General features: G+C 51.8%; 51 protein-coding genes and 1 other RNA gene. 30 read left to right on the top strand and 22 right to left on the bottom strand.

What is annotated here, in order from left to right; all coding sequences use genetic code 11:
- From VFS25_RS13380 to VFS25_RS13355, 6 genes are all read left to right on the top strand, one after another.
- Positions 1 to 574, top strand: a 574-nt coding sequence (locus VFS25_RS13380; RefSeq protein ID WP_326462656.1) for a phospholipase D-like domain-containing protein, incomplete at its 5' end; no start/stop codon positions are given.
- Positions 575 to 668: 94 nt separating this feature from the next.
- The gene (locus tag VFS25_RS13375) at positions 669 to 1,559 is read left to right on the top strand and encodes an exopolyphosphatase (protein WP_326462655.1); all 891 of its coding nucleotides are present in this window, start codon (positions 669 to 671) and stop codon (positions 1,557 to 1,559) included.
- A gap of 93 nt (positions 1,560 to 1,652) precedes the next feature.
- A complete protein-coding gene (gene panB / locus VFS25_RS13370) occupies positions 1,653 to 2,468 on the top strand; it encodes a 3-methyl-2-oxobutanoate hydroxymethyltransferase (RefSeq protein WP_326462654.1) in 816 nt (271 codons plus the stop codon).
- Between the two features lie 43 nt (positions 2,469 to 2,511).
- Positions 2,512 to 3,396, top strand: a complete 885-nt coding sequence (locus VFS25_RS13365) for a DUF1338 domain-containing protein (protein WP_326462653.1) — start codon at positions 2,512 to 2,514, stop codon at positions 3,394 to 3,396.
- 160 nt (positions 3,397 to 3,556) lie between these two features.
- Positions 3,557 to 5,086: an aldehyde dehydrogenase family protein gene (locus VFS25_RS13360; RefSeq protein ID WP_326462652.1), complete on the top strand. Its 1,530-nt coding sequence runs from the start codon at positions 3,557 to 3,559 to the stop codon at positions 5,084 to 5,086.
- Positions 5,087 to 5,902: 816 nt separating this feature from the next.
- Entirely contained in the window at positions 5,903 to 7,573 is a 1,671-nt protein-coding gene (locus VFS25_RS13355) for a S8 family peptidase (protein WP_326462651.1), read from the top strand.
- A gap of 164 nt (positions 7,574 to 7,737) precedes the next feature.
- On the opposite strand, the gene VFS25_RS13350 is transcribed toward VFS25_RS13355, so the two are convergent.
- The 10 genes from VFS25_RS13350 to bioD form a co-directional block, all read right to left on the bottom strand.
- Positions 7,738 to 8,163 (bottom strand): DUF4870 domain-containing protein, encoded by a 426-nt coding sequence (locus tag VFS25_RS13350; protein WP_326462650.1) that lies wholly within the window; start codon positions 8,161 to 8,163, stop codon positions 7,738 to 7,740.
- A gap of 52 nt (positions 8,164 to 8,215) precedes the next feature.
- An RNA gene (rnpB, locus tag VFS25_RS13345) (RNase P RNA component class A) lies at positions 8,216 to 8,589 on the bottom strand.
- 23 nt (positions 8,590 to 8,612) lie between these two features.
- The gene (locus tag VFS25_RS13340; RefSeq protein ID WP_326462649.1) at positions 8,613 to 9,638 is read right to left on the bottom strand and encodes a Smr/MutS family protein; all 1,026 of its coding nucleotides are present in this window, start codon (positions 9,636 to 9,638) and stop codon (positions 8,613 to 8,615) included.
- Positions 9,639 to 9,773: 135 nt separating this feature from the next.
- Entirely contained in the window at positions 9,774 to 10,211 is a 438-nt protein-coding gene (locus tag VFS25_RS13335) for a DoxX family membrane protein (protein ID WP_326462648.1), read from the bottom strand.
- Between the two features lie 602 nt (positions 10,212 to 10,813).
- Positions 10,814 to 12,466, bottom strand: coding sequence for an amino acid permease (locus VFS25_RS13330; RefSeq protein ID WP_326462647.1), 1,653 nt, complete (start codon positions 12,464 to 12,466; stop codon positions 10,814 to 10,816).
- 78 nt (positions 12,467 to 12,544) lie between these two features.
- A complete protein-coding gene (locus VFS25_RS13325) occupies positions 12,545 to 13,516 on the bottom strand; it encodes a polyprenyl synthetase family protein (RefSeq protein ID WP_326462646.1) in 972 nt (323 codons plus the stop codon).
- A 34-nt stretch (positions 13,517 to 13,550) separates the two neighbouring features.
- Positions 13,551 to 15,689 carry a ribonuclease R gene (gene rnr, locus VFS25_RS13320; protein WP_326462645.1) on the bottom strand — a complete coding sequence of 713 codons (2,139 nt, stop codon included), beginning with the start codon at positions 15,687 to 15,689 and terminating at the stop codon, positions 13,551 to 13,553.
- 11 nt (positions 15,690 to 15,700) lie between these two features.
- Positions 15,701 to 16,783, bottom strand: a complete 1,083-nt coding sequence (gene lpxK, locus VFS25_RS13315; RefSeq protein WP_326462644.1) for a tetraacyldisaccharide 4'-kinase — start codon at positions 16,781 to 16,783, stop codon at positions 15,701 to 15,703.
- A gap of 2 nt (positions 16,784 to 16,785) precedes the next feature.
- On the bottom strand, positions 16,786 to 17,361 hold the full coding sequence (locus tag VFS25_RS13310) for a 5-formyltetrahydrofolate cyclo-ligase (RefSeq protein WP_326462643.1): 576 nt from the start codon (positions 17,359 to 17,361) through the stop codon (positions 16,786 to 16,788).
- A 13-nt stretch (positions 17,362 to 17,374) separates the two neighbouring features.
- Positions 17,375 to 18,004, bottom strand: a complete 630-nt coding sequence (bioD, locus tag VFS25_RS13305; RefSeq protein WP_326462642.1) for a dethiobiotin synthase — start codon at positions 18,002 to 18,004, stop codon at positions 17,375 to 17,377.
- Positions 18,005 to 18,103: 99 nt separating this feature from the next.
- Here bioD and VFS25_RS13300 point away from each other — a divergent pair, with 99 nt between their 5' ends.
- From VFS25_RS13300 to VFS25_RS13270, 7 genes are all read left to right on the top strand, one after another.
- Positions 18,104 to 19,462 (top strand): pyridoxal-phosphate dependent enzyme, encoded by a 1,359-nt coding sequence (locus VFS25_RS13300; RefSeq protein ID WP_326462641.1) that lies wholly within the window; start codon positions 18,104 to 18,106, stop codon positions 19,460 to 19,462.
- 38 nt (positions 19,463 to 19,500) lie between these two features.
- On the top strand, positions 19,501 to 20,310 hold the full coding sequence (locus VFS25_RS13295) for a helical backbone metal receptor (protein ID WP_326462640.1): 810 nt from the start codon (positions 19,501 to 19,503) through the stop codon (positions 20,308 to 20,310).
- A gap of 381 nt (positions 20,311 to 20,691) precedes the next feature.
- Positions 20,692 to 21,135, top strand: coding sequence for a Rieske (2Fe-2S) protein (locus VFS25_RS13290; RefSeq protein ID WP_326462639.1), 444 nt, complete (start codon positions 20,692 to 20,694; stop codon positions 21,133 to 21,135).
- A 368-nt stretch (positions 21,136 to 21,503) separates the two neighbouring features.
- Positions 21,504 to 22,571 carry a class II fructose-bisphosphate aldolase gene (fbaA, locus tag VFS25_RS13285; protein WP_326462638.1) on the top strand — a complete coding sequence of 356 codons (1,068 nt, stop codon included), beginning with the start codon at positions 21,504 to 21,506 and terminating at the stop codon, positions 22,569 to 22,571.
- 265 nt (positions 22,572 to 22,836) lie between these two features.
- Entirely contained in the window at positions 22,837 to 23,685 is an 849-nt protein-coding gene (gene accD / locus VFS25_RS13280; RefSeq protein WP_326462637.1) for an acetyl-CoA carboxylase, carboxyltransferase subunit beta, read from the top strand.
- A gap of 100 nt (positions 23,686 to 23,785) precedes the next feature.
- Entirely contained in the window at positions 23,786 to 24,223 is a 438-nt protein-coding gene (gene smpB, locus VFS25_RS13275) for an SsrA-binding protein (RefSeq protein ID WP_326462636.1), read from the top strand.
- Between the two features lie 33 nt (positions 24,224 to 24,256).
- On the top strand, positions 24,257 to 25,393 hold the full coding sequence (locus VFS25_RS13270; protein WP_326462635.1) for a hypothetical protein: 1,137 nt from the start codon (positions 24,257 to 24,259) through the stop codon (positions 25,391 to 25,393).
- A 73-nt stretch (positions 25,394 to 25,466) separates the two neighbouring features.
- On the opposite strand, the gene VFS25_RS13265 is transcribed toward VFS25_RS13270, so the two are convergent.
- Positions 25,467 to 25,865 carry a type II toxin-antitoxin system VapC family toxin gene (locus tag VFS25_RS13265; RefSeq protein WP_326462634.1) on the bottom strand — a complete coding sequence of 133 codons (399 nt, stop codon included), beginning with the start codon at positions 25,863 to 25,865 and terminating at the stop codon, positions 25,467 to 25,469.
- Positions 25,862 to 26,098, bottom strand: coding sequence for a hypothetical protein (locus VFS25_RS13260; RefSeq protein WP_326462633.1), 237 nt, complete (start codon positions 26,096 to 26,098; stop codon positions 25,862 to 25,864). Before VFS25_RS13260 ends, VFS25_RS13265 begins: the two co-directional genes overlap by 4 nt.
- Before the next feature lie 295 nt (positions 26,099 to 26,393).
- Between VFS25_RS13260 and VFS25_RS13255 the strand changes: the two genes are divergently transcribed.
- From VFS25_RS13255 to VFS25_RS13215, 9 genes are all read left to right on the top strand, one after another.
- Positions 26,394 to 31,058, top strand: coding sequence for a hypothetical protein (locus tag VFS25_RS13255; protein ID WP_326462632.1), 4,665 nt, complete (start codon positions 26,394 to 26,396; stop codon positions 31,056 to 31,058).
- A 5-nt stretch (positions 31,059 to 31,063) separates the two neighbouring features.
- Positions 31,064 to 33,175, top strand: a complete 2,112-nt coding sequence (locus VFS25_RS13250; protein ID WP_326462631.1) for a hypothetical protein — start codon at positions 31,064 to 31,066, stop codon at positions 33,173 to 33,175.
- A 2-nt stretch (positions 33,176 to 33,177) separates the two neighbouring features.
- Complete coding sequence (locus tag VFS25_RS13245; RefSeq protein ID WP_326462630.1) at positions 33,178 to 38,007, top strand: hypothetical protein; 4,830 nt, start codon at positions 33,178 to 33,180, stop codon at positions 38,005 to 38,007.
- A 17-nt stretch (positions 38,008 to 38,024) separates the two neighbouring features.
- Positions 38,025 to 40,307 (top strand): fibronectin type III domain-containing protein, encoded by a 2,283-nt coding sequence (locus VFS25_RS13240; RefSeq protein WP_326462629.1) that lies wholly within the window; start codon positions 38,025 to 38,027, stop codon positions 40,305 to 40,307.
- 9 nt (positions 40,308 to 40,316) lie between these two features.
- Positions 40,317 to 42,974 carry a deaminase domain-containing protein gene (locus VFS25_RS13235; RefSeq protein WP_326462628.1) on the top strand — a complete coding sequence of 886 codons (2,658 nt, stop codon included), beginning with the start codon at positions 40,317 to 40,319 and terminating at the stop codon, positions 42,972 to 42,974.
- 3 nt (positions 42,975 to 42,977) lie between these two features.
- Positions 42,978 to 43,430, top strand: a complete 453-nt coding sequence (locus VFS25_RS13230) for an SMI1/KNR4 family protein (protein ID WP_326462627.1) — start codon at positions 42,978 to 42,980, stop codon at positions 43,428 to 43,430.
- 42 nt (positions 43,431 to 43,472) lie between these two features.
- Positions 43,473 to 44,825 (top strand): PKD domain-containing protein, encoded by a 1,353-nt coding sequence (locus VFS25_RS13225; protein ID WP_326462626.1) that lies wholly within the window; start codon positions 43,473 to 43,475, stop codon positions 44,823 to 44,825.
- The gene (locus VFS25_RS13220) at positions 44,818 to 46,545 is read left to right on the top strand and encodes a hypothetical protein (protein ID WP_326462625.1); all 1,728 of its coding nucleotides are present in this window, start codon (positions 44,818 to 44,820) and stop codon (positions 46,543 to 46,545) included. Before VFS25_RS13225 ends, VFS25_RS13220 begins: the two co-directional genes overlap by 8 nt.
- 66 nt (positions 46,546 to 46,611) lie before the next feature.
- Positions 46,612 to 47,121 carry a hypothetical protein gene (locus VFS25_RS13215; protein WP_326462624.1) on the top strand — a complete coding sequence of 170 codons (510 nt, stop codon included), beginning with the start codon at positions 46,612 to 46,614 and terminating at the stop codon, positions 47,119 to 47,121.
- 198 nt (positions 47,122 to 47,319) lie between these two features.
- Here the strand turns inward: VFS25_RS13215 and rnhA are convergent, their stop codons facing one another.
- Entirely contained in the window at positions 47,320 to 47,778 is a 459-nt protein-coding gene (rnhA, locus tag VFS25_RS13210; protein ID WP_326462623.1) for a ribonuclease HI, read from the bottom strand.
- Positions 47,779 to 47,907: 129 nt separating this feature from the next.
- Positions 47,908 to 49,545, bottom strand: coding sequence for an acyl-CoA carboxylase subunit beta (locus tag VFS25_RS13205; protein ID WP_326462622.1), 1,638 nt, complete (start codon positions 49,543 to 49,545; stop codon positions 47,908 to 47,910).
- Between the two features lie 141 nt (positions 49,546 to 49,686).
- Here VFS25_RS13205 and VFS25_RS13200 point away from each other — a divergent pair, with 141 nt between their 5' ends.
- On the top strand, positions 49,687 to 50,148 hold the full coding sequence (locus VFS25_RS13200; RefSeq protein WP_326462621.1) for a DinB family protein: 462 nt from the start codon (positions 49,687 to 49,689) through the stop codon (positions 50,146 to 50,148).
- Here VFS25_RS13200 and VFS25_RS13195 read toward each other — a convergent pair whose 3' ends face one another.
- The 3 genes from VFS25_RS13195 to VFS25_RS13185 all read right to left on the bottom strand — a co-directional run bounded on the left by VFS25_RS13195 (position 50,149) and on the right by VFS25_RS13185 (position 61,180).
- The gene (locus VFS25_RS13195) at positions 50,149 to 51,081 is read right to left on the bottom strand and encodes a helix-turn-helix domain-containing GNAT family N-acetyltransferase (RefSeq protein ID WP_326462620.1); all 933 of its coding nucleotides are present in this window, start codon (positions 51,079 to 51,081) and stop codon (positions 50,149 to 50,151) included.
- A gap of 99 nt (positions 51,082 to 51,180) precedes the next feature.
- Positions 51,181 to 55,548: a hypothetical protein gene (locus tag VFS25_RS13190; RefSeq protein WP_326462619.1), complete on the bottom strand. Its 4,368-nt coding sequence runs from the start codon at positions 55,546 to 55,548 to the stop codon at positions 51,181 to 51,183.
- Between the two features lie 31 nt (positions 55,549 to 55,579).
- A complete protein-coding gene (locus VFS25_RS13185; protein WP_326462618.1) occupies positions 55,580 to 61,180 on the bottom strand; it encodes a hypothetical protein in 5,601 nt (1,866 codons plus the stop codon).
- Between the two features lie 207 nt (positions 61,181 to 61,387).
- Here VFS25_RS13185 and VFS25_RS13180 point away from each other — a divergent pair, with 207 nt between their 5' ends.
- The gene (locus VFS25_RS13180; RefSeq protein WP_326462617.1) at positions 61,388 to 63,076 is read left to right on the top strand and encodes a hypothetical protein; all 1,689 of its coding nucleotides are present in this window, start codon (positions 61,388 to 61,390) and stop codon (positions 63,074 to 63,076) included.
- Between the two features lie 125 nt (positions 63,077 to 63,201).
- Here the strand turns inward: VFS25_RS13180 and VFS25_RS13175 are convergent, their stop codons facing one another.
- Positions 63,202 to 64,515 (bottom strand): PQQ-dependent sugar dehydrogenase, encoded by a 1,314-nt coding sequence (locus tag VFS25_RS13175; RefSeq protein ID WP_326462616.1) that lies wholly within the window; start codon positions 64,513 to 64,515, stop codon positions 63,202 to 63,204.
- A gap of 524 nt (positions 64,516 to 65,039) precedes the next feature.
- Here VFS25_RS13175 and VFS25_RS13170 point away from each other — a divergent pair.
- A complete protein-coding gene (locus VFS25_RS13170) occupies positions 65,040 to 65,648 on the top strand; it encodes a hypothetical protein (protein WP_326462615.1) in 609 nt (202 codons plus the stop codon).
- Between the two features lie 79 nt (positions 65,649 to 65,727).
- On the opposite strand, the gene VFS25_RS13165 is transcribed toward VFS25_RS13170, so the two are convergent.
- From VFS25_RS13165 to VFS25_RS13150, 4 genes are all read right to left on the bottom strand, one after another.
- Positions 65,728 to 67,569, bottom strand: a complete 1,842-nt coding sequence (locus VFS25_RS13165; protein ID WP_326462614.1) for a RagB/SusD family nutrient uptake outer membrane protein — start codon at positions 67,567 to 67,569, stop codon at positions 65,728 to 65,730.
- A gap of 11 nt (positions 67,570 to 67,580) precedes the next feature.
- Positions 67,581 to 71,063, bottom strand: coding sequence for a TonB-dependent receptor (locus VFS25_RS13160; RefSeq protein WP_326462613.1), 3,483 nt, complete (start codon positions 71,061 to 71,063; stop codon positions 67,581 to 67,583).
- Between the two features lie 177 nt (positions 71,064 to 71,240).
- A complete protein-coding gene (locus tag VFS25_RS13155; RefSeq protein ID WP_326462612.1) occupies positions 71,241 to 72,329 on the bottom strand; it encodes a FecR family protein in 1,089 nt (362 codons plus the stop codon).
- 643 nt (positions 72,330 to 72,972) lie between these two features.
- Positions 72,973 to 73,536, bottom strand: a complete 564-nt coding sequence (locus VFS25_RS13150) for an RNA polymerase sigma-70 factor (RefSeq protein ID WP_326462611.1) — start codon at positions 73,534 to 73,536, stop codon at positions 72,973 to 72,975.
- A gap of 185 nt (positions 73,537 to 73,721) precedes the next feature.
- Here VFS25_RS13150 and VFS25_RS13145 point away from each other — a divergent pair, with 185 nt between their 5' ends.
- From VFS25_RS13145 to VFS25_RS13125, 5 genes are all read left to right on the top strand, one after another.
- Complete coding sequence (locus tag VFS25_RS13145) at positions 73,722 to 74,246, top strand: RNA polymerase sigma factor (RefSeq protein ID WP_326462610.1); 525 nt, start codon at positions 73,722 to 73,724, stop codon at positions 74,244 to 74,246.
- 88 nt (positions 74,247 to 74,334) lie between these two features.
- On the top strand, positions 74,335 to 75,375 hold the full coding sequence (locus VFS25_RS13140; protein WP_326462609.1) for a FecR family protein: 1,041 nt from the start codon (positions 74,335 to 74,337) through the stop codon (positions 75,373 to 75,375).
- A gap of 233 nt (positions 75,376 to 75,608) precedes the next feature.
- Positions 75,609 to 78,830 carry a TonB-dependent receptor gene (locus VFS25_RS13135; protein ID WP_326462608.1) on the top strand — a complete coding sequence of 1,074 codons (3,222 nt, stop codon included), beginning with the start codon at positions 75,609 to 75,611 and terminating at the stop codon, positions 78,828 to 78,830.
- 19 nt (positions 78,831 to 78,849) lie between these two features.
- Positions 78,850 to 80,580, top strand: coding sequence for a RagB/SusD family nutrient uptake outer membrane protein (locus tag VFS25_RS13130; RefSeq protein ID WP_326462607.1), 1,731 nt, complete (start codon positions 78,850 to 78,852; stop codon positions 80,578 to 80,580).
- 167 nt (positions 80,581 to 80,747) lie between these two features.
- On the top strand, positions 80,748 to 81,156 hold a 409-nt coding region (locus tag VFS25_RS13125), incomplete at its 3' end, for a metallophosphoesterase family protein (RefSeq protein WP_326462606.1).

The raw sequence follows: 81,156 nt of genomic DNA, 5'->3' as shown, positions 1-81,156 counted from the left end.
AACCTGCACCACCCTGCCGGTAAGCCCGTATAACATGCGCCCGTTCTTTCTGCGGATGATAGACCGCGAGATCAGGAATGCGCGGCATAAAAAGCACGCCGCCATGATCATTAAAATGAACTCCCTGTCGGACCCGGAAATGATAGCCAAGCTGTATGAAGCCGCAAAGGAAGGTGTGGACATTAAGATGGTGATACGGGGCATTTGCTGCGCCTATACCGAAAATAAGAAGTGGAAAAAGAATATGTATGCCGTGAGCATTGTAGATGAATACCTGGAGCATGCCCGCGTGTTTATTTTCCATAACGGCGGGCAGGAAAGGGTGTTCATCGCCTCGTGCGACTGGATGCTGCGCAACCTCGACCACCGTGTAGAAGCTGCGGCCCCCATCCTGGACCCCGTGATAAAGCAGGAGCTGAAAGATATTATGAACATTCAGCTCAGCGGCAATATAAAAACCCGGATACTGGATAATGAGCAGAAAAATGAATACCGCCGTGATAACTCCGGTAAAAAGATACGTTCCCAGATAGAGATCTATAAATACCTGCACGATAAGCAGTACCCGGGTTAATGTGCAAATGTGCAGATGTACAAATGTTAATGCAGCCCTATCAATTCATCTGCACATTCGCACATCTGCACATTTTATTTTCTATCTTGCAACCATGAAACTTGCTGCTATAGACATTGGTTCCAACGCTGCACGGTTACTTATATCAGAAGCATCGCCCAAAAGCAACGGCGAAATGGATTTCACCAAGGTAAACCTGGTACGGGTGCCGTTGCGTTTAGGCTTCGACGTTTTCAGCACCGGCGTCATTTCGGAGCAAAAGTGTACAGACCTGCTTAATACGGTAAAAGCCTACAAGCTGCTGCTGGAGGTGTACGGCGTTAAATACCTGAAGGCCTGCGCCACTTCGGCCATGCGCGACGCCAGCAACGGCGGTGAGCTGATGAAGCAGGTAAAACAGCAAACCGGTATAGACATACGGATTATTACCGGTGAGGAAGAAGCCTCTTTTATTTATGAGAACCATGTAGCAGAACACATGGCTGCCACCAGCTCTTACCTGTATATTGATGTAGGCGGCGGCAGTACAGAGCTCACCTTTTTCAGCAACAGCAAGCTGGTATTTAAAACCTCGGTAAACATAGGCACCATACGCCTGCTGCAGAACCAGGTAACAGAAGCCCACTGGCAGCTGCTGAAAGATACCATTAAGCAGCAGGTAAAAGGCTACGGCCCCATAACCGCCATCGGCTCCGGCGGTAACATCAATAAAATATTTTCCCTGTCAAAACGTAAAGAGGGCAAACCGCTGTCGCTGGAAACCCTCAAAGACTACTACAAAGAGTTCAGCAGCTTTTCGGTGGAAGAGCGTATTCACCTGTACAACCTGCGGGAAGACCGGGCCGATGTAATTGTGCCGGCGCTGCAGATATACGTGAATGTTATGCGCTGGGCCGACGCCAATGAAATTTACGTGCCCAAGATCGGCCTGGCCGACGGTCTCATACAGGCGCTATATGCTGAGATCAGCAGCAACCTCCCATAAAAAATTTGCCGTAGTGATCAATATATTCCCCAAATTTGTGCACCTGAATGCGGGTGCAACTCCCGTTATTGATTATTAACAGCTTATTATCAAATGTCTGTACACAAAGAAGTAAAACGCGTAACCACCCATATACTGCAAAAAATGAAGGCAGACGGGGAGAAAATATCCATGCTTACAGCTTACGATTATTCTATGGCCCGCATTTTCGATGATGCAGGCATGGATGTAATACTGGTAGGCGACTCTGCCTCCAACGTAATGGCCGGCCATGAAACCACCCTGCCCATTACCCTGGACCAGATGATTTACCACGCCTCCTCCGTGGTAAGGGCTATTAAACGCAGCTTTGTGGTGGTAGACCTTCCCTTTGGCTCTTACCAGGGCAACTCAAAGGAAGCCCTCAGCTCCGCCATCCGTATTATGAAGGAAACCGGCGCGCACGGTATTAAGATAGAAGGCGGGGAAGAGATCATTGAGTCGGTAAAACGCATTATATCGTCCGGGGTACCGGTAATGGGCCACCTGGGCCTTACGCCGCAGTCTATTTACAAATTCGGCACCTATGCGGTGCGTGCTACGGAAGAAGCAGAGGCCCAAAAGCTGCTGCAGGACGCCGTGCTGCTGCAGAACGCTGGCTGCTTTGCCATTGTGCTGGAAAAAATACCCGCCATGCTGGCCAAAAAGGTAGCTGAAACAGTGCATATACCCATTATTGGCATTGGCGCCGGCCGTTATGTAGACGGGCAGGTGCTGGTAATGCATGATATGCTGGGCATTAACAAAGAGTTTAAGCCCCGCTTTTTACGCCGCTACCTGAACTTGTACGAAGAGATACTGAATGCCACGCAGCAGTATATAGCCGACGTAAAAAGCCACGATTTCCCCAATGAGAAGGAGCAGTACTAATTAATAATTAAGAATGAATAGTTAATAATACACCAAAACACTTATGCTACAACAAGTACTCCACGGCCTTATGCAGCGCTACATGGAGCGGGTGCCGGATGTAAAGGCCATTATACAGGCCATGCTGCAGGAAGGCATTATTGCAAACCCGGAAGCCATAGAAAATGATCACATTGCTTTCCGTACCATGGGCGTGCCGCAGCTGGGCATACAATCGCTGGAAAAAATATTCCTGCGTTACGGCTATACGAAAAAAGACGCCTACCGCTTTTCCGAAAAAAAGCTGGACGCCTTCTGGTATGCGCCGCCGGCCCCGCAGTACCCGCGCATCTTTATCAGCGAGCTGCGGGTGCAGGACCTGAGCCCCCGCGCGCAGGAGATCATATTAAGCTATACCGCCGAAGTAAAAGCCGATCCGGTAAATACCCTGAACCTGGATGATGCCGCTGCTGTAGACGCTTTCCTGCACAGCGGTTTATGGCGGCTGCCTACACTCGAAGATTACAGCCGGCTGGCCGAAGAAAGCGAGTACGCCGCCTGGGTGATATACAACCGCTATTACCTGAACCACTTTACTATTAGCGTACATAACCTGCCGCCGGGCTACAATACTATCGGGGAGTTCAACGCCTTCCTGGAAGGCAAAGGCTTTACACTCAACAATGCCGGCGGTAAAATAAAGGTAAGTCCCGATGGCGCCCTGCTGCAAAGCGCTACCGTTGCCAACATGATCACCGCTACCTTTGCCAATCATGCCACCTGCCGCATAGCAGGCTCGTATGTGGAGTTTGCAGAAAGAAAAGTGCTGCCCCGGTACGCGCACCTGCCGGCTGCCGCCATAAAGCGGGAACACCGCCGCGACGGCTTTGAAGCCGGCAATGCCGATAAAATATTTGAAAGCACCTACCGCTCGCAAACAGGGAGTTAGCCTAAAAGCGGAAAGCATAAAGCATAAAGCTGAAAGCACAAAGCGGAAAGCGGAAGGCCAAAGCGGAAGCAATAGCTGCGGTGGATGAGCGTAAAAGGCTGCGTTCACAGCTGCGCCTGCGTTACCTGCTGTTAATCCAAATTAATTTAAATTGCACCCCATGATAGCAGATATTCTCAAAACATTTAACATACCAGCCCGGCACAGCGGTGTAAGCACCGGCAAACAATGGCTTACCGGCACCGGTGAGGTGCTCACCTCCTTTTCACCGGTTGACGGGGAAGAGATTGCACAGGTGCAAAGCGCCGGCAAGGATGAATTTGATGCTGTGGTAGCCGCTGCTGAGCAGGCTTTTAAAGAATGGCGGGATTGGCCGGCGCCCAAACGTGGCGACGTAGTGCGCCAGGTTGGCGACGCCCTGCGCAAGCACAAAACAGCCCTGGGCAAGCTGGTATCTTACGAAATGGGAAAAAGCCTCCAGGAAGGCTATGGCGAAGTACAGGAAATGATAGACATCTGCGACTTTGCCGTGGGCCTCTCCCGCCAGTTGTACGGCCTTTCCATGCATTCTGAAAGGCCGGGCCACCGCATGTATGAGCAGTGGCATCCGCTGGGGATAGTGGGTATTATTTCGGCCTTTAACTTCCCCGTAGCCGTGTGGAGCTGGAATGCCATGCTGGCATGGGTTTGCGGCGACGTATGCATCTGGAAACCGTCTGAAAAAACACCCGTTACCGCAATGGCCTGCCAGCACATTGTACAAAGTGTATTTGCCGCCAACCAGGTACCGGAGGGCGTTTGCTGCCTGGTAACCGGTGGCCGCGAAGCTGGCGAGTGGCTTACGCACGACACCCGCATACCGCTGGTATCTGCCACGGGATCTACCCGCATGGGCAAAGCCGTAGGCAGCGCAGTAGGCGCACGCCTGGGCCGGGCATTGCTGGAGTTGGGCGGTAACAATGCCATTATTATTTCAGAATCTGCCGACCTGGATATGGCTTTGATCGGCTGCGTGTTTGGAGCGGTAGGCACTGCCGGGCAGCGCTGTACCTCTACCCGCCGCCTCATTATCCACGAAAGCGTGTACGACACCTTTACCCAAAAGCTGGTGAATGCCTACAAGCAGCTGCGCATAGGCGACCCGTTAAATGAGGTGAACCATGTAGGCCCGCTGATAGATAAGAACGCCGTTACAATGTACCAGCTTGCGCTGGAGCAGATTGCCAAACAGGGCGGCCGTTTCCTGGTAGAAGGCCGCGTGCTGGAAGGTAAAGGGTTTGAGTCCGGCTGCTATGTGCAGCCCTGCATAGCAGAAGTGCAAAACCATTATGATATTGTGCAGCATGAAACGTTTGCGCCTATACTATATGTAATGAAGTACAAAACCCTGGCAGAAGCTATTGATATGCAGAATGGCGTACCACAAGGGCTTTCATCCGCCATTATGACGCTGAACCTGCGTGAGGCGGAACAGTTCCTTTCCGTTGCAGGTTCCGACTGCGGCATCGCCAATGTAAACATCGGCACCTCCGGCGCGGAAATAGGCGGCGCTTTTGGCGGGGAAAAAGACACAGGCGGCGGCCGGGAAAGCGGCTCCGATGCCTGGAAGAACTACATGCGCCGCCAAACCAATACCATCAACTACTCAAACCGTTTGCCGCTGGCGCAGGGCATTGAATTTGGCCTGTAACAGCATTGCTTTTCTACAGCCTATCCCGGTGCTGTTCCTGTGCAGGTAAGTAAAATCTGGCCTGCCCGCACTGCTTTTTACAACTGGCCCTTCCGGAATATGTGCCTCCCGGAAGGGCCTTTTTTACGTCCCTGCTTGCAACAGCTTTGCAATTGCATAAAATAAATATTAAATATAAGGAGCATTAACTGGTAGGCCCGGGAGATGACCGGCTTTCTTACTGCTATTGTAACAGCATGATTTTGTATAGCTTACAAAAAAATAAGCGAGGTTAGAGAACCCCGCTTTTTCGTTAAACGGAAACCATGCTTATGAGAAAAACATCTGAGAAGCCGAAGATGGCTTTCAAATATTCTTCTAGCGATAAATATGATACTTTTTTCCGACAATTCATATTCTACTTTTGTGCTATAATCCTTTCTTGTTGCCATCTGCCCCGGGGCTTTTTGGAACCACTGGTTGCATAGGCGGTCCAAAGGGATTTCATGCCGCACATAAATACCTGGTTTACATTTATTTATCAGCACTTGTTTTATGCATTGCATAAATCCAACACTATGCTACATGCAGGCAAAAAAGCAAGCGTTTTTGCAATAGAAAAAACCGGTTGCAATTTTTCTTGTCGGCGATCATCTTTTTTTAACGCTTGTCAGAATGTTGTCTTGTCGTAATGCCATTTTACATATCTTTAACCAATTATGGTATTTAAATTGTTTATCATAAGACGTTTATTTACCTACATTATATTACAAGTGTTTTTTATTGAGAACCTGTCTGTAATGCAAGGGGTTCCATCTGACTTAAATTAAAAAATAAATGATTTTACGTAGAGCAGTGGCCATACTGGCGGGAAGTGTAGCGCTGATGACAGCATCTGCAAGCACATTTGCCCAGGGCACTTCCGTACCCAGGAACTGGCACTTATTGAGCTATGAAAAGGACAGTGTACTGGGAATTAGCGCAGAGAGGGCCTACCAGGAACTGTTAAAGGGGAAAAAGAGCACACCGATAGTAGTGGCTGTAGTTGACTCGGGCATTGACACTACCCACGAAGATCTCCGTTCTATTCTTTGGACCAACCCAAAAGAAATTCCGGGCAACAATAAAGATGATGATGGCAACGGCTATGTGGATGATATTCACGGCTGGAACTTCCTGGGCGGCAAAGACGGCCGCAGCGTAAAGGAAGCCTCTGACGAAGCCACCCGCGAGTACCTGCGCTACCGCCGCATTTACGGCCCTAACCCCGACTCTACCCTGGACCCCACCTCCCGGGAATATGCTTACTGGAAAAAACTGGTGGAAAAAGTGGTAAAGCCTACCAGCCAGTACAAAGCATCTTACCGCACCATGACCAAACTGCATGAGAACATGCAGAAATGCGCCAACATTCTGACCACCTTCCTGAAAACAGACGACTTTAACGGCGAACGCCTGGACAGCGTTGAAACACCGGACCAGGACGTAATGCTGGCCAAAAACTTCATGATCCGCCTGCTGCAGAGCACCGGCGAACAGAACGTATCTTACCAGGATTTTAAATCCGAGTTTGAAGAATACATTGACGATCTGAAAAAGAAAGCAGAAAGAGCAGACGAAGGAGAAATAGATAACCGCAAGGAAATTGTAGGCGATAATACGGAAGACATTAACGACAAATACTACGGCAACAATGATGTAATGGGCGATTTTGCCTTCCATGGCACGCACGTATCCGGCATTATTGCCGCTGCCCGCGATAACGGCCTGGGGATAGACGGTGTGGCTGATAATGTACGCATTATGGCCGTAAAAGTAGTGCCCGACGGCGATGAACGTGATAAGGACGTGGCCCTGGGCATCCGCTATGCGGTAGACAACGGCGCCCGGATCATTAATATGAGCTTCGGCAAAGGGCTTTCGCCGCATAAAGATTGGGTGGACGACGCCATTAAGTATGCCGAGTCAAAAGGCGTGCTGCTGATACATGCCGCCGGCAACGACGCCAGCGATAATGACGTGGTAGATAACTTTCCCAGCCCGCACTTTAACGACCATACCCGCGCTACCAATGTGATTACAGTGGGCGCATCCGGCTCGGGCCGCCGCTCATCCAAAGTGGCTAACTTCTCCAACTATGGTAAAAGAGAAGTAGACCTGTTTGCACCAGGTGTACAAATCTACTCAACTGTGCCGGGTGGCAACAAATACGGCAGCGCCAGCGGCACCAGTATGGCCGCCCCGGTGGTGACCGGCGTAGCGGCGCTGGTACTCTCCTACTATCCTGAGCTTACTGCCGAGCAGCTGAAAATGGTGCTGGAAAAAAGCGTACAGCCGGTAGACGATATGGTAACCAAACCAGGCACAGAAGAAAAAGTACCTTTCAGCAGCCTGTCTGCAACAGGAGGTATAGTAAATGCCTACAACGCCCTGAAAATGGCTGATACCCTTACCGGCGGCGATAAAAAGAAAGGCAAGGCTAAAATGCAGCCGGTGAAAAAAGGGTAATTAATAATGAAGAATGAATAATTAATAATAAAGGGCGGAAACGTGTAAAAGCGGTTTCTGTGCTAAAAAATAAAAAGCGCTAAATGCAGTGAGCATATCACTTCATTTAGCGCTTTTTCAATACAACTCCCATCCCCTCATTATTCATTCTTCATTATTAATTATTATTTGACCAGTCGCAGGGAAACCGGGTACCGGTAACGGATGCCCCTGTTGGCCCTTACAGCGGCAATAATAGAAAAAATAATGTTCAGCAGGGCTACAATGCCATGCAGGGTTATAAAGGAAAAGCCGAAGCCATGCCAGCCCCACCCGTCAAAATCATAATTATCGCGCCAGATGTGGCGGAAAGCCCATATGCCATGGCGTATGCTGTACAGGATGCCAATGGCTACATTTATCAGGCTTAATGTGATCTGGAAGTTGAGGGCTTCCTTTCCCTGGTCGTCAACAAAAGCGGAGTCGTTGCGTTTGATGAGCCACATAACCAGCGCTCCAATGATATTGCCCACAAACGAAAGGATGAACATGCCTATAAGGCCGCCCAGGTGTACCAGCGCCCCCCAGGTTCTTTCTTGATTTTGATCCATAAAGTATAAGCGTTTTAGTTTGGTTGCTGCGGCATTGGTACAAACAATAACATAAAACTACAAACCTGTAAGCCGGATTCTGTATTCCGGTTTGCACCGGAACTGCTATCATTTATCTGCGATGACGCTCACACGCCACCTGTATCTGCCTACCCTCAGTCATTGGACGGGCCGCCCTCAAACGACTGTATACATGGCATTTCAGCACGCAAGGTTTACCCTTCCTGCATGTTACCATGCCGGAACGTGGGCCCTTACCCCACATTTTCACCCTTACCCCGGCAAGCCGTGGCGGTTATTTTCTGTGGCACTGTCTGTATTCTCCGCCTGGCGGAGAACCCCACCCGTTAGGTGGTGCGTTGCCCTATGCTGTCCGGACTTTCCTTCCTTCCGTTTAACGGGAAAGACGATAGCACGGTTTGTAGTTTACGTTATTGTTGTTAAAGGTACTAATATTTAAAAAATATCTCCGTTGCGCCGTAACCGTACCGCGGATGGTACTCGTTCACAAAGTTGCCTACCTCCGGCGTTTGCCGCAGCAGCTGGTGTATTTCATCGCGCAGCTTGCCTTTCCCCAGGCCGTGTATCACAATCATGGAAGGCTGCCGGTGCGAGATGGCCAAATCCAGGTAGCGCTGGAACTCGTTCAGCTGTATGGCCAGTATGGCAATGTTGCTCAGGCCCCGCCAGTCGTTCGTGATCTTTTCTATGTGCAGGTCCACCTCATACCGGGGCTCCAGGGGCGCATCCGGCGCCAGCTGGATATTGCTGTATAAGGGCGACATTCTGCCAATATCATCCGGCTCAAAACCATAGTGGGTTTCGGCCTGCTTTTCAGGGTACTTTTCAAACAGCGGAAAGCTGAGCATGGCATCCCTGCGCAGGTGCAGGTCGTTCAGCTGCTGGAACAGCTGTTTGGGCTTTATTTTCCACACTTTATGAAAAGAGGGCGCCAGCCTGGGATTTTTATCGCGCAGGTAAAAGGTAAATTCAAAACGGGGGTTATCGTTCAGCGACTCAAACAGCAGGTCTGACAGGTAAAAGTGGCTGAAAGGCTGCAGGTCGTTCTTTATTTCCAGGTCCAGCTGCTGTTTCAGCCATACCCGGAAGTGCAGGGTATAGCTGTGTTGCGTTTCATTCAGTAAATGAAATTTCAGCAGCTGTATCTGCTCTTCATACCCATCCAGCTGGTACACCGGCAGTATGGAGAGGAACATGCCCTTTTCTGTTTTAATGTCCTGGTATTTTTTCTTTTCCACAGGCAACTCATCGCCGGCAATTTTGCGGGGTGGTGTTACGGCCTGCTTCTTTTCGGTGAAGCGGTAGAAATAGGGAAAGTCAATCTGGTCGAGATATACGGGAAAAGTAATGTTACCTACTTCTACCATTACCATATCACCGTTCACAATATCTACTACAGTGCCTTCCTCCTTTGAATGGAGTAAAATGATCTTATCGCCTATTTCATATTTCATGAGCGCATTCCCGTGAGAAAAAATAACAAATGTAAAATTTCAAATGCAAAATGTAAAAGTCCGTCGGCGGTTTATAAAAGATATACCGCCCGGACTTTTACATGCTACATTTTACATTTAATATTTTACATTCATTCAGGCCGGATGGCGGCGCATATAGTCATCCACAGACAACGGGCCGCTGCCTTCCACCATGAAAAAGATCAGCAGCAGCAGTATGGCTATCGGAAGGCCGGGGATCCTGTACACCAGGAACAATTCTGTTGGAGAATGGACAAAGAAAACGGCCCCTAACAGTACCGGTATGTTCACTAATACCGATACCCTGGTTAACAAACCTAATGCAATGAGCAGGCCGCCTGCCAGGTGGGCGAATACCACGTAATGCCCTAACCAGATGGATATTACGGCCAGCTTGGGGTTGTCATTGATCGTGGAGATCAATGCATCGCGGTTCTGTATGAACAATACGCCCATAAAGAACAGGAAAATGCCTAAACAGATACGTACGATATCCAGCCATTTCGGATGGTGCCGGTCGCCCCAGATTTCAATTTGCTGTAATAGTTTCATAACAAATCAGTTTTAGGATCAAAGAGCTATACTGAAGTTACAAAAAAAGGGCCGGATTATTATCAGGCCTGATTTGGCTGGGGCGTAGCGGCACCTTCCCTGCAGCTCCGGATTGCGCCCGCCTGTTTCAAGCTCAAGCGACGTACACCTTCCTGGTGATACGTACCTTCCCTGCAGCTCCAGCTCCGGACTGCGCCTGCCTGTTTCAAGCTCAAGCAACGTACACCTTCCTGGTGATACGTACCTTTCCTGCAGCTCCAGCTCCGGATTGCGCCCGCCTGTTCGGAACACGGATTGGGCAAAGAAGGTCGTAGCGGCTGTATCTTACTATGAAGCTTTATCAAGCGTGGCACACCGGGCAAGGTCCGTCGTTTGGAGCTGCCAGGGAGCGGTGTGTATATGTGTAGGTGTTCGCGTTGTAAGAGAGCAGTGCAGTAATGTGTAAAGGCTATGTAGGGCCATAGATCTGGATATACAAGGATGGCCCTGTTATGGAAAACTAATACCCTATCGCCTATACGATGATAACATAGATGTGTACCTGGTACGGAGCGCGCCGTGTGACGGCGCCGAATGGTCATACTATCCATGTATAGATATACCTATGCCTCTACTCCAACGGCAGCGGGTTCTGTATTCAGCTTGCTGTTACGGTAGCTGTAGGTGAAGTAGATCACCAGCCCGATGATGAGCCAGATCGCAAAAACAACCCAGTTTTTGAGGCCCATTTCGGTCATCAGGTAAAAGCAGCTTAACAGGCCCAGCACCGGTATCAGCGATAGCCTGCGGGTGAAGGAGAAGATCGTGATCAGCACGGCTACAATGCTGAACAGGAAAAAGGGAATATTATGCTTCCATACGTCCCAACCGCCGGCAAAGGACCACTTTTCCTGCAGCTGCGTGTGAAACAGGATAATAAACAGCACTACCAGCGCCGGTACAATCCACCGGCCGTTAATGTAAGGCAGGCGGAAACGCTGGGTATCGCCGCCCTCATCACGGGGCAGCAGCAGCACGCCGCCGCATACCAGGATAAAGGCAAACAGGGTGCCTATGCTGGTAAGGTTAGTTACAATGGTAAGGTTCAGGAACAAGGCCGGTACGCCTACCAATATGCCGGTAATAATGGTGGCAAAGGAAGGCGTTTTAAAGCGCGGGTGTACCTTGCTGAAACGCCGTGGCAGCAGGCCATCGCGGCTCATGCTCATCCATATGCGGGGCTGCCCTATCTGGAACACCAGCAGCACGCTGGTGGTAGCTATTACGGCGCTCACGGAAATAATATAGCTGATCCAGGGCAGCTTCACCACATCAAACACATAAGCCAGCGGATCGGCCACCTTCAGCTGGGTAAAAGGCACCATGCCGGTAAGCACCAGCGAAATAAGGATGTACAGCACCGTACAGATCACCAGGGAGTAAAACATGCCCTTGGGCAGATCGCGCTGCGGATTGGTACACTCCTCCGCCGTAGTACTTACCGCATCAAACCCGATATAGGCAAAAAATACGGCCGACACGCCTTTGAGCACGCCGGAAAAGCCGTTGGGCATAAAGGGATGCCAGTTATCGGTGTTCACATAAAAGGCACCCAGCACAATCACAAACAGGATGATAAGTATTTTGAAGGCCACCATAAAGTTGGCGCTGCGCTTGCTCTCCTGGATGCCTACATAGGCCAGCCAGGTAATGAACACCACCACCAGGAAGGCCGGCAGGTTCAGAATAATGGGAAGGCCGCCGATGTGCGGCGCCGCCGCCAGCACTTGGGGCGTGGCATTATCATAGTTGCTGGTTAGCCAGCCGGGCAACGGCAGCCCGATTCCGGCCAGGAGGTTATTAAAATAGCCGCTCCATGAAATGGCAACGGCTATATTTCCAATGGCATATTCCAGTATCAGCGACCACCCGATTACCCAGGCAGCCAGCTCACCAAATGTTACATATGAATACGTGTAAGCGCTGCCCGATACCGGCACGCGCGACGCAAACTCCGCATAGCACAGGGCAGAAAAACCGCAGGTTACCGCAGTAATAACAAACAGCACAGATACGCCCGGGCCGCCGTGGAAAGAGGCTTCGCCAATGGTGGAGAATATGCCGGCGCCAATAACAGCGGCAATGCCCATAGCGGTAAGGTCTTTCACCTTCAGCACCCGGTGCAGCGATCCGGCCCCGTGCGCCTCCAGTAACCCTTCCCTTGCATCTTTCAGTATAGTGGATAACGATTTCCTGCGGAATAACGAATTAGACAAAGCAAGTTCAATTTTGGTGATCTGCGAATATAATGATTTACGCCGGCAGGCGCATTGATTTTGCCGGGCCTGCTCCCCTTAGTGCTGCCGGCTTAACAGGAAATCGGCCAGCTCCAGCAGCGGCTTTTTACGGGAGGAGATCACAGCTATGCTTTCCAGGTCGTCAAATGCCTTTTGCTGGAAACGCTCCTTTTCCTTTTCGGCCCAGCTATCTACCTGGCAGTCGTGGAATAGCTGCAGCACCTGCGCTACCTTATCGTCCGGGTTGGTGCTGAGCAGCTCGCGCAAACGGGTGCGCTGCGCGGGATTGCACAGCTCCAGGGCCTTCAGCAGCAGAAAGGTTTTTTTATTGGCCAGTATATCGCCGCCCTGTTGCTTGCCAAACTTTTCCGGGTCGCCAAAAGCATCCAGGTAATCGTCCTGTATTTGAAAGGCAATGCCTATGTTTCTACCGAAACCGTATAAATACCCCTGGTTGCCCTCACTGCCGCCGCCTATAATGGCGCCCATCTGCAGGGAAGCCGCCAGCAGCACCGAAGTTTTCAGGGCAATCATGTTCACGTAATCATCGTACTGCAGCTGCGCAGGGTCCATGGCTTCCATGTCCATATCCAGCTGCTGTCCTTCGCACACCTGTATGGCGGCGCGGTTAAACACCGACATGATCTTTTGCTTATAGCGGCTTTGCACCTTATTCAGGCATTCATACACGTATATGAGCATGGCATCGCCGGCGAGTATGGCGGCCGGCTCCCCGTACAGCGTATGTACGGTAGGGTTATTCCGGCGCAGCGGCGCCTTATCCATTATATCGTCGTGAATAAGGGTAAAGTTGTGGAACAGCTCTACGGCATTGCCTACCTGCCAGGCATCGGGGTGAATAGTGTCGAACAGCTCATTGCCCATCAGGGCCAGCACCGGGCGTATGCGCTTGCCTCCTATTTTCAGGATGTGGTAGGTGGCTTTGTACAGCGTGGCTGGCTGGTCGGGGAAATGTTGCTGGTCAAATTGCTGGATAAACTGTGCTGTTAGTTCCTGAAAAGAATGCATGGCGTAAATAAAGTATGAAATAAGATGTAGATGATTAAAGCTCTTTTTTCCCGGACCGTGTTTTTGTATTAGCCGGCTTGCCTGCGGCAGCATTGGCTGCTTTAGCTTTGGCCTTTGGTTTGGATCGGGCCCCGGACTTTTTACCTGCAGCAGTTTGCTGCTGCCTGCCGCCGCGCTTAGGTTTGGCGGCGCTGCGGGGTCTGGAGCCGGCTTCCAGGTCTTCCACCAGGTCGTAATCCAGCTGGCGTTTGGTGAGGTTGGCGGCCAGCACCCGTATCTTCACCTTGTCGCCTATACGGAAACGAACACCGGTATGCAGGCCCACCAGTGCATATTCTGCTTCATCGTGCTTAAATTCATCGCGGGCCATGAGGTTGTGAATGCTCACCAGGCCTTCGCATTTGGTATCAATGGTTTCTACCCAAAAACCAAAATGCGCCACACCGCTGATCACCCCGTCAAAGGTATCGCCAACAAACTGCTGCATATATTCTACCTGCTTATACTTGTTGGCGGCGCGCTCTGCTTCCATGGCCTTGCGTTCCATTTCGGAGCTGTGGCGGCACTTCTTTTCCATGTACTTGTCCGGGTGAATATCGTTGGCCAGGCATTGCGCCAGCACGCGGTGGGCCAGTATATCGGGGTAGCGGCGTATAGGCGAGGTAAAGTGGCAGTAGTCTTCAAATCCTAACCCGTAGTGCCCGATATTATCTGTTGTGTACACGGCTTTGGCCATCGTTCGGATGCCGATGGTTTCCAGCACGTGCTGCTCGGGCTTGCCTTTGGCCAGCTGCAGCATTTTATTAAAGGAGCGGGCAATACTGTCGGGGTTATCCAGGTCAAACTTGTGGCCGAACTTGCGGGCAAATACGGAAAACACCTGCAGCTTTTCCTCATCCGGCGTATCGTGCACACGGTAAGGGAAAGGCACCGGCTGCTTATTCACCTTTATCCTGGACACGTACTCCGCTACCGTGCGGTTGGCCAGCAGCATAAATTCCTCTATCAGCTGGTGGGCTTCCTTACTTTCCTTTACGATAATGCCAATAGGTTTGCCCTGGGGGTCCAGCTGAAAGCGCACCTCCTGGGAGGAGAAATTAATGGCGCCTTCATCAAAGCGGCTCTTACGTAAAATACGGGCTATCCTGTTCAGCAGCAGCACCTCATCCTTATGCGGACCGTCGCTGCGGCCTTCAATAATTTCCTGCACCTCTTCGTAAACAAAGCGGTGGTCGGAGTGTATAACCGTGCGGCCCAGCCAGTGCTGCTTGATCTCTCCTTTTTCATTCATCTGGAAAACGGCAGAAAAGGTAAGCTTATCTTCATGCGGCCGCAGGGAGCACAGCTCGTTGGATATTTTTTCCGGCAGCATGGGCAGCACGCGGTCGGGCAGGTATACAGAGGTGGCGCGTTTATCGGCTTCTTTGTCCAGCGCCGTATCGGGCAGCACATAATGGCTTACGTCGGCAATGTGCACGCCTATTTCGTAATAGCCGCCCCGCAGCTTGCGAACGGAGATGGCGTCGTCAAAATCCTTTGCATCCAGGGGGTCTATTGTAAAGGTGAGGTGTTTGCGGAAATCCTTTCTTTTCCGTACTTCCGCAGTCGTTATTTTCTCTTTCAGGTGCTCCAGCTCGGCGGCCACCTCATCCGGGAAGGCCAGGGGAAAGCCGCTTTCCACCAGTATTTCCTTCATGGCCAGGTCGTTGGTGTCGCTGGCATCCAGTATTTCCACTATTTCACCTACGGGCTTGCGGGTTTTCTCGCCCCAGGCTACAATGCGCACCACGGCTTTGTCGCCCGTTTTTGCTTCGCCCAGGGAGTTGGCGGGTATGTAAATATCGGGTACAAAAGCGCCCCGTTCCGGCACCAGGAAGGCAAAGCCTTTGTTTACCTGCAGGGTGCCTGTAAATTCTGTTTTCTTTCGTTTAAGTATATCCGTTACCACGCCTTCCATGCGGCCGTTGCCTTTGGCGTGCTCTTTCAGCACTTCCAGCAGCACTTCGTCGCCATCCAGCGCGGTGTTCAGGTTTTTCTGTTTTACCAGTATATCTTTCGTTAATCCTTCTACCACTACAAAGGCCATTCCCGAACGTGTTACTTCCACCAGCCCGCGAAATGTTTTCTTTGGACTGTTATTATTGCCTTTTTTTTGTTTTTTCTTTTTACTCATCTCATGTCCCGTTAAGTTCTAATATATGATGTCCCGGCCCCGGCTATATAATCAAAAATATAATTATTAAATGAATTCCCTTCCCCAAACAGGAAAGATATTTCCACCGGCACTACGGCAATATGCAGGCCAAGCTCCTGTAAGCGGGGCTCCAGCAGGTGCAGTCGCACGGCATCCTTTTCGGTGGTTACCACCCATTTTTCGGCTCCCGGCAAGTCTTTCAGCTCTTTGCTCATCTTTTCCAGGTCGTTGTTGCTGTAGTAGTAATGGTCGGGAAAAGGCAGCAGGAACACATCGTTATAATGCGCTTTTAAATGTGCTACCAGCGGCGCGGGGCGGGCAATGCCGCATACGAGCAGCAGGGTGGCCGCGGCGGGTATGGACACGGGCACGCCGGTAAGCATATCGTATGGTTGTGCGTACTGCAGGCTGGTAAAATACACGCGCTGGTGCGGCAGGGGATTTATTTCGCGCTGCAGGGCCTGTTTTTCCGCTTCCGGCAGACCGGGCGGGCATTTAGACACAATAATGCAGCTGGCCCGCTCATAACCTTTACGGCCTTCGCGCAGGCGGCCAAAGGGCACTACATGGTCGCGGGTAAAAGGGCGGTTATATTCCGTAACCAGGATGTTGAAGCCGGGCTTAATGGAGCGGTGCTGAAAGGCATCGTCCAGCAGTATTACCTGTGTTTCCGGCTTTTCGCCCAGCAGCTGCGGAATGGCCAGCATGCGCTCCTCTCCCACGCATACACTGATGTCCGGGAACTTTTGATGGAACTGCATGGGCTCATCGCCCAGCTGGGCGGCGGTGCTGTGCTCATCGGCCAGCTGATAGCCCCGGGAGCGGCGGTTGTAGCCCCGGCTTAGCGTGGCCACTACAAAAAGGTCTTTTAAAAGCCGTATCAGGTACTCTACATGCGGGGTTTTGCCGGTGCCGCCTACCGACAGGTTGCCCACGGCAATGGTAGGTATGTCAAAGCTTACAGCAGTAAGGGTGCCGGCATCGTATAGGCGGTTCCGTACCCACATTACCAGGCCGTATAGCATGGAAAAGGGGTATAGTAATAATTTCAGGTATTCCAGCGCTTTCTTCATGTTTAAGTGAATTGATGGATAGTAACAGGGGTAACAACAGTTTGCAGCGGTATATCGTGGCTGCCGGCATCTGTAATTGCTTCTACCGGCTCAAAAAGCGACAGGCCAACGGTGCGTACACCGGGCCGGCATTGCTTCAGAAAGCGGTCGTACATGCCTTTGCCGTAGCCTACGCGGTGGCCGGTACGGTCAAAGGCCAGCATGGGCACAAATACCAGGTCAAGCGTATCGGGGTTTACCGGCACGCCGCCATGAGGCTCCGGAATGCCATAGCGGCTTTTCACCAGGGTGGTATGGGCATCCCACAGGAAATGCTCCATAGCGGAGGTACCCAGGTTAGCCCTGCCCAGCACCCACTCCATGGCGGGGTAAGCCTGCCGCATCCATTCGATGATGGGCCAGGTGTTGACCTCTTTTTTTTCCGCAATGGGCAGGAAAATGTGCGTACGGCGTATACCCGCAAGGTTTAGCTGCCGGCAGTTAAAGGCCAGCTGCTGGTTTAGCGCCGCGGCTTCTGTTTCCGGCATGTTCAGCCGGCGTTCCAGGAATTGTTTTCGTATGTCCGTTTTGGTGAACAAGCAAAGTGATTGATCATTTCAGATGAATGAGCTGTTTGGCCTGCAGGGCAATAAAGCTGGCATCTATGGCAGTGGCATGTGCAATACGGCCCAGTTTGGGATAGCCGCTCCAGCGGACAATGTCTTCTTCATTGCTATGGTGCGGGCCATTGAATATCCAGCCCAATACGGGCACGCCGGCCGCCTGCAGCACACGCGCAGTAAGCAGGCTGTGATTAATGCTGCCCAGGTAGTTCTGCGATACAATAATCACACTGGCCTGCAGCTGCTGTATAAGATCCAGCATAAACACGCTCTCATTCAGCGGCACCATTAAACCGCCCGCGCCTTCTATTACCAGCGGGCGGCCCTGCGGCTGCACCAGGTTTGCCTGCTGCAGGATGGGCTCCATTTTAATATGCACCTTTTCCATCCTGGCAGCCAGGTGGGGCGATGCAGGTTCGCGCAAACAATATACCTCTTTATGGCATATGGAAGTAGCATTGGACAGCAGCGAACGCACGGTATCGGTGTCGGTGCCTTCTGTTAAACCCGTTTGTACAGGCTTCCAGTAATCAGCCTTCAGGGCTTGTGTAACACAGGCCGCGGTAACGGTTTTTCCCACCCCTGTGCCTATACCTGTAATGAATATGCGGTTACTCATAACGCGCAAAGATAACGGATGATTGTTGTTTAATGCGCGGCTCCCCTCATTCCTGCCCGGATTTTTTCCCTTATTTTCGCTACAACATAATAACATGCTATGCAATTTTGTAACAACATACTGGAAACAATTGGTCATACCCCGTTAGTAAAACTAAACCGCGTAACCGCCGCCCTGCCCTGTCCTGTGCTGGCCAAGGTGGAGTTTTTTAACCCCGGCAACTCCATTAAGGACCGCATGGCCGTGAAAATGGTGGAGGTAGCAGAGCAGCAGGGCCTGTTAAAACCCGGCGGCACCATTATAGAAGGCACCTCCGGCAATACCGGTATGGGCCTGGCGCTGGCTGCTGTTATAAAAGGCTATAAATGCATTTTCACCACTACCGATAAGCAGTCCAAAGAAAAAATAGACATTCTTAAAGCCGTGGGCGCAGAAGTAATTGTATGCCCTACCAACGTGGAGCCGGATGATCCGCGCTCTTACTACTCCGTAGCGCGGCGGCTGGCCAAAGAAGTACCCAACGCTTTTTATGTAAACCAATATGATAACCTGGCCAACCGGGATGCGCATTATGAGCAAACCGGGCCGGAAATATGGGAGCAAACAGACGGCAAGATCACCCACCTGGTAGTAGCTACCGGCACCGGCGGCACGGTAACCGGCACCGGCCAGTTCCTGAAAGAAAAGAACCCGGCCATTAAGGTGTGGGCTATTGACAGCTACGGCTCGCTGCTTAAAAAGTTCCATGAAACCGGTGAAATAGATATGAGTGAGGTGTACCCTTACATTACCGAAGGTATCGGGGAGGACTTTGTGCCGCAGAACTACGATATGCAGTACATTGACCATTTTGAAAAAGTAACAGATAAGGATGGCGCGGTAATGGCGCGGCGTATAGCCAAGGAAGAAGGCATTTTTGTAGGTTACTCCGCCGGATCGGCCATTGCGGGCCTGCTGCAGCTGAAAGCGCAGCTGAAGCCTTCCGACCTGGTGGTAGTGGTATTTCATGACCATGGCAGCCGCTACGTGGGCAAAGTTTATAACGACCAATGGATGATGGAACGCGGTTTCCTGGATGTAAAAACGGTGAAAGATGTAGTGAACGCCCGCCGCAACCTGCCCCTGGTAACTATTACCGCAGAGGAAAAAGTAAGCGACGCCATTGCTAAAATGAAAAAGTTTGAGATCGAGCACATACCGGTGCTGCATAACAGCGAAGTAATAGGCGCCATATCCGAAGGCGGGCTGTTTAACAAGCTGATGGACAATGTGCACCTGAAAGATGCGCCGGTAAAAGAGGTGATGCAGCACGCTTTCCCCGAAGTAAGCATGGACACGCCCATTGAAAAGCTGGCCGTGTATATTAATAAAGAGAACGGAGCTGTGCTCACCAAAGACGACAGCGGCAGCTACCACATTGTAACCAAGTATGATGTTATACAGGCGCTGGGCAGCTGAGTTTAATTAATAATGAAGAATGAATAATTAAGAATGGAATGCTGCAGATTAAAGATCAGCTACAATACGAAGTACGGATTCCTTCAAGGCCGCGGCGCATTGTGTCGGTAGTGCCGTCGCAAACAGAGCTGCTGTTTCACCTGGGGCTGGATGAAGAGGTGGTGGGCATTACCAAATTTTGCATACGCCCGGAAAAATGGTTTCGCAGTAAAACCCGCGTTGGCGGCACTAAAACCCTTGACCTGGAAAAGATACATGCCTTACAGCCCGACCTGGTGCTGGCTAACAAGGAAGAAAACCAGCAGGAGCAGATCACGGCACTGCAGGCTGCGTTCCCGGTATGGACCAGCGATATTCAAACCCTGGATGCGGCATTACAGATGATCACAGCCGTGGGCGAGATCACAGAACGTGCAGAAAAGGCGCAGGCATTGCGCAACACCATCCGCGAAGCCTTTGATAACCTGCGTATAACCCTGCCGCGAACGGACCTGCACGCAGCTTATTTCATATGGCGCAACCCCTGGATGGCAGCGGGCGGCGATACTTTTATACATCACATGCTATCGCTGTGCGGGTTTACCAATGTGCTGGGCGGTACGCCCCGGTACCCGGAGGCGCCCCTGGAAAAGCTGCCGGTTATTTTTGAGGCAGTGCCGGCAGAAAAGCAGCTGATACTGCTTTCTTCAGAACCCTATCCTTTTAAGGAAAAGCATATAGCGGAAATACAGGCCGTGCTGCCCAACGCGCAGGTACGGCTGGTTGACGGGGAAATGTTCTCGTGGTACGGCAGCCGCCTGCTGAAGGCGCCGGGTTATTTCAAAGCGCTGCTGCAGGGCATTCAATAAACATTTGCCGCCGCAACGGATTGTAGCAGCAACCTTCTCCGGGATGATGGCCGTATTATTTAAGATAGATAGTGCATGCTCAATAAACGGCTGAACGCTTTTACTCCCCTTTTTATACGCTTTTACCTGCAATGGCGAACGCTTTTACTACGGGTATCATACGCTTTTAATAGCAGTTGCGCCGCAGTTACCCCCTGATTATACAGCAATTGTACGTAGGCAGCACACCAGTTACAGGCTATTTACATGCGGCAATACACCTTCGCAAAACATACCACCTCACAGGCAACCCTTTTTAATCGCTTCCCGTAATCATAATACATCAACACTTTTAATTCCTGTTTAATTCACGTTTTTAATCTTTCATTAAACCTACGACCAATGGAAAGAAGGGACTTTGTAAGCAATCTTAGTATGGTGCTGGCGCTGGCGTGCGCCGGGGGGCTGGCTGCCTGTTCCAAAAGCTCCTCAGACGCGCCTGATCCGGGAAACGGCGGCGGTGGCGGCAACAATGCCAAGCTTACCGCCGACCTGGGCTCGGAGCTGCTGAACACCGGCAGTTTTAAAATTGGCGGCGGGGTAATCCTGATCCGTATTGCAGCAGGCAATACCGCCTCTTCCTTTGCAGCCCTGTCCAGCACCTGTACGCACCAGGGCTGCACCGTAGCTACCTTTAACAGCAGCTCCAACCTGATTGAGTGTAATGCTCCCTGTGGCCATGGCAGCCGTTATACCACTACCGGCGCGGTGCAAACCGGCCCTGCCACCAACCCGCTCACGAAAATGACAATTGCAATCAGCGGAAATACTTTAACCGTAAGCTAACCCATTTCCTAAGGACGACCAGCCAAGAGAAAAAGCCTTGCAGGCATCTGCCTGCGGCTTTTTCACGCAGGCCCAGACGCGCAAAGCAGAAAGCCAACAGCCCAAGCACAACACCGATGCCGGTTGCCGAAATGCCGGGTGCATTTGACATCAGGCGGTCAGCCTTCCCCTTCCGCCCTACCGCTGATACTTTTGGCTTTCCGCTTTCACCTGCTGCCCTGTCTTCGGCGCCCTAATGCAGCATGCATGGCGCCGGGCGTTCTCCGCGCCGCCTGCTGCCTGGGCGTTCAGCATTCTGCCCCAAACATTTTACTTTCTGCTTTTTCACGTTATATTTGCCCTCCGAAAACTGTAAACAATCAAAAAATATGGGAAAATACAGAGCCGGCGTGTTATTCGGCGAAGAGCTGGAAGCGCTTTATAAAGATGCTAAGGACAATGCATTTGCAATGCCAGCCGTGAACGTGGTAGGCACCAACTCAGTGAACGCAGTACTGGAAACCGCCGCCAAGGTGAATTCACCGGTAATTATCCAGTTCTCTAACGGCGGTGCGCAGTTCTTTGCAGGTAAGGGCATGCCGAATGACAAATTGCAGGCTAACATTGCCGGCGGCGTTTCCGGCGCCAAACACGTACATGAAGTAGCCAAATATTACGGTGTACCGGTAGTATTGCATACAGACCATGCTGCTAAAAAATGGCTGCCCTGGATAGACGGGCTGCTGGATGCGGGCGAAGCTTTCAAGAAACAAACCGGCCAGCCCCTGTACAGCTCCCATATGCTGGACCTGTCTGAAGAGCCCATCCACGAGAATATAGAGATCTCCAAAAAATACTTTGAGCGTATGAACAAGCTGGGTATGTCCATAGAAATTGAGCTGGGCGTAACCGGTGGTGAGGAAGACGGGGTAGATAACTCCGGCGTGGACAATGCAAAATTATACACCCAGCCGGAAGATGTAGCTTTTGCCTACGAAACCCTGAGCCAGGTAGGCCCCCGCTTTACCGTGGCAGCAGCTTTTGGGAATGTGCACGGCGTGTACACGCCTGGCAACGTGGAGCTGCGTCCCGAGATACTGAAGAACAGCCAGGATTTTATCCAGGAAAAATATAAAACCGCTGCCAAGCCCGTTTACTACGTGTTCCACGGCGGTTCAGGCTCTCCCAAGCACCAGATTGCCGAAACCCTGGGTTACGGCGTTATTAAAATGAACCTTGATACCGATATGCAATGGGCATTCTGGGAAGGCGTACACGACTACTACGAAGCTAAGAAAGGCTACCTGCAGTCACAGCTGGGCAACCCGGAAGGCGCAGACAAGCCGAATAAAAAATACTACGATCCCCGCGTATGGCTGCGCAAAGGCGAAGAAACCTTTGTAAAACGCCTGGAAGAAGCGTTTGCAGACCTGAACTGCATTAACAGGAACGCTTAACAGCAGGGAGCCGCCCGGAGGCGCAATGCCCGCCGGTGCTGCTTTTAAAGGTGAAAAGTGAAGGGTAACCCGGCGCTTTTCACCTTTTCTTTTAGGTCCCTGGCTGGCCGGCCCATGCCCTATCCTATTAAATAAAGAAAATATATAATTTTATGCAGTAAGCTATTGGTAACCAGTTTCTTTTCTTGTAGTTTTGTGAACTACAAAAGTGCATGTGAATTTAATTCGTATCTTGCACCACTATTTTTTAACCTAACAGAAAAATATGTCTAGCTGGTTTAAACGCATTAAACAGGGCATCTCAACCACTACCAGTGAAAAGAAGGAAGCGCCGGACGGATTATGGCATAAATGTCCTAATTGTAAAAAAACCACCACTGTAAAAGATCTGCGGGAGCATTACTACGTTTGCGACAAATGCAATTACCACAACCGCATTAACTCGGCGGAATATTTTGAAATCATTTTTGATAATAACCAGTACGAAGAGCTTTTTTCCAACATCTACCCCAAGGATATGCTGGGGTTCCAGGATCTGAAGCCTTACGGGGAACGGTTAAAGGAAGCGCAGAAGCGCTCCGGCCTTAAAGATGCCATGCGGGTAGGCGCAGGCAGGATATTGGGTAACGACCTGGTGGTGGCCTGTATGGATTTTGCCTTCATAGGCGGCTCTATGGGCTCTGTGGTAGGTGAAAAAATAGCACGGTCTATTGATCATTGCATTGCGCACAAAACGCCGCTGATGATCATTTCCAAATCCGGCGGCGCCCGCATGATGGAAAGCGCCTTTTCACTGATGCAGATGGCCAAAACATCGGCCAAGCTTACACAGCTGGCCAATGCGCGGCTGCCGTATATTTCGCTGATGACAGACCCCACTACCGGCGGCGTAACCGCTTCCTATGCCATGCTGGGCGATCTGAATATTGCGGAGCCGGGCGCCCTGATAGGTTTTGCCGGCCCCCGTGTAATTAAAGAAACCATCAAAAAAGACCTGCCGGAAGGTTTCCAGAGTGCAGAGTTCCTGCTGGAGCACGGCTTCCTGGACTTTATCATAGACCGGAAGGAATTAAAACAACAGCTGGCCAAAGTGCTGGAGCTGTTTAAGAATTAGCAATTACGAATTAATAATTAAAGGGCGGTATGCTTTGGCCTTACAGGGTTTAGCATTCCGCCCGGCGTTTAACGTGTAGCGTTAAACGACAGCATTAACAATGGCAGAATTAAAGAACAGATCGGCTTATTTTGAATATGCAATAGAGGATAAATTTATTGCCGGCATTGTATTGACCGGAACAGAAATTAAATCTATCCGGGCCGGTAAGGTGAGCTTTAACGATGCCTTCTGTTACTTTTCCAAGGGAGAGCTGTATGTAAAAAGCCTGCACATAGCTATTTACTCCCACGGTACCTATGCCAACCACGATCCGTTGCGGGAGCGCAAGCTGCTGTGCACTAAACGGGAGCTGCGCAAAATGGAGAACAAGCTGAAAGAACGTGGTTATACAATTGTACCCCTGCGTATCTTTATCTCGGAAAAGGGACTGGCCAAAATGGAAATCGGCCTGGGTAAAGGTAAAAAACTGCACGACAAACGGGAAAGCATCAAACAAAGAGAAACAGAAAGAGAGATCCGGCGTTATGTGAAATAAAAAACCGGAGCTGCAAATTATAAACACCACCGCATGCGTAACTATCCAGGCCTTTTTGTGGCCGCTATCCTGTTATTCCTTATATCTTCCTGTAAATCGGGCGAAAAACTCTACAACAAAGGCCGTTATGACGATGCAGTAGCCGCCTTTGTAAAAAAGCTGCAGAAAAAGCCGAACGACGCCGTAGCACTGGACCTGCTGCCTAAGGCATACGAACAGTCCAAAGCAGCGCATGAAGACAAAGTAAACGGCTACCTGGCGTCGGACAACCCGCTGAAATGGGAATATGTACGAAATGAATACCGCTCACTGCAACACCTATACGATATTATACACGCCTCCCCTGCCGCGCAAAAAGTAGTGCAGCCCAGGGACTACCGCAGCGCCATTACCGGCGCGCAGGAAAATGCCGCTGAAGTACGGTACGACCGCGGTATGGAGCTGCTGAACCGCGGCGATAAACCCAGCGCCCGCGATGCCTATAACGAATTTGCCGCTACCCTTAAGCTGGTGAACAACTACCGCGATGCAAAGCAGAAAATGGACGAAGCCTACCAGCAGGGCATGGTGAATGTAATGATTAGCCAGATAGCAGTGCGCAGCCCATACTTCCAGTTCAGCGCAGACCAGTTCCGCGATGCGCTGGTGCGTAACCTGCAGCAACGCAACATCAACTTTTTTGTAAAATTCAGCGATGAAAAGCTTGCCCGTAATGATCAGCCGGCGCCCGATCAATACCTGGAAATGCAGTTCTATGATTTTGAAGTAGGACAAACGTATATAGACCGCTCTTCCCGGGATGTTAGCCGCGAAATAGAGGATCGCCCGCTGAAAGACACCAGCGGCAAGGAAATTAAGCGCTATACTACTGTAAAGGCCACCATTTATGTAGTGAAGAAAACAGTGGTGTCAAGGGGCCTGCTCGACTACCGCATCACCGATGTAGCCAATAACCAGGTGCTGCGCCAGAACCGTATTCCCGGCAGCTATACCTGGGTAAACCAGGTAGGCACTTTCAAAGGCGACGAAAGAGCCCTGAGCGATGAAGATAAACGCCTGATCGGCGGAGTGGATGCAGCGCCGCCGCCGCCGCAGGAATTATTCATGCTGTTTACCCGCCCTATATACGACCAGCTGGCCGGGCAGCTGCAGGATTTTTATAATAATTAATCATGAAGAATGAATAATTAATAATAAAAAGGGCGATGGGAGCTTTGAAGCACCATCGCCCTTTTATTATCGGTTATTTCAAAACCTTCAATCCTTCAGACACATATTTTTTCACGTTCCTGTCTGAGCTGATAAACGTATAACCGTTTCTGATAGCCTGCCAGATCAACATACGGTCAAAAGGATCTTTGTGATAGGCAGCTTTTAGCTGATGATAGGTACTGCTATCCCGGGCGGACAGCGGTTCAATATTAAAGCCCATCTGCTGGCAGGCATCCGGTAAATCTTCCGGTGAAAAACCTGTAATTTCCAGCTTGCCCAATGCGCTTTTCAGTGAAACTTCCCAAAAACTGATAGTGCTGACTATTATATTGTTTTCTGGATTCGTAAGAATATCCTTAATCCGTGCAGGTATTTTTTTTGTATCAGCAACAGCCCAAAGTAAATAGTGCGTATCGAGCAGGTAATTCATGAGCCGATAAATTCCTCTTCAGTCATTTTAAAATCCTTTCCAAACTTTATCCTGGCCTTTTCCTCCAGCACTCCGAGTTTTCTTTTGGGTTTCTTACCTGCGTTTTTGGGTACCAGTTTGGCTACAATTTCTTTTTTCTTACCGTACAATATACCAATTTCATCTCCCGCAAGTACCTGCCTGAGGGCTTCAGAAAAATTGGCTTTAAATTCGCCCACACTCATTGTTTTCATAAAAAAGAATTTACTTAAAAATACGATTTTCCTGACAAGTTGACAAGAAACTTATCAACAAACGGGGGGATTCACATCCACTGCCTCATAATAACATCACCCCTATTCTTAATTATTTATCCTTAATTATTCACTGTCCCGCAACAAATAATTATTTTTCACAATTAATTAAATATTGTAATATTGCGGAGATTCACAATAGAAAACCGGTAATGTCCGGGGGAGAAAACGTAGTATTGTTTCTTGTTAACTGGATGAAAACCCCTCCCTCATCATACCCTATATCCTATGGCCTATGGTAAACTTTTACCTGCGTAAATTTTATTGCCGCATTGTTACACTGTTAGCCATACTTTCATTTGGCTGGCGGCTGCCTGCCATAGCCGGCAATACAGACTCTCTTAAAACACCTGCACCTGCTGTTACGCCGCTGGCCGTGGAAAACGCTTTTACAGCAACGCGCAGCTTCCCGGAAATAGACCGGCAGCTGCTGGCCGGCACTGTTCCTGCACCGGCCGAAGGGCTGTTTACCGAGGAATACTTGCAGGCCGCCTACGGCGCCGACAGCGCCAACCCTTACCGTGAACAGGCCAAAGCAGCGTTTCTGCAAATGGACAAGGAAAACCGGTACACCACCTCCCTTTCGCCCGACGATCTGAATGTGCTGCCCATAGGGCTTTACCGCAAGGTGAATAATACCACGGTGAAAATTGCCGTTAGCAACGCCACTTTTTACCCTACCTATGCAGAGCTTACAGTATACGCCAAGCTGGAAATACCGCAGGAGCCGCATGAAATATTCTTTGGCATTAAAGGCATTAAGCTCTCCTACAACGGCGGCATCCTGGGCGATGCAAAGCTGGTGCTGCTGGGCGACATACCTATACGAATAAACGGAGGCGCCGCCGCATTGATACTCAAAGGCGGCATGAACATGGAAACCGGCCAGGGGCTTGACCTTACCTATGTAACCATGGACTGTAACGGCTTTAAGGAGCTGGGCCTTTCTGCGGAAGTGGTTTTTCCCCGCACCATGCTGGTGCCCTTAAAAGCAGACGGGGAGCGCGATGAAAATCCCAACGCGCAGGTAAAAGCCGCCTTTAAAACCGTGGTGGCCGACTGGAATGATATACTGGTAAGCCTGAGCCTTCCGGCTTTTGAAATAGCGCCCCTCAAAGGCGTTGGTTTTCATATAGGCAAGGCCGTATTTGACGCCAGCGACATCCGCAACACGCCTGACATTGTTTATCCTGCCGGCTATGAGCAGCGCTACATGCCGGCCGATAATCCCAATACCTGGCGCGGTGTGTATGTAGAGGACCTGGAGGTAATACTGCCCAAACAATTTGCAAAAAGGGAACAGCCGGGCCAGCGGGTAAGCTTTGGCGCGCAGCACATGATCATTGACAACAACGGTCTTACCGGCTCGTTCTTTGCCAACAACATACTGCCCGACGGCACGGCCTCCGGCTGGAAGTTTACCGTAGACCGCTTTAACATTGACCTGGAGGCCAACCACCTGACAGGCGCGGGTTTCAGCGGTATGGTAGGTTTGCCGGTAGCCAAAGATCCGCTGGGCTATACCGCTGTTATTACAGCAGATAACGAGTACATCCTCAAGCTCAGCACCCTCAATGAAATGAGCTTCAGCGTATGGCAGGCCAAATGCACGCTGGAGCCTAACTCCTGGGTGCAGCTAAAGCTGGCCGACGGACGCTTTCAGCCCGAAGCCATGCTGCACGGCACTTTGGGCATATCGGCCACCACTAAAGGCGACGATGGTAAACCCATTGCCACCTTCAAGGGCATTGTGTTCAAAAACCTGCACCTGGAAACCAACCCGCCTTATTTAACCGCCTCTTACTTTGGCTATACGAATAATAACACCGTATCAAACTTCCCGGTTTCTATCAATGAAATAGCGCTGCGGGCGCAGAACGGTGAAGCTTCGCTCACATTTGGCATTCGCATTAACCTCATGGAGCAGCACTTTGGCGGCGACACCAAAATTTCGCTGGTAGGCAAATTTGATGAGAAAGAAGGCATACAAACCTGGAAATTCGATAAGCTGAAGCTCGATGAAATTGCCGTTAACGCAAAGATCTCCAGCCAGCTGAAAATTGAAGGCCGCATTAAGATATATGACGATGACCCTGTGTACGGCAATGCCATCAGCGGCATGGTAGGGGCTGATTTTATGGACGGCAAAGTGAAGATAGAAGCCCGCGCCATGTTTGGCAGCAAGGATTACCGCTACTGGTATGTAGATGCGAAGGCCGACCTGGGCCTGGGCATTCCGCTGGTGCCACCCATTAATATACAGGGTTTTGGCGGCGGCGCATACTACCATATGAAAAAACAGGGCGTTGATATGCTGGCCTCCCCCACGGGCGTGAATTATGTGCCGGATGAGAACACCGGCCTGGGTATAAAGGCCGCAGTGCTGTTTAACATTGTAAAAAAAGAGGTGGTAAACGGCGAAGTGTCGTTTGAGGTAGCTTTTAACAAAAGCGGCGGCGTTAACTTCGTAGGCTTTTACGGCTATGCCAAAATACTGGGTGTGCTGCCCAATGTAGCCGGCAATATGGGCGACTACATGAGCAAACAGTTCAGCAAGCTGGAAGCCGCAGAACAGGGCGCCATCAGTAAGCTGGGCGGCGTGGGTGAAAAGCTGCAAAGCTTAAAGGTCAGCAACCCGTCTGCTGCCGCCGAAAGCCTTGCCGGCAACGATTATAAGACCGGCGAAAGCGGCCTCTCTGCCTATGTAGGCATGCAGTACGACTTTACGCAATCTACGTTCCATGCCAACTTTGATGTGTACCTGAACGTAGCCGGCGGCATTATAGCCGGTACAGCCAGCGGCAACCGCGCGGGGTGGGCCGAAATTCATGTTGCGCCGGGCGAGTGGTATTTTTATATGGGCACGCCCACCAATCGTTTAGGCGTTAAGTTTGCCCTGGGCAGCATTGCCATCAAAACCGGCGCCTACATTATGGTGGGCGACAAAATACCCGGCTCTCCCCCGCCCCCGCAGGAGGTGGCCGACATACTGGGCATGGAGCTGAGCGAGCTGGATTACATGCGCGACCTCAATGCCCTGGGCGATGGGCGCGGCTTTGCATTCGGCGCCAACCTCACAGTGGAAACCGGCGACATTACTTTCCTGATACTGTACGCCAACTTCAAATGCGGCGTAGGCTTTGACATTATGCTCAAGGATTACGGCGATGCGCACTGCGTGGGCAAAACAGATAAGATAGGTATTGACGGCTGGTATGCTAACGGGCAGGCCTATGTGTACCTGCAGGGCGAAGTAGGCGTAAAGGTGAACCTGGCCTTTATTAAAGGCCGCTTCCCGATTATATCCGGCGCAGCTGCCGTGCTTATGCAGGCCAAACTGCCCAACCCCACCTGGCTCAGGGGGTACATGGCGGTGAAGTTTAAAATACTGGGCGGCCTGGTAAGCGGTAACATGCGCATGAAAGTAACCATTGGCGATGAATGCGAGATCGTGACCGGCACCAACAGCCCCATTGACGTGAAGATGATTGCCGACCTTACGCCGGCCGACAACTCCGGTGAGGTAGACGTGTTTACCGCGCCGCAGGCCGCGTTTAATATGCGCATAGGCCAAACCTTTGATGTAGAGGATGATAACGGCGTTAAAACCTACCGCGCCAGGCTGGAGTCGTTTACCGTAACAGATAACGGGCAACCCATACCAGGCCGCCTGGAATGGAACGCCAATAATGACGCGGTTACTTTTTACTCCAAAGAGGTGCTGCCCACGAAGCATGCGCTGAAAGCCGCTGTAAAAGTAACGTTTGAGGAGCTGCAGAACGGCGCCTGGCAAACGCTATACATGAACGGGCAAAAGAGCGAAGAAGAAAAAGTAGTATCATTTACCACCGGCACAGCGCCGGATTTTATTCCGCTGGAAAACATTGCTTACTGCTACCCCGTAGTAGAACAGCGCAACCTGTTTAAAGATGAAATACCCCGCGGCTACGTGGTGCTGCAACGCGGCCAGAGCTACCTGTTTGATCCGCGCTGGCGCTACCAGCTGAACTTTGCCAGCAACGGCGCGGTATTTGCCACACAGCAAATGCAGTACGACAGCATAAACCAGCGCATTGACTTTACCCTGCCTGCGCTGCAGAACAATAATAAATACACGTTTGATGTAATTGCCATACCGCCCGGCGGCAACGCAGGTACAAACGCCATTGTAAGCTATGCCAAACAGGATAACGGGGAAGACGGCGACTACACGGTAAAAGCCAACAAGGCCAGCAACGTAAGCCGGGGCGATGTAACCAAATCACTGCTGGGCTATAACTTTAAAACCAGCAAATACAACACCTTTGCCGCCAAAATGCAGGCTATTAACACGCAGCGCAGCATAGCCGGTTATTTGCTGGACGATGTAATAGACCTGCGCGCCGAAGTAGGCGAGCATGAAGACTTTGACATACCCGAGCTTACCGGCAACGCCTACACCGCTTACCAGCCGCTGGTGAACGCCACTGCCATTACAGACGATGTATACTTCACCAACGACATTGAACCTGTACTGTATAAGGAATATCCCATTCACCAGGATATAACCATCAGCTACCGCGATACCGATACGTTGGGCATTGTGCCGCGCAAGGCCATCAGCATACTCAGCGCCTACCTGGCGGAAAGCGCCGGCGGAGCGGTAAGCGGCTGGTCCAAATCAATGTTGCCATATGTGTATAACCTGCCCATCTATTACAAGCAGGACTTTACCGACCTGCAATACCAGGTGGTGAACCGCTTCCTGGGCACGCCGGAGCAAAACCGGTATGCGGGGCTGATTATCGGCCACTATCCGTTTATCCGTTACGGCAAATACAAGGTGGAATACCAGTACCTGCTGCCCGGCGGCGACAAAGGCACCAGTACTGTTTTTGAATACCTAAACCCTATCAGATAACATATATGCCTTGTCGTTATATACAAAAAACAGCACATGTTACCATCCTGGCGCTGCTGTGCATAATGCTGCCGGGCGTGCTTTCATCTGCCCGGGCGCAGCGGAAAGATACGTCCAGGATAAAGGTAATTGCCACTGTAAGCAAAAGCAGGGGCATTTTGCTGCGCTGGTCCGTGAACACGGCTGTTGCCTGGAAGCTGGCCAACCAGTACGGCTTTGAGCTGCTCCGCTACACTGTGGTGCGTGACGGGAAATTGCTGCAGCAGCCGGAATTAAAAAAGCTCTCGGCCCTGCCGTTAAAGCCGCAGCCCCTGCCCGCCTGGGAAAACATTGTGCAGCACGACAGCTATGCGGCTGTTATAGCGCAGGCCCTGTATGGAAAAGATTTTGAGGTAAGCGCAGGCGACAACAGCGGCATTGCCCGCATCATTAACCAGTCGCAGGAGCAGGAGCAGCGCTTTGCCCTCTCTATGTACGCCGCGGATAACAGTTTTGAAGCCGCTAAAATGGCCGGATGGGCCTGGGAAGATAATACCGCGCAGGCCAATGAAAAATACCTGTACCGCCTGCATGCTTTAGTGCCCCCGCAGCGGCTGCGCCTCGACTCGGCCGGCGTGTTCATTGGCATGAGCAGCTACCAGGCGCTGCCCAGGCCGCGCGACCTGGGCGCTATATTCAGCAACCGGCATGTGATATTAAGCTGGGATTACAGCCTGCTTAAAAACTACTACAGCTCCTGGATAGTGGAGCGTTCTACAGACGGTAAAACCTTTGAGCGCGCAACAGCGCTGCCGGTCACCAACTTCAATGAAAAGAAGAAACGTGCATCCCCCCGCATGTACTTTATCGATTCTTTAAAGGATAACAATACCATCTATTACTACCGTATCAGGGGTATATCCGCTTTCAATGAAACCGGCCCGCCTTCCGATACCGCAACCGGTAAGGGCCGCAGCCTGCTGGCCTATGTGCCCAACATCCGCTCCAGCGCGGTGGATGAAAAGGGTGTTATGGAGCTCACCTGGGAGTTTGAGGAAGCGGGCAACCCGCTGATCAAAGGCTTCCGGCTGAACCAGGGCCCTACGGCAGACGGCCCTTTTACCGTGGCAGTGGATAATATTGCACCGGCACAACGTGCGGTATCATACAATAAGCTGCGCCCCACCAACTACTTTACCATTACAGCCATTGCCAAAGAAGGCGAACCATCCACCTCTTTCCCCGTGCTGGTGCAGCCGGTGGACTCCATACCGCCCGAACCGCCTGCAGGGCTGGCAGGCACCATCGACAGCAACGGTGTGGTAACCCTTACCTGGCAGGCCAATAAAGAAACAGACTTGCTGGGCTATAAGGTATTCCGCGCACACCAGCTGGCAGATGAGCTGTCGCCCCTGGTTGACTCTGTGTACAGCGGCCATACCTTCCGCGACTCAGTGGCCGTTCAATCGCTGAACAGCCGCTTGTACTATGCAGTAACGGCGCTGGATAAACGTTATAACCAGTCGCGCTTCTCGGCCATACTTGAAATAAAAAAGCCCGATGTGATACCGCCCTCCGCTCCCGTTTTTTCAGATTATAAGGTAGCCAACGGCGTAGTGAACCTGAAATGGGTACCCAGCCGCGATGCGGATGTGGCCATGCACCTGCTGTACCGCCGGCATATAGATACCACGCAGGAAAAATGGCAGGCCATTGCCACCTTTAACACGCCGGCGGATTTTTATGCAGACCGTACGGCCGCACCCGGCAACACCTATGCCTACCTGGTACTGGCCAGGGACAGCAGCGGACTGGAGTCCAAACCCACACAACCGGTTACGGTAACCATTCCTCCCAACAACAGCACTATCGTCATACGGGCGCTGCATGCAATGGTAAACCGGGAGCAGCGCTATATAGAGCTGTCCTGGTCCGATAACCTGGATAATGTGCTGGAATACCACCTGTATAAAGGAGAGAAAGGCGGCGCCGTAACCCTGTGGAAGATCAGCAACGGAAAACCCAAACGGATCACCGACAGCCAGGTTAATGTAAACACCACTTATGTGTACAGCATAAAAGCAATATTAAGGAACGGCGCGCAAGGCGCCTTTAAAACCATTGATGTAATGTACTGAGTATGAAAACAATTTTACGCATTGCCAGCGGCCTTTTGCTGGCCATATTGTTTACCCTGCCGGCCCTGGCGCAAAGCCTGGGCTACTATGAGGTAAAAATAGATGTGGAGATATGGGATGGTGTGGACAACAACAGCGGCAAGTGTACCAACAAGTACGACATCTATTTCACCTATGCCGGCTCCACCACCCGGCAAACCATTGCTTACCAGGACCTCAACCCTATTGGCACCGGGCATAAATTTTATTCCCACACCGCCAGCTTTGCCGCTAACCGCACACTGCAGAAGATGACGGTGTATGGCACGCGGGAATGGAAAAACGTGCTGAAATGTAAAGGCAATGACGATAACCGGGAATATACCATTCCCTCCAGCTACACTACCTGCTATTACGAGTATACCGAGGGCAAAATTCCCAACTGGGCCAGCTGGATGCGGGTGAACATCTATCCCCAGTCCATAGCCATTACCCGGGTAGGCGGCGTTACCGAGCTGCCGTCCGACAGCAAAATAACGCTCGCGGCCACAACGGGTTTTCCCTCATCGGTATACACCTGGCAGTACGGGTTAATGAATGCGCAGAACCAGCTTGTGTGGACCGACTTTCCGCCTGCGCTGCTAACCGGCCAAAGCACCAGCTTTTCTGCCAACGACCTGTTTGGCAGTAATGTGGACAATGTGCTGGGGCACAATATCTACTTCCGCATACGCTACAACGCCTGTTACGGGGCGGAAAGATATTCAGACGTGGTTACGCTCAGCTCACGGCTTACCTCACCCCGTATAACCACGGTAACGCCCATGAATATACTGTGCGCGGGCGATAACAACGGCAGCGTAAAACTTAACTTTGAACGGGCCTTAAAACCCAATGAGCAGCTGAGCATTTTCATGACCAATCCCGCACAGCCGGGATGGACAGACGGTATGTACAGCCTTACCGCCCTGGATGCGGATAACAGCGTTACCTGGCCGGCGGTATTGCCGCCAGGCACGTACAATATTACTTTGCAGGGTAAATATCCCGACGTTTTTACTTCCACGGTAGCCAGTACGCCGCAGCACCGGGCATCGTTTACCATTACGGCGCCCGCCGCGCCGGTGAGCTTTAGCGTTACAGAAGCCAACAAGCGGCACATTAGCTGTTACAACGGCAACGACGGGGCCATCACGGTAAATGCAGGCGGTGGTTCCGGCGGCTATGTGCTGTGGTATAAAAGCGATGCGGATCCTACGCCAAGGTCATTGTCTTTTAACGGCGCCGGTATAGTTACCCTGCCTGGTCTTACAGCAGGCAACTATTACCTGAATGTGCGGGACCGCAACAACTGTTATGCGAAGAATGCCGATGGTACAGAAAAGGTGATTACCGTATCGCTTACGCAACCGGCAACCCCGCTTACCGTAAATATTACCGGTACGCAGGAGCCTACCGCCTTCGGTTATACGAATGGCAGCATTACCGCCCTGGTAACCGGCGGCACGCCCAATCCCGACGGCTCCTATAACATACAATGGAAAAAGGCAAACGGCGCCATAGTACCGGCCGTGAACGGCCCTAACGGCAGCGGCTACCAAACGCTGGCCGGTAACCTGGGCGCAGATACCTATACCCTTACCGTAACAGACGCGGGGTATGCAGGCGCCACCGGCAGCACGGCAGGTTGCACCGCCACCGCTACGGTATTGGTTACGCAACCGCCCCTGCTGGAAGTATCGGCCGTGATCACAGACAGTATACGTTGTAACGGTGATGCCAACGGCACCCTGCAGGCCACGGCCACAGGCGGCAAGCCCAAAACAGCCGCGCCGTACTACACCTATGAGTGGTACCAGCTGGCAGGCGGCACGCTTACAGCCATTGGGCAAACCGGCACAACAGCCACCGGGTTAACAGCCGGACAGTACCAGGTAAAAGTTACGGATGCCAATAACATAGAAAAGCTCTCGGACATTATCAACCTGGTTGATCCTGATCCGCTGCAGATATATTTTACCGCAACGCCTGCAAGCTGCTACGACGGCAGCAACGGCGCTATCAGCACGGTTATAACAGGCGGTACGCCGGCTTACCAGTATAACTGGAATACAGGCACGCAGGCATCTGGCCTCAGCGGCCTGCCAACCGGCGCTTACACGCTTACTGTTACGGATTACCACAGCTGTATGAAAACAGATATAGCTTTTGTAAACCAGCCCGCAGCGCCCCTGCGTATTGTAACGCCCGTGCTCACTTATCCCAGGGCCTACGGGTATACAGACGGCAGCATTAAAGTGCTGCTGAACGGCGGCACACCGTTGCCGGGCGGCGCCTATAACATTACCTGGCAAAAATCCGATGGCACTGTACTTACCACGCATACGGAACAGGCAGTGAGCGGCGGCTATGAAACGCTGCTGTCCAACCTGGGCGCAGGCGCTTACACCATTACCGTAACAGACGCCAATTACACCGGCGCTGGCCCCGATATGCAGGGCTGCACGGTAACCGGCACCTTTACGTTAACAGAGCCGCCGGCATTGGTGCTGAGTGTTGCGGAACAGCATTATGTTTCGTGCCACGGCGATGCTGATGGCGTGCTGGCGGCTACCGCCAGCGGCGGTGTACCCATCAGCGGCCCGCTGCCATACCGGTTTGAATGGTACAAGGCCAATGGCGCGGTGTATAACGCCATCGGCCAAACGACCGACACCGCCCGCGGCCTTGCTGCAGGCACCTATAAGGTGATCATTACCGACTGGAACGGTATTACCAAAGAGTCGGCCCCCATACTGCTTGCGGAGCCGGACCTGTTACAGGTACAGCTCACATCACGCGCAGTAAGCTGTAACGGCGGCAACGACGGTTTTGTAAAATCAACGGTTACCGGCGGCACACTGCCCTACTCCTGGTCATGGAGCAACAGCGCCGCTACGCCGGACATACCGGACCAGCCGGCCGGTGATTACCACCTGCTGCTGGTTGACGGGCATGGCTGCACACAGCAGCCTTCAGCCACCATTACGCAGCCCGCTGCGCCGTTGACCGTTGCAGATGTAACTACCATCAACCCCAGCGCCTATACGTATACAGACGGCAGCATTGCCATTACCTTAACCGGCGGCACGCCCAATGCCGATGGCAGCTATAACGTGCAATGGCTGAATAGCAATAACCAGGTGCTCGGCAACCACTCAGCGCAGGTAACACCTAACGGGTACGTTACAACGCTGCAGAACGCCGGCGACGGCGCCTATACCCTGCAGGTAAAGGATGCACAGTTCAGCATTTGCACCAATAACAGCACCAGCGGCTGCTATGTATCTGTAGCCAATACCCTGCATGAACCGCCGCTGTTAAAAGCAGTGATCGCCGAAAAACGTTACATATCCTGTAAAGGCGACAGTGACGGGCAGCTGGTGGCGCACGCCACCGGCGGCATACCGCTGGCCAACGGCCTGCCTTACCAGTACCGCTGGTTTAAGATAGTAAACGGCGGCCTGCAGCCCATTCCGCAAACAGACAGCATTATCACCGGCATGCCCACGGGCAGGTACCTGGTGCAGGTAACAGACTACAATCGCATTACCTGCAGCTCAGACACCTTTTACCTGGCCGAACCCGGCAAGCTGGCCATTGCCCTGAATGCCACACCGGTAACCTGCTCGTCCGGGCAGGATGGCAGCATAACAGCCCTGGTGAGCGGCGGCACGGCGCCTTTCCATTATGAATGGACCACCGGCGATACCACCAGCACCATCCGCAACCTGAACGAAGGCAACTACCTGCTGTTTGTAAAAGATGCGCACAGCTGTGAAACACAGAACAATGTGGACATTTTTATACCTGGCGGCATTGTAATAGACGCAGACATTAAAGCGCCCACCTGCCATGGTTACTGCGACGGCTATATTAAAACCGCCATCAGCGGCGGCGTGCCACCCTACCGTTACCAGTGGAGCACGGGGGCTGCCGGTACTGCGCTGGAAAACCTGTGCGCCGGCAAATACACCATTACCATACTGGACGCCAATAACTGCAAACGCATACAAACCTTTAACCTGCCCGATCCTGCTCCGCTGCAGGTACAGCTGGGCGCTGACAGAACGCTGTGCAACGGGCAAACCTGGCTGGCAAACGCCGGCATCGGCGATCCGCAGGCAACGTACATATGGGGCGGCACAGGACTGCAGGCCGCCACGCCGCAGGTAACGCTGAGCGCAACCGGCAGCTACTGGGTAAATGTTACCGACGGTAAAGGCTGTAAAGGCAGCGACACCATTCACATACAGCAGAACAAGGTGGATATTTCCGCGGAGTTCGTAGCCGCCACACAGGTGTTCCGCAATGATGATGTTTCCCTGGTGAACATCAGCAGTCCCCTGCCGGAAAAAGTAGAGTGGATCATTCCTTCCAATCAAAATGTTACTGTGCTGCAAAGCACACCGCTGCTGGCCGAGCTGCGTTTTGCAGACACAGGCGTGTACCGCATACAGCTGCGCAGCCGCACCGGCGACTGTGAAATGCTATACAGCAAGGATATTGCGGTGCTGGAAAAACAGTCGTTTCCACAGCCCGGCGGCGCACAGGAGCCGTTCATCCGGGGCTTTGAGGTGCTGCCCAATCCCAGCACCGGGCAGTTTAATGTGCGCATTACGCTGGATAAGGCGGCAGATATACGTTTACGCCTGTTCAACATTATCAGCAACCAATTGGTGAACGACCGCAAGGAAAGCGCGGCGGTGCAGTTCAATATCAGCTACCAGCTGAATATAACAGCCGGTACCTACCTGCTGCTGCTGGAAACGCCTTTGGGTAATGCGATCAGGAAGATCATCATCAGTCAATAATCATTAAATAAGATACGGTGACAGCTACACGCTTTATCCAAATAGCAGTCAGTATACTACTACTGTTCATCCTTCGCCAGCCGTTGGCGGCGCAGCAGTACCCCGTGCGCGTGCAGGTGCAAACGCTGCAGCCGGTTTCGGCACAGCTCAGCAACCTGTACACCGGCTCGCAGGCAAGGATGATCGTAACGCTGCTGAACACCGACCTGCAAAAGCCCGTGCTGCAGGTGCGGCTGCGGCTGAATATCAAAGGCACCACAGTAGCCCTGCGCAACCGCGACTACGGCAGCTACCCGGTAATATCGCTGGAAGCAGGCATACCGGTGCAGCTATCCCTGAACGACCTGGCGCCGTATTTTAATATTGATAACATGGAGGTGTCCGGCATACCGCGCACACAGCTGCAGCAGAACGGCAAGCTGCCGGACGGTTTTTATACTTTTTGCGTGGAGGTGGTGGAGCTGAACAGCGGGCAGCTGGTAAGCAATGATAAGCTGGGCTGCGCACCGCCGGTATGGATCAGCACCAGCGAGCCGCCGCTGCTAAACCTGCCCCGCAAGGGAGAAGCCGTATCGTTCCGTGACCCGCTGAACATCATTTTTAACTGGACGCCCCGGCATATGGGCAGCCCCAATGCCGCTTTCCAAACCGAATACGAGTTTACCCTGGTAGAGATATGGGACACCGGCGTGCTGCCCGAAGCAGCTTTTGGCACTGCCCCGCCCCTGTACCAAACCACTACCAACAGCACCACGCTGCTATACGGTCCTTCGGAACCGCCGCTGCTGCCCGGCAAGCGCTATGCCTGGCGCATACGCGCCAAAGCCAAACAGGGCCTGGACGAATTTGACGTTTTTACCAATAACGGCTATACGGAGATATTTTACTTCACGCTGCAGGAAGACTGCGATCCCCCGCAGCAGCCTGCCGCCACTGTGCAGGACGGCCGCATTACCATTACCTGGATGCCGCAGCCTAAAATGTTCGAGTACCTGGTGGAATACCGGGAGCAGGGTAAGGACAATGCAGCATGGTTTAACGTAAAAACCACCAGTACAACAGCCACCATTTATGACGCGGTGCCCGGCCGCAAATACGAGTACCGGGTAGGCGGCTCCTGCACGCTGGGCAACAATACCCTGGGCGACCTGCACGGCTTTACCGTACCATCGCGCGACACGGCCGCCAGCAAGAACTGCGGCCTGCTGCCCGATATTAAGCTGGCCAACCAAACACCCATACAGGAGCTGCAGCCCGATGACCAGATCATGGCCGGCGACTTTCCCGTACGGCTGCTGCAGGTACGCGGCGCCGGTTCGTTTACCGGCTACGGTTATATCACCATTCCATTCCTGGGCTACAACCGCCTGAAGGTGAAGTTTGATAATATACAGGTGAACACCGACCGGCAGCTGATAGGCGGCGTGATCATGAGCACCTTTGATCCGCTGGAAACACAGGTAGTGAACGTAGATACCGTGGCGCAGGCATTCGGCGATTTTGCAAGCGTGATCAACGACCTGGCGCATTTGGCGATTGATGCAGATTACCTGGCTATAAAAGAGCTGACAGAAGAGATCAAGAAAATGGCTGAGGAAGAGCTGCCGGACGAGCTGAAGGAGCGTATAGACCAGGCAGCCGATAACCTGGTGGAAGCCAAGCAGGCGTATGATGAGGCAAAGAAGGCGTATGATACCGCGCAAACACCGGAGGAAAAGGCCGAAGCAAAGAAGAAGATGGATGCGGCGGAACAAAAGTTTGAGAATGCGAAGAAGGAAGTGGAAGCGGTGAATAAGGAGAAGGAGGCGCTGGTGAAAGATGTAGCCGACATCATAATAACAGCCATTAAGGAATTAAAAACAGAAAGTAAGAACTGGGATAAAGAAAAAGAGCTGGAAACCTACCGCTCGTCAATGAAGCAAAAAATATTTGACGAGCAGGGACTGGAGGAAGGGCCGGATGAAGGCATTCTGCTTGAAATAGATACCGTATCACAGATCATTATTACAGATGATGAAATGACGGATGCGCTGAAAGCTTACAACCAGCTGTCCGATGACTATCTTAAAACCATTACGCAGGTAAGGGGCTACAAGATTATTGATGCTATACATAAATTCTATACAGAACCGGCATCAATAAGTAAGTTCTTTACAACCGATAAAGCACTGAACGGCAGCAGCCTGTTAAAACAGGTTATTGACGAAAAACAAAAGGGCAAAACAAACGATGAGCTGGTGAAGGAGGCCAAAGCATCTTTGCTGGACAGGATCATCACTATTACAAATGCAATGCAATAAAGCAGGATCATGAAACGACTGTATTATATCATCATTTTCATTATTGGTTTGGCAGGCAGCCCTCATGCCGGCTATGCAACGGGGAATGACAGTATCATAGATGCCAAAGCTACCGCCATAAGTGAGCAGCTAATGGCCCGGATGGAGGCCAATGAACAATTAATACGGGAGGGTAAAGGCGACCAGGCCAGCTACCTGGTTCTTGATGATCAGCCACCGGCTTCCTTCTTCAGGTACTTCACCAGTGAGGAAGCCCGCAAGCTATGGATAAAACGCGGCTTCCTATCAGAGTTGATCCTGCAGGAAGATATATCCGTTCACATGAACCAAATGAACGAATGGATAAATGAGCTGCGCAAAACCTACCTTGAAAACACCGCCTATAAGGACTATAAGATCTATTTTGTTATATCCGGCATTTACAACTATGACAATGTAGAGGCGAAGGCGCCGGACATTGACTGGAGCGAAAAACGTTCTATTTCCTATAACAACAATATAAAACCGTCCGGGCAACAGGGGTTTTCCGATGCCGAAAAGCTCCTGTTAGGAAAAATCCTGCAAAAGGTAAAAAATCGTCCTGATAATAAGCCCCTGGTAACCGCCATGCAGAAGGAAAAGTATATCATCTGCTTTTTATTCAACCTGTACCGGTATTTTCCAGGGGTACATACCCGGTTTGTACAGGGCAGTGAGCTATCCAGCACTGGTATAAAAGTGGTAAAAATAAGTGTACCCAATACTTTCATGATAAGCGGCTACTTTTATAGCCCGCAGATCACCAGCAATTTTATACAAAGCTTATCGGCCTATAGTGTAAATCACATGAATAATTCCGTGGGCGATGCCCCGCAGGACATTACCAGCCGGAACGACTTTCTTGCGCAGCACATCAGGAACGTTTATTTATATTTTTCCACCCTTACAGGAAACGACCTGGCAACAGTGGACTGCGAAAAAGACGACAAGCTGAGGGACAGGCTGGAACAGCTGTATAAAAACCCCATGCCCAATGCCATCACGTCCATTGCGGCCTCCTTAAATGACCTGTCTGTTGCCACCCGTAAATGCCTGCTGAACCAGCTGTCGCAGGCTACTGTTTGCGGCGATGCTGATAACTGGATATTGCGGATCAATGCCTGTGAAAACATCATTATGGATGTGCTCAAAAGCACGCCGCCCGAACAGAAGCGGCAGCTGATGGATTATTTAAATGACAATAACGATGTACTGAGAGGGCTTATTAACCGCATACATGACGAAGGCGGCGGAAATGAAAGCTACACTGCATTTGTTAACCTGGTGAGCCAGTATGCTTACGATGTTTATAACAACGATCTTTCCGCTATAAAAGCTGACGCCAGCTTCTGCTCCTGGTTAAGCTATAATCCTGAAACAGATTTCAATGATTATTCAAAGGATGTAATTGTTGATTACTATGATAAAAATGACCTTTACTTTCAATTCAGGAATTATACCGGCCTTTGCTCCGAGCAGGTATTTAATGCAGATGGCAGCATAGGTTATGCTGCAAAGAAGTTCCATGCGAAGCCCTTTGATTTTATAGGCATCATCCCCCAAACCGACCTGCCTTTTAAATTTACGCTGGACAACCAGGCAAAAAGCACTTTAGGGCAAAAGATATTTGTACCGGCTATTATGCTGTACTGGAATATACACAAGACCGGTACTTTCAATATCAAGAAAGACGCCATGATAGCTGTGAACGTAGCGGGCTTTTTCATGGGAGGCACTACCTGGCTGGCCACCGGTTCTGCGCTGGCAAAAGTATTCACAGCAGCAGAAGGGGTAACTACATTAGGTAATGTGATAGCCAACACGCCGGATATTAAACAACGGATATTAAGTAAAGAAGGCGGCCAGGAGCTGCTAAGCACCATCGATAATATAAATGCCATAGCCGGTGTTTCTAATTTAAGTTATTTAACTTTAGCCAGGTTAAACCGGGCTGTAAAATTATGGCGGGTTTACGAAACGGACAGGCTGCTGGCCTCTGCTCCTAACTTTGAGGTTGTTTCCACCAGGATGAACCAGCTGGAGCAGGCCATGGTGAAAGACGGGCTTGTTTATACCAAGGGATGGGTTGTAAAAGCCGCCGGGGTTATAGACGACGCCATAGCAGCTGCAGCGCCCTACCTGGATGAGTTAAAGGCTTTAGGCGTTAGTGTGAGAAAGATGACGCAGGCTGAAGCGGATGCGCTGGCGGCAATAAAAAGCAGCAATAATATAAGGGACGAAGTGAATATAGCCAAAGCGGAAGTAACGCTGAAAAACGGGGAGTCATACACCAGTCATGCTGCTAGTGGATATCCCGATCCTAAAGCCAAAAACATTTTAACCAATCCCCCCGGAGCGGCACATCCCAAAAAGGGTAATTCCATTTTCGAGAAATATACTTTTAAAGCAGGAGGAACGCTCAGGCTCAATGATACCGAAGTTAAACTACTGGAAGAATTTGCTTTAAAACACGGTGTAGTGCCAGGAAGATTAGCAGATCCCGTTTTAACCAATGTGGAAGGGAATATCAAACTATATACGCAACTTTGTCCGTGTGCATCCTGCACAAAAGTAATTAAGGCTTTTAGAACTATTTTCCCGAACGTAAACATTGAAATTGTAACAACACCCATCAGATCGTTTAAATAGCATATGAATAAATATATCAACTTTATTGACCTGCAATCATTGCCCCAGGCAGCCGGGGCAACCGGGGAGGCGCTAACCCATGTGGAACAAAAGTTGGGAATGCCCATCCCTTTAAGCCTGAAAGAATACCTGCTGATAATGGGTAAGAATAAACCATTATTATTTGAAGAATGGGACTACCATGGCATAGATGACATCCTGTATCTGCATGAATGGATATACGAATGGATAAACCGGTATAAAAATGAGGGCATACAGCTGGACGGCCTGGATCACGTTATTCCATTCTATAAATTCCAGGACACATTTTTCTTTATTCCAGCCGGAGAAAATGATAATCCGCCGGTATATGCCTTTGATATTGGTGATACGCCCGACGTGAGAAAGCTGGATGATTCATTTAGTGAATTCGTAAAACACAGATTTTTCAGGCTAAAGACCGGCAATAACCGATAAGGCTCAATGCCGGCCGGCAGCTAATGCGATCCCTATACACCTATGACCCGAACACTACCCTATACCCTGTTTCTCCTGGCCCTCCTTATCAGCGCCTGCTATAAAGAGGTGGACCGACCGCTGACCGTAGATTTCACCTATGTGCTGGCCGACAGCTCGCATACCGTGCCGGCCTCCGTGAACTTTACCAACCGCAGCGCAGGCGCCACCGGCTTTAAATGGACCTTTGAAGGCGGGGAGCCAGGCGTTTCCGGGTATGAAAACCCCGGCACCGTTACCTTTCAGCAGGCCGGTAACTACAAGATCACACTGGAAGCCTGGAACGACGACACCCGGCAAACCAAAACCCTGGAGATACACCTGGACAGCGCCGTAACAGTGGCTTTTGATGCAGACATACAGGTAAATGATTTTTCACCGGTAGCTGTAAAGTTCACTAACCGCACTGTGGGCGCCAGCACCTGTAAATGGACGTTTGAAGATGCCACACCTGCCACGGCAAACGGTCCCGCGCCGCCTGTTGTAACCTTTACAACACCCGGCCCCCACAATGTAACCCTGCAGGTAAGCAACGGCGGGCAGCAGTTCTCACTCAGCAAAACCATTACAGTAAAACCACCGCTGCACACGGCTTTTGACATAACCCCCTCTTTCCAGGACGATGACCTGGAAGCACCGTTAACGGCTATACTGAAAAGCACCAGCAGCAGCTACCTTATACAAAAATGGCAGGCATCCGGCGGCGGCGTGCTGGCCAGTGATACAGCCTCCAATACTACGGTGTACTTCCGCGATCCTGGTACCTATACCATTACACTTACCACCGGCAATAATAAAGACAACCAAACCATTACTAAAACCATTACGGTAAAGCCTAACACCCGCCTGCGCACGCTTACCGATGTGAAGCTGGGCATCAGCACCGCCCATGCGGATATTGGCTGTTTTTACTCCACCCGCCTGCGCAGGGCGTTTAAAAAAGGCGACGACCTTACCAGTGCAGGCAAAGAAATTGACCTGGTGTTTTTTGGACTGAACCGCAGCTTTACCTACAACAAATTTGTTTCGCCCGACTCGGCGGCCAGCTATACTTTTCCCACCATACCCGGCGCCACGGCAACGCGGTTCATTAACAAGCAGGAGCAGTGTAACTGCAGCCTCTCCCCGTTTACAGCGGCTGATTTTGACAATATGCTGAACGATGCGCCCCTGCAAAACCTGCAGCTGCCCGCCGGCGCCACCGGCGGCATACAGTTTAACAGCGATGTATTGCCCCGCATTGTATTATTCCAGACAGCCGACGGGCGTAAAGGCGCTGTTAAAATAAAAGACTACGTGCTGGAAGGCAGCACGGCCTACATATTAGCGGACATTAAAATTCAGAAATATGAGTAAGGCCGCCCGCATCCTGTTCCTGTACGCAGGGCTGTTGTTACCCCTGGGCGCCTTTGCGCAGCAGGTTGACCTGGAGCATATCGGCGATATGTTCGGCAGGGGCAAACCCTTTAAAGTAAACGGCGGTTTGAACGCCAGCACCGTGCTTAACAGCGGGGGCGGCTACGGCCGGCAGCCCTTTACCTGGTTCCTGAACGGCAACCTCAATGCCAACCTGTTCGGGCAGCTGAACCTGCCGTTTTCCTTTAACCTTACCAATGCCGGCGCAGGCTACTCCTATCCGACCATGCCTAACCGCCTTAGCCTGCACCCTACTTATAAAGGCGTTACAGCGCATATTGGCGATGTATCTATGTCGTTTTCACCATACACACTGAACGGGCACCAGTTTACCGGTATAGGCGTTGACGTGATGCCGGAAAGCGACTGGAGCATCAGCGTTATGTACGGGCGCCTGCTGCGCGCAGTAGACTATGACAGCACCAACCGCAGCGTGCTGCCCAGCTACCGGCGCATGGGCTACGGCGCCAAGCTGGGACTCATGAAAGAAAAGTACGCCCTGGGCATAAGCTTTTTACGGGCAGCCGATAAAACAGATCCCATGCAGTACCTGCCCGATACCCTGCACATTTTTCCCAAAGCCAACCTGGCCGTGAGCGTTACCGCCATGGTGCGGCCCCGCAAAGGGCTGGAGATCACCGCCGAATATGCCAACAGCGCCATGAAGCTGGATAAGCGGGATAACAACGGCGTAGCCAAACAATCCGGCGGCAATATACTGGGCAGCATTTTCATGTACGACCAGCGGCGCACCTATTTTTTTAAAGCCATTAAAGCCGGTATCAACTACTCGTTTTATAAAAGCACCATCGGCGTGGGCTATGAACGGGTTGACCCCGGCTACCAAACGCTGGGCGCCTATTACATGAATAACGACCTGGAAAATATTACCGTTAACTTTTCACAGCCTTTCCTGAAAGATAAAGCCAATATAGCCGTGAACGTAGGTTACCAGCGCGATGACCTGAACAACACCAAATCAGGCGCCACTTCGCGCATGGTAAGCTCGCTCAACGCCAACTTTATGCCTAACGAAAAGTTCAACGCTAACTTTAACTACTCTAACTTTCAAACCTATACGCATATAAAGCCGCAGTTTGAATACATTAACCAAACCGGCCCTTATGTGGATATGGACACGCTGAACTTTAAGCAGATCTCGCAGAGCGCTGCCCTGAACCTGAACTACAGCATCCGCCGCAATAAAACCAGGAGCCATAACCTGAACATGAACCTCAGCATACAGGACGCCGCTGACATCCAGAACGGCGTGCTGTGGAAAGGCAACGGCTCCCGCTTTTACAACAGCAGCACCGCCTATACGCTGCTGCTGATACCCCGGCAGATGAGCTTTTCCGGCGCTTTTAACCTGAGCTATAATACCATTGGCCGCAGCAATTTCCTCACCCTGGGCCCTACCCTGGGCATGAATGCAAAGCTGTTCAACAAAAGAACCACCGCAGGCTTCAGCACTTCCTATAATGCCAGCACCAACGACGGGCAGCAGCAGGGGCAGGTGCTGAACCTGCGCATGAATGCCGGCTACCTGTTCATGAAAAAACATAACTTTAACATGAACGCGGTGCACCAGACCCGCTGGACGCCTAAAGGTACCACCAGCAACCTTACCGCCACCCTCGGGTATAATTATAACTTTTAAAGGAATTTGCTTTTCTTTATACCGGTAAATTTTAACCGTTCAATTTAAAAACCTGTACCTGAACCTATGAAAAAACTACTCCTGTGCGTAGCTGCTGCAACTACCCTCTTAACGGCCTGCAGCAAAAACGATGATAAACAACCCGGCGACAATTACTTTACTGTAGACGGCAGCTCCTTTACCACCACCAATGGATTGCTGCAGAACTTCGGCCCCGACCTGGGCGAGCTATGGTTTTCCAGCATTCCTTTAAGCGCCACAGCCAACGGTAAAATAGACCTGGTTTATTTTGAGGTAGATACGCTGATCTCCGGTCAAACCTATACTTACATGCCTGCCGACTCCAGCGCCTTTGACCGTAAGAAACACTTTTCTGAAGCAGGCTTTGTTTATAACGGCAAAATAACTACCGGCGAGATAGATGAAAATGAAGGCACTGTTGACCTGGAAATTAAATCGGGCACTTTAACGGTTAACAAACAGGGGGATGATTACACCATTGATTATAACCTGCTGTTCAAGAGCAGCAAAACCGTAAAAGGGAATTATAAGGGAAAGATCAGGGTTACGGATTAACAATAGCGTTTATAACGGCAAGGCCTGTACCTTTTTTTAAGAGACGCTTACCGCGAAAAAGCCTGATTTGAAAAGCTGAACGCAGCACGTAAAACGCCAAAAAATGTACAGGCCTTTTTATTGCCCCGCCCAGGGGCTGCAGCCGGGGAAAACGGAAATTACATCATACTTTGATAGTTCCCGGCTATTCAAAACCGGTTAAACGCCCTGCTCAAAACCCTCATCTACCAGCCAGGGGCCGTTATCAGCGGCAAAGGTGGCTAATTCATCGCAACGGTTGTTAAAGGGATTGCTGGCATGGCCTTTTACCCACACCATCTTTACCCGCTGCTTTTTGTAAGCGGGGATAAAGCGCATCCACAGGTCTTTATTTTTCTTATCCTTAAACCCCGTTTTTACCCAGTTCCACAGCCACCCTTTTTCGATGCTGTTCACCAGGTATTCGCTGTCTGTAAAAATAGTGATGTTTAACCCCTCTTTTTTCATGGCTTCCAGCGCAACGATCACGCCCATCAGCTCCATGCGGTTATTGGTAGTGCGGCGGTAGCCCTGCGACAGCTCTTTCCGCAATGTTCCCCACATGAGTATTACGCCATAACCGCCCGGGCCAGGGTTGCCACGCGATGCACCGTCTGTATAAATGGTAATTTCCGACATAAGCCGCAAAGATAATTGTCAATTACGAAATGCGAATTACGAATTACGAATTGGGGAAAGGTTTATATGTATTGGTGTTTGCCAGTTGGCATTCATGAATGCTTCGCATTTCGTAATTGAAAATCATAATTAAACCTGGAACACGCCCACCTGAAACGCGCCTTCCACCGGCGCCTGGTTAGCGGCGGTAATGCCTTCGGAAATTACTTTGCGGGTATCGGCGGGGTCAATAATATCGTCTACCCATAAACGGGCAGCGGCATAATAAGGGGTGGTTTGGCTGTTATATTTTTCTGTGATGGCGGAAAGCAGCTTTTGCTCTTCTGCCGGCGTTATTTCCTCTCCTTTGGCTTTCAGGGACGCTACCTGTATCTGCAGCAGGGTTTTTGCAGCCTGCTCCCCTCCCATTACCGCTATTTTGGCGCTGGGCCATGCATAAATGAAACGGGGGCCGTAAGCTTTGCCGCACATGGCATAGTTACCCGCGCCGTAAGAGTTGCCGACAATAATAGTGATCTTGGGCACAATGGAATTAGATACGGCATTTACCAGTTTGGCGCCGTCTTTAATAATGCCGGCATGTTCGCTGCGGCTGCCTACCATAAAGCCGGTTACATCCTGCAGGAACACCAGGGGTATTTTTTTCTGGTTACAGTTCATAATAAAGCGGGCGGCCTTGTCGGCGCTGTCGTTGTAAATAACGCCGCCCATCTGCATTTCGCCGCGCCTGCTTTTTACGATCTTCCGCTGGTTGGCTACAATGCCTACTGCCCAGCCGTCAATGCGGGCATAGCCGCACAAAATGCTTTTACCGTAATCTTCTTTGTATTGCTCAAATTCGGAGTTGTCTGTAAGGTGAGCTATCAGCTCCAGCATGTCGTACGGCCTGGTGCTGTCGGCCGGCAGTACGCTGTACAGGGTTTCGGGGTCCCTGGCCGGCGGCGCAGGGGCAATGCGGTCAAATCCTGCATTGGCAGGCGCGCCCAGCTTGCCCATAATTTTGCGGATGTGATCCAGGCAATCTTCATCTGTTTTGAATTTATAATCCGCAATGCCGGAGATCTCTGTATGTGTTACGGCCCCGCCTAACGTTTCCGCATCAACGGTTTCACCGATAGCCGCTTTAACCAGGTAAGGGCCGGCCAGGAAAATAGAGCCGTTGCCTTCTACCATCAGCACCTCATCGCTCATAATGGGCAGGTAGGCGCCGCCGGCCACACAGCTGCCCATAACGGCTGCAATTTGCGTAATGCCCATGGCGCTCATGCGGGCGTTGTTATAAAATATGCGGCCAAAGTGTTCCTTATCAGGAAAAATTTCGTCCTGCATGGGCAGGTACACGCCGGCGCTGTCTACCAGGTAAATAATGGGCAGGTGGTTTTCCAGGGCAATTTCCTGCAGGCGCAGGTTTTTTTTACCGGTAAGCGGAAACCAGGCGCCTGCTTTTACGGTCATGTCATTGGCTACAATTACGCACTGGCGGCCGCTTACATATCCAATACCCGCTACAGTACCCGCAGCGGGGCAGCCGCCATGCTCCGTGTACATATCATATGCGGCAAAAGCGCCGATCTCTGTAAACGGGGTGTCTTTATCTACCAGGTAAGCAATGCGCTCCCGGGGGGTGAGCTTACCCCTTTGCTTTACTTTTTCGAGGTTCTTTTTACCGCCGCCCTGCTCTATCACAGCCAGGCGCTGCTTTAAGGTGCTAACGGCCATCCGCATGGCATCTTCATTCCGGTTGATCTCCAGTTGTTGCTGATCCATAGCTCTGTTATTTATTGCTAAATGTAACGAAGAATACACACATGATGAAAAAAGGCGGTAAATACACGGGAATGAAATTTGATGCGTGAGCGGAATAATTGTACATTTAATTACCACGGTAACCTGTAAACTGCAAGTATCATGTCACATCTCCAATTCCTGGCACAATCACTCCAAAACCTGTACAACGGTACTCCCTGGATAGATGTATATTTTACCGAACACCTGCAACGGACCAACGCGCAGCAGGCGGTACAGAATTTTAACGGTTCCAATAACATCTGGCAGCTGGTGAACCACATTATTTACTGGAACCAACGGGTGCTGCGCTACATCCGCAATGAACAACCGGAACAGGAAGGCGACCTGCCGGATTTTTATTTGCCTGAAAATCATGGGGAAGATAACTGGCAGGCCACGGTGCACCGCCTGCAGCATTCCATTGAGCAAACGGCAGAAGCGATCCGCACTTTCCCGGAAGACCAGCTGTATGAAAACTTTCCCGGTACCGATAAACCTGCTGCGTATTATTTTCACGGCGTGGTAGAACATGCAGCCTATCATTTGGGGCAGATTGTGCTGCTGCAGAAATACAGCAGGTAATTACCTGCTCCTCCACTCATACCTCACTTCCTTCAGCCGATGCCCCCACATTTGCTGCGGCACCTCTTCTGTTTTAACAAAGCCGGCCTCTAAATAAAGTTTGGCAGCAGTGGTTTGCTGATCGGTGGTAAGCAGGTACACATGCTTATATTGTTTTTCGCGGCAAAAATCCATGGCATCCTGCACCAGCTTTTTGCCCAGGCCAATGCCCCGCATATCCGGGTGCACCAGCAGCCAGCGCAGCTGCGCCTGCATTTTGGAATGCCCCGCAATAGCCACCGCGCCTACAATACGGTTATTGTAGGTTGCCAGGAATACCCGGTCTTTAGAGGGATGATAGTGCTGCAGGAAATCATAGAACGTTTTGCACACATAGGCTTCAAACTCCAGGTTGTAGCCGGTTTCTTTTGCATACAGCTCGCCATGCAGGTAAATAAGGTAGCCGGCATCGCCGGGGAGCAGCTCATGGCGGAACACAATATCCGGAAGGGCAATGGGGCGGCGCTCTGAAAGCGCCTGCTGTATGGTTTGCATGCTGTGCACCACGGCCTGCTGCTGCCCCGCGCTCAGCGGCGCCAGCACATCGGCTATCTGCCGGCTGGAGCGCGCGTCCAGGGTTTGCATCAGCTTTTTGCCTTTGGCCGTAAGCTGCAGGTAACGGGTACGCGCATCTGTAGCAGCGGGGCGGCGGCTTACGATCCCGTTCTTTTCAAAGTTCTTTAAAATGCGGCTCAGGTAGCCGCCGTCAATCAGCAGGCTTTCTATCAGCTGGCCTGCGGTGCAGTTACCGGTATTGCTTATTTCATATAGCACCCGTACTTCTGAGAGCGAAAAAGGGCTGTCCAGTATATGCTGGTCCAGCAGGCCAATCTGCCGGGTGTAAAAACGGTTGAACCGGCGAATGGTATTTACGTTGTCGATATTGGCAGACATAAAATTGCGCTTGTATTGGATTGCTAATATCCAAACAAAAGTTGACAATGTCAACTAAATTATTTGACATTGTCAAATAATCCGCCGACGGGTTATAAATCAGCTTTCACAGGTTGGGCAGCACACAAACGGCACTTCTGTTAACGGCGACGTACGCAGTATGCGGTATTTGCCCAGCGCATTGGTAAGGGCATACTGGCTTTGCAGCTGGCGCGCCTCAATGGCTGCATACACCTGCGGATTATTGGCGGTAAGCCGTTTGATCTCCGGCAGGGAAAGGCCAATGTGCTCGTATATGCTGGTAATATTGCCAAACACCTCTACCACCAGCACGCTCAAAGGCGCATCTTCGGGCAGGCCCAGCTCCAGCAGCAACGCGGCTATCTCTTTATTGTCCCAGCTTACGGCGGCTGTTTTCACCTGGTCTTTAAATATGGCTACCTGCGCGCCGGCTACCAGCGATGCGGTGGTGAAGCTTTGCGCAGCTACCGGCGTTGCCTTTACGGGCGCATCCTGCAGGGCGTCATATGCCTGCAGCAGCTTGCGCGATGTATCGCGGTCCAGCTCCACTATTTTCCCCGCAGCGCGTTCTTTAACCACCTGGTCCAGCTTGCGCTGTGTAAGCGGGTCAAGGCGCAGGGTGTTCACCTCATTTAACATGGTAAGGTTGGTAAGCAGCACGCCGGCCCTGGCCGGTTCATCGGTTTGCTCTACCGTCCAGCGGTTCAGCTCCTGCCGGCCGGCGTTGTACAGCAGGCCAAAATCACGCTCCGGTAATTTTACAGATACGGGCGCTGACAGCTGCATCAGCTTTTCATCCAGCAGGATATTGCGGTAAGCCAAACCATCCGCCTGCATTACCTGTGCATACAGCACGCAATGCATTTGCGTACGCGGCGGATCGGGCGTTACATTCCTGCCCTGCCATACAGCTTTGGCATAAGGAGCGCTTACGTACACACGGTCTTTATCGCGGTTCACATTGCACAGCAAGGTGGGTGCGGGGTGCTGCATGCCCGTAACCCTGAGCGGGCGGCCAAAGCGGCCCTGGGCAGTGCTCCACAGGTTTTCCTTCCCGTCTTCCGCATTGCTCCAGTGCCCGTGCCCTATGCGGAATTCATAGGTAAAAAAGCCGAACAGCTCTGGGCTTTCGGGGTGCAGGCCCGGGGGCAGCGGCAGCAGGTAATGCAGGTTATCATCATCCGCAGCCTTTTCCATGGCCTGCATGGCGCTAAGGCCGGCCATGTCGTCTGTTTGGCCGGGCGTAATGCTGCGTGTGTATTCGGGATCAATGGGAAGCGGCGGATCTTCTGTTACATCATTGGCAATGCCGATGTTGTTGCTCAGCAGCTGGTCAGGCGCATATTGCAGCACGCGGCAGAAAATGGTGTCGTGCGGGTCCTGCACGGGTTCTTCCAGCTCTATCCACAGGTAGCGCTGCCGCGGTTCTGTGGCGCTGTAGCGCTCATTCTTTTTGTATGGCGAAAAAGCAATGCCCACACTGGCCAGCTTGGGCACCTGCGCCGGTATTACGGTAGCCGGCAGGTCCAGCTGCTCCTGTGCAAAGGTGGCCGGTGCGCCGTGGCCGGGTTTAAAGCGCGGGGTAATGGCATAGGTTACCTGCAGCTCGCCGGGAAAGCGCAGCTGCCCGTTGGCCTGTTTGAGCGCGGTTTTAGGCTCAATGGCGTCAATGAACACCAGCGTGGTGTCGTTGCGGTTTACCACGCCAAATTCGTCGGCGGTAAGCGATTCAAAGGAGGCGTAATGTTTCAGCTCAATGTCGCCTAAAACATCCAGCACTTCTGCTTCTGCACCGGTATCATGCTTAAATTTCTTCGTGCGGCTAATGATAAAGCTGGTGTCCTGCAGGGCATCCCAGCTCCAGTCGCGGTTAAGGCGGTACACAATGCCGCCTATCCAGTGGTTCGAGAGGTCGCCTTTGGAGGAAAAGGTAATGCTGCTATGGTCCGGCGACAGGTGGTGCCGTATTTTACTGTTGCAGCCAAACACCACGCGCTCCCCTTTTTTACCTACCAGGGTGAGGTTGCGCGATGCCACGCCCAGCTGCTGCGCCAGGCGCTGCACCATATCCGGCATACGGTCAATGCTTTCGCGGATGAAGAACATGGAAGCAATGGCGCCGTCGTTCACAAACGGCGGATCGGGCTGCAGGTACACGCCCTGCACCGGCGACACATTGGCCTTGGGCAGCAGCAGGTCGTCTTCATTACCGGATTCCTTATAAAAGCGGAACTGCGTGGTTTTGCCATAGCGGCTGTCGAGGTCGGGATCAGCATCGTTAATAAAGCCATAGTAGCTGCTATCTCCTTCGCATACGGCGCGTATGGTAACGCGTATATGCCTGGCCGTAGGCAGCGGCAGCTCCGCCATGCCGTTAATGGCAGGCTTGTTCAGCGCAGCGTTATTAAACGGGTCGTCCTCATTGCCCAGGTTCAGGGAGGCTGCGTCGTGGAACACCACGGGCACGGTCAGCTCATCGTCAAACCCCGCGGGAAAGCTGCGGGTGGTGCGGTACAGTGTTATATAATTTTCCGTTCCGCTGTCGCTCAGCAGGTTGTCGAGCCGCAGGGTTTCCACTTCCACCTTTATGGCCACCGTCACTACATCCGGGTCGGCAATGGCGGGGTTTTTACTGTCGCCTGCTTCGGTAGACTGTATCAGCAGGGCCACGGGGTCCTGGCCGGCCAGCTGGTACTTGCCGGTAAACACTACGGCAGGGTAGTTCAGCAGCGGGCGGCGTATGTGCAGCACGGGGTTGCTGTCGAAAGTGTGCACATCGCCGGCCACGGTTTCATTAAAATATTCCGCTGCTGTGCTGATAATGGCGGCCGGTTTTTCAATACGGCAAAGGCCGGGAGCAATGTATCTTTTAAAATGGCGTTTAGCCGTTGGGGATGGCGCATTATTAAACAGCTGCTCGCCAATGGCCGGGCCGCCGCCGCTTATATCCATCATGCGCACACGAAACTCGTAGGTGTTGCCGTAGCGCAGCTGTACGGCGGCTGGCACTTCATCAAACAGGTTATCGGGCGGCACATTCTTGGGGCCTACCACCTCTCCTGCATCATTCTTTTCCACCCCTTCATTATTGCGGTAAATGAGCACAGCGTCCTGGTCTTTCAGCACCAGGCTTTTGCTTATCCAGTTGGTAAAGTACATGGGCAGCCAGTAAGCGCCGTTGGTATCGTTATCGGGCTGCGTGGGAAATACCTGGAAGGGCAGCTCCACCTCTTCATTTGCGCCGTTGCCCATAGCTGCGCCGCCGATGGTGTATGCCTGTTTGCTGCGAACCAGGTTAAGGCTGCTCCAGCCGGGAGCGCCCTCCTGCTGCACATCTACACGGTAGCCATACACACCCAATGGCGCATCTACCCTTTTGCCGGGCTCCAGCGGGTTTTGCGCCAGCTGGCGGATGTACCAGATAAGTATCTGCTCATCATCCCAGGCCAGGCGTATGCCTGCATCCTTTACCGGGTGCGCGCCGTCCTGCTGCTCGCTTAGCAGGTTGCTGCTCACGGGCTGCATGGCGTGCACTATCTTTGCAAAACCATCATTATACTCATTCAGCTCGGCGAATATTTTGTCCCACTCTCCTTTAGGCTCAGGATCTACCGCATCAATGGCTTTGCGGTACATTACAGGAAACAGCAGCGGCGCAAATACCGGGCGCTTTTCATCTACCACCAGCTTAGGTATGCGGGCGGCATAGCGTTTTATAAAGGGACCGTCTGCATCTTCCAGCAGTGCATTTTGTACAGGCACATAGTCGGCGTTCACCAGGTCGGCGTACAGGTAGCAGCCTTTTTCAAACAGGGCGGCGTTGTTCTCAACAGATACCTCTGTTTGATAAATCATGCCGCAGGCCTTTGCCAGCATGGGTTGGCGCAGGATGTGCGCAAACACCTGCCCCCAGCTCAGATCATCGTTGTTGGTCCAGCCGGGCTTTTTCTTGGTGTCTTTACGGATGGCGCAATGGTAGCTATCGTCTGTACGCGCATTGGGATGCCGGGGTGAGGTAAAGTTGAATGATTCGCGGTAGCTGAGCGGCAGGTATTTGCGCACGCTGGTTGATTCGGGGATCACAGCCTCTGCCTTATCCGTGGTATTATCTACATTTATTTTAGCGCCCAGGTCTGCTGCAATGGCCTGCAGCAGCGGCTTTTTATTGGCGGCGGCGGTAACGGCCACGGGTATTTTCACCGGTACGCGCCCGGCGGCAGTGGCATTGCTCAGGGGCCATTCATCCAGGCCTTTTACAATGCCCAGCTCAAACTGCGGCGCCAGGTCGGCAAACGGAACGGCATTATCATCCGGCGCAGGTAATCCTGTGGCGTAAGGTGCAAAGGGGTCCTGGTTGCGGGGGATCAACACAATATTGAGGGCCAGTTTTTTCCCGTCAAACCCCTGGGGGAATACCATTACCGTATATCTTCTTTTGGCTTCCATGTGTACTGTTTTTATTGGAGGCGGGCAGCGCTTACGCGATCTGCCGGTCTTCGCCCCAGGTTTTTGAAAAGCTGATGTCGATGATGAGGAATATGCTGATGTCCAGCGCAAAGGTGACCTGTGCGGAGGTTTCTGTTTTGCTGCCGCTTTTTTCAACAATGCCTTTAGCTTCTATGCTGATGGTTACACATACCAGGCCGCCCAGCAGCTCTGCGTTGCCGCGGAACAGCATCATGGCGGTAATAACCACTTTATCTTTATCGGCATACATTTCAATGCCTACCATGAACGTAACGCTGGCATGGCCTACCACCGGCAGGCTTACCACTATCTGCACGCCAAAAGCAAAGGCCAGCGTGAGGTTGGGGCCTACCTTGGTATCGCAGGCTATCTTTACATCCACAGATCCCTGCGCGAAAATGGAGCCCACGCCTACGGACATGCACATTACGCTGATGCCGCCGTGGAACTGCAGGAAAGCGCCTGCTGTAGGCAGCAGCTGCCCGGGATCGGTAGTTACCTTTAATGCGGCGTTGAAGTACACGCCTACTCCCAGCGAAGCTTCGAGCTTCAGGGGTGTTTGCGCGCTGTTATACAGCTCGTCTGTTGGCGGAAAACGTACCAGCGGTATTTCCTTGGTGGCTTCAAACTTATATTCCCATATTTCGCCGCTGTTGCTCATAGCTATTTTCAGCCCGCGCTTCATTGCTTCGGCATAATTGCCCTGGCTTAGCTGCGCCAGCACTTCCAGGATGTCTATTACCGGCTGCAGCGCATCGCTGAACTCAATTTCCGGCACGGGCAGGCCAATATCGTTGCCGCCTTCATAACCGCTTTCCTTATTCTTGGCAGCATCAAAGTTGCCTTTGATGGTGATGAGCTTTTTCATATCGCCCAGGTCAACAATCATGGAAAGGTTGTTCACGCGGCTTTTCCACTGGTTGGCCATGTCGCCGGCAAAGGAGTCTACATCAAAATTCAGCTTGCCATCGCCGTAGGCGCTGTCCGGCTGCGGGTGCGTTTTCTTTTTTTCGGTGGCGTAATGAATGTAAATGCGCAGGCCTTCTGTGTTAACCAGGGGAATATCAAACGGCGGTATATCAAAGTTCATGGCTTTATCGATAGCGCCGTTGAGCCCTTTCTGCAGCAGGTTCATGCCCTGCTTTACCACGGCTTCGCCAGCCTTTTCAGCTTCAACGGCCAGCAGCTCCAGCACCTGCGTACCGCCGTCCTGCAGGGCATTGGTAACAAAGGCTACGGCGTTGTTGCCCGCGCTGTCAATACCATTGAGCATGGGCATGGCTTTGCCGAAATTATCTATGGCATTGCCTATGTTGGGAAAAATGCCGTTGCCTGTCATCAGGCGGTAAGCATCCGCAAAAATGGGCGGCGTTTTGCTCAGCAGCATTTTCTGCGCCTTGCCATATGCGGGTGTAAGGAACAATGCCTTTTGGGTGGCCGTGCTTTGCAGGTAGCCGAAGTTAATGGTGTTGGCGGCCGGCGGGCGCAGTATTTCCAGCGGGTGGGCTATGCGCAGCAGCTGGCTGGTTACCACGGCGGGATCTATCACCACATCCTTCTTCCATTTACCGGTACGTATAAGCGGTACAGTTACACCGGTTGGCAGGGCGGTTACTTCACCGCTGCCGGCATTGTGCTGCACCATGGCCCAGCTGCCGTCTTTAGGCAGGAACACATTGCCGCGGGCAGCCACCACAAATACCGTGTTGCCGCCGGCATCTACCGACGAGCTTACGTCAAAGCGGTTCAGGCGCATCTGCTGATCGCTGCTGTTAATATCCACCACACAATCCAGGTCGCCGCCAATGCTGTTGCTTTGCAATGCCAGCAAGGCTTTCAGCTGCGCAACGGTTAAGGGTTTGCCGGCAGGCGCTACCTGCACGTAACCCAGTATTTTTTTTGATACCACGCGCTTTTCAATATGCCCCTGCACTACGTTCTCAATCTCCACATCCGCATCAAAGTACACACCGCCGCATTTTACCGGCTCGTGCAGGGTGTTGCCGGAGGTGTTGGTATAAATCTGCCCCTTAATACCGTTGAGGTAATCGGTATTATTCGGAATATCATTAGTATCGGTGTATTCCACTACGGAAGGCGCATCCTTGATGTTGCGCACGTTGAACAACCCTTTGATAATACCGGGATGGAACTCATAGGGCTCATGCTCGGTTACAAAATCAGCGGGGTTGGTGGTATAGGGATCTACGCCTTTCTTCTTATAGCGGTAAGAGAAATCGAACTTACCGTCGCTTTCGGCTTTCCAGCCGCTATCGGTACGGTACACATACCCGGTGCCGGTGCGGAACAGCGTAATGGTGCGCACTACACGTATGCCCCAGGGATACAGGATGCTGCGCACCTGTATTACCTCATGGGCGGTGCGGCCCAGCATTACATCAAATTTTGCCTGGCTGGTTTGCGCCATGGCAGCGGAAGGACTTAACCAGTTGCTGAACATGCTGGCGCCATAACCGGTAATGTCCATACGGCTTACCGGCACGCCGCGCGAGTCTTTTACCAGGTTGGATAAACTAAGCACGCCGGTGAGGAACTCGTTATTGAATATTTCCGTAACACGGTGCCCCAGGTTGCTGGCCAGGGTGGGCTGGCCGGTAATGCTTAACAGGTTATTCAGCTGCACTACATAGCCGGGGAACATGGGCGAGTCGTTGCCCATTTCGGGATCTGTTTTACCAAAGGCGCCGGCTATCATGCGCAGCTGTATGCCGCCCTGCAGCTTATAGGTGCCATCCTCCTGCTTGCGGAACAGGGGCCGTACATTGGCCATATCGGGCTTTTGCGGCTCAACAAAGTGTTTGGATATATAGCTGATGCCTTTGAGGCCAAAGGGCAGCGTAAAGGCCGATACCGTAAAGTTCTGCGGGTTGCTCTTAAACTCGTCCAGCAGGGAGGTGACTACTGGTACGGGCGCCAGGGCCACCGGCTTTGTATTGTTATTCCAGGTGCGCGTGGGGCCGCCGTCGTCCGGGAAGTATATAAAGCCTGCTTCCGGGTCCATAGGCAGCTTGGGCGAAGTATTATCCAGCGGATCTTCCCGGTCCGGCGGCGTAAGGTTAATCACCGGCTCCCAGGCAAACTGCGGCAGCGCAAAAGAGCGCACCAGTGTGCCCGGCGTTTTCACCTGCATGCCTTCCACAATGAACGGAAAGCCGGTAGCGGCGGTTACCACGGCTGCCTCATTCACGGCGGCGCCGCCGGCTATATTAGGACCGCCCGGCACTACTGTGCCGGTTTTTACAATGATCATCTGCCCGCTTACGCTGATGCCCAGCTGGTTGGCATTGCTGCTTACATCCAGCAGGGCAAAAGGTTCTGCATTCAGGCGGCTGCCAACAATGGCGTTATCCCAAAGGTTCGTGTAACCGTAGCCTTTATTGGCTTCCGCAATCTGCCCCTGCAGGGCCTGTCCGTCCAATGTTGTGTCCAGCGCGGGCTGTGGCTGGTTTGGCAAGGTAACGGTAAAGTCGGGGCGCAGGGTAAGCTTTTCAAGGAAAGCGTTATTTTCCGCCGTTGTTTTTTCTAACGAGGCGGTATTGATCTTTACCGCGGTTCCTACAGCGCCAAAAGCGGCCAGCGCCCGCGGTACAACGGCTGCGCGGGTAGCATTGGCGGTGAGCAAAGCGCTGCGGGTAAGGGCGGCATTGCGGGTAAGCGCCGCCGCACCTGTGTTTGCGGCAGGTGCTGGCGGCGCGGCGGCGCCTGGCAGCGTCGTAACGTCGCCGGGCGGCAGGGCGCCAAAGTGAAAGCCGGTGTTTACATCATCTGTTGCATCATCAACAGGGCTGTACTTTACAGCGCACAGCAGCATGCTGATGGGGATGGCGGCCAGGTTGCTGCGGGTACCGTTTTCCCGGCCAAACAAACGTTCCCAGGTGCGCAGGTTGCCCACATAAGGATCGGGTAAGGTGGGCAGGTAACGGTACAGTACAAACGATAAAAAGAAGTTGGCGCGGGTTACCTGCGTCCAGGCTTCATTGCATTCGCCGAACAGCAGGCAGGCATTTACCGGCGACACGGTGAACACCGCATTTTCCAGCGCAATAGCCACCGGCTTCACCGCCGGTACGGCGGTTACATTCACCGGCTGGTTATCGGCAATAATATTATCATCATACAAATAAACCAGGCGGCGGGTATCACTGGCGGCCATCATTAACAGGGAAGAGCGGGAACGGATGTCAAACACTTCGCCATTCACCTTTACCGGGCGGTCTGTTTTAAAATCGCTGTTGCACACGGTACTTACAAACTCCTGCCCCTGTGGGCTGCTGCTGCTGTAAAAGAATGGCGCGCCGTCGGCAAATACCAGGTCAACCGAACAGCGGCGCGGATGCTGCGCATCTTTCCAGAGGTCCAGGTGTTCCGATGCCCCGCTGATATTGGACAGCAGGTCAATGATCACAATGGCGCCGGGGGCGCCGGCTATAACGGGCTGGGTTAAACGTACCTCTTCATCGTGCAGGTTGGTCCATACGGCGCGCAGGCCGGCGTCGCACTGCAGCAGCAGGCCGCCGTTGCCTTCAGCTTCCAGCGGGTGGCTTACATCCAGCACCGCGGCCGGCAGGCTCCAATAGCTGTTTAAGACAGCTGCTGTGCCGGAAAAGGTAACAAAAGGGCTTTTGCTGGATGTAACCGTGAGCTGCGGCGCATCCGCCATCCAGGGCACCAGCACCTGGTGAAAGGTATCGTTATAAATAAGCGCGGGGTTGGGCACCGGCTGGTAAGCAAAGGTAAAAGGCTGGCCATACAGCTCGCAGGTGGCGTTGCCGATGGTCATGGTGGCAATGCGTTTGGTGGTGCCGCTCCAGGTAAAGTCCCAGGTTTCCGGCAGCTGGTATTTGGCGGCACGCGCATCGCTGCCACAGGCAGATGTGCCTGCAGCGCCATCATCCGCATCCTGTACCAGCTGCAGGGCAAAGTCAATGCTGGTATTGGGGTTCAGCGTTATCTTATTGTTCTGCACTGTAGGCGCCAGGCTTAGTTTCAGTGTGCCACCTTTTATTTTAACGCCCACAAACCGGTCAACCGGCGCGGTGGGCGACAGCAAACGCGCATTGATCCACATACTGCCCGCTGCCAGCGTATAGTTGCCCGCAGGCGCGCCTATAGGCACTATGCGCCCCACGGATGCAGTGAACAACAACACCGGCTGCGTGCCCATATACAGGGTAATGAGCTTTACCACGCGGTAAACATCTACCCATATTTCCCGGCCTTCGTTATTCAGGAAAGGGCCTATGGTTTCTACTGCTTTGGCGCCGGCGGCCCATTCCGGCACGCTGCCGGCCAGCTGCGCGCTGCGTACCGGCACACTACGTATATACACACGCAGGCCGTCATCTGTTTGTTGCCGGGATGCCTGTTTGGCAACAGCGGCAATGTTATCAAGACTGGCAGCGCTGATCTTATCACGGCTGTAAAGGTCTGAGTTGACAAACAGCTGTTCGCTGCCGGTATCGTCGCTATGCAAAAGGGAAGCTGCTATGCGTTGGCGGGCCTGCTGTAAAGCTTTTTCCTGCTCGGGCGTGGCAGCCGTTAAATGGCCGGTAATGCCTTCCAGCAGCGACGTTAATTGGGGTTCCGTCATGGTGCTCCTTATTAAAAGGTATGAATATTTTGGGGTGTAGGTGTTAGCCAGTCTATTGGGGTGACAATCTTCAATGTTCAATTAAAGCTACAAATATTCTGCAAAAACAAAAAAATAAATACGGAGGCTTTAAGGAGTGCTGCCTGTATTTTTGTTTACATTCCGTATATTCGATCATAACCATTTATTCTCAAAAGGCACTCCCTCATGCATAGCAGTAAAAAAAACCGGTCTGCGGCAAATCCTTTTCACCAGTCTGTGGCGCATCATGCATCACCTAAAGGCAGGGCTTTACCAGCCGTTTCTCCATTTCGCGCTACGGCGCCCGATACTGTTATACAACGTAAAGTAGGCTTTGAATTTGAAACTTCTATTCCTGTGTACGCAGGTGGTAAAAACATTATTGCAAAGAATGCGGGGCTGTATACCGGCGCTAACGGGTTATGGCATATTACGCCGGATGCCGGCAATATTGAATTTGTAACCGAACCGTTTGAAGAAGAAGGGGAAAAACCGGAAACAGAAAACCTGGTAGATACCATTGGGCAAATAACCGGCTTTGTATCATCACTTGATACGTTAAATAAGGCGCATACACCTGCGCAAGACACGCACGTGGAAGAGCAAGGGTCTGATGATGACTATGATGAGATGTTTGCACGGCTGCAGGCATTAAGCAGCCCGCCCCAAGGCCTCCCTTCCGGTAAAGACACCTTAACGCCGCCTGAAGAAGAAAAGGAAAAAACTGATGATGGTGATGATGACCTTTTTGCACGCCTGCAGGCATTAAGCAGCCCATCAGAAGATTTTCCTCCCGGTAAAGGCACCTTAACGCCGCCTGAAGATAACTACACGTATCTTAAAACGGTTGAAATGGGAACAGCCCACCTTCACCAGGGTGAAGATGTGTATGTTAAAAAAGAAGATAACATAGCATCCCTGTCATCCGCCGCGCCACAGGTTACCGGCGGTATTAATCTTGAAAATGTTTCTGCGCTGATTGAAAAAAGCCTTACAACAGATGTGCTGAAGGGTAGCATTCCCATGGAGGAAAGCCGGCACAATAACGATGCTATATTCCCGCAGGCGATAGCGCATGCAGGAGAATATATGAGGGCCATCGGGCAGCATGATGGTATAGATACGGCCAAGCTGCAGCAGCTGGTTACGCTCATTTACGTGTACCTGCTATCCGGCCAGGAGCAATCCGGCGTGCATGACCAGGCTAAATATGCCTTTCCAATGATGACGCGTATGAACTTCCTGGCTATTTATAATACGCTTGACGGGAACACGAAAAACGCCTTTTTCCCCGAGCTTATATTAACAGCGGGCGGGTTGGGCCACAACGTTCCTGTTTATGCCTATGGCTTCCTGGATTTTAAAGACAAGGAAGCACGTTTACAGGAAATAGCCACAAAAGAATTTGAGGAGAAAAGTAGGTTCCTGGCCACATCCTTTGGAAAAACTATATTGGGCAGGTCTGTGGAGGCGCTTATCAGCAGCGAAGCCGCAGGTTTGCCCACAGAAGCGTTCAGCAGCTACTTATCTCAAAATAAAGAGCGGATCATTACCGCCTACCGGAAAGACAATGATGATCTTAACAAACAAAGGATAACCCCCGAACGCGGGCCGGAAAGACTGGCCTGGCTTACCCAGCTGCAGCAGCAAAAAGACCTGATGTCCAGCGCACCGGTTACCAGTGGTATGTTTGCCAGCTCCCCCGCCATGGGTAAATATAACAAGCTGGATAATGACCACCTGGAGCGGCCTGACAAACTGATACAAATGGAGCTACGCCGTTTAAAAAAGGGAGTGCCGCCGGAAGACTGGATGGAGCTGGCCCTTAATCTTTTCAATATGTTCGCGGAAGTACAAAATAACCTGAAAAAATAAGCCGGACAAGTACGCTTGTCCGGCTCATGTATTCAGCGTTGTTGTGCAAAGAGCGCCGCTGTCACAGCTACACCGGCGCAGCTTTCGCCATCATGCCGCACGCTGGTGCATCATATGTCCATCGCTTACGGCTGCTTATAAAATATCCTGTAGATAGCGCCTCTTGCATCGTCAGATACATACAGGGAACCATCGGGGCCTTGCGCCAGGCCGCAGGGGCGGTGCTTGGCGTCGCCGGGAGATACCACGTTGTCTGTACCGGCAAAGCCGTCGGCAAACACTTCCCATTTGCCAGTAGGTTTGCCGCCTTCAAACGGTACAAATACCACGTAATAACCCTGCTGCTTTTCAGGCGAGCGGTTCCAGGAACCGTGGAAGGCAATAAAGGCGCCGTTCTTGTATTTAGCGGGGAACATGTTGCCGGTGTAGAACAGCAGCCCGTTAGGCGCCATGTGCGCAGGAAAAGCGATCTGCGGATCTTCCACACCTTCGCCTGCTTCTTTTTTACCATCGCCGCCATATTCGGGCGCCAGCATTTTCTTATGCTGCTCCTGGTCGTAGTAAATATAAGGCCAGCCGCAGTCTACTCCCTGTTTCAGCCGGTACATGCATTCGCCCGGCAGGTTAGCGGATTGCTGCTCCGTGAACAGTTTCGGGAACATGTCGTGCAGCTGGTCGCGGCCATGCTGCATTACAAACAGCGCGTCCTGGTCCTGGTTCCAGTCAAGTCCCACTACGTTGCGCAAGCCAGTGGCATAGCGGGTGCCGGTGCCGTAGGTCTGGTTCTGCTGGTCGGCCTTAAACTGCCATATACCGCCTGCGGAGTCCAGTACAGGACAGGGTTTCATGCCTTTGGAACCGGCGGTGCGGTCTTTTTCCTGGCAGGCATTGGAGTAAGCGCCTATGTTCACATAAATATTGCCGTTATTATCGAGCGCTATGGATTTGCTTTCATGCTGGTGGCGGTCTATTAAACCGGTAATGATCTTTTCCGGCTGGCCGGGATTCATCACATGGCTGCTGTCATCCAGCTTATAACGGAATACTTCCGTATCGGAAGAGGCATACAGGTAACCGTTTTTAAGCGCAATGCCGGTGCCGCCGTAGTTGCCGAAACCGGTTTGCTCATCGGCCTTGCCATCGCCATTGGCATCGTGCAGGCGGATAATGCCTTTACCATCCTTTAGGCTGTTGAGCTTTACATAAATATCGCCCTGCGGCGTTACCACCAGGTGACGCGCCTTACCAATGCTGTCCGCTACTTTAATAGCGCCAAAACCGGCCGGCAGCTTTAAGCCCGCGGTATCGGCATCAGATGTTAATGCAACCGGGGCAGTGGTATCTTTACCGGTACCTTCCCCACCCTGATGCCCACACGAAGTAAGCAAAACAGTACCGGCCAGCGATGCCAGTACCAGCGTTAAGCATGTTTTCTTCATAAACGTTTGATTATGGAAATTGAGGTAGTAAATTAAGCCGTTTTTTTGGTTTTTTAAAGCTGCAGGCGGTTTATGCCCCGCCGCTGTGAGGCCGGACCATGTTTGGCAGGCAAGGAAAAGCAGCCCCCTGCAACAATAGCAGCGCCGGAAGGATTTGCAGCCATGCGATACTAATAATTTAAATAGTAGCGCATAAAGCGGCCCGGCAGGAATAATCAAAACAGAACAGGCCGGCAGCTATTATGGACAATTATTGTTTGCCAATATTTTCAATATTTGTTTGATAATTAATCCACAAACCCTAATCCCTTACAAAATGACACCCCTCCCCATCCCTAGACGCCTATAACTCAGGCGCCGAATGGCACCGGGATTATGTTTATTACGGCATAACGCCTGCCAACACTACCGGCAAGTTCTCCAATCATTTCAGCGAGTTCATTGCTTCGTTTAATTTTACCAAACCGGAGCAGCTGGGTTTAATCAGCGATCAAACCGACGATCCAAAAGTTGTTTCCAGCAGCATGTTTGCTCCACCCACGTGGACAGACGGCCGCTTCGAGATCAGGATCAGCATCTTCATCAATGCCAAGAACGCGGTTGGGCAGGAGCTGAGGAAATCCTTTACCGCCACCGGAAATGACCTGTTCACCATCAACTATGACAGCACCAAATGGCTCATTGCAGGGCTATGGAAGTACACCTATAAATCCGTAACCCCTAAAGTATATTATCCCAATATTGAGATACTGCCGTGGGACCTGGATCTGTATGGAAGCGTATGGAAGTTTGCTGTTTCTGAGTTTGATCCGTCGGAAGAAATCACCAGGACCGTTACCAACACCACTACCTATGGCTCCAATTTTGAAATTAACGTGAGCACGGGGGAGAAGCTTAAAATAGGCGGTAAATTCGGGGCCAGCGCCACCACCACGCATACTGAAACCTACCAGTATAAAACAACGTTAAGCTCCGAAGACCTGGCGGAGGGCGTGCTGGATTTCCGCTCACCGGTCATTATCGGCATAAGCCAGATCTACATTCCGTTTATAGGCTACCGTACCATTTACAACACCTATGAGGTATCTACCGGCATTGTAAGCTTTTCCGTAGAGCCTAAAAGAGTTTACTAAGCATATTAAAATAGTAATGTCCCGCCGAATGGCGGGACATTACCCGGGCAGTGTTCAACAACTGATGGATGTATATCTCTTAATAGCCGGGATTTTGCACCAGCTTGCTATTACGGTTTATTTCATCGCGCTGTATGGGCATAAAGTACATCTTATCCAGCCACAGGCGCTTTTCCGCTTCCATGGTAATGGGCACATAGCTGTAGTTGTAGTTTACCGGGTCGTAATGGTAAATGGTTACCTTGCTGCCCGGCTTTAAGGTGGCGGTAATATTAATGCCTTTCAACGGCCGTCCTACGGTATTTTGCGGTATCATCCAGCGGCGCACGTCATAGAAGCGCTGCTCTTCAAACACCATTTCAATTTCCCTTTCATGGCGGTACCGGGTGCGCAGCTCATCGCCGGCAGCGGTGATTTCCGGCATAAAGGCGCGCTTGCGTATCATGTTCAGGTAAGTGCGCGCTTCAGCGTCCTCTCCCAGCTCAATGCAGGCTTCCACGTAATTCAATACCACTTCTGTATAGCGGAAAAAGGGATAGGGCACTTCCTGGTTATAGAACTGCGCATCTACGGTAGTATCAATGAACTTTTTGATGTAGTAGCCGGTAAAGCTGCCGTTCCAGTCTTCTACCGGACCGGAGCGGGTATCAAGGCCGGGGTTGGGCACTACCTGGCTGCCGTTCCATACTTCGTATTTGCCGGTTTGCGCCTGGTTGTACGGGTCTTTGGCCTGCACATCTGCAGGGCGTTTGCGCCATTGCGAGCCGTCATAAATAATGCTGGCGTAAAAGCGGGGATCACGGTTCTGGTAGGGATTGGCCTTTTCTGCAGGGTTGTTCCAGTCAAAAGCAGTGCCGTCGATCATTTCATAATCGTCTACCAGCAATTGCGTGGGCGTGTTGCCGGCCCAGTTATGGTAGCCATTGAGGCCGTTGTACAAGCCAACGTTGCCGCCCGGTTCATCTTTATCATTGGTGAAGTAGCGGGAGAAAATGCTTTCGCTGTTGTCTTTCAGGAACATGCCCTGTATGTTGGTGGTAGCTTCCTGGGCGCTGGCCGGCTCGGGGCTTTGCAGGGAGTACATGTTAAGGTCAATCAGCGCCTTGGCGGCGTCTTTGGCTTTTTGCCAGCGCGCCCTGCGGTCGCCGCTTACATAACCCAGCAGCTCGGGGTTGGAAAAACCGGCTATTACAGGCGATTTGCTTTTTGCAGTAGGAATGTCGTGCAGGTCGCTGGCTGCATAAACAAGTATGCGGGATTTGAGCGCCAGCGCAGCGCCTTCCGTTGCGCGGCCTTTCACAGTAATGCCTTCTTTCTGGTGAAGAAGATGGGCCGCAGAGTCGCAATCCTTTACAATAAAGTTCACGCATTCCTCAAAAGTATTGCGCGCAACGGTGTAATCAGTTTGCCCCAAAGCATATACGGTATCTACCAGCGGTACGGCGCCATAGCCGCGCACCAGCTGGTGGTAAAAATAAGCGCGCAGAAAATATACTTCCCCTTTCAGGCGGTCCCTGACGCTGCTGTCGTCAAAAGGCACGCCGTCGATCTTAGTAAAGAATTTGTTACAGGCGCGAATGCGCTTGTACATCTCATCCCACTTCATGGTGCTGCGGCTGGTCACATACTCCGCATCCGTGGGGCTGATGGTAGCTTCTACCATATTTTTCATACCATAACCATGGGTAAACATGGTTTCATCGGTAGCGGAGGCCAGCATGGTTTCCAGGAAACCGCCACTGCTTAAACCGTTATATATTTCGTTTACAAATGCTTCTGTTAAACCGGGGTCGCTGAACACCAGGTCTTCAGCGGCTTCATTACGCGGCTGCGTATTCAGGAAATCTTTGTTGCATGCCGTTATCATTACGCCTGCCGCCAGGGCCACCCCTATGTATATACGTTTTATTATGTGCTGCATACTGTTGTGCTTTAAAATGTTAATGAAAAACCTGCATTGATCACCCTTGCCTGCGGATAGTACTGGCCGTTGCCGCTAACAGACTCGGGATCCAGTATGCCCAGCTTGTCGATGGTGAACAGGTTCAGGCAGTTCGCATACACGCGCAGGGAGCTGATGCCGATGCGCTTTTTTACCAGGTCGGACAGGTTATAGCCTATCTCCACGTTCTTGAGGCGTATATAATTAGTGCTGCGGAACCAGTAGGTATTACCGGTGGCCCAGTAAGTATCGTTACGGTCGTTCACGCGCGGGTCTACACTGCTTGGATTGTCCGGGCTCCAGCGGTGGTCATAGTAATCTTTGGTAAAGTTGCCGATCTCCCCTGACTCTGTATTGATGTGCAAAGCGCCGCCGGTAGCGCCCTGTACGAGCATAGAGAAGTCGAAGTTGCGCCATTGGAGGTTGGCGTTAAAACCGCCGGTAAAGGTGGGCTGGTTGTTCTTGGTCATGCGCACTTTATCATCCCCGTTTATTTTACCGTCGCCGTTAACATCCCTGAACTTCATATCGCCGGGGCGCAGGTCGTTGGTAAGGGCGCTGTAGTCAATGGTATTGTCTTTAATATCGTTATAGTCTTTGAACACGCCGTCGTATTCATAATAGATCTGGGTATTCATAGTGCGGCCGGTTGACTTCTGCCATTCCGGTGCGCCGGGCGGCTCGTCCCAGAACTTAATGGTGTTTTTGGCGTAACCGCCGTTCACGCTCAGGTCGTAGCTAAGCTCGCCAACTTTATTGGTATAGCCGATGTTAAACTCCCAGCCTTTATTATCTACCTTACCCAGGTTTTCCGCAGGCAGCGTCATGCCGGTGGTTTGGGGAATGGAAGCATTCCTGCGCACCAGTATACCGGAACGTTTGTTCATGAACGCGTCCAGTTCAAAGTATATTTTGCCGTCGAGCAGCTGGCCGTCCAAACCAATATTGTAGTTATTGGCTACTTCCCAGGTAATGTTGGGGTTTGCCAGGCGGGCTTCAAATATGGATTTGGCCATCTGGTTGTTCAGGATGTAGCTGTTAAAGCCGTAAGTACCGTAGTACTGGTATTCCTGCAGGGTAAGGGAGCCGTCGCCGTTGTCATCGAAGTAGATCTGGTCATTACCCAGGCGGCCCCAGGATGCGCGCAGCTTCAGGTAATTCATGAAGTGCACGTTCTCTTTCCAGAAATTTTCTTCAGATATACGCCAGCCGGCGAGTATACCGGGGAAAAAGCCGAAGCGGGTGGGCGCGGGGAACATGTACGAGCCATCAACACGCCAAACAAATTCCGCCAGGTATTTTTCCTTGTAATTATAGGCAGCGCGGCCAAAGTAGTTCAGCCGGGCGCGATCCCAGGCGCCGCCGTCGTTGGTTTTTTCTGCATCGCCGCCGGCTACCAGCTGGTCAATGGCAGAAGAGATAAAGTATTTGCGGGAGGCGGAAAAGTTATCGTTGTTCACGGTTTCCTTTTCAATACCAAACACCAGGTTTACGGTGTGGCCGCTCTTTGTGGTATGGTCGTAGGTTAACAGGCCGCGCAGCAGCTTGTTGGTCTGGTCTTCATCACCCTGCGCCAGCGTAGCCTGGTCGGTACCGCGCTTGCTGCGTGTAAGCTTGGGCGTTTTACCATCGGCTTCATAGCTGGTGCCGTCCCAGGTGTACAGGTACCAGGGTGTTTGCCAGGTTTTGGTACGTTTCAGGTATTTATCGAATGCAATGTTGCCGCTCAGCTTCAGGCCCGGTACCCAGGGTACGCTAATATCCAGGCGGGCATTGGTTTGCACATAGTAGCGTTTATCGCGGTCATAACCGGTTTGGCTGGTGGTGATCACCACGGGGTTGTTGCCGTATTCAATATCCGGGCCGGGCATACCGTTAGGCCAGAAAGCAGGCTCCGTGGGCTTTCCGCGCATAAGCATACGGAATATGTCGCCGGCGCTGCGGGTAGGAAAATTACGGTTTTCCTGGCGGCCCAACATGTCAACGCTTACGCTCATGTACTTGTTGATCTTACCATCCAGGTTTATACGGAGGCTGTACTGGTCAAAGCCGGTGGCGGATTGTTTATAATAGCCTTCCTGCTTCTGGTAGCCGAATGAGGTAAGGTAACGGATCGCATCTGTACCGCCGGACAGCTGCAGGCTATGATTGGCTACCGGCGACCATGTTTTAAGGGTAGACTTGTACCAGTCTGTATTCGGATGGCCCCATGGATCGGAGCCGTCTGCATACAGCTTCAGGTCTTCCTGGCTGAAAGGCGGCGTCCAGGTATTGCCGGAAGACGGAGATGTATAGCTGCCGCTTTGTTTATAGGCGCTCCACGCATCGTTCCATTCTGTGGGCGCTACGTTCTTATAGAGGCTCAGCTCATTCCTGATTTGCGCATATTCCTGCGCATTGGCCATTTCAGGTATATGGGTAGGTTGCGACCATCCCTGGTTGAAGTTGTAGGTAAGCACCGGTTTGCCGGTTTTACCGCGCTTGGTGGTAACCAGTATAACGCCGTTGGCTGCACGCGCACCATAAATGGCGGCAGAGGCGTCTTTCAGCACCGACATGCTTTCAATGTCGGCAGGGTTCAGGCGCTCCAGGCCGCCGGTACGGGCAGCCACCCCGTCTATCACTATCAGCGGATCGTTATTACCCAGGGTGTTGGAGCCGCGTATGCGGATGGTTGAGCCGTCGTAACCCGGCTCCCCGGTGTTTTGCATGGCGGTAACGCCGGGCATGCGGCCGGCAATGGAGTTACTGAGGTTGGTGGCAGGGGATTTTACCAGGTCGGCGCCCCTGATGGTAGCTACCGATCCTGTTACGGACTCCCTTTTCTGCGAGCCGTACCCTACTACCACTACTTCGCTGAGGCCTTTGGTGTCTTCCTGCAGCGTAATATTGAGCGGGCCGGCGTTTGTTACGGTAATGGTTTGCGCCAGGAAACCTATGGCCGTTACTGTTATTTTTGCGGATGCAGGCACCGACAGCGTAAATGCGCCGGTAGCATCGGTAGTGGTGCCTTTGTTGGTGCCATCAAGCTTAATGGTGGCGCCGGGCACCGGCTGTTTGTGCTGGTCCAGCACACGCCCTTTTACCACAATATCCTGCACTGCGCTGCCCCTGGGCGATATTACAATCAGGTTCTCGTTTACCATGCGGAAACCAAAGCCGGTGTTATTAAGCGCCATATCCAGCACTTCAGATACCGGTTTTTCCTGTACGTTTACTGACACCAGCTTATCCAGCGAAGCTGCATCTTCCTGGTAGATAAAACGATAGCTGGTTTGCTGCGCAATACGACGGAACAGCTGCTTGATACTTTTATTTTCCTGTTTCAGTGTTACTTTCGCTTCCTGCGAGTAAACAGTGCTGGCAGCGGCCTGCAGAACGGTGGTGAATAGAAAGAGAACGGTTAGCTTCATACACAGTATTGACTTACGGGCAAAGGGATGCCTGTCCTCCAACAAGTCAAATTTTTTCATACATTTGGTTTGAAAGATGAATAAAATGGCATGTCTGGCAAGCGCTCACTTACCAGCATGAGATTTTGGCTTTTACGGGAAATGCGCTCACATTTCCCGTTTTTCATTTGTTCTTGGCTGATGGTAACATAACGTGGCTTTTAGGTTGATAAATCAGTTTTTCTTTATAGCTGCTGCTTACTCTTCATCGTACAGCAGCGCAACGTGGTCTTTTAGCCTGTACTTACAGCCGGTAATGAGGCTGATGGCTTTCAGGGCCTGCTCCGGCGACTCGTCTTTAAAGGATCCGCTCATCCTGAACTGCTGCAGCCGTATGCCCTTTACCGTTACCCTCACATCAAACCAGCGCTCCATTCTGCCTGCCAGCTCGGCGAGCGGCTCGCCCGTAAATATCAGCTCATTGTCTATCCAGGCAGTTTCCGCAATGGTGCTGTCTTTACCAATAACATCCACATTGGAGATCGACAGCTCTTTTTTAGGATGCACATCCGGCGCGGCCGCAGCCACGCTCAGCTTTTCCAGTGAGCTGAGGAGATACCGCTCCTGCGGGCGGCGTTTTACCTGCACCTCTATCTTGCCTTTTATAAGCACGGTTTCCGCTTTTTTATCGCCGGCATAATAACGTACGTTCAGGGAGGTGCCCAGTACCCGTACATTCATTATAGCGGTATTAATAATAAAAGGTTTACTGTCGTTTTTTACTACATCAAAATAGGCCTCCCCTTCGAGCTGCACGCGGCGTTCTTTTTCCATAAAGTCGTTGCCATAGGTAAGCTTGCTGCTGGCATTGAGCCAAACAGTAGTGCCATCCGGCAGTATGAGCTTGGTGCGGGACCCGGGGCGGGTCATCACCATATTGGGATGCCGCTTTTCCAGCAGCTGCTGCCCCCCGCGTTGCGGCCATAATAACAGCAGCGCGCCGGCCAGCAGGGCTGCCATGGCCGTGCCGCCCAGCCAGTAGTAGCGGCGCTTTGCGGTATTGTGTCCGTCTGACACTTTATTTGGCAGCGCAGTTATTTCCGGCAGCAGGCCCTTTGCCTGTAGCCGTTGCATATGTTGTTCCAGCATGCGTTTTGACCGTACTGTAGATCTCGGGGCGGAGGTAATACCCGCATCTTTCCACAGCCACTGCACGGTTTCATACGCTTCTGAAAATTCCGGGAACGCTTTCAGCAGTTCGGCCAGCAGCAGCTTTTCTTTAGCTGTCAGCTCTCCGCTGATCTTTCTCAACAACAGTTTGTAAAAGATAGATTCCGGTGCGTTCATGTAAACAACAGATGCGTTATTAATATAGACGGTGTATTTTGAGTGTTACCATTAAGGGGATGGAAAAAATTTTTAAACTTTTTATTTTGGGTATTGGTTGGAAGAGAAAGCCCCGATAGTTTGTGGGGCCCGGGCTGTTGGTATAGGACTACGCTGAAACCTGGTGGCGGCTGATTTGCTGACCTGTGCGGCTGATTGTTACTGAAGCCCTGGTTCGGCTGATTTGCCGGTCCGGCTCCGGACTGCGCCCGCCTGTTTTGTACTTCTATGAAGCACGGGCTGGCGTATCAGCATTGTATTATTATAGGGCTTTATCAAGCGCATCACGCCGGACAAGGTCCGTTAGCCGGACCGGCAGCATCAGCCGGGCAGTGTGACTTTACAGCAGTGTTGTATTACAGTGTAAGGCTTGCTTTAGCTTGTTATTACCAGGTGCAGTATATGATACGACGTGATATGATGCAATATGATACGACATCTATTTCAATATGATATCTATAATATAATGTCTGATAATACACTGCCCCTTGACTATCCCTTGGCTATCCCTGAGCCGCCCTGCTCTTATCTATCTTTTTATATTCGCCGTCCCCTTAACCTCCCACTTTCTGCTTTTTGCTTTTTGCCTTTTGCTTTTTGCTTCTCACGCTATGGTCTTGAACTTCACGGATGCTGCCACCTTCTTAAGCGCTATAGACATCTGCACCTCTACGGTGTTTATGGAAATGCCCAGCAGGGCGGCAACCTCTTTGTATTTAAAGCCGTCTTCCTTCACCATCTTAAAAATAAGACGGCAGCGGGCAGGCAGCACATTAATGGCGCCTTCTATTTTGCGGATCATCTCTTTAGAGATCACCTGCTCTTCGGGTGTGGGCGACTGGTCCTGCACCTGCAAAGGATCAATTTCATGAAACTCAATACTGTGAAGGTGCCGCTCCTTTTTCAGGTAATCCAGGGCCAGGTTACGGGCCATCGTATAAATATAATTACGCGGCTGGTCAACTGCCGGCAGTGCATGACGCCGGGCCCATATTTTCAGGAACAGATCGGAATACAGCTCTTCGGCTACCTCCTCTGCCCCTACCAGGGCCCTCATAAATGCAACAAGCGGCGCTTCCATCATAACAAACAGCTGCTGATAGGCAGCCATATCATCTTGCTGGCAGATGCTATCAAACAAGTCTTTTATTGCCTGGAGGTTATGCATAGATAGTACCTGGTTAGTGGTTTTTCATAACGTTCTCTCTATCTGAATGCTACATGGCTTGCAACTGATTACCAAAATAATCGGAAAAAAAACAAAATCCAAATCCGGTTTGAAATAGAATTAATTATTCCTTAATAAACACTATCTTCAGTTTTTGCAAACTTTGCCTACGAAAACTAAGGTACGTGGAAGAGATACTTGCATTAAAAGAGGGACACCGGGAAACATTTGAGCAGGTATATCATACCTATCACGAAAAATTGTATTTCTATTTCCTGAAACATACCCGTTCCCAGCTTTGGTCCGAAGAACTGCTGCAAACCACTTTTGTAAAGCTGTGGCATTACCGGCAGCAGCTGTCTGCCTCCCATACCCTTTCCGAACAGGTGTTCCGCATTGCCAAAACATCGCTCATAGATATGGTGCGCCGTAACCGCCACCATCAGCATTTTTTGCAATCCTACACTGCCGATATGCTGCAGAAAGGGCTGGCTGCCGAACCAGCCAACCGCGACACCATTTACCAGCTGCACCGCGAAATGGACAAGCTGCCGCCGGTACGCAAAAAAGTGTTCATGCTAAGCCGCATCGACGGGCTTTCGCACAAAGAGATCTCCCGCCTGCTGGCCATCTCCCCTAAAACCGTAGAAGTGCATATTACCAAGGCGCTGAAACAGCTGCGCCGCGCCCTCCTCACCTTCCTTTGCTGATACCCTGCTTTACCCCATTTAAATAAATTGTTAACAGGTAAGGGATTTTATCTGCCCGAACGTAGTGTATATAAATGCGTGAGCTATTATGCCATTAACACGGGAGCAATACCAGCGGTTCATTAACGGACAGTGCACCGAAGAGGAGGAAATAGTGATACTGCAGTACTTCAGCGATCACCCTGAAGCTATGGAGGAATACCTGCACGCAGCCGACTGGGAGGCTTTTACCCCCGGCCAGCGGCTGCACCCGGCAATAACAGAAAAAGTGCTGCGGCACATACGCCGGCAAATAACATTTACTACGCGCCGCCGCAAATTGTTACGCGGCATAGCCGCTGCCGCGGTTGTAACCGGCGCCGCCGTTCTGGCATGGATGACGGTGCAGCAGCATACCGGCAGCATACGTACCGCGCAGCCGTTACAGCAAAGCAGCACCGCGCCTGTTGTTTACCGCGATTACCGCAACACCGGCAATACAACCATACGGCTAATGCTGGACGACAGCTCCGCGGTACAGCTGCATCCCGGCAGCAGCCTGCGCCTGCGCGCAGGTTTTGACAGCAATAAAAGGGACGTTTGGCTAAAAGGAGATGCGCGCTTTCATGTAGCCAAAGACGGCCGCCGGCCCTTTACCGTATACGCCGGCAACACTGCCACCACTGCCCTGGGCACCAGCTTCAGGGTTACGGAAAACAATAGTGGGCACCGCGTAACGGTAAAGCTGTATAGCGGCAAAGTAATGGTGCGCCCTTATGCCCACACGCAGGCCGTTTTTGCACCGGTGTACCTGCAGCCCGGCGACGAGCTGCTATATACCACCGGCGGCAAACTACAGGTGCGCAGCGCATCCCCGCAGCCGGAAAACATTACCGGCGGCAACACAGCCAATGCCGGCAGCCAGGCGCTGGTATTCCGCAAACAGCCATTGCCTGCTGTGCTGAAAGCCCTGGAACAACATTTTAATATACACATTACCTATAGCACAAAAGCCCTATCCGGCATACGGGTAACGGCCGAATTCAGTGATACGGATACGCCGGAACAGGTACTTCAAACCATTGCATTATTAAATGAGCTTACACTGGAACAGAACACTTCAGGCAGGTACACACTGAAGAAAAATTAATAATTAAGAATGAAGAATTAATAATTAAAGGGGCGGTGTTACACTAAAGCACCAATGCCTTCTTTAATGAGTGGATTAAGAAGCAACAATAGCGTATATGGCATATTGCATTCCTGTAACCTGCTTCATAAGTATTCACACCGGTCCTTAATTATTAATTCTTAATTATTCATTATTCATTAAAAGGGGCCCATTGGGCCCAAGGGGAAAGTATTGTCTTAAAAATTCATCATATGCAATTCATCTACCAACATCTTTCACTATTACGGTTATACGCAGCTATGTTGCTGCTGGCGCCCGTAGCAGTACTGGCGCAGGACAAACCCTACGTAACCGGTGTGGTGCAGAACGAGCTGGGCGAAAAGCTGCCCGGCGTTTCTGTAAAAGCCACACCCGCAGGCAACGGTAGCCCGGCCTTACAGATTACAGACGAAAAAGGCTGGTTCCGCTTTACCAACCTTACGTCCGGCGGCCGTTACAGCTTTACCTTTTCCTTTGTAGGCTATAAAACACAGGTGCTGGACGGCTATACCATTAAACAGGGAGAGCCTGTTAACCTGATCATACGCATGAAACTGCGCGACGACTCCCTGGCGCAGGTAGTTGTGGTAGGCTACGGCACGCAGAAAAAAGCGAACATCACCGGCGCCATTTCGCAGGTAGGCGCAGAGGTATTTGAAGACCGCCCGGTAACCAACGTGGCACAGGGCCTGCAGGGCGTTATTCCCAACCTGAACGTTACTTTTGGCGACGGCCAACCCGGGCGTGGCGGCTCCTTTAACATACGCGGCTATACGTCTATTAATAACGGCGGCCCGCTTATTTTAATAGATGGCACTCCCGGCGATATTAACCTTCTGAACCCCGAAGATGTAGCCAGCGTAACCGTGTTGAAAGACGCGGCATCTGCCGCCATTTACGGCGCACGTGCAGCCTTTGGCGTTATACTGGTTACCACCCGCAAAGCTAAAAGCGGGCAGGTGCAGGTGCGCTACTCCGGCAGCCTGGGATGGAGCAACCCTACCCGCCTGCCGCATGTGATCAACGATCCGCTGGCAGCAGCCACCATACAAAATGAGGCGTATAAAGGTTACGCCGGCTCCGACCAGCCGGGCATGCCGGCCGTAATTGCCTACCTGCAGCAGCGCAAAGAGTATCCGTCCCTTCCCGAGCTGGGGGTGGACGCCACCGGTAATTTCATACGTGGCGCCAATACGGACTGGTACCATGAATTTTACAACGACCGGCAGCCTTTTTCGCGCCACTTCCTGAGCGTGGCCGGCGGCAAGGGCAACACCAACTATTACCTTTCTGCAGGGTACCTGAAAAAAAGCGGCGCATTCCGCGTAGCCACAGACGACTACAAGCAGTATAGCTTCCGTTTAAAGCTGGAGAACCAGCTGGCCGGCTGGATAAAGCTGTACGATAACGTGGAAATGATACAGGGCCTGTACGATGCGCCTAACAAGATCGTTTCCGGCGGCTTTAATGTGTACCGCTACCTCTCTTTATTCGCTAACCCGTATGAAGCTATAAAAACGCCCAACGGCAATTATACGCAGGCCGGCATGCTTACCTTTGGCCAGCTGCAGAACGGCGGCCGCAGCCAGTTGAAAAACCAGCTGCTGAAGAACACCCTGGGCTTTCAAACCAACTTCCTGGATAACACCCTGCACATTAACGGCGACTATACCCTGCTGGTGTCGCAGAACAGGAATGATGTGCAAAGCCTGAAGCTGAAGTATGAAAGCAAACCGGGGGTGATCAGCAACTACTCCAACCCCGACTATTACCAGTCAACCCTGGGCGAAACCTATGACCATATCGTGAACCTGTATGCCGATTATGCGCGCAGCTTTGGCGATCATCACCTGAAAGCGCTGGTAGGCTATAACCAGGAGCTGAACAAATACAATTATTTCTCCGCGCGCCGCGATGATAATATTACGCCTTCGCAGGGCTCCATCAATCTTACCTCCGGCGTTACCACAGTGGGAGATAGTAAAAAGGAATGGGCCACGCTGGGCGTGTTTTACCGCCTGAACTACGACTATAAAGACCGCTACCTGCTGGAGTTTAACGGCCGTTACGACGGCACCTCCCGCTTCCCGGACAGCAGCCGCTTTGGCTTTTTCCCGTCGGTATCTGCAGGATGGCTGGTATCGCGCGAGCCTTTCTTTGAACCCCTGAAAAATGTGCTCAACAACTTTAAGGTGCGCGCATCTTATGGATCATTAGGCAACCAGCTGGTAGGCGAATACGATTACATACAGCCCATGAGCGTATATAAGGTAACAGACATCCTGGACGGCTCGCAGCCCCTGGGCATTAAAGCGCCCGGGCTGGTGCCGCTGGACTTTACCTGGGAAACCGCTACCACCCTGGATTTCGGCGCAGACCTCACCACGCTGAACAACCGCCTGGAAGCAGGGTTCGACTGGTATAACCGCCGCACCATTAACATGCTTACCAAAGGCAGAACGCTGCCGGCAGTACTGGGCGCCAGCGAGCCCCGGCAAAATGCAGCAGACCTTTCCACCAAAGGCTGGGAGTTCTCTCTCAAATGGAGCGACCAGTTTCAGCTAGGCGGCAAACCCTTCTCCTATCATGTATCTGTTGTGCTGGCCGACAGCCGTTCTGTGATAACCCGGTTCGACAATCCCAATAAATCGCTCACTGATTTTTATGTAGGTGAGGAAATAGGCGAAATATGGGGCTATCACACACTGGGCTTTTTTCAAACAGATGATGAATATGCGAAGTACGGCGTAAACCAGCAAAAGGTGCAAAGCACCTCCTACAGCCTGAACGGGCACCCGCTGGCCGGCGATATTAAATTTGAAGACCGCAACGGGGATAAGAAAATAGATAATGGCAAGAATACCGTAGATGACCCGGGCGATATGTACAGGATAGGCAACAGCCAGCCGCGCTACTCCTATGGCATTGGCGCAGGCGCCAGCTGGAATGGTATTTCGCTTGATGTGTTCCTGCAGGGCGTTGGAAAGCAGGATTTCTGGCCAGGCGTAGAGTCGGGCATTTTCTGGGGCTTTTACAACCGCTGGAACCAGCCCGTATATGACCATATTTACAACAACTACTGGACGCCTGAGCACCCGGACGCCTACTTCCCACGCTTACGGGCATACGATGCGCTCAACGACACCCGGCAGCTGGGCGTAAAGCAAACCCGTTATTTGCAGAACGCCGCTTACCTGCGCGTGAAAAACATTACTGTAGGCTATACCCTGCCGGCGCGCTGGACGCGCCGCATTAGCCTGAGCAGCGCACGGCTGTTCTTTTCCGGCCAGAACCTGTTTGAATTTACCAGTCTTTCCAAAGCCTTTGACCCCGAAACCATCGGCGATGAGGTAGACAGCGGCGTAACCAACGGTACCGGCTTTGTGTACCCGGTACAGCGCACCTACACCTTCGGGCTGGATGTGAATTTTTAAATGATCTAAACCATCAGCAATGAAAAAGTTTTTAATAGTATTGGGAGTAGCGGCCCTTTGCGCATGTAAAAAAGACTTCCTGGACCGTCTGCCCCTGAGCGACATTACTTCGCCGGCGTTCTTTAATACTGAAAAAGACCTGGACCTGTATGTGAACAGCTTTTATGCAGACCTGCCGGGCACAGAGATTTATTCCGGCGATATTTCCAGCGACAACGTGGAGCCGGGCGTTATCAGCGACCTGATAGCCGGGCGCATGGTAGTGCCCACTTCTGCCGGCGATGCCGGCTGGACCTGGACCTCCCTGCGCAACATCAACTACTTCCTGGCGCATTATAACAAAGCCGCCATATCAGACTCCATTAAAGCCAACTATGCCGGCATTGCCCGCTTTTTCCGCGCCTTCTTTTATTTTCAGAAAGTGCAGCGCTTTGGCGATGTGCCCTGGTACAGCCAGCCCCTGGAGGCTAACAGCGCAGAGCTGTATAAAGCGCGCGATCCGCGCAGCCTGGTGATCGACAGCGTGCTGGCCGACCTGGATTATGCGGCCGCCAACATAAAAACCGCCAAAAATGCATCGCGCATTACCAAATGGGCGGCGCTGGCGCTGAAAGCACGGGTATGCGTATTTGAAGGCACCTACCGTATTTACCATACCGAGCTTGGGCTGAGCAACGGCAACCAGCTGCTGGAAAAAGGCATTGCTGCTGCACAGCAGATCATGCAAAGCGGCGTTTATAAGCTGTATAGCACCGGCAAGCCGGAAAGCGATTACGGGAACCTGTTTTCCGCCGATGCCGCCAATACCGACGAGTACATACTGGCACGGGTATACGACCGCACGCTTACCAAAACGCATGCAGCCAACGGCACGTTTATAACACCTACGCTGAGCGCGCCCGGCCTTACCAAAAGCCTGGTGAACAGCTACCTGATGAAAGACGGCACACCCTTTTCCAAACAGCCGGGTTATGCCGTCATGCCGTACTGGGAAGAAGTGAAGAACCGCGACCCGCGCCTCTCCCAAACCATCCGTACACCGGGCTACAAACGCATTGGCACCAACACTACCCTGCCGCCTGATTATTCAAACGCCATGACCGGCTACCAGAACATTAAATTTGTAACCGGCACCGACCAGGATGGCTATAATACCAACTCCAACGACCTGCCGGTATTCCGCTATGCAGAAGTGTTGCTGAACTACGCAGAAGCCAAAGCAGAGCTGAAACAGTTTACACAGGCCGATGCAGATATGTCCGTTAACCTGCTGCGCAGCCGCGCAGGCATGCCGCCCATGCAGGTGGCTGCATTAACTATTGACCCGCTGCTGCAGGCGCAGTATAATATATCCGATCCCGTTATACTTGAAGTACGGCGCGAACGCCGTGTAGAGCTGGCCATGGAAGGCTTCCGCTACCAGGATGTGCTGCGCTGGAAAAGAGGGCCGCTGCTGGCCGAAAATTTCAAAGGCGCCTACTTTCCCGGCACCGGCACCTATGACCTGGACGGCGACGGCAAAAACGACCTGGCGGTTGTAACCACCATGCCGGCCAACCCGGATAAAAGCCTGCAATACTTTGCCCTGCAGCCCGACCATGCGCTGAGCGAAGGCAATAGCGGCAATATTATCGTACACCCGGCTGCCAATAAAAAATTCGTGGACCCCAGGCAGTACCTGTACCCGCTGCCGCGCACCGAGCTGCTGCTGAATACAAACCTGGTGCAGAACCCCGGATGGGAAGAGTAATTTAATTACGAATTACGAATTGGTTAATTACGGATTACGGAAATGCTTATAAAGGGAAAAGCGCGCCGCATTCAATTCGTAATTAACTAATTCGTAATTAAATTTCATTCGCTGCATTTTAATTCGTAATTCGTAGTTGATTAATTCGTAATTAGACACTGTAATTCATGAAACATATCATTCTTCTTTGCTGCCTGGGTTTTATAATGCCGGTGCAGGCACAGGATACGTTGTTCCGCTTTGCCATGGTATCAGATACCCATATTGGCAATGAAACAGCGCAGGAAGACCTGGAAAGGACCATCGCAGACATTAATGCACAGCCGGACCTGGCTTTTGTGCTGTTCTCCGGCGACATTACGGAATTTGGATCAGACGAAGAAGAGGCGCTGGCTAAAAGCATCATCAGCCGGCTGAAAAAGCCCTGGTATATTATACCAGGCAACCACGACGCCAAATGGTCTGAAAGCGGGTGCAACACCTTCCTCAAAGTGTTTGGCGCGGCCACCTTCAGCTTCCGGTACAAAGGCTACTGGTTCCTGGGCACCGGTTGTGGCCCTAATATGCGCATGGGAC

The sequence above is a fragment of the Chitinophaga sp. genome (genome assembly GCF_035761305.1).
GTDB lineage: Bacteria > Bacteroidota > Bacteroidia > Chitinophagales > Chitinophagaceae > Chitinophaga.
This window is presented reverse-complemented; position numbering and strand designations above follow the sequence as displayed.

Excerpts from the sequence above, each read along its gene's own strand:
- VFS25_RS13235 (WP_326462628.1), top strand. The coding sequence starts at position 40,317 with ATGAAACGACTGTATTATATCATCATTTTCATTATTGGTTTGGCAGGC.
- VFS25_RS13325 (WP_326462646.1), bottom strand. The coding sequence starts at position 13,516 with ATGCATTCTTTTCAGGAACTAACAGCACAGTTTATCCAGCAATTTGAC.
- VFS25_RS13165 (WP_326462614.1), bottom strand. The coding sequence starts at position 67,569 with ATGCAGCACATAATAAAACGTATATACATAGGGGTGGCCCTGGCGGCA.
- accD (WP_326462637.1), top strand. The coding sequence starts at position 22,837 with ATGTCTAGCTGGTTTAAACGCATTAAACAGGGCATCTCAACCACTACC.
- VFS25_RS13255 (WP_326462632.1), top strand. The coding sequence starts at position 26,394 with ATGGTAAACTTTTACCTGCGTAAATTTTATTGCCGCATTGTTACACTG.
- VFS25_RS13140 (WP_326462609.1), top strand. The coding sequence starts at position 74,335 with ATGCCATTAACACGGGAGCAATACCAGCGGTTCATTAACGGACAGTGC.
- VFS25_RS13185 (WP_326462618.1), bottom strand. The coding sequence starts at position 61,180 with ATGACGGAACCCCAATTAACGTCGCTGCTGGAAGGCATTACCGGCCAT.
- VFS25_RS13180 (WP_326462617.1), top strand. The coding sequence starts at position 61,388 with ATGCATAGCAGTAAAAAAAACCGGTCTGCGGCAAATCCTTTTCACCAG.
- VFS25_RS13270 (WP_326462635.1), top strand. The coding sequence starts at position 24,257 with ATGCGTAACTATCCAGGCCTTTTTGTGGCCGCTATCCTGTTATTCCTT.
- VFS25_RS13130 (WP_326462607.1), top strand. The coding sequence starts at position 78,850 with ATGAAAAAGTTTTTAATAGTATTGGGAGTAGCGGCCCTTTGCGCATGT.
- VFS25_RS13355 (WP_326462651.1), top strand. The coding sequence starts at position 5,903 with ATGATTTTACGTAGAGCAGTGGCCATACTGGCGGGAAGTGTAGCGCTG.
- VFS25_RS13220 (WP_326462625.1), top strand. The coding sequence starts at position 44,818 with ATGAGTAAGGCCGCCCGCATCCTGTTCCTGTACGCAGGGCTGTTGTTA.
- VFS25_RS13215 (WP_326462624.1), top strand. The coding sequence starts at position 46,612 with ATGAAAAAACTACTCCTGTGCGTAGCTGCTGCAACTACCCTCTTAACG.
- smpB (WP_326462636.1), top strand. The coding sequence starts at position 23,786 with ATGGCAGAATTAAAGAACAGATCGGCTTATTTTGAATATGCAATAGAG.
- panB (WP_326462654.1), top strand. The coding sequence starts at position 1,653 with ATGTCTGTACACAAAGAAGTAAAACGCGTAACCACCCATATACTGCAA.
- VFS25_RS13245 (WP_326462630.1), top strand. The coding sequence starts at position 33,178 with ATGAAAACAATTTTACGCATTGCCAGCGGCCTTTTGCTGGCCATATTG.
- VFS25_RS13155 (WP_326462612.1), bottom strand. The coding sequence starts at position 72,329 with ATGAACGCACCGGAATCTATCTTTTACAAACTGTTGTTGAGAAAGATC.
- VFS25_RS13230 (WP_326462627.1), top strand. The coding sequence starts at position 42,978 with ATGAATAAATATATCAACTTTATTGACCTGCAATCATTGCCCCAGGCA.
- bioD (WP_326462642.1), bottom strand. The coding sequence starts at position 18,004 with ATGAGTAACCGCATATTCATTACAGGTATAGGCACAGGGGTGGGAAAA.
- VFS25_RS13200 (WP_326462621.1), top strand. The coding sequence starts at position 49,687 with ATGTCACATCTCCAATTCCTGGCACAATCACTCCAAAACCTGTACAAC.
- VFS25_RS13260 (WP_326462633.1), bottom strand. The coding sequence starts at position 26,098 with ATGAAAACAATGAGTGTGGGCGAATTTAAAGCCAATTTTTCTGAAGCC.
- VFS25_RS13290 (WP_326462639.1), top strand. The coding sequence starts at position 20,692 with ATGGAAAGAAGGGACTTTGTAAGCAATCTTAGTATGGTGCTGGCGCTG.
- VFS25_RS13375 (WP_326462655.1), top strand. The coding sequence starts at position 669 with ATGAAACTTGCTGCTATAGACATTGGTTCCAACGCTGCACGGTTACTT.
- VFS25_RS13295 (WP_326462640.1), top strand. The coding sequence starts at position 19,501 with ATGCTGCAGATTAAAGATCAGCTACAATACGAAGTACGGATTCCTTCA.
- rnhA (WP_326462623.1), bottom strand. The coding sequence starts at position 47,778 with ATGTCGGAAATTACCATTTATACAGACGGTGCATCGCGTGGCAACCCT.
- VFS25_RS13175 (WP_326462616.1), bottom strand. The coding sequence starts at position 64,515 with ATGAAGAAAACATGCTTAACGCTGGTACTGGCATCGCTGGCCGGTACT.
- VFS25_RS13150 (WP_326462611.1), bottom strand. The coding sequence starts at position 73,536 with ATGCATAACCTCCAGGCAATAAAAGACTTGTTTGATAGCATCTGCCAG.
- VFS25_RS13250 (WP_326462631.1), top strand. The coding sequence starts at position 31,064 with ATGCCTTGTCGTTATATACAAAAAACAGCACATGTTACCATCCTGGCG.
- VFS25_RS13160 (WP_326462613.1), bottom strand. The coding sequence starts at position 71,063 with ATGAAAAAATTTGACTTGTTGGAGGACAGGCATCCCTTTGCCCGTAAG.
- lpxK (WP_326462644.1), bottom strand. The coding sequence starts at position 16,783 with ATGAAGAAAGCGCTGGAATACCTGAAATTATTACTATACCCCTTTTCC.
- rnr (WP_326462645.1), bottom strand. The coding sequence starts at position 15,689 with ATGAGTAAAAAGAAAAAACAAAAAAAAGGCAATAATAACAGTCCAAAG.
- VFS25_RS13340 (WP_326462649.1), bottom strand. The coding sequence starts at position 9,638 with ATGAAATATGAAATAGGCGATAAGATCATTTTACTCCATTCAAAGGAG.
- VFS25_RS13265 (WP_326462634.1), bottom strand. The coding sequence starts at position 25,865 with ATGAATTACCTGCTCGATACGCACTATTTACTTTGGGCTGTTGCTGAT.
- VFS25_RS13195 (WP_326462620.1), bottom strand. The coding sequence starts at position 51,081 with ATGTCTGCCAATATCGACAACGTAAATACCATTCGCCGGTTCAACCGT.
- VFS25_RS13360 (WP_326462652.1), top strand. The coding sequence starts at position 3,557 with ATGATAGCAGATATTCTCAAAACATTTAACATACCAGCCCGGCACAGC.
- VFS25_RS13135 (WP_326462608.1), top strand. The coding sequence starts at position 75,609 with ATGCAATTCATCTACCAACATCTTTCACTATTACGGTTATACGCAGCT.
- VFS25_RS13170 (WP_326462615.1), top strand. The coding sequence starts at position 65,040 with ATGTTTGCTCCACCCACGTGGACAGACGGCCGCTTCGAGATCAGGATC.
- VFS25_RS13300 (WP_326462641.1), top strand. The coding sequence starts at position 18,104 with ATGCAATTTTGTAACAACATACTGGAAACAATTGGTCATACCCCGTTA.
- VFS25_RS13335 (WP_326462648.1), bottom strand. The coding sequence starts at position 10,211 with ATGAAACTATTACAGCAAATTGAAATCTGGGGCGACCGGCACCATCCG.
- VFS25_RS13365 (WP_326462653.1), top strand. The coding sequence starts at position 2,512 with ATGCTACAACAAGTACTCCACGGCCTTATGCAGCGCTACATGGAGCGG.
- VFS25_RS13205 (WP_326462622.1), bottom strand. The coding sequence starts at position 49,545 with ATGGATCAGCAACAACTGGAGATCAACCGGAATGAAGATGCCATGCGG.
- VFS25_RS13225 (WP_326462626.1), top strand. The coding sequence starts at position 43,473 with ATGACCCGAACACTACCCTATACCCTGTTTCTCCTGGCCCTCCTTATC.
- fbaA (WP_326462638.1), top strand. The coding sequence starts at position 21,504 with ATGGGAAAATACAGAGCCGGCGTGTTATTCGGCGAAGAGCTGGAAGCG.
- VFS25_RS13190 (WP_326462619.1), bottom strand. The coding sequence starts at position 55,548 with ATGGAAGCCAAAAGAAGATATACGGTAATGGTATTCCCCCAGGGGTTT.
- VFS25_RS13350 (WP_326462650.1), bottom strand. The coding sequence starts at position 8,163 with ATGGATCAAAATCAAGAAAGAACCTGGGGGGCGCTGGTACACCTGGGC.